Consider the following 112,916-nt stretch of genomic DNA (forward strand, 5'->3'; position numbering starts at 1 on the left):
CATTGGCAGCCAAATCGTGGGCAGACCGTAAGTGGAGCACCACCCATTGGCTGTTGCCGCCTTCCCCATGCCCGCTACTGCCCTCCCCTACGCCTTGCTGTTCGACATGGACGGCGTGCTCATCGACAACACGCCGTACCAGGCCCGCGCCTTTCAGCTGCTGTTCCGCGACCTGGGCCTGACTACCAACGCCCGCCGCCTGCTCAAGCGCCTCAACGGCGCCCCCGCCAGCGAGATTCTGGCCTCGGTGTTCACTAACCTCGTCCCGAAAAAGCAGCTGGAAGAGTACGCCGCCCAGCGCGAGCTGCTCTACCGGGTGCTGTACTGGCACAAGCGGCGCGAGGTGGCCGGCCTCACCGCGTTTCTGCAGGCCGCCCGCACCGCTAACTTTCGCATCGGCCTGGGCACCGGCTCCGGCGACGACACCATCAGCTACATCCTCGACTACCTGAAGCTACGCCAGTACTTCGACGTGGTGGTGGGCAAAGACGACGTGCAGCACGGCAAGCCCCACCCCGACACCTACCTCACCACGGCCCGCAAGCTGGGTGTGCCGCCCGAGCGGTGCGTAGTGCTGGAAGATGCCGTGCTGGGCGAGCAGGCCGCTTACCGGGCCGGCATGCGCTGCGTGGCCGTGGGCACCTCCCTCAAAGTCGCCGACTTTCAGGCCCCGCTGGCGTATATCAAGGACTTTACCAGTCTCACGCCCGAGCACCTGCTGGAGCTGCTCACCCGCAACCCCACCGCGCCCAGGCCCCGCAAGTCTAGCAGCCAGATGTAGAAACGTGACCCTTCGCGTCTCTACATCTGGCTGCTAAAAGCATAAGAAAGGCACAAAAAAAGCCCCGTGACCAACCGGCCACAGGGCTTTTATGTAAAACAACTCTCCTTACCGGCTGGCCGCCAGCGCTTCAGCACCACCCACGATTTCGAGAATCTCGGTGGTAATGGCCGCCTGGCGCGTCCGGTTATAAGTCAGCTTGAGCGACTTGAGCAGCTCACCGGCGTTTTCGGTGGCTTTCTCCATAGCCGTCATGCGGGCGCCATGCTCCGAAGCGTTACTCTCCAGTACCGCTTTGTAGAGCTGCACCTTCAGCGACTGTGGAATTAGGGTCTGCACAATTTCCTCTTTCGAGGGCTCGAAGATGTAGTCTACATTCGAGGTTTGCACAGCGGCCGCATTTGGTTCGGCAGGTACCAATGGCAACAGCTGCTCTACCCGCACCACTTGCGTAGCCACGTTCTTGAACTCGTTGTAGACCATTACTACCTCGTCGTACTGACCGGCCCGGAAGCCGTCCATGGCCTGCTCAGCAGCTTCGCGCACGGTGTCAAACGACAGTTTGCCGAACACGTGCGTGTAGTTGCCCACCAACGGCCCCCGGCGGTTGAAGTAGTCGTGCGACTTCTTGCCGATAGCCATATAAGCTACGTTGCCGGCAGCTGCCTGTGCCGCGTAACGCTCCTGCACCATGGCATTCACGTTCTTGAACACGTTGCTATTGAAGGCACCGGCCAAGCCGCGGTCCGATGTAATGGCAATCACTAGCACCCGGCGCACCTCACGCTGCACCGCGTACTCGCTTACCACATCGTCGCCGACCTGGGCGGTCAGGTTGGTCAGGATGCTGTTGAGCCGCTGCGCGTAGGGGCGCATACGCAGGATATTGTCCTGCGCCCGCCGCAACTTGGCCGCCGCCACCATTTTCATGGCTTTGGTGATCTGCTGCGTGCTTTGCACCGATACGATGCGGTTACGGACTTCTTTTAAGCTAGCCATGTTGAATCAATTAGACCGTCATGCTGAGCGAAGTCGAAGCATTTCACTAGTATGGTAAATCAATTCTACCACACTAGCGAGATTCCTCGGCTTCGCTCGGAATGACGTGCTTTAGTTAGCGTATCCCGCCGACAGGTCTTTGGCAACCTGACGGATGGCACCGGTGATGGTGTCGTCGAGTTTGCCTGCCTTCAGGCCTTGCAGCACTTCGGGGTGACGGGTGTTGAGCACCTGTACAAACTCCTTCTCGAACTCACGTACCTTGTTCACAGGCACCAGGTCGAGCAGACCGTTGGTAGCGGCGTAGATAACGGCCACCTGATCTTCCACGCGCTGCGGCGAGAACTGGGGCTGCTTCAGGATTTCAAGGTTACGACGGCCACGCTCAATAGTGAGTTTGGTCGAGGCATCGAGGTCAGAGCCGAACTTGGCAAAGGCTTCCAACTCGCGGAACTGGGCCTGGTCCAGCTTCAGCGTACCGGCCACCTTCTTCATCGACTTGATCTGGGCGTTACCACCCACGCGCGATACCGAGATACCTACGTTGATAGCAGGACGGATACCGGAGTTGAACAAGTTGGTTTCGAGGAAGATCTGGCCATCCGTAATCGAAATTACGTTGGTCGGGATGTACGCCGAAACGTCACCAGCCTGTGTTTCGATGAGCGGCAGAGCCGTCAGCGAGCCACCACCTTTCACCAGGTGCTTGATGCTGTCTGGCAGGTCGTTCATGTCCTTGGCAATCGTGTCGGAAGCGTTGATCTTCGCGGCACGCTCGAGCAGACGGCTGTGCAGGTAGAATACGTCGCCAGGGTAGGCTTCACGTCCGGGAGGACGACGCAGCAGCAGCGACACCTCACGGTATGCCACAGCCTGCTTCGACAAGTCATCGTACACCACTAGCGCTGGACGGCCCGTGTCGCGGAAGAACTCACCGATGGCGGCACCCGTGAAGGGAGCAAAGAACTGCATCGGAGCGGGGTCAGAAGCCGAAGCCGAAACCACCACTGTGTAGTCCATAGCACCACCCTTAGTCAGGGCGTTAACTACCTGGGCTACGGTGGAGGCTTTCTGGCCTACGGCTACGTAGATGCAAAAAACCGGCTCGCCGCGCTCGAAGAACTCGCGCTGGTTCAGGATGGTGTCAATCGCTACCGTCGACTTACCGGTCTGACGGTCACCAATGATCAGCTCGCGCTGGCCGCGGCCAATCGGAATCATGGCGTCAATAGCCTTGATACCGGTCTGCATCGGCTCGGTTACGGGCTGACGGAAGATTACACCGGGAGCCTTACGCTCCAAAGGCATATCGTAGGTCTGGCCCTGGATGGGGCCGCGGCCGTCGATAGGCTGGCCCAGCGTGTTTACCACGCGGCCCACGATGCCTTCGCCTACCTGAATGGAGGCAATCTTATTGGTACGGCGCACCGTGGCTCCCTCGCGGATTTCGCTGTAGTCGCCGAGCATTACGGCACCTACGTTGTCTTCTTCGAGGTTCAAAACCAGGGCCTGCAGGCCGTTTTCAAATTCGAGCAATTCCCCCGACTGGGCTTTACCCAGGCCGTAGATGCGGGCTACACCGTCGCCAACCTGCAATACCGTACCAACCTCTTCGAGTTCGGCTTCGGTTTTGAAGTTGGACAACTGCTCCCGCAGAATGGCGGATACTTCATCCGGACGTACTTCTGCCATGTGGATTATAGTTGAGATTGGTAGGGGTTCTTCGAGAATTCGGTGCGCAGCTTGCGCAGCCGGAAGCTCACAGAGTCGTCGAGGAGCCGGTCGCCTACGCGCAGCACGAAGCCGCCGATAAGCGAAGCATCCACCTTCTCGGTGAGAATAACCTGCTGAAGGCCGGTCTGCTGGCGAACCAACGACTCCACTTCTGCACGTAGTTCCGCAGTCAGCGGCATAGCCGTCGTGACTTCGGCAATCTGCACGCCGCGCAGGCCATTGTATTGCGTCAGAAACTCGGCGCCAATGAATTCCAGCGCGCTTTCGCGGTTTTTCTGGGTGATAATGGTGAAGAACTTCTCGGTGAGGTTCGACACCTTGCCCCCGAATACGGCACGCAGGATGGACAGCTTCTTGTCGTGCTTGACGATGGGGTTACGCAACAGCAAGCGCAGGTCACGGCTCTCGGTCAACGTTTTGTTGAACAAGTCCATATCGTCCTTTACTTGCTCCAGCGTACCCTGCTCCTCGGCCAAATCGAGCAACGACTTAGCATATCGGGAGGCAACTCGTAGTTCAGACATTAATGTAGGGTCTTAGGGTCTTGGGGGCTTAGGGTCTTGGATAGAAATAGGGGCCAGGAAAACCACGACCCTAAGCCCCCAAGACCCCAACAACCTAATTCAGGTTTACATCCTTCAGGTACGAACCAACGAGTTGCTGCTGAGCGGGCTGGTCGGCCAGCTCACGGCGCAGGATGCGCTCGGCAATATCGATGGACAGCTTGGCAGCAGTGTTTTTCACTTCAGCCAACGCGGCGTTCTTCTCGTTCTGAATGGCTTCGCGGGCCTGCACGATCATACGGCCGCCTTCCTCAGTTGCCTTGGTCTTGGCCGTCTCGATGAGCTGGTTGGATACCTCAGTGGCTTCTTTCAGAATACGGTCGCGCTCCAGACGAGCTTCGGCCAGCAGCTTTTCGTTGCCGGCTTTCAGCTGCTGCATTTCGATCTTGGCCTGATCGGCCATGCGCAGAGCACCTTCAATAGACTCTTCCCGCTCCCGCAGCGAGCTAAGGATAGGCTTCCAAGCAAACTTGGTGAGCAGGAAAAGCAGAATCAGGAAAATGACCAGCTGCCAAAACAGCAGGCCGAAACTAGGATTGGTAAGCATCAGGGCTCAGCGAAAGTGGTGAATAATCAGGCTGGTGACTGGCAATTGCTTGGCGCAGGACCAGGCCCGCTATAACCCAGAGAAAACGCAAGCCCGACGCACCGGCCACCTGGCAACGCCAAGAGCTGGTGAGTCGGGCCGAGCGACTTCTCTACTGAAGCTTCAGAGCAATCAGCAGGCAGACTACTACTGCGAACAGAGCAGCACCTTCCACCAGAGCAGCCACGATCAGCATAGCAGTCTGGATTTTGCCGGAGGCTTCCGGCTGACGGCCGATGGCTTCCATGGCCGAGCCACCGATGCGGCCGATACCCAGACCAGCACCCAGAATAGCCAGACCGGCACCGATACCGGCACCCATTACAGCCAGACCAACAGCATTAACAACCTGCAGCAACAGAGAGAGCAGCATAAGACAAAGAGTTTGAGGGGAAATGAAAGAAAAAACGCAGTTAAAAAAGGAGGGAATTATTAGTGGGCAGCGTGGCCGACAGCCGGAGCGCTGGCGTCGTCACCACCGATGCCGTGGTCGGCATCGTGGTGCTCTTCTACCGCGCCGCCGATGTACATGGCGGTGAGCAGCGTGAAGATGTAGGCCTGCAGAATGGCAACCAGCAGTTCCAGTACGTTGATGAACAAGCCAAACGCAATAGAGAGCGGAGCAATGCCAATCGACTGAAAGATGAAGATCAGGCCAATGAAGCTCAGGATAATGATGTGGCCAGCCGTGATGTTGGCAAACAACCGGACCATCAGCGAGAATGGCTTGGAAATCACGCCAATCAATTCCACCGGAATCATGATGGGGCGCAGCCAGAGCGGAACACCGGGCGTCCAGAAAATGTGCGACCAGTAGTATTTATTGGAGCTGAACGTGGTGATGCACAGCGTAATGAAGGCAAACAGGAAGGTAACGGCCAGGTTGCCGGTAAGGTTGGCAGCCCCGGGCAGCAGTCCGAGCAGGTTATTGAACCAGATGAAGAAGAAGATGGTCAGCAAATACGGCAAATACCGCTCGTACTTCGGGCCGATGGCCTTCTTGGCTACTTCGTCGCGCACGAAAAGGATGATGGGCTCGAAAAACGACTGCAGGCCTTTAGGAGCCCGGCCGTGGTTTTTGCGGTAACCCGCCGAAACCGAGAAGAACACAATGAGCAGCAGCGCGACACTCACGAGCAACGAAGCTACGTTCTTGGTAATAGAGAAGTCGTAGACTTTGCTTTCGTCGGTGGCTTCCAGCGTTTCGTGCTCCAGCTTCAGGCCTTCGTGCACCGTGCCCTCGGGGTAGAGGTGATGCGAGGAGAATACCGACAGGCCTTTGTTTGGCTGATAGGCAATGATGGGCAGCGGTAACGTAAAGTGGGCGCCTTCGCCTTCTTCCCCGAAAAAGTGCCACTCGTGCGCGTCGCCGATGTGATGCAGAATCATCTCGCCCGCATTGAAGCCTTCCTTCTCATTGGCCTCATGCTTGGAGACCGTCTGCTCCTGGGCGGAAACCGAGAACGACAGAAAACAAAAGAGAGCTATCAGTAAACGCTTCATTCAGAATGTTTTAGATCGGAGTTCACCGGAAACTCACAAAGTGGTTTCACCCGGTTTTGAAAACGGGCGCAAGTTAGTCAGAACGCTCCAGATTTCAAACCCGGTGAAGAGAAAATACCCGATAAAAAAGGCGCCCAGGGCAGTGTAAGTGCCATTGCCTTCGTGGGCGCCACCTTTATATAAGTATACCAGCACCACCCCCATGCTTAGGAGCATGCGTACCACCATAGAGCCAAAATAGGCACCCATGAAGTTGTCGGGATTAGAGCGCACCAGCCGGGCAGTAAACCAGTAGATGACGGCCGTAAGCACTGCAAAGTAGCCCAAAATGTACGGGGCCAACGGATGCACCACTGCCGTCCCGTAGTGGGCATTCAGCAGGTAAAGCGTGCCATAAAGCAGCAAAACCAGTAGCAGCAGATTGCGAAAAAACCGGAGCAATGCGAGAACGTAGTGGGTGATGGGGCCGCAAAGGTACGCCAATCGACGCCAATTCTACACGAAACCTAACATATACTGCTCAGAAATAATGGTTTTCACCTAGATAACGCAACAGCATTGCTGCCTTGTAGACGTCAAAAGGCAAGACACCCCTTTCTCCGCTTTCCTCAATAATCTGACTGTCCTCACATAGGGAGCCTATAGTTAGTTCTATTGGGTCCTTGTCCATATCATATAAAGCCTCATTATCGATGTGCCAGTAGTAATCACGCTCTAAAGGAATATGCCCATCCTCACCGTACTGCGCTTTCAGTGCATCAAGCCCACTGTTTAGAACGGCTTCCAACGCAGCAATGCTGATAGTATCAGGATATGGCATGGGCTATTGTGTCTTCTACTTCTCCGATACTTCCCGAATGACGATGTACATGGCGACAAACACGCCGGCCAAGGTAAGCACAACCGTACCCCATGGCTCGCTGCCAAAGCGCCCATCCAGCCAGATGCCGAACCAAGTGCTCAGGCCAATGGTGGCAAGCATCTGAAAGCCGACACCCATAAAGCGGCCGAAGTTGCCGCCGCGAGGCGCCTGAGGTGCGGGAGTGGGAGCGTCGGGCATGGAGAAGTGGTTGAGAGGCTGGAAGGTGTACGCTGCGTACAATAGCAGTACGTAAACCCTGCATTTGACAGATACCCGACTGGCGGGGAAAAAGGCGTAATTTTACCCAAGGTGTGTCGTTATGACCCTTGCGCCGCGCTAAAGCTGAACATTCTGGTTGGTTTTGCGCGTTGGCGTATTCGAAAGCTATGCTCCCGACATCTGTTTTGAATTCCTCTCCGGTTTTTCGTCTGTTTTCCGGCTCTATAGCCGCCGTGCTTTTGCTAGCCGGAGTTGGTGGCTGTGCCTCTGAACGCCGCGGCGTAGTGGGCCATGCCTACGACAATGTGGTGGCGCGCGACAATGGCTATTTCCTGGCCCGTGAGAAAATGCGGGAGTCGGAGGACAAGCTGTATAAGGCCCGCCAGAACGACTACAACCGGGTGCTGCCACTGTTCCCGACAATGGATGAGGCCAGTGCTAAGGCAATTACGGCTGACATGGACGAAGTGGTAAAAAAAGCCTCCCTGCCGATTCAGTATCGCGCGGCCTCCGACTGGACCGATGATGCCTATATTCTCATCGGCAAGAGCCGCTACTACAAGATGGAGTATGAGGATGCAGCCAAGACCTTCAAGTACGTCAACAGCATCAGCAAAAACGCCGACGCCAAGCACGAGGCCCTGATCTGGCTGATGCGCACCTTCGTGGCAACTAAGGAGTTGGAGAATGCAAAGGCTGTATCGGATTTATTGGACAAAGAGGAAGGGCGCGAGGCTAACGCCAAGGAGCTTTTCCTGACGCGCGCCGACTACTATTTGAAAATTGGGGAGCCAGCCAAAGCCATTGAAAACCTGGAGAAGGCCATTCCACTGGTAGAGCCCAAGAATGAACAGTCGCGCACGCGCTACATTCTGGCGCAGCTCTACCAAGAGCAAGGCGACGACAAGAAAGCCTATGCCGAGCTCAACCAGATCCTGAAAAAGAATCCGCCGTATGAGCTGGATTTCTTTGCCAAGCTGATGCTGGGGCAGGTTTCCGACCTCAACAACAACGACAAGGCCCGGCTCGATAAGTACTTCGCCAAGCTGCTCAAGGATTCCAAGAACAAAGAGTACCGCGACAAGATCTACTACGAAATGGCGCGGCTCGATTACCGGCAGCAGCGCTACCCTAAGGCGCTGGCGCTGCTGCAGAAGTCGGCGCGGGCCGCTACCAGCAATCAGGCTCAGAAGTCGTATACGTATTTGCTGGCTGGCCGCATCTACTACGAAAACCTCCAGAAATACCGCCTGGCCGCTGCCTATTACGACAGCACCGTGCAGAACCTGCCCAAGGAGGCCATCGGGTACGCGGCTACGGCCGAGCGGGCGGCTATTCTGAAGGACTTTGCCACGCAGTACACTATCATCGAAACGCAGGACAGCCTGCAAGCGCTGGCGCGGCTGGATACGACCGCTCTGCGCACCCGCCTCGTGGCGTATGCCGATGCCGAGCTGACCGCCCGCCGCAAAGCGGCCGAAGTGGAAGCCGCCCGGCAGGAATTAGCCAGCCGCCGCCAGACAGCTACTGGTCCCAGCTCTTCCCGTGACCTGCAGACCGGCCTCGACCCAGCTGATTTCATTGAGGGCAGTACCGGCGCCAAGTGGTACTTCGATAACCCAACGTCTTTGAGCACGGCCCGCGCCGACTTCATCCGTAAGTGGGGCGACCGGCCGCTGCAGGATAACTGGCGTTTTGTAAACGTAGCTAGTTCGTCGCCGGTGGCGGCACGCAATGGAGGCGCTCCGGTAAACACGGTGGGAGCCGGCAACACCAACGTGACGGCCGGCGCTACAACGGCATTGGGTAATGCAGCAATGACCGAAGATCCTGCCGCGCAGCAGCGGGCTTTGGTGGCCCAGTATCGTCAGAACATTCCTCTCACAGCAGAGCAGCTAAAGACTTCTAACGAGCAGGTAGAAGAAGCTCTATTTGCCTTGGGTGGCATCTACAATCAGCAGCTGCGCGAACCTGTTCCGGCGGCCCAGACCTATGAGAAACTACTTGAGCGCTACGCCGCCAGCAAGCATCTGCCCGAAACGTACTACAGCCTTTACCTGATTTATAAAGAGCAGAACGAGCTGGCGAAGGCTGAAGTATATGCCCAACGGCTCCGCCAGGACTTCCCCACCTCCGCCTACGCCCGCCTGGCGGCCGACCCGGAGTACCTGCGCCGCACGTCGCTGGTGAACGGCCAAGTAGCCGTGAAGGTGGACTCGGCGTTTGCGCTGTACAAAGAGCAACTGTTCAAGAAGTCGGCGGCGGTGCTGGCCCGCACCACCAAGCAGTTTCCGGAGTCCGACTTCAACGACCGGATAGCGTATCTGCGCGCTTTGATTGCGCTGCGCACCCAGCCCCCGCTGGTGGCTCGAGCCGCACTGGAGAAGTTCGTTGCCGATTATGCCTCATCGCCGCTGGCCACCGAGGCTCGCACGCTGCTAGTAACTTATAAGAAGTATGAGGCCGGCGAAATTGTGGGCGCGCTGGCATCCACGCAGAAGCCTGACGTGTCGATGTTCCGGCCCGGTGAGGTAAACAACCGCATGCGCATCCTGTACGGCGAAAATGAAACGCCTGCGCCACGCCCAGCTGCTACACCAGCTGCTACACCAGCTGCCACGCCAGCCACCAAGCAGCCCGCTACAGTTACTCCGGCACCTAAAACAGCACCAGCTTCCGGCACTACTCCGACAGCCTCAGTCCCTGTTCCTGTACCGTCCGTACCAGTGCCGGCTCCTACTGATTCAGCTGCCGCTACCAAGCCGGCGGCACCAGCCACAGATCCGGCCAAAGCGGCGCGCATGGCTGCCGCGCAAGCACGGGCACGCGGCAAGAAGGTTCCGAAGGCAACTCCTGCCCCGGTCGTGGCTCCTAACACGCCTCCGGCAGCAACGGCTACTACTACAACACCGGCGGCCACTACCCCAACAACTCCGGCTACCCCCGTTCCTGCCGCTGCCACTCCTGCACCAACTACGCCAAGTCCGGCTGCCCCGGTTTCGCCCTACACGGCCAATGCAGCGGCCGGGCATGCCGTAGTGCTGGTGTTTCCGAAAGGAGCAGCCACGCTGAAAGACCTGCAAGCCCAACTCAGCACCTACAATGGGCGTTTCTACCGCGTCAATAATCTGCAGGTGCAGCAACAGCCCCTCGGCGACTCGCTGGAGATGGTGGTAGTACAGGGGCTAGTGGGGGCCAAAGTGGCACAGAGCTACGGCCTGAAGCTGCGAGGTCCCCAGTCGCCGCTCAGCAAGCTGCGGGGCGCGGGTTACCAAACGCTCATCATCAGTATTGACAATCTGCCGCTGCTGCTTCAACGCCGCGACGTGGAAGAGTATCAGCGCTTCTACCAGCAGACGTACCGTTAACGTTAATTAATAATTAGTAATTGAGGATGAGGAATTGGCTGGCAGGCTGCGTTTAATTTATTCGCTGTCCTTCAAACAATTACCAATTGCTCATTACTAATTATCAATTACTAATTAAAAGAAATGGCTTACCCTGCCACCAAGACTAAAAATACTTCCCGCAAATCCCAACACCCGGGCCGTTTTACGGGTCTGGCCCGCGCCATGTGGCTGCTTTTCGGCGCCGGCGTGCTCGGTTTGGTTGTGTTTGTAGTTGCTGTCAGCATCAACTTTCTGAATCTGTTTGGGCAGATGCCGAACCTGAAGACGCTGGAAAGCCCGCGCAGTGAGCTGGCCTCGGAAGTGTACTCGGCCGACGGCGTACTGATGGGCAAGTATTTCCGCGAAAACCGCACCCCGGTTGCCTATGAAGAACTGGCCCAGACCACCATCGACGCCCTGATTGCCACCGAGGATGCCCGCTTCGAGGAGCACTCCGGCATCGACCCTAAAGCCTTGGCGCGGGTGGCATCGGGTGTGGTGCGGGGCGGCAAGAACGGCGGTGGCTCCACGCTCAGCCAGCAGCTGGCCAAGATGCTGTTCCGCACTCGCGAAGACCTCAACAATGGCCGCCTCAACGAGGTGCCGCTACTGGGCATGGTCATCACCAAAACTAAGGAGTGGATTCTGGCCGTGCGCCTGGAGCGCAACTACACCAAGCGCGAAATCCTGCGGATGTACCTCAATACCGCTGATTTTGGCTCTAATGCCTTCGGCATTAACGTGGCGGCCAAAACGTTCTTCAATAAAAAGCCACGGGTACTCACGCTGGAAGAGTCGGCGCTGCTGGTGGGGCTGGTGAACGGGCCATCGTGGTTTAACCCGGTGCGCAACCCGGAACGCTCCAAAAAGCGCCGCAACTGGGTGCTGAGCCAGATGAGCAAGTACCAATATATCGACGCTCCGACGCTGGCGGCAGCTAGTGCCAAGCCTATCAAGCTGGACTATAAGGTCGAAAACCAGAACGAAGGCATTGCGCCCTACTTCCGCACCGAGCTCAGCAAAACCCTGCGCGACTGGGCCAAGGAAACCGACCACGACCTGTACTCCGACGGCCTGAAGATTTATACGACCATCGACTCGCGGATGCAGAAGTATGCCGAGTCGGCCGTGGCCGAGCACATGAAGCTGCAGCAGAAGTGGTTCGACCAGCATTGGAAAGGCCAGCAGCCGTGGCGCGACGAAAACGGCCGCCTGATTCCGAACTTCCTGAGCACGTCCATCAAGCGCACGGCCCGCTACCAGTCGCTGAATGCGCGCTATGAAGGCAACAAGGACTCCATCAAGTACTACCTCAACAAGAAGTACAAGATGAAGGTGTTCACCTGGAAAGGTGGCGAGAAGGAAGTGAATATGTCGCCGATGGACTCTTTGGCTTACTATAAGCGCCTGCTGCACGCCGGATTTATGGCCATGAACCCGCTTAATGGCCAAGTTAAGGCTTGGGTGGGCGGCATCGACTATAAGTACATCAAGTATGACCACGTGAAGCAGGGCAAGCGGCAGCCCGGCTCCACCTTCAAGCCGTTCGTCTATGTGGCTGCCATCGACCAGGGCTACTCGCCCTGCTACCAGCGGCCCGACGTGGCTACCACGTTTCCGGCGGAGCGTGGCCGGCCGGCTTACACGCCCCGCAACTTTGAGGGTAGCTTCTCGGGCCGCACATTTACGTTGCGGCAGGCCCTGGCCCGTTCCATGAACTCTATTACGGCGTGGCTGGTGCAGAAGCTGGGCCCCGATGTGGTGGCCAGCTACGCCAAGCGCATGGGCATCACCTCCCCTATCGATGCCGTGCCAGCCATCGGCTTCGGCTCCTCCGACGTGAGCATCTACGAGTTGACCGGCGCCTACAGCACCTTCGTCAATAAAGGCGTCTGGACTGCGCCCATCATGGTGACGCGCATCGAAGACAAAAACGGCAACGTGCTCCGCGAATTCGTGGCCCAAACCCGCGAGGCCCTAAGCGAAGAAACCGCCTACCTGATGACGCACATGCTACGCGGCGCCACCGAGGAGCAGGGCGGCACCAGCATCATCCTGAAAGCGGGCTTCAAGTTTCCATATGAGATGGGCGCTAAAACCGGCACCACTAGCAACTACTCCGACGGCTGGTTTATGGGCCTCACGCCCGACCTAGTGTGTGGCATGTGGGTGGGCGGCGAAGACCGCAGCATCCACTTCCGCACCGGCGCCTACGGGCAGGGCTCGCGCCTGGCGCTGCCGATGTACGGCGTCTTTATGAAGAAAGTGTACGCCGACAAAAGTATCGGCATCAACACTGGCCCGTTTCCGAAGCCCAGCAAGCCACTGGATGTTGAAATAGACTGCTCGCGCTACTACAACGGCGCCACCCAACGCGACACCATTCCCTACGACCAGAAGCTGAACCAGGTAGAGCTGGAAGACCTGAGCGAACAGGATATCTAGCGCCCGAAATGGCGGATTAAACTGATTTTTACAGAATGTGGCCGGGACAACCCGGCCACATTTTTTGTTGTGATTCGTGCGCTACTACTTGCGTTGCGTATCTCCGCGCAAATCCGCTGCGTACCTCAGCAAAACAAAGCACGATTGAACTGATTCGGGTCTTGCAGCCATCTGCGAAGTTCACTCAATCTGCACCATCTGTGATTTATGGCCGCCAAAGAACACCTGCAGGAACAAATCCGCCAGCTGCCGCACCGGCCGGGCGTGTACAAATATTTCGACGATGAGGGTATCATCTATGTGGGCAAGGCCATTGACCTGCGCAAGCGGGTAAGCAGCTACTTCACCAAGCAGGACCACAACAAGAAAACCCAGCAGTTAGTCAAAAACATTAAGCGCATCGAATTCACCATCGTGGATTCTGAGTCCGATGCGTTTCTGCTGGAAAACAACCTCATCAAGCAGCACCAGCCCAAGTACAACATCCTGCTCAAGGACGGCAAGACCTACCCCTACCTGCTGCTCACCAACGAACGGTTTCCGCGTCTGATTCCGACCCGCAACAAGCGTCCCGGCGACGGCCGTTATTATGGCCCTTACGCCAACGTTACGGGCATGAACCTGCTGCTGGAACTGATTCGGGCGTTGTATCCACTGCGCACCTGCACCTACAATCTGTCGCCGGAAAACGTGGAGGCCGGTAAGTTCAAGCCGTGCCTGGAGTTTCACCTCGGCAACTGCAAAGCGCCCTGCGTGGCCAAAGAAGACGAGGAAACTTATAACGGCTACATCCAGCAGATCCGCCAGATCCTCAACGGCGACCTGCGCCTACCCAAGCAGTACTTCCGCGACAAAATGACCCAGGCGGCGCAGGAAATGCAGTACGAGCTGGCCCACCAGTTCAAGCTCAAGCTTGACAAGCTAGATGAGTTTCAAAGCAAAAGCACCATCGTTAATGCGTCGCTGTCCAACATCGACGTGTTCAGCATTGCGTCCACCGAGAAGCTGGCCTTTATCAACTACCTCAAGGTAATGAATGGCTCCATCATCCTCACGCAGTCCATTGAGGTGCAGAAAAAGCTCGATGAACCCGACGATGAGATTCTGGCGCCCATGATCATGCAGATTCGTGAGGAATTTGAGAGCCAGAGCAAGGAGGTGCTAACCAATGTGGCAATACCTGCGTTGCCACTGCCCGGCGTGGTTATCAGCCAGCCCCAGATCGGCGACAAGCGGAAGCTACTGGAGCTGAGCATCAAGAACGTGCTGTATCTGCGTAAGGAAAAGGAAAGCATGAACGACCGAAGCAAGGATGTCAACGAGGTGCGCATTATGGAAACCATCCGCAAGGATCTGCGCCTCACCGAGCTGCCCAAGCACATCGAATGCTTCGACAACTCCAACTTCCAGGGCGACAATCCGGTGGCCGCTATGGTGTGTTTCCGCAACGCCAAACCAAGCAAAAAGGACTACCGCCACTATCATATCAAAACCGTTATCGGCCCCAACGACTTCGACTCGATGTACGAAGTGGTGTCGCGCCGCTACCGCCGCCTTGTGGATGAGGGCGCCAGCCTGCCCCAGTTGGTTATCGTGGATGGCGGCAAGGGCCAGCTGAGCATGGCAGTGAAAGCCCTGAAAGACCTGAACCTGTGGGGGCAGATGGCCGTCATCGGTATTGCCAAGCGCCTAGAGGAAATCTACGTGCCCAACGATCCGCTGCCGCTTTACATCGATAAGAAAAGCGAGTCTTTGCGCCTGTTCCAGCGCATGCGCGACGAAGTACACCGCTTCGGCATCACCTTCCACCGCAGCCGCCGCGACGCTGCCACACTTAAAACCGAGCTAACCGACGTGAAAGGCCTCGGCCCCATTACCGCTGACAAGCTGCTGACCAAATTCAAGTCGGTCAAGAAAATCCGGGAGTTGACCGAAGCGCAGCTTATTGAAGAAGTTGGCAAGGCCAAAGCCCGAATCCTGCTTACTTACTTCAGCGAGCAGGAAACAACCACTGCCCCCGCCCCCGAATAATTAGCCCGCCCCTAGCACACAAAGAAAAACCCCAACCAGTTAACTGGTTGGGGTTTTTCGTAAGGCAGAATCAACTACCGAATTCGCGCTTTAGAACGACCACAGGTTGTACTCGTACTCGATGAGGTCGGAAGCGGCTTGCTGCGAAGCGAGGATACCTTGCTGCTGACCACCGTAGATCTCATCCAGGCGTGCATCATTCGGGTTTGACACCTTCACGATGTAGGAGTTGAACAGCCAAAGCTCGAAAGCGTCAGCGAGGTTCTTGTGCTGGGCGTCGTTTTGCGAGTTAAACCAGATGGCTTTGTCCGGATTATTGCGGAACACCTTCACCAGGTCGCTGTACTTGAATGTGCCGATAGGCTTTTCGATACCCGAAGCGTTAGAGCTCAGCGTGGATGGCACTAGCAGCGTGATGGTTTTGATATCGTGATACATCCGCGACCGTTTCTTGTCGAAGATCATATCCTCTTTCAATTCCATCTGATACAAATCCTTATAGCGGTAGGCATAGCTTGGAGCTACTGCCGGAGCTTTAGGAGCCGCTTTAGCGCCTTTCTTTTTCGGTGCGCCCCAGTCGTCGGCGGTATCATCCGTGAAGCCGGCGGCGCGTTCTTCGTCGCTCAGCCCCGCGTTTGATTCGGCATAGGACATGTTAGACGTCACTTCGTTACCCGTGAAGGTAGTCGTTAGCGAATCGTTACGGTACGCAACCAATTCACCTCGTTTCACGGCCTCCAAAATCACGCGGCTGATTTCCTTGCCTTCCGAAAACATGGGTTTGTTCTGCTTTTCACGCAGGTCAATTGCCCGTGTGATTGTCTTGCGGAACATGATATCCGAGTTCGGAATCGGACGATACGAGCCATTACTGCTCGCGGTAGTGGCTTGCTCCTGAGCCGAAGCAGCCCCCGAAAGGGTCAGGCCGGCAGCTAGGACAGCGAAAGAGAGAACCTTGTTCATAATGCGTGAAAGCGAATCGCCCCTTTTTAGTTCACCAACTACAGCTTACAGCAACGGCACGTTGAACTGCTTCGATACATTCACCTGCTCCGTGTTGCCCTGGAAGTTCATACGCTGAACTTCTTTTACTTCGATATACAGACGGTCACCTTCGCGGGCTTGGTCTACCACTCGGCTCAGATCAGCGTTCGGGCCACTTACCGGAATCATCGGCATGGCCGGACGCTTACCGCGTACCAGTGTCACCTCATAGCGCGACACGCGGAAACGGGCGTCGTCGGGCAGGAACGTGGCGAAGCCCGCGTCAGGAACCGCTTTGAGGTTCATGTTGCGTACGGCCGTGATGGGCGTACCCTGCTTTTCGTTGGCCGGACGGCCGCCCACCCAGCACTGGATATCCGGCTTGGGAATCGGACGCACCTGGAAGGTTTGCGAGCCGATAGGGTTACCACCGCTGCTAACGCTCAAGGTTACTTCTTTAGCGTTTGGCACCAGCGTTACTTCGCCTTTCGCCGAACCAGCAATAGTAGAAGCACCCGAAGCAGAGAAGCTTGGAGCATATTGGGCGCCCAAAGCGGGTACCTGCACGCTCAGTTTGTTGCCACAACGGAAGTACAGCGCCTGCACCGAAGCAGACTGAATCTGCATAACAGGTTTGGTAACGGTGTAAGGCACCGTCACTTTGAAGGTGGTGTCGCGGCCGTTCTGCTTGAAGCGGATGGTACCCGTCCACTGTGCTTTGGCATTGCCAGCAGCATCGAAAGAACCTGGACGAGCCGTGAATTCCACTTTGCCTTTGCCGGTGGAAGCATCAACTGCCAGCGGCGAGCCATTCAGAGTCATGGTTGGGCGAAGGCCCGTTGCCGAAGCCGTCAGGAACAGTTCTGCCTTATACTTAGTACCGGCAGCTACGGTGTTCGACTCTGCCGAAGCAAAAGCACCCACCTTATCGAAAACAATAATATTGCCACCGACTTCCTGTGAAAGCTTAGCCAGTGCATCCGACTCATACTTCAACACTTCTGTTTCCTTCTGCGACAACGTCGCCAGTGCGGCTACCAGTGGGGTGTTTTCGAAGTTCAGCTCCGCAAAGTTCTTGGCGCGCTGCTCCGGATCTGTTACCATCGGGTCTTCCTTGGCGTCGAGTGCCAGTGGAGTTGCGTTGGGAATAATCTTCTGAATATAAGCTGAATATTCGTTCAGCTTGTTCTTCATCTCATATGCCGCACCGTTCTTGGAAGCACCGAGCATCGTGATGGCCACTTTGTCTTCGGCACTCATGTTCTTGTACTCGCTCTTGCCTTTGGTGTTTTCTGTGGCAGTCACGAGTTTATCACGCACACCACGCAAATAGTCAATCATTTGCTTGGTGCGGTTCCGTACGTCTTCGCTCTGCCGCAGGATTGCAACGTCCTTGGCTGCATTCCGGTTTTTCTCTACCTGAGCGGCAATGCCCTTAACGGTTCCGTCGTGGTCTTTGGATACCTTTTCATTGATGCCGAAGAGGCTATCATCCAAAAACTTGAATTTCAGCAGAATTGCTGAGTTTACTTGAAGGGCCAGAAGTGCAGTCAGTACTAGGTACATCATGCCAATCATCTTCTGCCGTGGAGTTTCTTTACCTCCCGCCATCGTATCTGCCTATCTATATGTAAGGGTGGGACCGAAATTTTCCTTGCGTGCTTTCAGCCTTAGCTGGTAGCGCGCATGGCATTCAGCATGTTGCCATACACCCGGTTCAGCGAATTCAGGTTGCCCGTCAGAGCCGATACCTCATCTTTGAACTTCTCGGTGTCTTTGCCGGCCTCCGTCATGTTCTGCATGGCCTGGCTTAGCGTGCCATAGAATTGGTTCATGGACTTGAGGTGCGTGTTGGCATCCTGCAGTTCCATTTCGTACACTGCGTTCAGAGCGCCCAGATTCTTGGTTACATTCTGTACTTGTACATGGTATTCCTTGGCGTCCTTGGTAGCATCGGCCATAGCACCCATTGCCTGAGCAGTGTTGGCATAAGCCTCATTGATGCGCTCCAGCGACGTAGCAGCGCTACGTACTTTGGCGGTGTACTCGTCGGTGGCGCTGGTAGCATCACCGAGCGTGGAGAGTTGCTGCGTAGTGGTGCTCAGGCGGTTCAGGCCCTGGCCCAGCGAAGAAATAGCTTCAGGCGTTACGTTGGCATCCTTCAGCATGTCGTCCAGCTTGCGCGTGAGGCCTTTGCTGTTGTTTTCCTCTACAAAACGGTTGCTGTTGGTAGAAGGGTCGTAGCCTTCCGACAGCTCTGGATATACCAAAGACCAGTCGTGCTCTTTGGCTTGTGGCTGGAATGCGCTCAGAAAGAAAATAACGGCTTCGGTACCGAGGCCAACGATTAGCATAATGTCAGCTCCTTTCCAGTGCTGAATTTTGAACAGTGCTCCAATGATTACGACTGCGGCACCGATGCCGTAAATCTTGGGCATAAGCACATCATAGAGAAAACTACCGCCTTTAGCTGCCATGTGAATTGATTGTTGGAAAGAAGTGGTGACTTAGTGAAAACGCGAAAAACTCGGGGTAAATAAGGGAATTTGCTGCAGAAAGCAGGAGCGGTTTTTAGTTGATGCTGGCGTTGGTACCCATGCCAATTTGAATCATGGCTGTGCGGAAACCAATAAAGGAGCGCGAAGAATCCTGATACTCAAAGTTACGGGTGCCGGTCTCAAGGAAATAGGCAATGTCCTTCCACGAACCGCCACGCACTACTTTGCGGGGCTCATTGTCATCAGGATTGGTGGGGTTCATGTCCCATACCACCGGTACCGAAGCCTCCATGTAGGCATCATCACACCACTCCGAAACGTTACCCGACATATCGTAGAGGCCGAAATCATTCGGGAAGAACGAGCCAACCGGCGAAGTGTACGCGTAGCCATCCGAGGCATAGTCACCACGACCCGGCTTAAAGTTAGCCAGCATGCAGCCTTTGGAATTGCGCAAATATGGACCACCCCACGGGTAGGTAGCTAGGTCACGGCCACCACGGGCGGCGTATTCCCACTCGGCTTCCGAAGGCAAGCGGAAGTTTGGCGTTGGTGCCAGACCAGCTTCTTCGTTAGCAGCGTTTTTATTTTTGGTGCGCCAGTTGCAGAAGTATTTAGCTGCAAACCAGTCTACGCCTACTACCGGGTAATCATCAAACGCCGGGTGGGTATAGTAGTATTCCATCAGTGGGTCGCCCATGTGATAGGTGAAGTCGCGCACCCATACCGTTGTATCTGGATACAATTCGGTCATCACATACTCTTCGCCCAGCACGTCAATTGAGTCCTGCCGGATGGCATTCATGAACTGGCGGTATTCATTGTTCGTGATTTCAGTTTCATCCATGTAAAAGCCGGCAATAGTTACCTGCTTGTTCATATTCACCATAGATGCTGATATATCCTGGTCGGTCTGACCCATGTGGAATGTACCACCGGGACAGGGAACCATGCCGAAAGGAACTTCCTGAGGATTGAACTCGGGACGGTCCTCTGCTCCGACGAGGTCACCCTGTGGGCCCTTGCCAAAACCACAGCCTCCCAAAATCAGAGCCGAAATGGCAACGAGAGGCAATAAGAGAAACTTGTTCATGTTAGGAAGAAAATGACTGTTGAGCCGGCGATATCCGAAGATTACAATTTTGTGAGCTGGCAAATCTAGCGAAACTTACGTTCGTGCGCAAGCCTATCGCTCAATGCCGGTCGTTTGTCTACGAACTGACGGTAGTGCCAGTTAAACGATGAAGGGCAATGAGTTAGTGCGTACTTCCTAGAAATCCTTTCTCCACATACCCAGGGCACCAGAATGGTCCACTACAGTCAAAAAATCTAGAAACTGTACCGTGGCGTACGAATAGCCGGACGGATAAGCATACCAGGTTTCGGCAGACGGTAGGACAGCATAATCTCATGCGAGCTTAGTGCACGAGCATCTTGATTAAATGCAACAAAGTCGAACGCATAGCCGATCCGCAGTGCGTTATCCTTGGCTATTGCCAAGCCTGCCATACCAGTAAATGACTCTTGGTAGCGGTATCCAAGACCACCCCAGAATTTATCATTGAATGTCGCCCGGACATTTGCCTCGTATGAGTTATTCTTAAACGTAAACTTTCCGCTGTCACCAAACTTACCGGGCATCACCATCTTAACCAAGACAGAAGGTGTTACGACAACGGACGATGAAGCTTCAATATTGCCTCCAACCGTGAGGTACGAATGGTTTTCAGCAATGAACTGGGCCGTGTTGTCACCTGCTTCGCTCCTAAACCGGTAGTTGGAGCGCAACAAATTGTTGGCACTCAAACCCGCGTAGAGTGTAGCAGACTCGTACCATAAGCCTGCGCCTACATCAAATTTGCTGTCGGAACCTTCTAGCGGGACACTTGGGTCATTTGGATCGATAAATCGATGTTTGCCACTGCTCAGATTATTGAACAGACCTTGAATGCCTAAACCCAGAGTACCCTCTCCCACCTTTATGTGTTTGGAGTAGGAGAGCTGAGCATTTACCATTTTCATTACGGCAAATTTATCATAGCTCACACTCAAGCCAACACCTCCGCCAATTGCTCGCACTGGTAGAGAAGCAGTTAGAAGACCCGTCTGTGGTGAGCCGCCATCATCGAAGGAGGCGTTATAGCCCAAGTACTGATAACGTCCGATTGTTGTTATTTCCCCTTGCCCTTTAATGCCTGCGTAAGCAGGATTCAGGTACATGCCATTGAAACCGTAGTGCGTGAATTGGGGTTGCTGCTGGCCCAAGGCCGTACTTGCCGCAGTTGTCAGGAATAGTAAAGAGAGTAGCGTTCCTTTCATAGAAAGTCCTGATTTTGGGTTCGTTACGAAAAGGGTAAGGTAACGTAAGGTATTTCCAAATGTATGCAAAAAACCCTGTGCAACAAATCATGAGCAAAAAACAAAAGAGGAAGCAGAATTAACCGCTTCCTCTCTTGTTTTTTGCTAGGCGTTTTGCTTGCCGGACTTGTTTTTCTCCTTACCTACGTCCGGACTGTGATGATGACGAATGTAGGCTTCGATAGCCCCAGTCATAGATGGCGCATTGGGGTGGGGGGCTTCGATATCGAGGTCTAAACCAGCATCTATTACCGCTTTAGCAGTAGTAGGGCCGAAAGCCGCGATACGCGTGCCATTCTGCTGGAAATCAGGGAAGTTGATAAACAGCGAGCTGATACCGGAAGGGCTGAAAAACGCAATACAGTCGTACTTAACGTCCGACAGGTCTGACAGGTCGCTGGCTACCGTGCGATAGATGACAGCTTCAGTGAACTTGAAGCCGTTGGCACGCATAAACTCCGGAATATCGTCTTTACGGATGTCCGAGCACGGATACAGAAATTTCTCTGTCTTATGCTTTTTAATAACCTCGAAAAGATCAGCAGCTGTACGCTGGCCTACGAATAGCTTGCGCTTGCGTAGCACGATATATTTCTGCAGATAGTTGGCCGTCTGTTCCGAAATGCAGAAATACTTCATTTCTGCAGGCATCTCCAGCTTGGCTTCCTGGCAGATCCGGAAGAAGTGGTCAACAGCGTTGCGGCTAGTGAATATCACGGCCGTGTGCTCCAAGATATTTACCTTTTCCTTACGAAAATCCTTGTATGATACCGGCTGAACATCAATAAATTCGCGAAAATCCACTTTGATACCGTACTTCTCAGCAATAGAGAAGTATGGCGATACATCATTAGTGGGCTTAGGCTGGGTTACAAGAATGCTACTGATTCGGTTAGCATGACGGCCCGTACCCGGTTTGTCTTTGCTCTCGGCCATATTGTAAAGAAAAGGGTAAGTCTAGGGCAATAAAGAGATGATGACAGCCGAAGTGGTAAACGCCAACGACTTAGTAGGTGAAAACAATCAACTTAAGCAGAATGACCAGCGGAATCACTTCTGTGGCGCAAAGGTACGAAAACAAATGTAGATTCAGTAGGGAGGCTTTACGATGAATAGTGCGGGCCACGCGCACTACAGTGCCTACCAACAGCAAGGAAACCACACCGTTGGACACCCACAATACGGCGGCCGGCAGCGTCTGATTCAGGCCCAGGTAGAGGAGCATTACTAGGGGCAGACACAGCCCTAAGAACAGTAGCGTACGAATAAACTCCCGGTACTGGACGGCTACCAGCTCGCCAACATCAAAGATGTACCCCATTAGTTCGAGAAACAGGTACTTGCCCATCACAAAAGCGGCTATAATAGCCGTGTAGAGCAGTATTCGAGATATCAGGGCAGACTCGGGCACATCAAACAGCCGCTGCAGCATGGCAATGTTCTGCACATTGGTATGAATAGCAACCAGTAGCAGCGCAAAGGAGAGCGAGAAGACCACAACCAGCAAAATATTGAGCCAGGTCACGGTGGGCTTTACCAGAAATTCCTGTTGAGTTGCAGACTTACTCCACACATTATCGATCTGATAAATGCGTGCAAAGCCTGGTTGGTATGCAGCCCGAATGCTTCCGTATAGAAGCCCAATCAGGAGCAGAAACAGTAGAAAGACATTTTCACCCGGATGACTACGAGCTAATGGCTGCGCCAAGAGCGGGGCCACCGGACTTTTGGTAGGCCCTGCCTGAGCGGTAGTGGCAGCAGTACGAACCTCTACGAAGGAACTCAGGTTGGGCACCATCTGTGGATGCCACACGCAGAGCAGGTGTGGCCCAGGTGCGGAACCAGGTGGCAACAGCCGCGCCAGGTCGATTGTGTAGGCCGCCGCCGCCGGTGCCGTGAATACCAAGCGGTTATCCAGGAAAAGGCTCTGGCCGCTACGGGCAGTAAAAGATATTATGAACGGACGCTGTGGCCGTAACGGCAGCCATTGATAATAGGCGTGCGCCGGGCTATGATAATCAGGCAAGTAGAGTACCAGCCGATTGCGAGCTTCATCATGGATAAGCCAATCGGGGGAAAGTCCACTGCGCAGGGCAGGCGGAAGCGGCCGGTACTCTGCTGCTGCACCGCTACGGCCAGCAAGCAGGCACAGTAAGCACAGCAGGAGTTGCGGTGCTGATAGCCATACGCTGCGTCGCCAACGACTCATAAATAAATCAGGCCGCTTCAGGAAGCTACTCGTTGCTCAGCGCTACGGCTGCGATATACTCCCAGAAATACACTCAACACAACAGAGAAACCAACCAGGCAGCCGATGAGAATCGTATTGCCGAGGTAGGCGAAGTTAATGACGAACAGAATTACAATTATGTTGAGAAGAGCCAGCAGCAGCACTGTGCTGATTTGCTGAAAGCCCATGGCCAGGATACGGTGGTGTACGTGATTTTTATCCGGCGAAAAAGGCGAGCGGCCAGCCATCATACGCACAATAAACACCCGCAGCGTATCGAATAGTGGTACAAACAGGATGCCGGCTGCCACTGAAGGAGCCGAAGAGTTAAAAGGCTGACCTACTTTCAGGCCCATTTCGATGAACTGGATTGTAAGTACCGAAACGATGAACCCGCACACCAGAGAACCAGTGTCGCCCATGAAGATACTGGCCCGGTGGAAGTTGTAGCGCAGAAACCCGATAATGCCACCCATCAGACATACGGATACGAAAACGTAGTTGCTGAAGCTGGGGCCGCCATAGCGCACAAAGTAGTAGCCTAGGGTACTAACGATGGTCAGAACAATAGTGCCAGCCAAGCCATCAAGGCCGTCGATGAGGTTGATGGCATTGGTGATGCCCACAATAGCCAGGAACGTGAAGGCATAGCTGATACCAACCGGCAACTCCTGAATGCCCAGAATTCCCTGGAAACTGGTCAGGCGGACATCGGCCATGATCATGACAATGCCAGTGGCCAGCAACTGTCCCACAAACTTTTTGGAAACGGAAATCGAGACTAGGTCGTCTTTCAGGCCTACGAAAAACAGCACGATGCAGCCCGCCAGCAACTGCTGAATACCATTGCCCAAATCAGCGAAAATGGTAAGGGCCGACATGAAGCCGGCAAACACAGCTACTCCACCCAGCCGCGGCGTCAATGATTCGTGCACAGTACGCACGTTGGGCGTATCGAGCATATTTTTCAGATGCGCGATGTAGATAATGGACGGTACGGCGAACAGAGCCACCAGAAACGCCCAAAGAAAGGACAAGCTTAATTGTATTCCGAGGGGGGTCATAAGCAGGCAGCTTGAAAAGGAGCGGTGAGGCCGAACACTGAAAACTGCGGAAAGTATCTACACATGCAGAATACCGTCGCGGCCAAGCAACGCAATAGGAGTCAGGTTGGCGGGAACGATAGAATCAGGAACGAAAATGAATTTCTTGTCGAACACTTGCGCGCCCTGGTAGTAGCTCACCCAGTACTGATTGTTGAGATGAAAAAGTGCCGGATCAATTGGCTCGATTGGCACTGCTGAGAGCGGGGCTACTTCAGCAAAGACATGACGAAGGGTGGAAGTCTTTACGGCTTCCCCGTCGGGCTGGATGCCGTAGCCGTGCGAGTTGACGATGACGTTCTGCAAGGCATAGTCGTTGTCGTTGACCAAGTACACCAGCCAGCCGGGCTTGCCTTCTTCTGTGGCAGCAGCCTCATCGGGCACTACTGCCACAGTTACACCCTCTACCGGATCGAATTTGATATCTTCTTTCATGCGGATACTTCAAATGTGGGTACCGACAGCACCGGACGTCCGGCGGCCAGCAGCCATTCGGCCTCAAACAAACGCGCCAGGTGTGGTAGCAAACGGGTTTCCACTTCGGCCAGCGGAACCTGCCGCCCTAACTCCTGGGCCATGGAAGTCACAGCTTTATCGGTGATGCCACAGGGTACTATGTGGCCGAAATACGACAAGTCTGTGTTGACATTAAGAGCAAAGCCATGCATGGTGACCCAGCGGCTGCACTTCACGCCCATTGCACATATTTTGCGCGGATTGGCGGCTCCTTCCTCGAAATCGAACCATACGCCGGTAAGGCCGGCAATGCGGCCTGCTTGTAACCCATAATCGGCCAGCGTCAGAATAACGGCTTCTTCCAACAGCCGGAGGTAACGGTGGATGTCGGTGAAGAAGTTGTCGAGGTCGAAGATGGGGTAGCCGACCAGTTGGCCGGGGCCGTGGTAAGTAATGTCGCCGCCGCGGTTGATACGATGGAACGTAGCGCCGTGGGTTGCCAGGCCAGCTTCGTCAAGCAACAAGTGCTCAGGCTTGCCACTTTTGCCCAGCGTGTACACTGGCGGATGCTCACACAGTAGCAGATAATTAGCTGTAGACTGCGGTGCATGGCCAGCCTCTGTGGCTTGCCGGTTATACGTTTTCACGCTCAGCGTGTGCGCCAGCAACTGCTCTTGGTATGCCCAGGCTGCCTCATATCCGATCAGGCCCAACTGCTCTACCCGAATTAGCCGGCTAGCTAGAGCGGCCGAAACCGCATCGGCGGGCACCACATGAAGAGAATTTTCGGGCATAGCATTGGGCACTTGGCAACAAACAACCTACCCACTGGGCAGGCGGGAAGTTGAAATGAGTCCGGAACGGTAAAAACCCTTCCCGGAAAACACCCAAAGTTACTAGATTCGAAACCAAACTCAATTTGCCGACCGGCAACCGAAGTGTTGTACTTATAACCCAACCATGGCAACTGCCGCCCACGACCTAGGACATGCCGGCGAGCAAGCTGCCGCTGATTATCTGATGCAGCAAGGTTTGGAAGTGCTTTACCGTGGCTACAGGCACGGGCGCGCCGAAGTAGACCTTGTGGCCCGGCACCACCCTCATCTGCTCGTGTTTGTGGAGGTGAAAGCCAGGTCCTCCAGCCAATATGGCTACCCCGAAACCTTTGTATCGGAACGAAAAAAGCAACTATTTCGGCTGGCCGCCGAGCAACTGCAAGTAGTTCTGGACTGGACCGGCGACATTCGGTTTGATATTCTGGCCGTCACGCCTACAGCGGGTGGCTTCCGGATTGAACACTTCGAAGACGCCTTTTACTAAGGGATTCTACTTGCGGCTCCCTGGGCGGTCCGTCACCGCGTCGCGCTTGTCGAACTTGTCTTTCTCATACACCATCACCCCGTTGCGGTTGTACTCCTTCACGAGAATCGGCTCGGTTACTTCCGGGTCGAAGCCAGATTCGCCGTAGGTGTAGACGTAGTGCCGGCGGTCTTTAGTGTTGCGGAACCCCCAGTACTTGGTCCACTCCCCTACTTTCTTACCATTCTCAAACTGCCCTTCCCACTCGCGCTTGCCGTTTTCCGTGAACTTCACATAGTCACCTTCGAGCTTGCCGTTCACGTAGGGCACCACCTCTTTCAGGAGCTTGTTGCCGGCATCGTAATAGGTCACGTTGGCGTCGCGGGGGAAGCCCATTTCGTAGTGCTGCTTGTTTACCAGCACATTGTCTTTGGTAAGCTTTTCCCAGCGGAGGTGTTTGGTGCCCATAGCAAAGAAGCCGGTTTCCACCAGTTTGCCGCCCTGAAACTTCTTGTATGGGCCGTGCAGTACCTTATCGGTGGCCGGGTCTAGTTCGCTGTTAGCCTTGAAAATCTTCCGTTTGCGTGGGTTGAAGTAGTACACCGAAATGGCGTAGGAGCTGGGCTGCTGAAACGCCTTGAGATAGTAAAACACTTCCAGCACCTGGTTTTTGCCCTTCGGGCCCGACTTGGTAAAGCCCTTCTTGATTCGCTCCCCAAGGAAGATGTTCTTCTTTTTCTTTTTGCCTTGGCGCTGGGCTAGCTTTTCTTTGTCCTTATCAGCCTTTTGCTGCTCCTTGGTCAGGCCCAGCTTTTTGGCTTCAAGCGAAGGCGCATTAGTAGTGTCGCGGGAGGTAGTAAGCGTGTCGACCCCTGCCACTGTGCCACCAGCGTCAGGGCGGCTATTGAAGGATACAGTCTTCCTGGAACAAGCTTCCAACGTGCTAATAGCAGTCAGCAGCAGTAGCAGAATATGTAGACGGAGAAAGCGCATTGGCGTAAATACAGGCAGTTTTTGCAGCATCAAACGTAAAGATAAAGGGATTTGGTGCCCTAATTCTGCCACCTGCCAAATCGAGTTTGTACAGTAGAGGTTAGGTTTGCTCCTTGCAGTTAAACTAAAAACACCGGCTACCTATGGCGGCCGGTGTTTTTATACTGTTTTAAACTACTGATACTTTTTAAAACTACTCCGCTCCGAGCAATTCCGCGCTACGCTTCACAAACGCAGTCAGCGCTTCGCCTTTCAGCATATTCTGAGCGAGCAACGCCAGATCAAATGCCTGGCGAGCCAGTTTCTGGCCTGCTTCACTTTCTGCACGCAATACACGCTGCGCTACCGGGTGGTTGGCATTCACGCTTACGGTATAGCTGTCAGGCAGCGAGCCGAACATCTGCATACCTCCGCCACCACCAGCACGCTGCATGTCCTTCATGCGGCGCATAAACTCAGGCACCGTAATAATTACCGGCGCATCCTGTGGCGACAACGCTTCCACCTGCACGTGCATCTGCTCGTTGCTGATGGCCGTCTTGAACAGGTCCTGCAGCTTGGTTTTGTCGTCGTCGCTGAGGACGCTTTCAGTGGTTTCCTCTTTCTCAATCAGCTTGCCGACGGTATCGGCGTCGACGCGCTTGAAGGTGGTTTTCTCCAGCTTCTGCTCCAGCTGCCCAATGAAGTGCGAATCGAGCGGGCCGTTGAGTTCCAGCACATCGTAGCCGCGCTCCGTGGCAACCTGCACGAAGCCGTGCTGCGCCTCGGCGTCGGTGGTGTAGAGTACTACCGTTTGCTCGTTCTTGTCTTTCTGGTTGGCCTGCACGAACTCCTGGTACTCGGGCAGCGTGAACAGCTTGCCGGCCACGTTCTGCACCAGCGCAAAATCCTTGGCTTTGTCGTAGAACTTTTCGTCGGACAGCATGCCGTACTTCACGAACAGGCCGATATCCGACCACTTGGCCTCGTAGCCAGCACGGTCCTGCTTGAACAGGCTGCTTAGCTTGTCGGCGACCTTCTTGGTGATGTAGGTGTTGATTTTGCGCACTGCAGCATCGGCCTGCAGGAAGCTGCGCGACACGTTCAGCGGAATGTCGGGCGAGTCGATAACGCCGTGCAGCAGCATCAGAAACTCAGGCACAACGTCCTTCACCTCATCGGTGATGAACACCTGGCGCGAGTACAGCTGGATTTTGTTGCGCTGAAACTGCAGCTCGTCCTTCACCTTCGGGAAGTACAGAATGCCAGTCAGGTTGAAGGGGTAATCGACGTTGAGGTGAATCCAGAACAGCGGCGGCTCGGAAAACGGATACAGCTCTTGGTAGAACTTCACGTAGTCCTCGTCGGTCAGCTCGGCCGGCTGCTTGGTCCAGATGGGGGCCGTCTGGTTGATTACTTCGCCCTCAAACTCAATTTCGATGGGCAGAAACTTGCAGTACTTGGTGAGGATGCCTTTCAGACGCGCTTCCTCCAGAAACTCGTCGGAATCCTCGGCTACGTGCAGTACCACGTCGGTGCCGCGCTCGGCCTTGGCGTGCTCGCCGGTAGGCTCTTCCAACGTAAACTCGGTGCTACCGTCGCACGTCCAATGGGCCGTCAGCGTATCCTCTTTATAGGATTTCGACCAGATTTCCACCTCTTTGGCCACCATGAAAGCCGAGTAGAAGCCTAAGCCAAACTGCCCGATGATCTGGTCTTTGGTGGCGGCATCCTTCTCCTTGTATTGCTCCACAAACTCGGTGGCGCCCGAAAAGGCAATCTGGTTGATATACTTTTTGATTTCCTCGGCCGTCATGCCCAGGCCACGGTCGGAAATCGTGATTTTGCGCGCTTCCTTATCGACGGTCACGCGCACCTTCAGCTCGCCCAACTCGCCTTTGAACTCGCCCAGCTGCGCCAGGCTTTTCAGTTTCTGCGTGGCATCTACTGCATTGCTGACCAGTTCCCGCAGGAAAATCTCGTGGTCGGAGTACAGAAACTTCTTGATGATGGGAAAGATATTCTCGGTGTGAATCGAGATGCTGCCTTTCTCTTGCATAGCGCGTGAAAAATGGAGGTGAACAAGTAAAAACCGGACGATCTGCCAGCTACCTGGGGCACTGGTGTCGTTGGCTGGTGCGGTTCAAATCCTATTCCACCCTGCCGGGCGCTGTCATCCTGGCAGCGTTCCTCGGCCTTTTCCTGCGCTTGGCGCGCCACAGTAGCAGGCCAGTCAGTTGCGTCTTTTCTTAAGCTACTAACCGACGACCAGCTGCTTGCCCGAACCAACCACTGAAATTAGCCACCGCTCCCTCTTGCGGCAGGCACTGGCAGCCAACTCAGGCTGCCGCCGCCCAACGCCGAACAGCAGCCGCCGGATTTTCGACCGGCATAGCCAAGGCATGTTCTATTTTAGCTTGCGCAGCCCGAAAAACAGTGGCCGGCCGACGATACCCTAGTCGGGCCGGGCGATAATAGAAAGGGGCCATCTTCATACAAACAGCGCTTCTGAGGCCGCAGGAGTACGCAGCTTCAGGCCAGGGCGAAGCACGTTGGCAACGCGGATAATCAGGCGGGCAGTTAGCTTTTTCATAGGGTATTGAGTGAGAGGAAATCCTACCACAAAGGTCCTGCGGGTATGTTGCCTGCACGTTTTCACGCAGTTATGAATTCGTGAACTGGCTGCCTACTTCGATTACACTTTTTTTAGGCCGAGCAGGTGCAATTAAAATTTCCGTGTACATTTGCTTTTGTTCGACACATTGTTGCATAATGCAAACCTTTCGCTCCCGGCTGGCTATTCTGCTGCTGCTCTGCTTTACGCGGGTGCTGCTGCCGGAGGCGTGGGTGCTGAATCTGCACGCGCACGAACACACTTCCGAGGAGCCTACCCAGCTGCCGGGCGTGTTTAAGGGAAAGGCCCTGCTGAGTGCCAAGCACCAGCACTGCGCCGTCGACCACTTTTGTGATGTGCCGTTTCAGCCGGCCATGGCGATGCAGCTGCCCGAGGTTTTCCGGGCCTACCAGCGCAGCATTGCCGCGCCCATCGTATCGGTGTGGCGCGCGGCCCTCTGCCGCCCGGCCGACTTGCGCGGCCCGCCTTGCCTGAGCTAAACCCGTTTATGGCTGCCCTGGCGGCTTCGGCGTTGCCTGCCGAAGCGCCCTGCATCTGGGTTCATCCAGACCTTCTTCCCTGCCCGCCTACTCATGGCCTGGCTCGGCGGCGGCCGGTTTAGTTGCTCACGGCTTCTTCTGTTTTTCTATGCTTTTCCGTGTTCCGGCTGCGCCGGGGGCGGCGTGGCGCTGGCTGTGGCTGCTGCTCCTGTGGGGCATGGCGCAGCCGGCCGTTGCGCAGCCCGGGTGCACCCTGACCGTCAGTGGGCGCGTGGCCGACCACGAGTCGCGGGCGGCGCTGCCCGGCGCTACCCTTGTGGTACTAGGCAGCCAGCAAGCCACTCAGACCGATGTGGACGGCCATTATCACCTGGAGCTGTGCCCGGGCGCCTACCGCGTGCAGGTCAGCTTTGTGGGCTATGCGCCTGAGGTGCTGGAGTTGCGCCTGATCGCGGCCTCAGTGGTGCGTGACGTGCCGCTGCACCCCGATGCCGTGCTGTTGCGCGGAGCGGTGGTGCGGGGCGAGCGGCTGGCCGCGCCCACCACCCAAACCACGGCCACTCTTTCGGGCCAGGCGCTGCAGCAAACCCGCGGCCAGGCGCTGGGCGAGGCGTTGCAGCGCGTAAGCGGCGTAACAGCCATCCAGACCGGGCCGGGCATCTTCAAGCCCATGATTCATGGGCTGCACTCCAACCGTGTGACGCTGCTCAACAACGGGGTGCGCCAGGAAGGCCAGCAGTGGGGCGTGGAGCATGGCCCGGAAATCGACCCGTTTATTGCCTCGCGGCTGACGGTGGTGAAAGGCGCGGCCAGCGTCCGCTATGGCTCCGATGCCATTGGCGGCGTGGTGCTGGTGGAGCCCAAACCGTTGCGCGACTCGGCGGGTGTGGGCGGCGAGCTGAACCTGGTGGGCATGAGCAACAACGGCCTGGGCGCCGCCTCAGGCACCGTGGAAGGCAACTTCCGGCAGCTGCCGGCCCTGAGCTGGCGCGCCCAGGGCACGCTGCGTAAAGCCGGCACCATGCGGGCCCCGGGCTATTACCTGAAAAACTCGGGCTTCGAGGAAGGCAACTTCTCCGGGGCCGTGGGCTGGAAAAAAGACAGGTACGGTGTGGAGGCTTTCTACAGCCGGTTCAATAGCCGCATTGGCATTCTGCCGGCCGCCCACGCCGGCAACCAGGCCGACCTGCTGCTGGCTGTGGGCCGGGAGCAGCCGCTGGAAACTACTAGCTTCCGCTACGACATCGACCGCGCCTACCAGCAAGTGCGCCACGACGTGGCCAAGCTCAGCGGCTTTGTGCGCACCGGCAGCGCCGGGCGCCTGCAGCTCACGCTCAGCCACCAGACCGACTTCCGCGACGAGTACGATAAGGCCCGCCCTCGCAACGACCAGCTGGCTGCCGCCGGCAAGCCGGAGCTGAGCTATACCAACCGCACCAGCATCGGCGAGCTGCTGTGGGAGCACCAACCCTGGCACCAGTTTACGGGCAGCGTGGGGCTTTCAGGCACGTACCAAGCCAACCGCTACGCCGCTGGCAGCCGGCAGTTCATCCCATTCTATACCAACCTGACGGGCGGTGCCTTTCTGATTGAGAAGTGGCAGCAGAACCGCTGGCTGCTGGAAGCCGGCCTGCGCCTGGACCGCCGCGACCTGGCCGTGCGCCGCGCCGACCGGGACACCACGGGCGCCTTTTTCGTGGACCGCACCCGCTTTCAGTACACCACGCCCGCCGCCTCGCTGGGCGCCACTTATGATGCCTCGGCCCACCTCACGCTTAGTTTGAACGCCGGCCTCACGCGCCGCGCGCCGGCCGCCAACGAGCGGTTCAGCGACGGAGTACACAACGGCATGTATGAGCTGGGCAATGACTTGGTGCCCGGCAACGCCCCGCTCACACCCGAAACGGCCCTCAACATAGGCTTCACGGCGACGCTCCACCACAACCCGCGCTTCAACAGCGAGCTGACTGTGTACCAGAACCGCATTCGGGGCTTCATCTACCAAGTGCCGCTGCTACCGCTGGTCCAGACGATCCGGGGCGCGCACATCAGCTGGCAGTTTCTGCAGACCGATGCCACGTTCCGGGGCCTGGACCTGAGCAGCTCCTATCTGCTGACGCCGCAAGTGCTGCTGAACCTGAAAGGCTCGGTGGTGCGCACCCGCGACACCCGCGCCAACGAGTGGCAGATTCTGATGCCCGCAGACCGTGCCGAAGCTTCGGTGCGCTACGCTTGGCCCGCGGGCAGTTCAACCAGCCGGCTCAGTGGCCGCTACGTGCAGCTGGGCGGTGTGGCTGTGGCGCGCCAGACCCGCGTGCCCCGCAACTACGAGGCCCGCGACCTGCTAGCTCCGCCCGCCGGCTATGGGCTGCTGAACCTGGAGCTGGGCGGCACTGTGCGCTGGGGCCGCCTGCCACTGGAGCTGAGTGTGGCGGGCTCCAACCTGCTCAACCAGCGCTACCGCGACTACCTCAACCGCTACCGCTACTTCGCCGACGAAATGGGCCGCAACGTGACGCTGCGGGTGCGGGTTCCGCTCGAATTTGGCCCTCGGTCCTGAGGCTGACTACAACGCTAAAACACTTTCCTCCTTTTCACCTCTTTCTCCTTTTTTTCACCATGAAAAACCTCCTCATCACCAAGTCTATGCTGGCCCTGCTGATTGCGGCGCCCCTGTTCAGTGCCTGCAGCAACGACGATGACGACCCAACGCCCGACGAAGACAACGAGCAAATCACAACCCTGACCTACACGCTCACGCCGCAGGGCGGCGGCACGCCGGTTTCCATCACCTACCGCGACCTGGACGGCGACGGTGGCACGGCCGCTACCATCTCGCCGGCCACACTGGTGCTAACGCCGGGCACTACCTACACCGGCACGGTGGCTATGCTGGATGAAACCAAGACGCCCGCTGCAAACATTGCGGCTGAAGTGCTGGAGGAAAGCGACGAGCACCTGCTGGTTTTCGCGCCTACTGGGGTCAACCTCACCGTCACGGCCACCGACAAGGACCGCAACAACCTGCCTATTGGCCTGACCACCCAGGCGGTGGCAGGCGCGGCCAACGCTGCCGGCACCACCGGCTCGCTCAAAATCACGCTGCGCCACCAGCCCGGCACCAAAAATGGCACCGCCACCCCCGGCGACACCGACGTGGAAGTGACCTTCCCAACGGCCGTGCGGTAGGTTGGAGGTGACAGGTGACAGGTGACAGGTGACAGGTGACAAAGTAAGAACGTCATTCCGAGCGGAGCGAGGAATCTCGCCAGCGTAGTATCCCTAAAACCTTGTCATCTAAGAAAACTCGTTTGGCTCCCCCTCTCCACGGAAAAGGGGCCCGGGGAAGATGAGGCGCACGCGAGCTGCTTCGGCTGCGGCTCTGCATGACGTTCCTTTTGGCTCATCACCACTCACCTCATCACCAAAAATATAGCGGAGCTGGCTGCAACCGGCTTCGCGCTCTTTCTCCCTGGTTTGGTTGTGGAGAATTGCGGGAAAGCTCCGGCCGGTGGTCGGGGCCTTCTTTTATTTAAGGCCAACGCATCCTGCGGGCTCATTTGCCGTTCATTGGCCTGCGCTTACTCCTGCTTTCTATGTATCGTTTTTTTCTCACTGCCAGCCTGCTGCTGAGTGTTGGCAGCGTGCTGGCGCAAACGCCGGCCTCCCGCCCGGCCCGCACCGCAACTCCCGCCGCGCCTGTGACGGGTCGTATCACGGATGCGGCTACCGGTGAGGCGCTGCCTGGTGCCACGCTGTATTTTTCCGACCTCAAACGAGCCACCTCCACGGATGCCAGCGGCAACTTCCGGTTTGCCAACCTGCCCCGCGGGCGGTTTCTGCTACAGGTGCGCTTTGTGGGCTACACGCCGGTGGTACGCACCGTGGACACCGGCAGCGGTCAGCCCCTGGATGTAGCCCTCACGCCCGCCGAAACCGAAATCGGGCAGGTGATTGTGACGGGGGTTTCGGCCAGCACCGAGATGCGCCGCTCGGCCATCCCGACCAGCGTGGTGGACCAGACGCGCCTGCGCCAGACCTCGGCCACCAACGCCGTGGACGCCATTGCGCACACGCCTGGCCTCAACCAGATTACCACGGGCGCAGCCATCAGCAAGCCTATTATCCGGGGGTTGGGGGCCAACCGCGTCATCACGCTCAACAACGGCGCCAAGCAGGAAGGCCAGCAGTGGGGCGATGAGCACGGCATCGAAATCGACGAGTATAGCATCGACCGGGTGGAAATCATCAAGGGGCCCGGCTCACTGCTATATGGCTCCGACGGGCTGGCCGGCGTAATCAATTTTCTGGCGCCTGAGCCGGTGGAGGATGGCCGGATTCTGGGCTCGGTGGCGGCTAACTACCAAACCAACAACCGCCAGCAGGGCTATTCGCTCTGGAACGCCGGCAACCTGAATGGCTTCAACTGGCAGGTTCGGGGCTCGGGCAAAGTGGCCGGCGCCTACCAGAACCGCTACGATGGCCGCGTGTACAATTCCGGTTTCCGTGAATTGAACGGCAGCGGCTACGTGGGCCTTAACAAAAGCTGGGGCTACTCCCACCTCACTTTCAGCAGCTTCAACCAGATTCTGGGCCTGATTGAGGGCGAGCGGGATTCTACCTCGGGCCGATTTTTGAAACAGGTGAACGTGGGCGGCGACGCCGTGGCTGGCGTGCTAACCGACGACGCCGACCTACGCACCTTCAGCCTGGCCGTGCCGCGTCAGCAGATCAATCATCTGCGCATCGGCACCGACAACAACTTCATTCTGGGCCAGCACCGCCTTACATTGAACGTGGGCTGGCAGCAGAACCTACGCCGCGAGTTCGGCAACCCGCTCGACTACTACGAGAAGTCGTTGTTTTTCCAGCTGCGCACCGTGGACTATGCCCTGCGCTGGTTTCTGCCCGAAATGAATGGCTGGAACACCACCGTGGGCGTGAGCGGCATGCAGCAGGAAAACCAGAACAAAGGCGTGGAATTTCTGATTCCGGCTTACCGCCTGCTTGATGGTGGCCTGTTCGGTGTCATCAAAAAGAGCTTTGGCAAGCTGGATCTGAGCGGCGGCCTGCGCTACGACGTACGGCGCATCACGGCCGATGCCTTATTCCTTAACGACGACGAGCAGCCCGTGCCGGCCGGGCAGGGCGAAACCAAGTTTGCCGGTTTCCAGAGCACGTTTCGCAACGTGAGCGGCAGCGTGGGCGGCACCTACAATTTCAGCGACAAGTGGCTGCTGAAAGCCAACGTGGCCCGTGGCTTTCGGGCGCCCAATATTGCCGAGCTGGGCTCGAATGGCATTCATGAAGGCACCGTGCGCTACGAAATCGGGGAGCCGGACCTGCGCGCCGAAACCAGCCTGCAGGTGGATGGCGGCCTAAGCTTTGTATCCGACCACGTGAGTTTGTCGGCTGATGTGTTCCGCAACCAAATCAGCAACTACATTTTTCCGCGGGCTTTGAGCACGCCTACCGGCCAGGATTCGGTGTCGGCGGACGGTGACCGGGTATTTCGCTACGGGCAGGGCGACGCGCGGCTGGCGGGCGGTGAAATCAGCCTCGACCTGCACCCGCACCCGCTGGACTGGCTGCACTTCGAAAACAGCTTCTCGATGGTACGGGCTCTGCAGTTCGACCAGCCCGAGGGGCAGCGCAACCTGCCTTTTATCCCCGCCGACCGGCTGCAGTCGGAGCTGCGGGTGAATTTCAACAAGGTGGGCACGTCGCGCCTGCACAATTTGTATGCCCGTGGCACCGTGGAGCACAACTTCGCGCAGAACCGCATCTTCTCGGCTTTCGATACCGAAACCCGTACGCCCGGCTACACCCTGGTAAACCTGGGCTTGGGCTCCGATGTAACCAGCAGGAAGGAGAAAACACTGTTTTCAGTGTACCTGGCTTTGAATAACGTGTTCGATGTGGCGTACCAGAACCACCTCAGCCGCCTGAAATACACGGCCCTCAACTACGCCACCGGCCGGCAGGGCGTGTTCAATATGGGCCGCAACCTGAGCGTAAAACTGATTGTGCCATTGTCGTTTAAGTAAGTTAGCACGAGCAGTAGCGCGAACTTTGTAGTTCGCGCTACTGCGCCGTTGGAACTGTTCGAGTGGCGCGGGGACGCGAACTACAAAGTTCGCGCTACCGTCTACGGTAAATCACTGCGCAAAATCCTCCCATGCCCCACGACCACGCTCACCACCACGGCCCGCCTGCCGACGGCAACTTCAGCCGTGCGTTTGGCTGGAGCATTGCTCTCAATCTGCTGTTTGTGGCGGGTGAGGCAGCCGGCGGGCTTTGGGCCAATTCGTCGGCGCTGCTTTCCGATGCCGGCCACAACCTCTCCGACGTGCTGAGTCTGGCCCTGGCCTGGGGCGCGGCACTGCTGGCCCGGCGCCGAGCCACTGAGCAGTTCACTTACGGCTACAAAGGCGCTACCATTCAGGCCGCGCTGCTGAACGCGGCGCTACTGTATCTGGCGCTGGGCTTCATTCTTTGGGACACCATCGACCATCTGCACCACCCGGCCTCGGTCAATGGGCCGGTGGTTATGGCGCTGGCCGGCTTGGGCGTGCTCATCAATGGCTTCACGGCCTGGCTGTTCCGGCGCGGGCAGAAAGGCGACGTGAACGTGCGCGGCGCTTACCTGCACATGCTGACCGATATGCTGGTGTCGGTGGGCGTGGTGGTGGGCGGAGCGCTGGTGTATTTCACTGGCTGGCTCTGGCTCGACCCGGCCATCAGCTTCGTGATTCTGGCGGTGGTGGGCTTCGGCTCGTGGGGGCTACTGCGCGAAACCGTGCAGCTGGGCTTGCAGGCCGCTCCGGCCGGCATTGAGGTGGCAGCAGTGCGGCAGTTTCTGCTGGCCCGCCCCGGCGTCACGGCCCTCCACGACCTGCACATCTGGCCCCTCAGCACCCAGGACACGGCCCTGACCGTGCATCTGGTGCGCCCCGGCGGCCAGAACGGCAACCAGTTCCTGCGCGAGCTACAGCACGACTTGCTCCATGAGTTTAACATCCGCCACTGCACCGTGCAGCTGGAAGACGAATTCCCACTGATGGGCGCCCACGGCTGCTGCGACGAACAGGTGGCGTAAAGGACATGAAACGAGAATATACACGAACACTGACCGACGTAACCCTTCAACTGACAGGGGTTCTGGAAGGATACTGCCCGGTGCAGGCCGAGGGCACGGTTGCTGCCCGTCCCTTCTACTTCCACGCCCGCTGGCAAGAATGGAGCTTCTCTGTTTCCGAAACACCAGACGTTGGCGCCGTGGACATGGCGGCCATGCTGCAAGCAGACGCCTTCGGGTTTCAGGTCACTGGTACAACGGCGGGAACCTACGATGCAGGCTGGATGGAGTTTGACGAAGCGGAAAGAATCATCAAACAGTGCAGCAGGCAGTATCTGGAGTTGAAGAGCAAGTAAATCTTCGTAATCTGCGGGCCCCAAATTCTCTTTCCCGCATGAACACCGCTACCCCTGCTTCTCCTCCCAAAACCACCGGCCTGCTGAGCGCCATTGTCGTGGTGGCCGCATTGGGCTACTTCGTGGATATCTACGACCTGATTCTGTTCAGTATTGTGCGCGTAGCCAGCCTCAACGAACTGGGCGTCACGGCCAAGGAGGCCGTCACCAACCAGGGCCTCTATCTCATCAATATGCAGATGGGCGGCATGCTACTGGGCGGCGTGCTGTGGGGCATTCTGGGTGATAAGAAAGGACGCCTTTCGGTATTGTTCGGCTCCATCCTGATTTACTCGTTGGCCAATATTGCCAACGGCTTTGTGCAAACCATCGAGCAGTATGCCTGGTTGCGCCTGATTGCCGGCATAGGGCTGGCCGGGGAGCTAGGCGCGGGCATCACGCTGGTGTCAGAAACCCTGCCCAAGGAAAAGCGTGGCTACGGCACCATGATTGTGGCCACCGTGGGCGTATCGGGCGCGATGCTGGCCTACTGGGTAGCAGAAGGCTCTGGCTGGGGCTGGCGCAACGCTTACTTCGTAGGCGGCGGCCTGGGGCTGGCTTTGCTGGCACTGCGCGTGGGCGTCTACGAGTCGGGCATGTTCGAGCAAACCAAACAAAGCAACGTGGAGCGCGGCAATTTCTTCGCTCTGTTCACCAACCGGGCGCGGCTGGCGCGCTACGCCAAGTGCCTGCTGATTGGGGTGCCGCTGTGGTTTGTAGTGGGCATCCTGATTACGCTGGCTCCCGAATTTGGGGCGGAGTTGAGTATCACAGGCCCTGTTACGGCCGGGCTGGGCGTGTTCTGGTGCTACTTTGGGCTGGTATTCGGCGACTTCGCCAGCGGCACACTCAGCCAGGTGCTGCGCAGCCGCAACCGGGCGCTGCAGCTGTTTCTGGGGTTCTGCGGCCTGATGGTGGCGCTGTACCTTTTTGCCATCCGGGGCGCCTCCCCCACGGTTTTCTACGTGGCCTGTTTTGTGCTGGGCATTTCGGTGGGCTTCTGGGCCTTGTTCGTGACAGTGGCCGCCGAGCAGTTTGGCACCAACCTGCGCGCCACCGTGGCTACCACCGCGCCCAACTTCGCACGGGGCTCCGTGATTGTGCTGGTGCCACTGTTTCAGGCACTGCGGGGGCCGCTGGGGCTGTTGGGCAGCGCCGCTGTGCTGGGGTTGGTGTCGTTGCTGATTGCTTTCTGGGCCGTGAGCACCCTGCCGGAAAGCTTCGGCAAAGACCTCGACTACGTGGAAGAGTAGTACGCCTCAACTTTGAGCTCTGGCACGCGTACAAGGCGCGGATTTCATTCCGACTTCTAACCCTTCCTATGAAAAATATTTTTGCTGTATTAGCCGTTGCGGCCCTCGCCCTAACGGCTTCGCACGCGCAGGCCCAAACCACCGATTCCACTCAAATCCGCCTGCAAATGCAGCAGCAGCAGCGCGCCGCCGAGGCTAAAGCGGCACTGGATGCCCGCAAGCAGGAAAGCGCTGCCACGGCCGGTAGCGTCGATAACACCAAAGCCCAGGTCCGGGACCAGCAAAACGCTATGCGTGAGCAGAAGCGCCAGCTGAAAGAGCAGAAGCTGGAGCTCAAGCGCCAGCAGGCAGCTTCCAAAGAAGCCCGCCGCCAGGAAAGCGCCGCCAAAACCGCCATGCGCGACGAAAAGCGGAAGGCTCGTGAGGCCAAGAAAACATCAGGAATGTAGTAGTCCTGCTGCCGAACGACTACCCAAAAACTCCTGCCTCGGGCAGGAGTTTTTTCTTGTCTTTTGCTTGATTTTACTTTTCCCACATTCGCTCTTATGACCAATCAACCAACTAAAAACACGCCCAAATTCTATCCGCTGCACCACTTTGTGCTGGTACCAGCCGCACTCATCCTGGCCATTTATGGCATCCGGCGCTACTTGGCCGTAGCAGGTGAGGACTCTGAAGTCTCGCGCCTGTGGTTTACGGCTATGGCCTTGGCCATTGTGGGCCTGGGCGCACTGGTGATGATGCGCCAGCACTACGCCCTGAAGCTGCAGGACCGCCTGATTCGGCTGGAAATGCGCCAGCGCTACTTTGAGGTGACGGGCCAGAGCCTACGCCCCCTGGAAAGCCAGCTGCAGCTCAGCCAGATTCTGGCTCTGCGCTTTGCCGGCGACGCCGAGTTGGCCGACCTTACACAGGCTGCTATTCGCGAAAAGCTCAGCTCCAAAGACATTCAGAGCCGCATTCAGCACTTTCAATTCGACTACCTGCGCGTATGATATTGCCGGGCATGGGCACTTGAAAACCCAGGAGCCCGGATTTTTTGACCGACTTTTGTGTTCCTCCTTTTGCACACTACCGCTGGCAGCCTTCGCCGCCTGATGAAGCATCTGGCAGAACACCCTCCAAGACCTTACTACTTATGATTCTTTACAACGTCACGACCAGCCTCGACCCGGAAATTGAAGAGCAGTGGGTGAACTACATGCAGCAAACCCATATGCCCGAGGTGATGGCCACAGGCTTCTTCCTGAAAAGCCAGCTGTGCCGGCTGCTCAATGAAGAAGACAACGGCATTACGTACGCCTCGCAGTATTATTGCGTGAGCCTGGCGCAGTTGGAACAATACCAGCAAGTAGCTGCGCCGGCCCTTATTCAGGAAGTGGAAAAGCATTTTGGGGGCCGCTATGCCTCGTTCCGCACCATGCTGGAAGTGTTGGGCTAAAGGCCCCAACTAACACTGAAAACGGCTGTCATTCCAAGCGGAATGACAGCCGTTTTGCGTTATTGCCCTTGTTGCACTACCGCTTCTACTGCGGGGTCGCAGGTATAGGTTTGGAGCTGCTCGGCGGAGAGAGTACCGTTGTGCCATTCAGGGTCGAGGTGGGCACCTACTTTCCTGTAGAAGTTGATGGCGGGCTCATTCCACTCCAGCACCTGCCAGCGCAACCGGTGGGCGCCGGTGCGGCGGGCCTCGGCCACCACGGCATCGAACAGCTGGCGGCCCAGGCCGGTGCCGCGGGCAGCTTCCGTCACTACCAGGTCTTCCAGATACAGCATCCGGCCCTTCCAGGTGGAATACGCCGTGTAATACAGCGCAATGCCCACAATCGTCTCGTTGGGCTGCTCGGCTTCGGCTACAGCTACAGCTACAGCTACAGCTACAAAGAAGTGGAAAATGGGGTTTGGACCGAAACCGTCGCGCTGCATGTCGGCCAGCGTGTTCGTGACTTCGTGCGGTGCTTTCTCATAGTCGGCCAGCTCCTGAATCAAACCTAATACTTGCGGCAAATCGGCCTCGCGGCCCCGGCGGATAATCATAGTTGGTGAGTGATGAAAGTACGGGTGAGAGTGTGGCCCAAGGCTTGGTTTTTGAAAAGAAAAATGAGCAACAACCAAAGGCCATTGCTCATTTCTTACTCTTTATTGCTTTCTGAAGCTACATTACGGGCTGCATCTTCTTGATGTCCTCGGTGGCATTCAGGGCGTTGATTTCGCGGTTAGCGGGGTCCACTTTGCCGCCGGTCGTATCGGCCGGAGCTGGGTATTCAAGTGGCTTCACAACCACATTTTCGTCAGTTTTATAATCCGGATTGCTGCAGGAAGTAGCCGACAGCATCAGCGAGCCGGCCAACAGACCGAAAAGGAGCGTTTTTTTCATATAAAAAGCAGAAAGTCAGAAGCAATTACGTGCGTTGCGGCCGCGAAGATACGGGTTGATGTGCTGATTGTTGATGTGTTGATGATTGATTGATGCTTGATGGCAGCCAATCGTAGCAACCCAAGCCCCAGGCCCCATTACCTGAGCCCTACTTATAGGGGTTTACGCCCATGTTGTAGAAGGCAAACGACCAGACGTCAGCCCACTCCTGAATCTGGAGCTTGGTGCTTTTGCCGGCGCCATGGCCGGCATTCACGTCCACGCGAATCAGCTGGGGCTTGGGGCCGGTGTTAGCGGCCTGCAGCGCCGCCGCAAATTTAAAAGAGTGTGCGGGCACCACCCGGTCGTCGTGGTCGGCGGTGGTAATCAGGGTGGCGGGGTACGCCACCGGTTTCAGCGTGTGCAGCGGCGAGAACTTGTAGAGGTTCTGGAACTGCGCATAGTTGTCGCTGGTGCCGTACTCAGGAGCCCAGTTCCAGCCGATAGTGAACTTCTGGTAGCGCAACATGTCCATCACACCCACGGCCGGAAAAGCCACGCCGCACAGGTCGGGGCGCTGCGTCATGGTGGCGCCCACCAGCAGGCCACCATTGGAGCCGCCAGCCATAGCCAGCTTCTCGGTGCTGGTGTAGCCCTGCACTTTCAGGTATTCAGCGGCCGCAATGAAGTCGTCGAACACGTTTTGCTTGTTGGGCGTCATGCCGGCCTGGTGCCAGGCTTCGCCATACTCGCCGCCGCCGCGCAGGTTTGGAATAGCCAGAATGCCGCCGTTTTCCAGCCACAGCATGCGCGCTACCGAGAAGCTTGGCGTGAGCGAAATGTTGAAGCCGCCGTAGGCATACAGGTAAGTCGGGTTCTGTCCGTCGAGCTTCACGCCTTTTTTGTGGGTGATGAACATCGGAATCTTGGTGCCGTCCTTGCTGGCATAGAACACCTGCGTGGTGGTGTAGTCCTCGGGTTTCACGTCCACCGTTGGGGCCCGGAACACGGTGCTGGTGTTGGTGGCGAGGTCGTATTTGTAGATAGTGGTCGGGTACGTGAACGAAGTAAAGGCGTAATACACCGACTTCGAGTCGCGCTTGCCACCAAAGCCGCTGGCCGTGCCGATGGCCGGCAGCGCCACATCGTGCTTGAACTCGCCCTTCTCCGTGTATACTTTAATATTACTGCTGGCATCTTTCAGGTACGAGGCCACCAGGTAGCCGCCCACATGGTCTACGCCTTCCAGCTTCTGCTCGGTCTGGGGCAATACCTCTTTCCAATTAGCTTCCTGCGGCTTTTTCGGGTCGATGAGCACTACCCGGTAGCGCGGAGCTTTGTAATTGGTTTGCACCAGCAGCTGCCCGCCCACATTGCCCACCACCGAGTTGTTGTGCTCGTAGCTGCTGATAATGGTCGTGAAGCTGTTGGCTTGCTTGGGGTCGGTGAGGTCGCGCACCAGCAGGCGGTTGCCATCGGCCTTGCCGTCGGTGAGGTAAAGCACCAGAAACCGCTCGTCCTCGGTGGTGCCCACGGTCCGGAAACCGAGGGCCATTTTGGGGTCTTCGTACACCAGCTTGTCGGCGCTCTGGGGCTTGCCGAGCTGGTGGTAGTACACCTTATGGAATTCGTTTTTGCCGGAAAGCTGGTTTTCGCCCTTCTTCGGCGCGTCGTAGCGGCTATAAAAGAAGCCATCCTTGTACCAGGCCGCGCCCGACACCTTCACCCAATTCAGCTCATCATCGAGCGGCTTGCGGGTTTTCAAATCCAGCACCTTCATTTTCTGCCAGTCGGAGCCGCCGCCGCTGGTGGCGTAAGCCATGTAGCGGTGGTCGGCCGAGAAGAAGGTGCCAGCCAGCGCCGTGGTGCCGTCGGCCGAAAACTTGTTGGGGTCGAGCAGCAAATCCGGCTGGCCTTCCTGGCCATCCTGCTGGGTGTAGAGCACCGCCTGGTTTTGCAGGCCATCGTTTTTGCTGAAATAGAGTTGGTTGCCTTCCTGCTGCGGAACCCCGAATTTCTCGTAGTTCCAGAGCTTGGTGAGCCGCTCCCGGATTTTGTCGCGGTACGGAATCTGCTCCAGGTAGCCGAAGGTAACCTTGTTTTCGGCCGTCACCCAGGCTTTGGTATCCGGCGAGTCGAGGTCTTCGAGCCAGCGGTAAGGGTCGGCTACAGAGGTGCCGAAATAGTCGTCTTTATGGTCGACTTTCTTGGTTACGGGGTATTGCACAGGAGCAACTGAAGTGGCAGCGCCGCCCGCTGCTGACGCAGAAGCCGACGAGCCGGAAACGCCCGGCCCAGATGTCCGGCACGAAGCCAGCGCCGCCAAGGCCAGAACAGGAATTGTAAGGTTTCGCATGGATGGGACTGGTGTAGGGAGGTGCCGAAGATAGAACACGGATTTTGCAGATGCGGCCTTGCGCCCGGATTCTTTGTGTACGGGTTTGCATTTAGCAGCGCACAAACCCGCGTCAGTCAGCAGGTTTTTATTTTATTAAGAATTTGTCTAAATAAATTTTCTGCCGTTCCTTTGCCAGTACTTATACTCGTTCTAAACAAGCACCATGCATTCATTTCGTCTTCTGGGCTTAGCCACTACCCTGCTGGGGTATTCGCTTACCACTCAGGCTCAGCAAACTACTACCATCCGGGGCCGCGTCACCACTTCCGACGGCAGCCCTGCAGAGGCCGTGACAGTGGGCCTGAAAGGCAGCACTCAAGGCACTATCACCAACAGCCAGGGCGACTTTGTGTTGGACCGGGTGCGGCCGGGACAGTATACGCTGGTGGTATCGGCGGTGGGCCTGAAGTCGGCGGAGAAGACGCTGGAGGTGGTGGCGGGCCAGAGTGCCAGCGTGGATTTTGCTTTGGCGGAGAATGCCCAGCAGCTGAAAGAGGTGGTTATCAGCGGCAACCGCACCAACAAGTTCAACCGTCCGAACAGTGTGGATGTAAACAAGATGCCCCTCAGCAACCTCGAAAACCCGCAGGTGTACGCTACCGTGGGCAAGGAGTTGCTGACCGAGCAGTTGGTGTTCAGCGTGGACGACGCCACGCGCAACGCGCCGGGCCTGCAGAAAATGTGGGATGCCACCGGCCGCGGCGGCGACGGGGGCGCTTTCTACGCCGCGCGGGGCTTCGTGACCCAAAGCCAGCTGCGCAACGGCGTGGCCGGCAATGTAACCGGCGACATTGACGCGGTAAACCTAGAGAAGCTGGAAGTTATTAAAGGTCCTTCGGCCACGCTGTTCGGGTCGGCCCTAACTTCTTATGGCGGCCTGCTCAACCGCGTAACCAAAAAGCCGCTGGAAACTTTTGGGGGCGAAGTGAACGTGGCGGCCGGCTCCTATGGCTTCCACCGCGTGAGTGCCGACGTGAACCTGGTGGACCAGAACACGCCCGCCGACCAGCCTAAAACCCTGGGCATCCGCCTGAACACGGCCTACACCTACGAGGACAACTTCCAGAGCAAGGGCTACACGGGCTTCAACAAGAACTTCGCGGTGGCCCCCAGCCTGCAGTGGCGCCCCTCCAACCGGCTGACGGTAAACCTAGACGCTGAAATCTATAAGGGCCGGGGCACGGGCAAGCAGTTCATTTTCCTCTACTTCGCGCCGAATGTGCTGGGCTTTGACCGGGCCGACAAGTCGCCGTTTGACTACCGCCAGTCGTACCAGGGGCCGGGCCTGATTCAGGATTCGCGCAGCACCAACCTGTTTGGGCAGGTGCAGTACAAAATTGCTCCGGGCTTCACTACAACCACCTACCTGACCAGCAGCAACAGCTACTCGGATGGCAACTCGGCCTACTTCTACCTGACGCCATCTACTCCGGGCTTCCGCCGCCGCCGCCCCGACCTGCCCGAAGCCGCCAACTATCTGGTGCGCGCCGACCAATCGACGGACAACAGCCAGCGGCAGCTGTGGGAAGCGCAGCAGCTGTTCAACGGTGACTTCCAGGTGGGCAATATGCGCAACCGCGTGGTGCTGGGCCTGGATTTTCTGCGCGTCAACTCCGACGTGAACTTTTTGGGTGGCAACTTCGACACGGTGGCACTGGCCTCGCCGCGGCCCGTGCTGGATCAGTTTAACGGCACCAATATGAATGCCGTGTACGCCGCGGGTGGCGGGGGCCGCTACCTGGTCACCACCAAATCAAACACGTACAGCGCCTTCATTTCGGATGTGCTGAACCTGACAGAGCAGCTGAGCGTGCTGGCCGCTTTGCGCGTCGACCACGTCGATAACAAAGGGGGGCTGTTTTACTCCCCAGTGCAGGCCTACAAGCAAACGACCTGGTCGCCAAAGTTTGGCGTGGTGTATCAGCCGGTGAAAGACCGGGTGAGCGTGTTTGCCAACTACCAGAACAGCTTCAACAACCTGGGCCTCTATCTGGCAGCCGACGGCAGCCGATCATTGGCCCGGCCCGAGCGCGCCAACCAGTGGGAAGGCGGGGTGAAGCTGGACGCCGCCGAGGGCCGCCTCAGCGCCACGGTGAGCTACTACGACATCCGGGTGCAGGACCGGCTGCGGCTACTGGGCTACGCGCCCACCACATTTGAGGCCATCAATGCCCAAGATGCCACCCAGCGCAGCAAAGGCCTGGAAGTCAATGTTGTGGCCAACCCGGTGCGCGGCCTGAACGTAATCGGGGGCTTTGCCTACAACGACTCGCAGTTTGAGGATTCGCCGGAAGAAGTGAACGGCCGCCGGCCTAACACTGCTTCCTCGCCCTACTTGGCCAACGCCTGGGTGAGCTACCGCCAGCCGGAAGGTGCGCTGAAGGGTCTGGGCGCTGGTTTTGGCGGCAACTATGTAAGCGACAACAAGGTGCAGAACGCCGTGAACAACGTGTTTACCCTGCCCAGCTACACGGTACTGAACGCTTCGGTATTCTACGACCAGCCCAAGTACCGCATTGCGGCCAAAGTGGATAACCTGACGGACAAGCAGTACTGGACCGGCTACACCACCATGAACCCCCAGAAGCTGCGCAGCATCGTGGGTAGTGTAGCGTATAAGTTTTAGTCTTTACCGGCTGTCATCCTGAGCTGGCGAAGGACCTGACCACGCTTGAACGGTTCTTGTAACAACTCGTTCCAGCGTGGTCAGGTCCTTCGCCAGCTCAGGATGACAGAGCCGTTTTTCCACCTTTCGCCTCCTATGAGCACGTTTAAAAAAACCGTTGGCAAACTGCACCTCTGGCTGGGGCTGGCCTCGGGGCTGGTGGTGTTTGTAGTGAGTTTGACCGGGGCCATCTTCGTGTTTCAGGATGACATCCGGGACCTGACGGAGCCGTGGCGGAAAGTGGAGGTACAACAGTCGGCTTACGTGTTGCCCTCGCAGCTGCAAACTGCCGCATTGGCCACGCACCCCGGCGTAAAGGCTGAGGACTGCTGGACTACTTATTTCGGGCCGGAGCGCTCAGCCACGGTGTTTTTCATTGACAAGGCCGGCGCGCAAATTCAGGTATACCTGAACCCTCACACCGGCCAGGTGCTGCACGAGCAGGATCTGCGCACGCACTTCTTCACCATCGTACAGGAAATTCATATGCACCTGCTGCTACCCGAGCCGGTAGCCAAGTGGGTGGTAGGGGGCGGCGTCAGCATTTTTGTGGTGATGATGCTCACGGGGCTAGTGCTGTGGTGGCCTAAGCGCAAACAGGAGCGCAAGCAGCGCTTCACCATCAAGTGGGGAGCCCGCTGGCGGCGCGTCAACTACGATTTGCACAACGTGCTGGGCTTCTACGCGGCCAGCATCGGGCTGGTGCTGGCGCTGTCGGGGCTGTTTATGCTGTATCCGTGGCTGCTGGAGCCGCTGGTGCTGGCGGTGGATGGCGGCCAGCCGGCACCCCAGGAAATCATGAAAACTAAGCTCGACACGCTGCAATCCGCCACGGCCGCCACTCAGCCCCTCCCCGATATCGTGTACCGCCAGGCCCGTCGCCTCTCCCCCACTCACGAAATGGTGCTCATCGGCCCAACCGGCGCGGGCAAAGCCCCCGCCTTTTGCTGGACTTACAAGAAGGCCCTACACTACTACCACCGCGACGAATACGCTTTCCACCCCGTTTCGGGCCAGTTGCTGGAGTCCCGCTTCCACGCTACCAAAAGCGCCGGCACCAAACTCTCAGACATGAACTACGACCTGCACGTGGGTCAGATTCTGGGCTTCGGCGGCAAGCTCGTGGCCTTTCTGGTGAGTTTAATTTGCGCCAGCCTGCCTGTCACCGGCACCATTGTGTGGTGGGGGCGCCGCCACAAATCCAGGAAGAAGCACCAGCGGCTGCAAGTAGCGTAGCTGCGTTTTTTACAGATCTACCTAGGTACAGGAAAGGCCGTCATGCTGAGCTTGTCGAAGCATCTCTCCCGCTTCGTTGTAACGAGTGAGTTACTAACGGTAGAGATGCTTCGACAAGCTCAGCATGACGGCCTTTTTAAGTAGTCGTCTCCTTTCACCTACTACATCCGCCCCACCTTTGGAATTACCTGAATCAGGAAGCGTTTGTTGTCGCCTTCGCGGCGGCCGGTGTAGCGGCCGGTACCGTAGAAGCCGCTGCCGCCGATGATGAGCTCTAGGCTGCGGTCCTGGCTGAAGTTGAGGTTGTTCTGCTTCCAGAGGTTGAGCAGGTTGAGGGCCCGACGGTAGCTGAGCTGGTAGGTGGCCTGCTCCTCGCGCTGGTTGCGCGGGTCGCCCTGGGGGTAGCGAGCGGCCATACCTTCCACAATCACCAGGTAGCGCACGTTCTGGCCCTGGTTGGTGGCACTGAGGCTGCGCAGCCGCTCCCGCAGCAGCTGGCCGGCCTGCAGCAGCGCCGGCTTGTAGCTGTCCTGGATTTCGTCGCGGCCGGCTTTGAACTGCACGTTCAGCTTCAGCTCGTACCGCTCGTTCTGGGGGTCGTAGCGGAAGTAGCGCCCCTCCAGCCGCCGCAGCGACTCCCGGATGCGGGTAATCTGCTCCAGCTCGATGGCCTTGGCTTTCAGCTCGCCGTTGGCCTGCTTCAGCTCCCCTTCCCGGTCCTTAAATAGCTTGAAGCTATACACGAACAGCACCAGCATCACCACAAACAAGGACGTCATCAGGTCCACGTAGCTGGGCCAGAAGAAGTCGTTGCTTTGGCGTTTGTTGGAGGTGGTGTTGTTCATGAGGGAATGTATCTTGCCAACTGATTATTTGGCAATGAGCAGCAAAGACGAAAAGCAGAAGCGGAAAGCCTTATTAGCAGGTGTCAGGCAAAAGCAACAGCAGGAGCTACTTGCTTCTACGCCTGTTTCACTCGCGCATCTCAAAGAGCTATTCGATTATTTAGATGAGCAATTAGGCGAAGAAGAGTGCGATGATACACTCCGACTTACGCAGCTTTTCTTGAAGTCTCGCAACTTGCCAGTTTCTGAAACCTCTACATGGCTGGCAACGCATGGTGGTCATTGCGACTGTGAAGTGTTGGCTAACGTGGAAGAGAAGTTCGAAAAGCTATTGTAGCTACTGCGGCTTCACGCCCCCAAACAGCTTATCCATAAACCGCTGGAAACGGTTCTTGGAGGTGGCTTTCACCAGCACGGTGTTCAGGTTGGACAGCTCCGCGAGCAGCTTGGCCTGAATCTGGGAATCGACTTCCACTTTGCGCAGCAGCTCGCGCTGGGTGGCCGTGACGTCACGGCTGAGGTCGGCTTGCTGCACGTTGAGGTTCTGGAAAGGCTCCAGCTGTTTCAGCAGCTTCTCGAAGACGTTGTCGGCGTTGAGCTGCTCGAAATACTGCTGCCACTTCTCGTAGGCCAGCTGGGCCTGCCGCTCGTTGTAGGCCAGGCGCTTGTTCATCACGTCGGCGAGGCCCACGCCGGCCTGGTCGATGTGCTGCTCGGCGCGGTCCTTGAGGTTGCGCAGCTCCACCTGGTGCTTCTGGAAGAAATCCAGCATCAGCTGCACCGAGTTGTTGTTGCCGCCGATGTACTGGCCCAGGTCGTTGATGCCCTTCTCGAAGCCCCGCAGCCGGTCCAGGATGCTGTTCACGGCCTCGGCGGAGTGGTAGCCGCTCTGCAGCATCTCGTTGAGGCGCTGCTGGTAGCCGGTAAAGGCGCTGAACATTTCCGCCGACTCGCGCACCTTCTCAAACACCAGGATGTTGGCCGCCGCCATCTTGTCGTAGCCGATGGTATCGAGGCGCTCGAGGAAGTCGCTCTGCACCCGGATGTTCTGCGTCACCTTCTCCATGAGCGGGTTGAACAGCTCCACCTGGCCCACAAACTGCTGGTTGAAGGCATCGAGCACCGACTTTAGGTTGGTGAGCGAGCTGGCCATATCGGCGTGCAGCACCGGCAGCAGGCGGGCCTGCAGGAAGGTGTAGTACTGGTTCTGGAGCCGGTCGAGCTGGTGGCGGGCCTGACGCAGCACGCCGTTGCCGAGCAGCGTGAGCAGCAGCCCCACGAAGGAGCCGGTCATGGCAATGAGCACGCCGGTGAGGAAGGGCGTCAGCGCGTTTTCATCGGACACGCCGTTGCGGGCAATGCCCACGAGGCCCAGAATCACGCCCAGAAACGTGCCCAGCAGCCCCAGGTAGAGGGGCGTGGCCACCTCGGCCTGCACTGCATTATCCAGCACCTCGCTCTGCCGCTCCGAAATGTCCTTCAGAATCCCAAAATCGGCCGCTGCGCCCTTGTTGTGGCGCAGGTAATCGTTGGTATCCAGCAGGATTTCCTGGAACTCAGGCGAGGCGTTGTCGGCCTTGATGAGGTTGGAGGCGAAGGACTCGGGCGGGGCGTCGGCGGCGTACTCGGGCAGGTCGCGGCCGTCGGGCAGCACAATGCGGTGCTCCACGCGCAGGCTTTCCTTGGGCGGATACAGCACGGCCAGTCGCCGGGCATTGGCCCGCGTCCGCAGAAACGTGCGAATCTGCAGCCCCACCACCACGGTCACCACCAGAACTTCGAGAATGATTTCAAGCATAGAACTGTAAAGTACGGCATTCCCACGCTGTCATCCTGACGAAGGAAGGACCTTATCACGTCAGAACAAGCCACTATTACGAGGTTCGTTCAAACGTAAAAAGGTCCTTCGCAAGCTCAGGATGACAGACGGTGTCTACTCAAACCGGATGGCGGCTTTCTGCTCGATCTGCCAGGCGCCGGCGGCTTTGCGCAGCACGCCTTCCTCCTCCGTCACGATGCGCGTGACCGGGCCGGCGGGCTGCTGGTATTTGCAGGCTTCACGCAGGGAATACTGCGCGCTCTGGATGGCGTAGGCGTGCACGGCAGGGTTCTGCGTCACGCTGAACGTGGCCAGCTCGGGCCACTGCGGGTCCAGGTGAATCTCGTAGATGCTGTCGTGCTGGGGCTCGTCGGAGAAGTCGTACTCATTGAACACGCCGTTTACGGGCACCTTCACGTAGCGCGTGCGGGGCAGGTCGGCGGCGGATACGGCCGGGGCAGCGGCGGGCGCAGTTGGCAGCTGCACGGGCGGTATCAGGCTGTCGAACTCCTCGTGCGGGGCGGCGGGGCTGCTCACCGGGGCAGCCGGGGCAACCGTGGGCGGCACCGGAGCCGGCGCGGGCGCTGCAGCCGGTATGGGTGGTACTACCGGGGCTGGAGTAGGCGTTACGGGCTGTGGAACTGGAGCTGGAGCCGGGGCGGCGGGAGCGGCAGCAGCTACGTTGGCTTTCGGCGCGGCTTGGCGCTTCTGCAGCTCCTGCTCCACGCGCTGCTGAATCAATTGTTCCAGCTCGCGCAGCTGGGCCGGCGAGAACCGCTCGGCAGGCTTGCCGCTGCTGCCGGGCGTTGTTTGCAGAGCCAGAATTTCGTCGCGGCGTTTGTCGATGCGGGCGCTCAGCTCCTTCTGAAACTCTCCGAGGCTCTTGCGCATCAGCGCGTACAGCACCAAGCTCAACAGCGCCAGAATCAGGGCCAGAGGGCCAAAAAACTTGTTAATCAGGCTTTCCCCGGCCCCGGATGCGGCGGCTGGTGTGGGGGTAGCCACGCCGGCCTCGTCCAGACCAGCGTCGCCGGGGGCTGCGGCCGTAGCCTCGTCGGTGGTGGCGGTGGTATCGACGGTTTCGGTTTCGGCGGCGGCTTCGGCCGCGGGCAGGTCACCGATGGGCGTGCCCTGGTCGAGGTAGTTTTTCAGGGCTGTTTCCAGCTTCGTTACGCCGGCCAGCCGGGCGGCATTGCCCTTGCGGGCGGGCGAGGTGCGCAGCCGGTTGATGATTTCGCGCACCAGCGTCTGCAGGCGGGAGTTATCGGAGCCCAGGCCGTTGTACATCACGCCCTTTACTTCCAGCGGCTGGTACAGCGCCGAGTACACGCGCTGCTCGTCCGTTTTGATGCTACCGGCAAAGTCCTTGAGCGGGCCGCCGCACTTCAGCTGGCTTTTCAGCTCCGGGTGGCCCGTGTCTTCGTACACGAACTTAGCCGTGGCGCACCAGATCTGCACTTTGCGCTCCTCCAGCGTGGGCTGGCCGAGGGGCGTTTGGGCATGGCCGCCCGCCGCGAGCAGCAGCAGGCCGGTAAGCAAAGAAGCAACGCGGCGGGAAAAGGTCATAGGGTGTTTGGGTAGAAAGGAACGGACCTGGTTCCCAGGGTTGAAACCCTGGGCTAGTCAGCGGAAGGATAAGCGGGAGCAGCCGTTGTCAACTATTCGGTTTCAAGTAGCCATTTATTCTGAAGATTCCTTCTGCCTCGTCAAATGGAATGGAGTGTTTGCACAAAGCCTGTCGAACCCACGAGCTAAAATCAGAAGTGGACTTATCTATCAACTGCCCTACATAGGTTCGGCGGGTCGAATCAATTTCTATCCACTCTATTATTCGTGCATCCCCGAGTTTGACCCATTCCCAGTCAAGGTGACAAAAGCTACTCCCAGCCACCGGATCATCCAAATACTTGATGCGTACCTCCGGATTGAACTCTGGATGAGAAGTCATTTCCTGCGCCAGTTCCTTCCATTTCGTCCGGTTCATGACGGATGAAAGCTGGTTCGCGAAAATGAACTCCGTTAGCTTGTCATTTTGCATAAGACCAGACACTTTACTGCTAATCTTTTCAGAAGCATAGCCGCTGCCTAGCCCAGGATTTCAACCCTGGGCCACCGCGCCAGTAGTGTTACGCCTGCAGTTCGCGGCTCAGGTTGTACAGCGCCTGTTTCAGCGGCAGGAAAAACAGGGTTTCCGGCAAGGTTTCGTCGGAGGAGAGCTGGCGCTGGAACTGGTGCAGACCCAGGCTCAGGCTGTCCTCGATTTCGCGGAGCAGGATGTCTTTTACGCGCTGACGGTCCACGTCCACGCCTACTTCGCGCAGGTAAGGGGCTACGTCGTCGCCTTCAAGCACGAGCGTCAAATACTGCCGCACGTTTTCCAGCACCGTGTTTTTCAGTTCGGCATCTACCTGGTTTAGTTTCAGGCGCTGCTGGTTGAGCTCGGTGCCTTCTACGGCGCCGCTGTACTTCACGGGCTTGATGTTGTCGTAGTCGGTGGTGGTTTTTTCCTCGAAGAGCACGCCGCCGTTAGTGGTGGCTTCCTTGGGGTTGTCGGCCAGGATGACGCGGAAGTTGTGCGGCGGCTCCACGCCCGTCACGGCCTGGAAGATGGCTTTCGTAATCTTCTCAATGGCCACCAAGGAACTACCGCCGGCCAGCAGACGCAGGTAGAGGCTGCCTTTGCCCGAGAAGCAGAGGTAGCGCGGCGTTTTCAGGCCGAGGTGCTTGGTGAGCTGGGCCGTGTGGTAAATGATGCTGGTGTAGTGCAGGTAAAACAGCACCCGCAGCTGCCGGCCCTTGCCGAGGCCCAGGGCCTGGGTGAAGCGCAGGGCATCATCGTACTTGAACAGCAGGCTGGTCACGTCGGCGGAGCCGAAATCGGTGTTGCTGAGGGCGGCGCGCAGGTAGCCTTTGTACTCCTGATTTTGCTCGGAGTCAGGCAGGCTTTCCACGTGGCCCACGCCGAGGCGCAGCAGGCCATTCTGCTTGGGCGCACCCTGCACGCGGGCGTAGCCATCACCCCACAGGTCGTCACCGGCGAAGCGGAACGAGGTGCTGTAGGCCGGTTTCTGGTCGGCGAAGAGCAGCAAGTCGGTGGTGCCGCCGCCGATGTCGATGTTCACCACGTTTTCGTCGCGGTTGGGCACTACCTGGTTGGTGGCGGTGAGGTAGTAGTACGGGGCCACCGACTCGGTGAGGCAGATAGTAGCGCGGCGCGTCTTGAACACCTGCTGGAACGACTCGTCCCAGACCTGCTGGAACTGGTTGCGCAAAAACCCGTCGAAGCTCAGCGGCGCAAACCACACCACGCGGGTATCTTCCAAAATGCCGCCGTGCAGAGCCGCCTTGTGGCGCAGCAGCAGCAGAATTTCCCGGAAAAACGCCTCGATGCGCGACACGCCCTGTGGGTCCAGCTCAGCCGACCATTTCAGGTTGGTCACGAACCGGTTCTGGGGCAGCTCGGCCGTGTTTTCGGTGTTGATGCTGAAGCCGATGTTGATGTTGCTGAGCACCTTGGCCGGCTCGTTGGCAAACGACGTGGTTTCGCAAACCGCCGTCCGAATCGGAAACTCATACACCGAGCCGCCTTCGCCCACGAACGAAGGCACAAACTCCCGGTTCTGCAGCGTGGCAATGTTGTCCCAGATCTGGCCGGCGCCCGTGCGGTAGCGCTGGGCGGCCGAAAGGCCCTGATCGGCGACTGGCGCGTGCAGCCACTCCACCTGCACATCGGCCTCGCCGATGGTGAGCGGGCGCGGGTGCGCGGTGGGCGAATCGGCGTAGGCAATGTGGGTGTTGGTGGTGCCAAAGTCCACGGCAAACGTGAAGCGGCGGGTGCCGCGGTCCAGCTCGCGCCAGCGCGGCACCAGCAGGCCCCGGGCCGGCTCCGCGCCGATGGTGGCAGGCGGGCAGGTCAACTCCGCAAGGTCGAAGTGGGTGCCAGTGACTTCATAGTAGGTGCTGCCGGCAGTAGCCATACTCTTCTGGGTGCGCTCATAACGGGTGGCGCGGCGGGCGGCCCCCTGCTCCGTAATTCGCTCCCCATTCACGAAGAACGTGAGGTCGTAGCGGCGGTTGAGCATGGTGGGCGCGTTGTCGGCATCCACCAGCATCACTTTGTAGAGGTCATTGTACTCGGGCTGGTAGCGCACCTTATAGAACGGGAACACGCCCACGCCCACGGCGGCTTTCACAATGCGGCCCTTCTCCAGAATCTCGCGGCCCTGAGCGTCCTTGGGGTTCTGCGGATTGTGGTAGTAGCTGCGCTCAAACGTGATAAAGCGGCCCGCCTGCACCGGCACCCGCAGCTGTACGCGCACGTGGCTCAGGTCGATGGTGAAGGTGAGCAGCTCGGCCAGCTCGTTTTCGGTGAAATACTCGAAAAACGCCTGTTTCAGCGGCAGCAGGTACGGAAACCGCGCCCGGCCCTGGCCATCGGCGCCGTACTGGAACGTGACTTTGCCAGTGTGGAAGCGCTGGGTGTTCAGCTCGTAGGGCAGCTCCACCAAGGAGTCTTCCAGCAGGTCGCCCACCGTGAGGTAGGGATACTTGAAGCCTTTGCCAGGCAGCACGCGGCTTTCCAGCGCCACTTCATCGTAGTAGGGCACCGGCGTGCGGTCGTCCCAGGGCTGGCCGTTGAGGTAGTTGGCGCCGGGCATCGTCAGGTTCGGGCGCAGCACCAGGGGGCGCGGCCGGCCCGTCGTCGATTCGCGGGTGGGCTGGATGAACAGGTCGGAGCTGGTCACGGCCGACTGATCGGCGCGGCCGGGCAGGGGCACGCCTTTCACGCTCACCAGGTTGCCCTGCACGTCGGCCAGGGCCGGGTAGCGGGCCGCAAACTGCTGGGCGCTCCGGTCGCCCTGCATCTGGAGCTGGTTGATTTTCGAGCGGTCGAGGCCGGCGTACACGCTGCCGGCAAACTCGCGGCGCTGCAGCTGCGGATAGGCCAGAAAGAGCTCGTACACGAACTCCCGGAACTGCGGGTCCCGATCTTCGAGCAGCACGGTCTGCTGGTCGAAGTAGTGGCCGCGGGCCTGGGGCCGCTCCAGGTCCAGGGGCTTCACGGCGGGGCCGGTGAACAGGATGGTCAGCGGCGAGGTGCCGCCCAGCAGGCGCGTGCCGCCCGCCAGCTCCGGCGACTCATAGTACACCAGGTACATGTCGGAGAAGTCGCGGAACCGCTCGTCCTGCATGTACAGCTGCAGGGTTTCGCCCAGCAGGCGCGTGCCCTCGTCCTGCCGCATCCGGCGGATTTCGGCCTCGGCATTCCAGCGGCGCAGCGTGATTTTGCGGCCGGCCTGGGTATAGAGGTGGTAGTTGTAGAGCAGCTCCAGCAAATCCCAGAAGTGCGTGGTCAGCTCGTGGTACACAGAGCCGGGGTTGCGCTGCCCCTCCCGGGCCAGAAAATCAAAAGCCGTTTCAAACAGGTGCATCCGCGCAAACGGCGTCGGGATGCTCACGGCCAGGTTGCGCGACTTGCCCCCTGCGGGGTCCGTCACGGTGTTGATTTCGGTGCTGGTGACGGGGGCGGTTTTCTGCCAGCCCTGCACCTGCTGGGAGCCGTTGTTGTGTAAGCGAAGGACTTTGGCCATATCGGGACCCCACCCCCCGGCCCCCTCCCCGGTGGGGAGGGGAGCCAGACGAAGGTTGCTCGGGGTGATTTTTTACTGCTAGAAACTACTACTAGAAAGCTAGTTCCCCTCCTTAGAAAGGAGGGGCTAGGGGTGGTTGACAATGGTTGAACGGTGCCGGCTGAATCGTTCTGGTAAACAACATCAGCACGCGCACAAACCACCCCAGCCGCGCCTTCGGCACGGCGTCCCCTCCTTTCCAAGGAGGGGAGTTTTCGTTTTACACCACCTTCACCTTCTCCTCAAACGCCTTATCCGTCACCTCATAGAACAGCTCCAGCAGCTTGCGGAAGTTGTCGGGTTCCTGGATGGACTTCTCGGTTTTGTTAAGGTTGTCGAGCAGGTAGTTGTGGCTGAGGCCCTTGTTGAAGAAGTCGTTCCACTTCTTTTCCACCGGCTTGCCCAGAATCATGGCGTTGAAATCGTCAGTCTGTAGGTCGAAGGGGCGGAAGGCGCGGCGGTTCTGGGCCAGCTCCTGCAGCCACTGGTCGGCACCCAAGTCCTGGCCATGCAGGAAGGTATTCAGCTCCCGGAAGATGGGCTCGTTGCGCATGGCGTAGTCGAGCTTCAGGTTGTCGGCGTAGGGCGCTTTGTCGGTGGGCAGGTGCTGCTTGTGGTAGCGCGTGAAGTACAGGAACTGCGTGAGCTGCTTGGCTATGATTTCGCGCGACTCATCGGGCAGGTGGCTGAACTGGATTTCCGGCGCGTCGGTGCCCAGACCGTACTCGTGGAAGTGCGGACCGCCGGTGCGCAGCTCGGCGGGCGAGTAGCGCATGAAATCCACGATGCTCAGGGCCGCCAGCAGCTCAATTACGTGGGCCTTGTTCTTCTGCTGGGTGCCACCAGGCTGGTTTTCGTAGGGCGTATCGGGCGTGTCAGCGAGGTAGTACAGCGCGTCGAGGCCCTGCAGGTTGTGCTCGTAGTAGCTGAGCGCCGCCTTGGTTTTCGTGAGGAAGTTATTGGAGTCGATGACAGCATTATCCTCGCTCTGGAGGGCGAAGTAGGGCATCACGGTCACGGCGCCGGTGGGCGCGTCGCGGAGGTAGCGGGCATTGCTTAGGCGGGTGTTCGAGTCCTTGAGGTTCTTGAGCATCAGCGGGAAGCCCGCCGCGCCCGTACCGCCGAAGATGCTCGACACAAAGAATACCCGGTCGCCATCCTGGAAGTTATCGGCGAAAAACCGCATTTCCGGGCTTTCCACCAGCTTGTTCAGCACGATACTGCCCACGTTGGGCGAGCCGCGGAAGCCAATGGTGAGCGGGCTTTCCAGGTTGTCCTGGGTGAACAGCAAGTCCACCAGTCCTTTCGAGTCCACGCTCAGACCGTCGTAGCTCAGGTACTGCCGGAAGCTCTGGTTGATGCCGCCGAAATCGAAGATGAAAGTGTCCTTCACCGAACCGTTCACGTCCTGCGAAATACCGCTCAGCGTGCTGATATCAGTCTTGAAGAAGCCTTCTTCGCGGGGACCGAGGCGCTTGTAGATCTGCTGGTAGCTCTGTAGCAGCTGCACCGTGCGGTTCATGTCGCCGTTGTGCGCGTCGGGGTCGATGATGATGGGCACCACCCGGTCGCAGTTGGGCAGGTCCACGCCCGCGGCCAGCAGCATCGTGAGCGAGCGAATCACGCGGGAACCCGTGCCGCCAATGCCGAATAAAAAGAGTTTAGCCATGTATGTTCGTTTTTAAAGTCTGCAGTGCATTAACCTTCTATTGATTCGTCATCCTCGAAGTTGTAAATAGCTCCGTTTAGAACCATGTATAGGTCTCCAAAATGACGCGCCTGGTGCACAAGTAAGGTCAGATGTTCAGGCTCAATAAATTGGGTCATCACATCGTCATCTGCTTTAATACAGCGCTTAACCTGGTCTTTCAACTCTTCGAAGCAATAGTTCCCGATTAGATACCACTCGTTTTCTACAGGAATCCTACCCCAATAGAAGTAGGAAAGCAACTTTTGCCATCTACTGAAACTTCTCTTCAGCTTCAGCCTGGTTCTGTATTTTCTCCCGGAGGCATCAAAGTATAGTTCCGGTTTTTGTTGAGAGTCATAGTAGCCTGTTAAGCTGCAGTAACCCAAATCCTGCGGTTCCTCTACCAGATAGCAATAGGGTTTAGCTTCCTGCTGCAGACATAGTAGAGGAAAGGCTGGAGGCATACTCGTTCTAGAAAGGCGTGGTGCTGGCGTTGGTGGAGCCTTTGCGCAGAATCACAGAGAACAGGAAAAACCAGAACATGCTCAGAATGGCGTTCCAGGTGGCCAGCCAGTAGATGTAGCTGTGGTCGGTGACCTGCTGAGCGTTGGTCTGCCAGATGGTCACGAGGAAGGCAATCAGCGCATTCAAACCCAGGAAAATAGCCCAATGGCGGCCTTTGTTGAAGGTGGCCACGCCCAGGGCGCGGTTGATGACGTAGTAGAACAGCACCACCAGCCCCAGCGAAATGCCCAGGTTGAGCAGACCAATGTTGGGGAAAATGACGTCGCGGTAAACGGGGGTGTCGGCGGGTGGTTGCGGGGCGCCGATGAGTTCGTAGATGGAGCGGAAGAGTGCTTTCATGGAAAGGAGTAGCGCGAAGTCCTGCTTCGCGAGTGGTGAAACGATTATTCGGAAGCGAAATTGTAGCACCAAGCTTCTGCTTGGTGAATCGTTGTGGCCGTTGAACGACTATCGTGCCAAAGCAGGCCACGCGCGGGTCGTTTAACGGGTCACCAAGCTGGAGCTTGGTGTTACTCGCCGGGCTGCACGGTCAGGGGCAGTTCGAACACCGGGCGCTTCTCCCCTGCCGTTTGCGGCTCCAGGCCATCGAGCAGACTACTGAGGGCGAAGGTTTTGGGCGCGGGTGTGGCGTCGTTGCGGGTGGTCCACTGGGCTACCCAGGCGGGGCGCTGGTCCTGCAGACGCAGCACCAGCGGGCGGGCCGCTTTGGGCGCTTTGGTGAGGCGGATTTTGGCGAAGTGCGTGAATTTATTTTCCAGACCGCTGCTGGCACGGGTCTGCTCGGAAGCAGCCTGCACGTCGAGCAGCCTAGCGTCGGTGTCCACGCCTTTCAGGCTCAGGTTCTGCTTCAGATACGCCACGTCGCGGTACTGGCCGGGCAAACCTTTCAAATCCAGACCTACCACAAATTCCACCGGCTGCTGAGCCGATGCTTCCGATACGGCCACTACGCGGTAGGCGTCGGCAGTGCGCTTGCTGGCGCCGGCGTCGCCGTAGTACCAGCTGCCCTTGTTTTGAAACTTGCTCAGCAGCGAGTATGCCGGCCGCGGATACGTGACGCCGAAGTGCGCCTGCTTAGCAGGCTGCTGTTCCAGCAGCGTGGCATCGAAGCGGCGCACGGCATCGGCGGGGCCCAGCACCCAGATGTAGTACGGAATTTCAGTATCGCAGCAGTTGGTTTTCTTGCCGGCCGCCTTCAGGGCCGGATAGTAAGTACCGCGGAAGTCCGACGTGTAGCCATACACCGACACGGCCAGATCCTGCTGCGCGCCGTTGCGCTGCAAGGCGTCGGTGATGTCGGTTTTGATGTAGGGAATGGCTCCGGCGTTTTTCGGCGAGTAGATGAAGTCGGAAATCAGCACGCTCACGGTGCCAGGCTGGTAGTAGCGCGTCATCAGCGTATCGAGCACGGCGGGCAGCTCGGTGCTTTTGGCCGGCTGCTGAATACCGCTGCGCACTGTCCCCGAAATGCCCTGGTACGTATCGGCGTAGGGCTTCTCCTTGATGCGGAAAAACGCCTTTTTCCGGGCGGCCGACGTCCGGTTGATTTCGGACAGCAGCTGCGCCACGTGCTGTTGAAACTTGGTATTCTCACCACTGGCGCCGGCGCGGGGCATAAAGCCCTCCATCGAGCCCGATACCTCCAGAAACACGTTCACGGCCTGCAGCGGCTGGGTAACGGCATCACTCACCACGTCTGACGCTTCCTCTGGAGCCTCAACTCCAGGCATTTCCGTCGGCCGCACGGCGTCGGGCATTTCGACCTTGGGTTTTTCGGTGGTGGCAGCCGTTTCCTCTCCCTTCATATCGGAGCGGGAGTAGCAGCCGGGCAGCAGCAGAAGTGTCAGGCCCAAGGCGGGCAGCAGGCGGGAAAGATAGGTCGGGTGTGGCATCGGGCTAAAGTAACGACAATCTGCCCTCGGCGGATACATTCGTCTGTCATCCTGAGCAGAGTGAAGGATCCTGTCACGCCAGAACAAACCGTTCAACGATAATTCAAACATGACAGGATCCTTCGCTCCGCTCAGGATGACAGACGTTTAACTATAGTCTATTTCCGTGTTGTCGCCGATGTTGAGGCTGTGGCGGGTGCCTTTGAACAGGGCATCGGAGCCCACGATACAGTCGTGCATCACGGCCGAGCGCAGCTCTGAATAAGAGCCGATGATGGACTCGCTCAGGATGGTGTTCTTCACGATGGTCCGGTCGCCGATGGCCACGTTGGGGCCGATGATGGAGCCGGAAATCTGGCAGTCCTTGCCGATGCTGACGGGCGGAATGATGATGGTATCAGGAAACTCCGGAAACTCCCGGCGCTTGAGAAACTCGGGGCGGTTGAGCAGGCGAGCGTTGGCTTCGAGCAGGCTTTCTTTACGGCCGCAGTCAAACCAGTTGTCCACGGGCACAGTGGTCATGGCCGCGCCATCCTGGATCATAAGCATGAGCGCATCGGTTAGCTGAAACTCGCCGTGGGTACGCTGATCTTGGTCGATGATGCGCTCTAAGGCCGAGGCCAGCCAATCGGGGTTGGCAATCTTGTAGAGCCCCACCAGCGCATAGTTCGACTTCGGAATGCGCGGCTTCTCCACCACTTTCGTCACGCGGCCACCGGCCCCGGTTTCCACCAGCCCAAACAACGAAGGCGTCTTTACTTCTTTCACGGCCAGCACATTGCCATCCATCTGCATCATGGCTGGCAGGTCGATATCCACGATGGTGTCGCCGAGCAGAATCAGAATGCCATCCTGCTCGTAGCGGAACTGCTCACGGGCCAGCCACAGCGCATGGGCAATGCCTTCGCGCGGCTCCTGCACCACAAACGAAGCCCGCAGCTGCGGATACTGCCGTCGCACATAGCTTTCAATCTTTTCGCCGAGGTAGCCGATAATGAAGACAAATTCCTCGATACCAGCCACGCTTAGCCGGTCGATGATGTGACCCAGAATGGTGTTGCCGGCAACCGGAACCAGGGATTTGGGCTGCGTATGCGTGTGCGGGCGCAGGCGCGACCCAATGCCCGCGACGGGAATAATGGCTTTCATGAATTACTGGCGTGGCGTAAGTCCGCAAAATAGCGAATCGATGCGGGAGCAGCGCGCAACACAACCGCTGTGGCGCGAATTCGTACTTTGCCGGCAGAAGGCGCGTTGCTTTCGCCGGCCCGGCAGGGTTGCTGGAACCCGCTACCTACAGGACATCAGGTTCCTTTCGTTTGTTTTCTCTCCCTTCCATTTCTTACCAACTTCCAATGAAACGCTTTCTTCTCTATTTTGCTGGTATCATCCTGCTGCTGTCCCAATCATCGTGCGGCTACAATGGCATGGTGGAGCGCGACCAGGCCGTGAAGGCCCAGATTGGTAACGTGCAAAGCGCCTACCAGCGCCGCTCCGACCTGATTCCGAACCTGGTAAACACCGTGAAGGGTGCCGCCAACTTCGAGAAAACCACCCTCACCGACGTAATTGAAGCCCGCGCCAAAGCAACCAGCGTGCAACTCAACGCCGACAACCTCACGCCCGAAAACCTGAAGCAGTTTCAGGAGGCGCAGTCACAGGTTAGCGCCGGTTTGGGCCGTTTGCTGGCCGTGTCGGAAAACTATCCGGAGCTGAAAGCCAACGCCAACTTCCAGGAGCTGCAGGCCCAGATCGAGGGCACGGAAAACCGTATTAACGTGGAGCGCAACAAGCTTAATACGCTGACCAACGACTACAACGGGTTCATTAAAAGCTTCCCCAACAACATTTTTGCCGGTATGTTCAAATTCTCGGAGAAGCCCTATTTCGAAGCTGACGCCGCTTCGCAGAAGGCACCGACCGTTCAGTTCTAATTCACTGGTTTTCAGTTGTCGGTTGTTGGTTGTCGGGCCTGCCTGCAGGTTCTTCTGGCTGACAACCGACAACTGCTTACTGCCAACTACCCATGAACAACCCTCTCACCGCAGAGCAGGAAAAGGCCTTGGTAGAGGCTATCCGGCAGGCTGAAATCCTGACCTCAGGCGAAATCCGGGTGCACCTGGAAGACCACTGCCCTACGCCCGATCCGCTGGACCGGGCGGCGCAGGTATTTGCCGACCTGAACATGCACAAAACGGCCCAGCGCAACGGTGTACTGTTTTATCTGGCCTGGCAGAGCCGGCAGTTTGCTGTCATCGGCGACGCCGGCATCAACGCAGCCGTGCCCGACGACTTCTGGGAAACTACCAAGGAAAACGTGCTGCAGCTGTTCCGGCAGGAAAAGTATGCTGGCGGCCTCGAAAACGGCATCCGCATGGTTGGCGAGCAGCTGCAGCGCTATTTCCCTTATAACGCCGCTACCGACCAAAACGAACTCGACGATTCCATTTCCTTTGGTGGTGGCACGCCCCAGCCTCCCCGCAAATGACATACCCTGCTCTATTACGGTCGCCGCTCTGGCTGCGGCCGCTTCTGGTAGCGCTATTGCTAGCCTTCTGCTCAACTAGCTTCGCGCAGCTGCCACCGCGCCCCAACCCGCCACGCCTCGTCAATGACTTGGCGGGCATGATGCGGCCCGACGAGGTGCAGGCACTTGAGCAAAAGCTCGTTGCCTACAATGACTCCACCTCGTCGCAGATTGCCGTCGTGACGGTGCCCACGCTAGGCGACGACGATATTGCCAACTTTGCGCAGCAGCTATATGAAAGCTGGGGCATCGGCCAAAAGAACAACAATAATGGTGTCCTGATTCTCATTGCCGAGCAGGAGCGCAAGGCCCGCATTCAGCCCGGCTATGGCTTAGAAGGTGCCATTCCGGATGCGCTGGCCAAGCGGATTATCACCAATACCATCGTGCCGGCGTTTCGCGAAAAGCAGTATTATGCCGGTATCGACAGGGCAACTGATCAGCTGATTGCCCTAGCCAAAGGTGAATACAAAGCCGACCAAACGACTCGTACCCAGCCGCGCTCAAGAGATACCAGCGGCTCGGGCTGGATGTTCTGGCTGATTATCGGGGCCCTGGTACTGTTTATGCTGCTGCGAAACCGGGGTGGCGGCGGTGGCAGCGGCCGCAACCGGGGCTTCGGCGGCGGCATGATTCCGCCCATCATTTTCGGCGACTTTAGCGGCGGCCGCGGCACCTTCGGGGGCGGCGGTGGCTTCGGCGGGGGTGGCGGCTTCGGCGGTTTCGGTGGCGGCAGCAGCGGCGGCGGCGGCGCCTCCGGCGACTGGTAGCCGCACCACACAGTGTCTTGAAATTGCAATAAAAAGGCCCGGATGTATTCGGGCCTTTTTTATTACTCTGCCTCCCGTACTTGCTGGTACACAGGCAACTCATAGAACGGCCGCAGCAGCTGCACCACATCCAGCGCGTCGGCCAGAGCCTGGTGCGCCACCGTGGTATCCTCAAAACCTGCGCGGGCCTTGCAGATTTGCATGGTGGGCAGGCGGGTGTCTTTGCGCCAGTTGAGATAGAACGCGGCCGGGTCGAGCATGGCCGGCTCGGCCCGCACCAGGCGGCCGTAGCCGGGCAACTGGCGCAGAAAGCCCAGATCAAACGACGCAATGTTTTTGCCGGCCATCGTCACGGCCACGCAGTCTTTTTTATCAACTTTAAAGCCCTGGGCCAGCAGAAATTCCCGCAGTTGGGGTAGCAGCTCGTCGGGGGTGCACAGCTCGGGGTTAGGCTCTTTGCGGGCCAGTTCCTGTAGCAATCCGGCATTGAGGGCCAGTGCCCCAGCCGTACCCACCAGTTCCGGGTGCCGCACTACCCGCCGGAACGCCGGCAGCTCGTTTAGCGGCAGCAGGTGCCGGGTGTCTTCCACCACGGCGGCCAACTCCAGAATCTGGTGCCGCTCGGGGTTGCCGCCGGTGGTTTCAAGGTCGAGGGAGATGTAGCGCATAGGGGCTGCTTACGGCATACCAGGCGGCTGGTTTGAGCCATATCGCCTGCCCCCGGAGATCTGCGCTGCCGTTGGCCAGACTGCAGCGCACGGGCCATATATAGTTAATTCAATAAGAAGTACCCACTTACACGCTGCTCCTTTTCCTTACTTTATGCTTATCTGTCAATCTCAACTACCTATATTTACAAAGCACCACATGCCATTGCCTACGCTATATTTCTAATAGGCACGGGTATTATATCGCAGATTATTCTTTTGCAGTTTCTTATGCTTCGAACCATACTACTCGTTGCTTTGCTTGCGGCTGCTTGCCCATCCTTCTGTCAGCAGCGGCCTGATAGCACTGCCCTGACTTATAGTCCGGCAGCCTGGATCAGACAAGACTATTATAAGGATCAAATAAGCTTAACTAAATTATATAACGGCGCTGAATATATTGATTACACCAAGCTTTATGCTGTCATCAAAGGGCACCAGTTTTTCTTATCAGACCAGAAGCTAAACGGCAGCATCACGTACGACAATCATTTATTCAACGATGTAAAAATAGCTTACGACATTGCACGCAACCAAGTAGTTGTGCAACATGCCACTAATCCATTTACGCTAAAACTCATCAACAAGAACATACAGAATTTTACTATTGATGGGCATTATTTTCAACGCATCGAAGCCGATAGCAGCAATCAGACAGTAGTCAGAACAGGATTTTATGAATTGCTGTCAGACAAAAGCTTCAGAATTTTTGCCCAACGAAAGAAGGGCACTCTGGAGAGAATAGATCAACAGAAAGTAACCTTGGAATTTATGCCTGAAACCCGCTTATACCTGGAAAAATCCGGCATTTTCTACGATATCAACAGCAAGAAAAATTTTATTCTGGCGATAGGAAGCCAAGGGGATAATTTAAAAAAATACATCAAAAGCAATAAGCTTAAATTCGATATGAAGCGAAGAGAATCCAGTGTTATAAGTACCGTAAATTATTTCGAGCAGTTGTCTCAATAAGCAACGCTGTCATTTATCTACCCTGTTTTTTTTGTTATGATGCATTTCTATCGACGGTTACTGCTAATACTGCTATGCCTATCCGGAGCGGGGCGCGGGGTGAGTGCCCAGCAACGGCCACCGGACCGGGTGAATGGCCGCTTCGATCATACGCTGTTCATCGACTTCGTGCGGCAGCTGGAAACCCAGGTGCCTACGCGCTTTTTCTTCGAAGAAGCCGCCGTCGATAGTGTTTTTGTAACGCTGGAGGCCCGCGACGAGCCCGTGGAAGCCGTGGTGGCGCGGGCCCTGCAAGGCACCGCCTTTTCGTGGGTGGCCGACGGGGAGCACCGCATATTTATCACCGCCGGCCCGCGCATCAGCACAGAGCTGCCGGTCGGCTTTTTCCGCCCCGGTACCAACGGCGCGCCCACTGACTTTTCTTCTGATGAGCCGCTGCCGGCTACCACAGTAGTGGGCCGGGCACGCTACGTGCGCGAGGCCGAAGTACGGCTCTACGAAATTGGCACTGGAGGCACTGGCAGCGGGCGGGCGACGCTGGCGGGGCATATCCGGGACCTGAAATCAGGGGAACCCACCATCGGGGCGACCATCTACGTTGGCGCAACCGGCGTGGGCACCAGCACCGACCAGTTCGGCTACTATTCGCTCACCTTGCCCACGGGCCGCCACGAGCTCAATATCCGGGGCATTGGCATCAAAAACACCCGGCGGCAGGTGCTGCTGCGTTCCAGCGGTAAGCTGGCAATTGAGGTGGAGGAGGACATCACCCCGCTGAAAGAAGTGGTGATTGAGGCCGAGAAAGACAAAAATGTGTCGGGGATGCAGATGGGCCTGGAAAAGCTCGACATCAAGACGATGCGGCAGGTGCCCACGGCGTTCGGCGAAACAGATATTCTGCGGGTGGTGCTTACGCTGCCCGGCGTGAAATCGGTGGGGGAAGGCAGCACCGGCCTGAACGTGCGCGGCGGCAGCACCGACCAGAACCTGATTCTGTTCAACGGCACCACCATCTACAACCCGTCGCACTTGTTCGGCTTCTTCTCGGCCTTCAACCCCGATATTCTGCAGACAGTGGAGCTCTACAAGAGCGGTATTCCGGCCAAGTACGGCGGCCGCTTGTCGTCGGTGCTGGAAATCAAGACGCGTGAGGGCAACAAGAAAAAGCTGGCCGGCTCCGGCGGCATTGGGCCGCTCACCAGCCGCCTGACGCTGGAAGGCCCCATTGTGAAGGACAAGAGTGCCTTTATCGTCAGTGGCCGGGCCAGCTACTCCGACTGGCTGCTACGCCGGCTTGATAACAGCAGCTTCCGGCAGAGTGCGGCGGCCTTCTTGGATGTTTCGGCGCACGTCAACCATCAGATCAACGAGAAAAACACGCTCTACGCCACCGGGTATCTGAGCTCCGACCGGTTCCGGCTGGCCAGCGACACCACCTATCAGTACCAGAACCGCACGGCCAGCCTGAAATGGCAGCACAACTTCAGCAACCAGCTCTACGGCGTGTTTACGGGCGCTTACAGCGGCTACGCGTACGATATAAGCAGCGAGAAAAACCCGGTTAATGCGTCGCGGCTGCAGTACGACATCAACCAGAACAGCCTACAGGCCGACTTCAGCTACTTCCCGAATGCCAAGCACACCATCGATTTCGGGGTCAACTCGCTGTTTTACACCATTTCGCCCGGCAGCCTGCTGCCACGCGGCGAAAGCTCACTGATTGCCCGAAAGGTTCTGCCAAGGGAAAAGGCGCTCGAAAGCGCCCTGTACGTTTCCGATCGTATTGATCTGACGCAACGCTTGTCGCTCTCGCTGGGGCTGCGCTACTCGCTCTTCCAGGCGCTGGGGCCGCGCGACGTGTACGGCTACGACCCCGGCCTGCCGAAGTCAACCAGTACCATCGCCGACACCACCCGCTACGGCTCCGGCAAAGTACTGGCCACGTACCACGGCCCCGAATACCGGGTGTCGGCCCGCTACTCGCTTTCCGAGAATTCATCTGTGAAAGCCAGCTTCAACCGCACGCGCCAGTACATCCATCAGCTGTCGAATACGGCCTCGGTATCGCCGGCTGACATCTGGAAGCTGAGCGATTCGCACGTGCGGCCCCAGGTCGGCGACCAGGTGTCGGTGGGCTACTACCGCAACTTCAAAGCCAACACCATCGAAACGTCGGTGGAAACCTACTACAAGTCGTTGCGCGACTTTGTGGACTATAAGAGCGGGGCCACGCTGCTGCTCAACGACCACATCGAAACCGACATTGTGAATGCGCTGGGCAAGGCCTACGGGGTGGAGCTGATGGTGAAAAAGCTCACCGGCAAGCTCAATGGCTGGGTGAGCTACACCTACTCCCGCTCGCTGGTGCAGGTGAATGCGGGCACCACGGCCGAGATGATCAACGGCGGCCGCTATTACCCCAGCAACTTCGACAAGCCGCACGACGTGACGATGATCGGCAACTACCGGTTCAGCCGCCGCTTCAGCACCTCGCTTAATTTCACCTACAGCACCGGCCGGCCCATTACGCTGCCCCTGGCCAAGTACTACATTGCCAACTCCCTGCGCGTGTACTACTCTGACCGCAACGCTTACCGCGTGCCCGACTACTACCGGGCCGACCTGGCCCTGAACATTGAGGGCAGCCACAAGGTGAAAAAGCTGGCCCACAGCTCCTGGACGGTTGGGGTGTACAACCTAACCGGCCGCCAGAATCCGTATTCCATCTATTTCAAGGCCGAGGACGGCAAAATCAATGGCTACAAGCTGTCGATTTTCGGCCGCCCGATTCCGACCGTCACCTATAACATCCGATTCTAGATGCGCGCTATTCTACCGCTGCTTGCCCGGTTATCGTTGTTGTGGAGCCTGCTGCTCGGCAGCTGCATCGAGCCCTATATACCGGAAGATATTGGCTCTACCCGCAGCTTTCTGGTGGTCGACGGCTTCATCAACCTCAGCGGCCCGACCACCATCCGCCTGTCGCGCACCTACGACGTGAAAGCCGGAGGCCAGTCGCCGGCCGAACTGCGGGCGGCGCTGTATATTGAAGCCGAAAACGGCCAGCGGTACGCTTTGGCCGAAGGGGCGGGCGGCGTGTATACGGCCGCGCCGCTGCCGCTGGTAGCCGGCAGCCAGTACCGGCTGCATATCACTACTGCGGCCGGGCTCATGTACGCCTCGGAATTCGTGCAGGCCAAAGCCACCCCGCCCATCGACAGCGTGACGTGGCGCCCCAGCGCGAACGGCCTGACCGTGTACGTAAGTGCCCACGACGACACCCGCGCCACGCAGTACTACCGCTGGGAGTTTCAGGAAACCTGGGAAATCAAGCCGCTGCTGGTGCCCACCGAGGCCTACATCAACCGCTCGGTGCGCCCGATAGTGACGCCTTACCCAGAGCTCTGCTGGGCCAGCCAGCTGTCGACGCCTATCCAGCTCAGCAAAACCACGGCCCTCACCCAGGATGTGGTGGCCGACTACCCGCTTATTGCCATTAGTACTACCAGCCAGCGCCTGCTGCGCAAATACAGCATTCTGGTGAAGCAGTACGCCCAGACGCCGCAGGAATACCAGTACTGGGAGCAGCTCCAGAAGAACACCGAGAACATCGGGACCTTGTTCGACCCGTTGCCGTCGCAGCTAACCGGCAACGTGAAGTGCCTCAACGACGGCCAGGAGCTGGCCCTGGGGTACGTAGGCGCGCACGGCATCAGTGAAAAAAGAATCTTCATCGGCCGCGACCAGCTGCCGCGGGCCTGGCGCCCCCTGACCGGCTACGAGGACTGCATTCCGCCTGATACCGTGGAGCTGCCTGCTATCCACAATGTCTTCGGGGGCAACAAGGTGGTGCCCGTGCGGGCTGTGTATACAATAGGCGGCGCGTTGCGGGGCTACACTTCCGCCACCAAAGACTGTGTGGACTGCCGGCTGCGGGGCACTTCCGTCCGGCCCAGCTTCTGGCAATAAGCAGTGCTGTACTAGGTTCTTATGCTAATGGCTATTCCTTTTTCTCGATTGCGCCGCAGTTGTCGGCTGCTGTTCCTGCTACTAGTGGGGTTGTTTGCAGAAGCCAGCGCCTACGGTCAGACAACTGACTTCAGCTCACTTGCCCGCCGGTTTTCCAGCTACCAGCAGAAGACCGTACCGGAAAAGCTGTTTCTGCACCTCGACCGGCCGCTATACCTGAGTGGTGAAACTATGTGGTTTAAGGCCTATACCGTGGACGGCACCCACAACCGCCCGCTGGCCATGAGCAGCGTGGCCTACGTGGAAGTGTTGGACGCCCGCAATACGCCCGTGCTGCAAACCAAGATTGCGCTGGCCCAGGCGACCGGGCACGGCTCGTTTCTGCTGCCTGCCAGTATGCCGTCGGGCACCTACCAGGTGCGGGCCTACACCAGCTGGATGAAGAATTTTGGGGCGGAATCATTTTACCAGCAGGCCGTGACGGTAGTTAATACGTTCACGACGGCGGGCGCCCAAACGGCAAAAGACTCCGTAGCCTACGACGTGCAGTTTTATCCGGAGGGCGGCAATTTGGTAGCGGGCCTCCGCAGCAAGGTGGCTTTCAGGGCCGTGAATGCCGCGGGCCAGGGCGTGGCCGTTGAGGGCCGCGTGCTCAACCAGCAGAACAAGCCCGTGGCTACCTTCCAAACGCTGCGCCACGGCATGGGCAGCTTTATGCTGACGCCTGAAGCCGGCGCCACCTACAAGGCCATCGTGACGGTGCGCAACGGGCCAACCATCAGCCAGGATTTACCGCGGGCCTTTCCGCAGGGCGTGGTGATGCGCCTGGAGCGCGCAGCCTCCCAGCAGCTTACCGTTGCCGTGCAATCGACGCAGAAGCAGCCGGAAACCATTTTTCTGCTGGCACATGCCCGCCAGCAAGTGATAGTGGCGGCGCAGAGCCAGCTGCTTAATGGGCAGGCGACTTTCACCGTTGATGCGCGCCAGCTGCTGCCCGGCGTGTCGCACTTTACCGTGTTTGGGGCCAACCAGCAGCCGCTGTGCGAACGGCTGTTCTTCCAGCCGCCGCCGCCCCTGGCCATTACGGCGGCTGCCAATCAGCAGGCCTACCCTACCCGCGGCAATGTGCGCATTGCCGTAGCCACTCCCGGCGCCACCGATGCCCGGGCTACCTTATCGATGGCGGTGTATCGGCTGGATTCTTTGAGTGCCAAGCCGGGGCCGGACATCCACAGCTACCTGCAGCTCACCGCCGACCTGCGAGGCCGGGTGGAAAACCCAGACTACTACCTGCAATCTACGGCCCCGGACCTGCCGGAAGCTACCGACAACCTGATGCTCACGCAGGGTTGGAGCCGGTTCCGCTGGGAGCAGGCGCTGGCCGCTACCCCACCGGTTTTCACGTACCTGCCGGAGCTGCACGGCCCGGTTGTGGAGGGCCGGGTGCTGCACCCGGTCAGTGGCCAGCCCGTGGCAGGCATCACCACGTATCTGTCGTCGCCGAGCCTTATCGTCCGACTCAACAATGCCGTCAGCGACGCGAACGGCCGGGTACGGTTTGAGATGAACGATCTGTACGGGCCGCGTGACCTGATCATGCAAACCAACCCGGCCCAGGACAGCACCTGCCGCCTGGAAATTCTGCCGGCTTTTGCCAGCCAGTATACCCCCGCTTTCCCGATGGCAGCCGCGCCCGACCTGCAGCTGCAGCCCAGCTACGCCGCGCGCCACCTGCAGGCGCAGCTGCAAACCCGGTATTTCGGAAAGTACCGCAACCGATACACCCCACTCCAGCCCGACAGCGCCGCCTTCTACGGTTCGCCCGACGAAACCTACCTGCTGGATAAGTACACGCGCTTCAAGGTGATGGAAGAGGTGATGCGGGAGTACGTACCGGGCGTCATCGTCAGAATCCGGAAAGACGGTTTTCATTTCCTGGTCATGGACAAGGTAAACCAGACCATTTTGGATGAAAACCCGATGGTGCTGCTGGACGGGGTACCCGTGTTCAACATCAACAAAATCATGGCCATGAACCCGCTCAGCATTCGCAAGCTGGATGTTATGGATGCGCGCTACTTCCACGGCTCCGCCATCTACGACGGGGTGGTGAGCTTCTCAACTTACAAGGGGGATCTGGAAGGCTTCAAACTCGACCCGCGGGTGCTGGTGCAGCAGTACGAAGGCTTGCAGGCACAGCGCGAGTTCTACGCCCCCCGCTACGAAACCGCCGACGCCCGGCAAAGCCGCCTCCCCGACCTGCGCAACCTGCTGTACTGGAACCCGGCCATTAGCACCACCGGGCCCACCGCCAGCACTGTGGATTTCTATACCGGCGACCAGCCGGGCCGCTACCTGGTGGTGGTGCAGGGTTTGGCCTCCACCGGGCAGGCGGGCAGCACCAGCTTCGTGCTGGAAGTGAAGGGTGCGCTGTAAGGCGGCCGCCTTTTTCAGCGCCTTTTTCGGCGAAAACTCCGGGTGGGTCATGCAAATTAAAGCGCGCCGGCCACCGCGCCGCCCGGAAGTTGCGTAACCCGGAAGCCGGGCCGCGGGTTGTGCTGGTCCGGCCCCGCTGCCTTCCCTACCTTCGCCTCCATGACTCCCAACGCCCCCGCTACCCAGCCCCACAAGCTTTTCCTGCTCGATGCCTTTGCCCTAATTTACCGCGCCCATTTTGCGTTTAGCAAGAACCCGCGCGTGAACTCCAAGGGCCTCAACACCGGAGCCATCCTGGGCTTCACCAACACACTGGTGGAAGTATTGCAGAAGGAAAAGCCCACCCACATCGGAGTGGCGTTCGACGCGGCCAAGAAGACATTCCGCCACGAGCAGTACGCCGAGTACAAGGCCCAGCGCCAGGCCATGCCCGAGGACATTGGCCTGGCCATTCCCTATATCAAACAGATTATTAAGGCCTTCCACATTCCTATTCTGATGGTGGAAGGCTACGAGGCCGACGACGTGATTGGCACATTGGCCCGCCGTGCTGAGGCGCAGGGTTTTGGGGAGGTGTTTATGATGACGCCCGATAAGGACTACTGCCAGCTGGTCACGGACTGCATCAAAATCTACCGGCCCGCTTTCATGGGCAATGCGGCCGAAATCCTGGATATAGCCCATGTGCTGCAACGCTTCGAGATTGAGCGCCCGGAGCAGGTGATTGACATTCTGGGCCTGCAGGGCGACGCTTCCGACAACATTCCGGGCATTCCGGGCATCGGCGAGAAAACAGCCAAAACGCTGATCCAGAAATACGGCTCGGTGGAAAACCTGATTGCCAACGTGGACCAGCTCAAGGGCAAGCAGCAGGAAAACGTGCGCAACTTCGCCGAGCAGGGTTTGATGAGCAAGGAGCTGGCCACCATTCACCTGGATGTACCTATTGAGTTTGAGGCCGACAAGCTGGTGCTCGACAAACCAGACGAAGACCAATTACGCCAGCTGTTCGACGAGCTGGAATTCCGGCAGCTGGCCGCCCGCGTACTAGGCGGCGGCAGCCCCGCCGGCGTGAGTGCAGCGCCCGCCGGGCGCGGGGCGCGCCGACCCAAGACAGTTGAAGGGCAAGGCAGCCTGTTCGGCTCATCGTCGGATGCGGTCGTGGCCATTGGGGCCGAGGAAGGTGAAACCGGCCGCTTTGGCGCCCCGGCCGGGCCACGCCGCACGCTGGCCGACGTGCCGCACCACTACCACCTGATGGACACGCCGGAGCTGCGCGCTTCTCTGCTATCGTTTCTGCTGCAGCAAACCGAGGTTAGCTTCGATACGGAAACCACCGGCTTGGATACCATGACGGCCCGGCTGGTGGGGCTGAGCTTCTGCTGGCTGCCTGGCGAAGCCTACTACGTGCCCGTTCCGCACGACGACCATGCCGCCGCCCAGGCCCTGATTGATGAGTTTCAGCCGTTTTTTGAGGCCGCGCACATCCTCAAGATCGGCCAGAATATCAAATACGACCTCACCATTCTCAAGCACTATCAGGTTGCCATCAACGGGCCGCTGTTTGACACTATGCTGGCCCACTATCTGCTGGAGCCTGATATGCGCCACGGCATGGACGTGCTGGCCGAAACCTACCTGCACTACACGCCCGTCAGCATCACTGAGCTTATCGGCCCGAAAGGCAAAAACCAGAAAACCATGGCCGACCTACCCCCGGCCGAGGTGTCAGACTACGCCTGCGAGGATGCCGATGTGACGCTGCAGCTCAAGCACGTGTTCGAGCCGATGCTTAGGGAAGTAGGCTTGCTGGACCTTCTCAATGAGGTGGAAAACCCGTTGGTGCCGGTGCTGGCCGACATCGAGTATGAGGGTGTGAAAATCGACTCCGGGGCCATGGGCGAGTACTCGGCCGAGCTGCAGGGCTACATTGTGGACATTGAAAAGCAGATTTTCTCAGAGGCCGGTCAGGAGTTCAATATTGGCTCGCCGAAGCAGCTGGGCGAGGTGCTGTTCGATAAAATGGACATCGGCAAAGGCAAAATCAAGAAAACCAAAACCGGCCAGTACGCCACCGGCGAGGAAGTGCTTAGCCTACTAGCTGCCGAAAACCCTATTGCCGCCCTCATTCTGGAGTACCGCCAGCTCAGCAAGCTGCGCAGCACCTACGTGGAGGCCCTACCCCAGCTGGTGTGCGAGCTGGACGGGCGCGTGCACACCAGCTTCAACCAGGCCGTGACGGCCACTGGCCGCCTCAGCAGCACCAACCCCAACCTGCAGAACATTCCTATCCGCACCGAGAAAGGCCGCGAAATTCGCAAGGCCTTTGTGCCCCGCGACGCCAGCCACGTGCTGCTGGCCGCCGACTACTCACAGGTGGAGTTGCGCATCATGGCCGACTTTTCGGGGGATAAAACGATGATTGAAGCCTTCCGCCAGGGCCTCGACATTCACACCAGTACGGCCAGTAAGGTGTTTAAAGTGCCGCTGGATCAGGTAGACAGCGAAATGCGCCGCAAGGCCAAAACCGTCAATTTCGGCATCATCTACGGCATTTCGGCCTTTGGGCTGGCCCAACGCATCGGCATTTCACGTAAGGAGGCCACCGAAATCATCGACACCTATTTCGAAGAGTTTTCGTCGGTGAAGCAGTTCATGGATGAAAGCATCAACAAGGCCCGGGAGCTGGAATACGCCACCACCCTGCTGGGCCGCCGCCGCTACCTGCGCGACATCAACTCCCGCAACGCCACGCTACGCGGCTACACCGAGCGCAACGCCATCAACGCCCCCATCCAGGGCACCGCGGCCGACATCATCAAAAAGGCCATGATCAACATCCACGAGTGGCTGCGCCAGGAAAAGCTTGGCACCAAGATGATCCTGCAGGTACACGATGAACTGGTGTTCGATGCGGTGCAGGAGGAAGTAGCTTACATCACGCCTAAAATCAAGGAGCTGATGGCCACCGCTCTGCTGCTGCCCCATGGCGTGCCGCTGGAAGTGGAAGTTGGCACCGGCCAGAACTGGCTGCAGGCGCACTGATTGCCCGATCTTTTTCCACGTAAAAACGCCGCTCCTGTACCTCAATGGTGTACAGGAGCGGCGTTTTCATATTGCAGACTTACTGCTTGACAAATCGGTATGTATAAGTCATTACCGAATCCCGGATCTGAATATCGTTTGTTTTCAGCACCATAGTTTCGGCGGTGAGCTCTACAATGTTTAGCGGACCAGCAACTGGGTTTGTGTAAGGGAATTGGACACTCCCTTGGTAGTCGATAGCCAGCTTGGTATCACTGTTCAGCAACTGCCATGTTCCCCAGTCCGTCAGGGCTGGCTGGGGAGAAAAGCATAGAGTGCCATTTTTGTCCCATTGCAGCTTGTTGGTTGCCTCAAACCGGTACAGGTCATCGGCTTCACATGCCCGCCCGGTTATGAATTCCAGCTGTATGGAGTTATTGTTGGCGGCGGGGCGGGTGCTATACGTATAGTTGGTCATTCGCCAGCCACCTGTGGAAAGCCACGTTTCGCGTTGGCTAAGTACGGTTTCCTTTTTCGAACAGGCACTCAGGCCTATCAGCAAGGCAAGTAGGATACTGGTTTTGGTGAGCAGCATAAGAGTAAGAGAATAAGATGAAAGATGGACTGTTTATCCCATGACCGAGCAGAGCAGAAGAGCGTTGCTTCAAGCTTTATTTTTGTGGCCTCCTGCGCTCGAAGTAGTATCGCACTGCTGGAAAGCCTGAGAAGTGCTCTGCCTGCAACCGTACAGGGCATCGGCAGCAAGCGTGTTGGGTCAGTACCGGGCATCTTCGCGTCGCCGGCACCGTAAACCCTGGCTACACGCTCACTCTAACCCGCAGCATAGCATGTCGTCTTACCCTCATACTACCACGCTGCAAAACGTAGCCCGCGGCCTGCTGGGCACCTTTATGGTGGCGGCCGGCACCGGCCACCTCACGTTTCAGCGCCGTGCGTTTCAGGGCCAGGTGCCCGATTTTGTGCCGTTCAGCAAAGACACTACCGTACTGGCTTCGGGGGTAGTCGAAATCGGGCTGGGGCTGGCACTATTGGCGTTGAAGGGCAGAAACCGGGTACGGATGGGTATTGGGCTGGCAGCCTTTTACGCGGCCGTTTTTCCCGGCAATATTCACCAGTACACTCATCGTATTTCCGCTTTTGGCCTCGATACCGATGCCAAGCGGTTTGGGCGGCTGTTTTTCCAGCCCGTACTCATGGGCTGGGCGCTGTGGAGCACGGGCGCGCTGGCTGCATGGAAACGCAAGTAGTACAGCCGCCGGCCTTGGTCTAATTAGGCCAGTTGTAAACTCCCGGCCCGCTGAGTTGGTATTACAGCATATGACAACCGACGTTTCTTTCGATGTAGTGGTGATTGGGGCCGGGCCGGTGGGGCTGGCCTGCGGGCTGGAAGTGCAGCGGCGCGGCCTTTCGGTGTGCGTACTGGACAAGGGCGCGCTGGTAAATTCCATCATCGGCTACCCCACCAACATGGAGTTTTTCTCCACGCCTGAGTTGCTCGAAATTGGGGGCTACCCCATGACCACGCTGCACTACAAGCCCCTGCGCGAAGATGCCCTCGACTATTACCGCCGCGTAGCCCAGACCGAAAAGCTCACGCTGCGCCTCTACGAGCGGGTAACCGGCCTCGAAGGCGAGCAGGGCCACTTTGAGGTGGTCACTAGCAAAGGTTGCATTGGCACGCGCTTCGTGATAGTAGCCACCGGTTTCTACGACGTGCCCAACCTGCTGCGCGTGCCCGGCGAAGACCTGCCCCACGTCACGCACTACTACAAAGAGCCCTACGCCCACGCCGACCAAGACGTGGTAATTATTGGGGCCAAAAACTCCTCGGCCAAAGCCGCGTTGCAGCTGCTGCGCGCCGGGGCCCGTCCCACGCTGGTCGTACGTGGCCCCGAAATCAGCGAGTCAGTGAAGTACTGGATTCGGCCCGACCTGGTGAACCGCATCAAGGAGGGCCGTATTGGCTGCCACTTCAACAGCACTGTGGCCCGCATCACCGAAACCACCGTGGAGCTGAACACGCCCGACGGCCCGCACACCCTGCCCGCCCAGCACGTCTACGCCCTCACCGGCTACCACCCCGACTTCACGTTCTTGGCCACCCTAGGCATCACCTGCGAAGCCGACGCCGCCCAAACGCCCACCCACCACACCGATACGCTGGAAACCAACCGCCCGGGCCTCTATCTGGCTGGCACCGTGTGCGGCGGCCTCAACACCAGCCGCTGGTTTATTGAAAACGGCCGCTACCACGCCCAGCTCATTGCCGCCCGCCTAGCCGGTGAGGCTGCGCCTGCCCTGCCGGAAGTGCTGCAGCAGGTGCAGCTTTCCTAGAGTGGAACCTAGATAATCCTACAAAAAGGCCCGCCTCCTGATTCAGGAAGCGGGCCTTTCTCTTTGGGGTCTGTAGCTTACTATGGCAGCAGCAGCGCGTTGTACTCCGTCGGATTCACCGGCTGAATCGACGCACCGTAGGTGGCGTTAATCACCTTAATGAATTCGTTGGCAATTACGGCGTAGCCACGCGAGGTGGGGTGCACACCGTCCAGCGAGAACAGGTTACCACGGATAAAGCCAGCATTGTTAGCCGTGCCGTTGATGGCAATGCCGCCCAACGCTACCGTGCTGAAGAACGAGTTCATATCCACCAAACCAACCTTGTACTGACGGGCCGTTTTGGCGATGATGGTGTTGAACTGCGTGGTACGGGTCTGGATGGCCGTAACCTCAGCAGCGTCCAGCACCAAGTTGTTAGGAATCGGGTTGGTGGGCGTAGAGCCCACGCCCGTAGCCACCACGGAGGCAGCAGGCAACGCAATCAGGTCGGCGGCAGTAGCAGGGCGCACAGCGGCACCGGCGGCGCCCGGCTGAATGAACACGGCCGGGGCGGCAGGGTTTACCCGCTGGAATCCGGCTAGTACGCTGGCTACAGTTACGGCCGTGAAATACGGAATGTTGGTTACGTTGGGGATGTTGGCCACTACGCCGCCTACCGTGCCATTGCGGCTCATGGTGCGCACAATGTTGCGGTAGCCTCTACCGAAACTGGTAGTGTCCGTCAGGTTGCTGAACGGGTTGGTGGCAACTGCTACGGCACCGTTAGTGGCGTAAGTCAGTACGTCGTTGTTGCCCAGCCAGCAGGTAAAGAATGTGGCGTTCTTGCGCCCAATGAACGTGGTGTAATCAGTCACACCCCGGTCAGCAGCTGGCAGCAGGCGCTGGTAGTAGTTGTTGAGGTTGCCGTAGGCCTGCGCTGCGCCCGCAATCTGCGGTACAGTAGAAGCCGTGCGGTCGGCGCTTAACACTGAAATACCAGGTACCCCCAGGTTGTTGGGCTGCGTGGTATTGAAAGCAGCCAGCTCAGCGGCGCCTGAGCCCAACGGTGGAGCAGGCAGCGTGCGGCCGGTGAAAGCGAACCGGTAGTCAGCGGGGTTGTTGGTGAATGTCCGGGGAGCCGTTTCGCCAACCAGCGTGGCACTGGTGCTCTGGCCGGGCTGCAGAATTACCGGCGAGCCAGCCGTAGTGATGCCATAGAACTTCAGATAGCCGGAACCATCCTTTTGGCTTTCATCAAACTTGGGAGAAACAAAGTCGCCACCACCGGCCTTGGCAAACTGCTGGGCCAGAATGGCAGGATACGATGTTTCGATACCGAAGTTGGCCAGGCCGCCGCTCTGGAAGCCTGCCGTGAGCGAGTTGCCAACAGCTACGTAGCTGCTGAAATCAGCCGAACCTTTATCTACTGCCGGAGCGTCCAGCTCAGGCTGGCAAGCGGCCATACCCAACAGTGCTACTGCAGGCCAGGTTTTCTTGAGGGAAAACGTATTCATAGGAGAAGAGAGGCGAAGAGATTAGAAAGTGTAGTTCAGGCCAATGCCGGGCACTACTACGCTGGTCTTATAAGTACCTGCCACGCGGTCCGTTGTGCCGTTGTTAAGCAGATCATTCTGCGTTTGGGTACGCTTTTTCAGGTTCACGAACTGCGTGCTGAGGTCTACCCCGAACTTCTCACCAAACTTATAGGAAGCGCCGAGCGTGCCGGTTACGCGGTCCGAGTCAGGCGTTTCGGGCGTTACGTAGCCGTCTTTCACCGGCGAGTTGTCGTAGGCACCGCCGGCGCGTACGGTCAGGCCGTCCGTTACCTGGTACTGGCCGCCGACGCGGAAGGTCAGCGCGTCTTCGTAGTAGCGCTTCGACGTGCTGGTAGTGGAATTGTTGACCGGCGCATTGAAGTCAAACGTCAGGTTTTTATAGGCGCTCCACTCTACAAAGTTCACATCGAGGCCGATGGTGAGCTTCTCGGTGGGCATCACGCCGATACCGATGGACGTAGTAGCCGGCAGCGGCAGCGTGGCCGAAAACTTGGTAGCCTGGAAGCCAGGGGCCGCCGTAGCCGACAAGTTGCGGAACGTCACGTCGCCGTCCTTCACCTGCGCATCTATTTTCGAGCGGTAGCTGATACCCACGCTCAGCTTGTCGGAAGGCTTGAAGAACACGCCGGCGTTGAAGCCAAATTTGCGCTCTGCCTCGCCATCCAGCTCGATGCTGCCAAACTGGCCTTCCGCGTTCTGCGCCGGAATATCGCGTTGCAGATTCACGGAGCCCAGCGCCAGATACGTCAGGCCGGCACCAATGCTCAGCTTGTCGGTAACGGCATAGCTGAAGGTTGGCTGCACGTAAATAGCCTTCAAATCAATCTGGGTGAGGGCAAAGCGGCCTTCCCAGCCGTCGGCGTACTGCAGCTTATTGCCGAAAGGCGTATAGATGGCAATACCCGCCCGGAACTTGCCTTCGGCCGGGCCGAAGCCAGCAAACAAGCTGAACGGCGTAGTGGTGTTGTTTTGCAGCTCGCGCTGCACGCTGCCATTCTCGGCGCGGAATGCCTGGCGGGCCAGCGTGGCATTAGCACCCAGTTGCACGCCCCGCTCCTTCACCATAGCCAAAGCGCCGGGGTTGTAGAACATGGCCGCCTGGTCCAGCGACAGGCCGACACCTACGCCGCCCATGCCGTTGTTTTTTATCCCGGCCAGGGTCACCTGGTAGCCGCCCGCCGATGCGGCCGTACCCGTGAGTAGCGCACCACCCGCGAGGAGTAGAGATTTAAAAGTCATAAAAAAGAGAGAAAGGTGAGAATTTAGGCTTGTCGCGACTTAAATGTAGAAAGAAAAACGCTTGATTAGTCGGCAAGCCGACTAATTCTTGCTGGCAGTAAAACGAACGAAAACCCCGGATATTTTCGGCTGTAGCGCTAGCTGTGCAAATATGGTGAGTTATGGCTCACCTTGTATCCGGCTCCGCACCAACTACCCGCCGGGTTTGCAGGTGCAGGCGCTGCCCAGCTACCAGCAGGTGCACCCGCAGGTCTTGCCCACTTACCGGCTCGCCACGCCCGATACGGCCCAGGTTGTTGCCGTGCAGCTGGCGCCCGTCCACCACCATCACCACCCCATCACCAAACACCTCCGCCTCTGTTCCGCCCCGGATAATGAGGCCGGTTTCTTCGGCCAGCCCCAGCCCCAGGCACATAGGGTGCGCCAGCAGCGCGTGGGCCAGCCGCCCAAAGCGGCCCCGCTCCACAAAGTGCTGATCGATGAGCAGCTGGGGTAGTAAGCCCAGCCCGGCGCTGGTTTGCATGCCGCCTTTGCGCAACGCGCGCCAGCCGTGGCCGTCCACTATCATGTACTCGGGCAGCACGGCCGCGCCGGCGCTGGTCCCGGCTATCATAAAATTGGCATCGTGGTAGTACCGTTCGTGCAGCACGCGCAAAAATTCCGAGTTGTGCAGAAAGTCGGTGATGCGCTCCTGGTCGCCGCCGCTGAAAAACACGAGCCCTGCGTGGCGCAGGCGGCGCAGCGTGTCGGGCGCGTCGGCGGAGTGGTGCTCACTGATGCGTAGGTGGCGGGCGCCGGTGCAGCCCAGCTCGCGCAGGGCCCGCTCGTAGGCCCGGCCGGAGCGGGTATCGTCGCGGGAGGCTACCGTTACAATTTCGACTGGGGTAGCCGGACTCGGCAGCAGGTCGCAGAGAAGCGCCAGCATGGCGTCGTCGTCGCCGCCGCCGAGGGCAACAAGAGTGCCGAGCGGCGGGTTGGCAGGCGTCTGGTGAGGCATAGAAAGCACGAAGGAGCGGGCTCAAATGTACGGGCGCCCTCTTTAATGGATGCTGCGGAGCTTACACAAGTGTCTTCAACAGAATTTTGTTGCTGGCTAGCCGCTGCTTGCCCAACATCTATACCGATACGCGGCTAGCAAGACGCAACAGAGTTGCCGCTACGAGCGGCCGTACTGGTCGACGGCGCCGGCCATGCGGGCGAATACCTGATGCCAAGACTGGCCATACGGGAAGAAGTTGCGCCGGTCGCCGCTGTCCCATTGCTGCTGCATCTCGGGCGTGTCTATCTTGTAGTCGGGGCGCTGGCGGCTGGTGACGTCGCGCAGGTCGTGGTGCAGCTCGGCCAGGCTGGGGCGGCCCCAGTACCAGTAGCCACAATAGATTTTGTAGATGCGCAAGCCCGGCTCCAGCACAAAGGTGTGCGGAATCATGGGGTTGTTGTGCGGGTCGGTGTACTCTTGGATGCCGAGACGCTGCTGCACCACCCGCTTTTCATCGTGCAGAAAAGGCCAATTGGCGCCCACTCCCAGGCGCAAGTCGTTGGAGAGCAGTAGCGAATCGGTAGTGATGGTGACGAGCTGCGTAAACCCGACCTGCAGCTGCGGGTGAAAGTGCACTAGCTCGTGTAGCTGCTGCCGGTCTTTGGGGCAATACACGCCACGGTTCAGGGTCAGAATCATGGGGTCGTGTCCCTGCAAAACCGATAGCCGGCGCAGCACCCCCGTATGATCGGGCAATTCAAAATCCGGTAGCGAAGTGCCGGTCAGGATATCGGGGGCCATACATACTAGTAATTAAACAATAAAATTTATGAATTTATTTATTAATAACATAGTAAATAATTCAGCTAATGTATGGCTTGTGTTACTCAGCCACTCTTTTAAACCTCTGGAATGACGATTGGCAGATTATTAATCGTCAGTGTCTGCATCCTGAAGGCAGGAATAGCTATTTTTGCGGGCTTTTTTGCCACCAACCCTCCTGCCTAGCGAGACACACTCCCTTCCGTACATGAATCAGCATCCGACTACCGACCACATTACGTCCCTGATTCAGGAGGGGGAATTTTTCAAGCTCAAGGAAATTCTCAAAAACTATGAGCCCGCCGAGCTGGTAGAGCTGATTGAGGCCGAAGAGGAGCGCGAGCAGCTTATTATTTTCCGGCTGCTGCCGCTGCGGCTGGCCACGCAGGTGTTCGAATACCTGGATCTGGAAGTGCAGAAGCACTTTCTGGCCAATCTGAGCCAGGAAAAGATTTCCGATATCCTCAACGAAATGTCGCCCGACGACCGGACGGCACTGCTGGAGTTTCTGCCTGATGACTTCGTAAAGGAGCTGATCCAGACGCTGTCGGAGCCGGAGCGCAAGGTGACGCTGGAGCTGCTGGGCTACCCCGAGTACTCGGTGGGGCGCCTGATGACGCCCGACTACATTGCCATCCGGGAGAGCTGGACCGTGCAGCAGGTATTGGACTACATCCGGCGCCACGGCGGACAGTCTGAGACGCTGAGCGTACTCTACGTAACCGACCACCGGGGCGTGCTGATCGACGATATCCGCATCCGGGAGTTTCTGCTGTCGGCGCCCGACCGGCCCGTAAGTGAGCTGATGGACCGCCGCTACGTGAAGCTCAACGCCATGCAGGACCAGGAAGCGGCCATCGACGTGTTCCGCAAAAACGACCGGGTGGCGTTGCCCGTCGTGAACGACGACGGCGTGCTGTTCGGCATCGTAACCATCGACGACATTCTGGATATCCGGGAAGAAGAAGACACCGAGGACATCCAGAAGCTGGGCGGCTCGGCGGCCCTGGACGAGCCGTATCTGGCCACTTCCATCTGGAGCATGATAAAAAAGCGCGCCGGCTGGCTGGTGATTCTGCTGCTGGGTGAGATGCTGACCACTTCGGCCATGCACCATTTCGAGGACGATCTGCAGAAAGCGGCCGTGCTGGGGCTGTTTATTCCGCTCATTATTTCGGCGGGCGGCAATGCCGGCTCGCAGGCTACCTCGCTCATTATCCGGGCCATGAGCCTGGGCGAGTTTACGCTCTCGGACTGGTGGATTGTGATGCGGCGCGAAATCATTTCGGGGCTGGCGCTAGGAGCTATTCTGGGGGTAGTGGGTGCTTTGCGCATTGTGCTGTGGGCCAAAGTAGTAGACCCCGGCTATTTCGGCCCATACTGGCAGCTGATTGCCGTAACGGTTGGTTTCTCGCTGCTGGGCATTGTGCTGTGGGGGGCCTTGTCGGGGGCTATGCTGCCCATGATTCTCAAGCGCCTTGGGCTCGACCCTGCCACAGCTTCCGCTCCGTTTGTAGCCACACTCGTGGACGTTACCGGCCTCATCATCTACTTCTCGGTGGCGACGCTGGTGCTGCGCGGCACCCTGCTGTAAACGCTGCCAAGCCAATACAGAATGCTCGTCATGCTTCGCTACCGGCTGCCTGACGAGCATTTTGGTGATGTTCCGAGCGGCTTTATAGCCGAGCAAGGCGGCGCCGGGCAGCTTTTTGCGTTACAGGACTTGTTGCCACTACCGCTCTGCTTATGACCGAAGAACTACTCACCCGGCAAGAATCCGCCTTTGCGTGGCTGGATATCACCAGCCCTACTGTGGCCGAGCTGCAGGCCGTGGCCGCGCAGTACGACCTGCCCGACTCGCTGGTGCGCGACTGTCTGGAACCCACACACCTGCCTAAGTTTGAGGCCACGCATGGCCTGAGCTTCGTGATTCTGCGGGTGTTCAACCCACCCAACTCCAACGAGGCCGATACCATTCAGGAGCTGAGCACCAAGATTGCCGTGTTCTACTCCGCCGACTATCTGATAACGGTGCACCGGCTGCCGCACCCCGTACTCAATGATTTGAAGCGGGTGGCGCGGGCGCCCGGCCAGGAGTGCAACACGCCCGCCGAGGTGGCCTTCCATCTGGTGCGCTACACCCTGAGCAGCTACATGCAGCCTGCCCTCACGCTCACGCGGGAGCTAGACGACTACGAAGCGGAAATCTTTCTGAAGCAGGAAGTGCCCAACGCCTTGCAGGGCTTGTACTTTCTGAAGCGCAAAGCCTCGGCCGCCAAGCAGCTGCTGCTGCTCACGCGCGACATCCTGACGATGCTGCGCCGCCAGCTGGCCACCTCCACCACCGACGATACGCTGCTGCAGGACACTCAGGACTTGCAGGTAAAAGTGGAAACCATGTACCAGCAGCTTGATGGCGGCGCCACTAACCTCATGAACCTGTACCTGTCATTGTCGTCGCAGCGCACCAACGAGGCCATGCGCGTACTGACAGTGTTTTCGGCATTTTTCCTGCCGCTCACTTTCATTGCCGGCATCTACGGCATGAACTTCAACTACATGCCCGAGCTGACCTGGAAGCTGGGCTACCCGGTTTCCATCCTGTCGATGGTGTTTATATCCGTCGGGATTTATGTGTGGTTTAAGCGCAAGGGCTGGATCTGAAGTGCCTGCTATTCCCCGTCGGTTTCCTGCTCTATGCTGACTTCTGTTACGCCCGGCTTCCTGCGCCACTGCCTGTTCCTGGTCTTCGGCTACGCGCTGGCGGGCTGCGCCGCCGTGGGCCGGATAGAGCAGCTGCCCACCGGACGGTATCGGGTGCTGCGCTCCACGGCGCCGGCGTTGCAGGCCTATCAGCAGCAGCCCGTGTATCTGCGCCAGGCCACCGACACGCTGCTGCTGGCCGCTACCGATTCGACCATTGCCCGGCCGCTGCTTCTGGCCCGCCGCCACAGTAGCTTGCTGCTGAGCCGGCGTTTCGATGTGGATGTATTCACGCTGCCCTTCAAGATTCGGCCGGCCCGGGCACCGCTGCCGGTGCAGCTCAATACCAGCTTCAACGCCGCGCTATACCTGGGCCGCCGCCTCGATTTCTACCACGTAAGTACGCCTGCCCGGCATCGGTCCGGCAATGCCCCGGTGCTGCGCGATACGGGCATCGGCTACGGCGTATTTGTGGGGCTGGGTGCGGCCGTCATCAACCCCGATGTAACCCGGCAGCAGACGGCCGTTGCCGAGTACGAAGGCTTGGTTACGCACGTCGGCGCGGCCCTGATTTACGATGCACGCGTGTTCAACGTGGGGCTGGCCGCCGGCGCCGACCACTTGTTCGGTCCTGACCGGCGCCACTGGATTTACCAGCACCGGCCGTGGCTTGGGGTGCTGTTTGGGCTGGATTTAAACTGAACAACGGCTCTCGGTAGTCTGCAGCCCTACGCAGGGTTTCTAGGTGCCTATTTTCGCCGGTTGGCACAGCCGGCATCAGGCAATAAGTACTAGCCAGCCACCAGTTCAAGCCGGTGAGCAGTGGTCCGGGCGGCAGGTCTGAAAGCCGAATAAGCTGCTGATATACCCAATACGGCAGCATCACCCAGACCGTAATGGCCACCAGCGCCACCACTGCCGCTAGCACAAACGCCAGTAGCGGCAACATCAACATAAAGGCGCCCAAATAGCCGGAGAGGACTAAAAGCACCCACACTATCAGGCCACCAGTAACAAGAGCGGCATTTTTCATGGCCTGAACATACTAGACGAGTGCGAATCAAAACCTTGCTAAAAATCCACCCGGCCGCGGTTAGTTTTCTTGTCGCCGTGCTTCTTTTTGGACTCCAGGCGCTGGCGTACAGCGCCTTTACTAGGCTTGGTGGCTTTGCGGGCTTTGGGCTTGTGCAGAGCTTTGGTTAGCAACTCATGAAACTTCTGCAGCGCCGTTTCCTTGTTGCGCAGCTGGCTGCGGTCTTCCTGCGCCACCACCAGCAGCTCGCCGTCCAGCGTGAGCTTGGAGGTCAGTTTTTGTTGCAGCGTCTGCTTCTGCTCGTCGGTGAGCAGCTGCGACTCCAGCAGCCGGAAGCGCAACTCCACGCGGCTCTCCACCTTGTTTACGTTCTGCCCGCCGGGGCCGCTGCTGCGGCTGGTCTGAAACTGGAGTTCGGGCAGGAAGTCGGCGGCGGGCGGGAGCATAACAGGCAAGCTAGCGGAAGAAGATCAGCGAAAGATACGGGCGAATGGCTTGTTCGTTGGGCACTTAAAGCCCAAAGGCTGCCGTGGCGCGAGCAGGCCTGAACGCGCAAAGCCCCACCCAAGCCCGGCACAGAGCGTGCGAACCTGAGTGGGGTTTGTTTATGCGGCAGCAGTGGCCGGTTACTGCTTGTCTGACAGCCGCTGCAGCTCCTGGTAGGTGCTCTGCGACAGTTTGTACTGGCGCTCCACTTCCACGCGGAGCGTACCGGTGAGCGTCTGGTCGTCGAGGGCATTTTCGTAGGCTTTCAGGGCCCATTCCTCGCCGTAGATATTAGAGCCCAGAATGGCTTTTTCGTCGAATCCGGTGATGAGTGCCTTGGCATCCATCCAGGCGCGGTAGAGCTTGCCTTTCAGCGTGGTGCTGGTTTCGCGGGTGCCGTCCTGCTGGCGCAGGTGATTGTTGAGCGTGTTAGAAAACTGCTGGCTTTGGCTCACCAGCTGCTTGTAGTAGCCCTGCAGCTTGGCGTCCTGGCTTTCAGCCACGGCCCGCTGATAGCCCACAATCCGGTCATTCACGAAGTACAGCAGCTCATGCAGCGTGCTGGCCTGGTTTTTCTTGGACTTGCTTTTGCCTTTTGCTTTGCCGCCACTGGTGCTGGCCAGGTAACCGACGCCGGCTACCAGCAAAGCGCCACCTACTATTTTCTGTGTGGTACTCAGGCTGTTTATCTTGCTCATGGCTCCGTTGCCGGCGCTTTTCACCGACTGCGGAAGCTGACCCAGCAAGTCACTCACATTGTTCTTGGATAGCAATTCACTGGCTTGGCTAAGGAGTGTGCCACTGGCAGCATGGTCTGTAGTAGATGGTTCAGTAGTGTATACTTCGGGCAGACCGTTGTCGGCGGCAGTTGGTTTTTGAGGCTTTTCCATAAAAGAAAGGGTAAAGTGGTGACACAAATCGTGCTTTCCCTTACGCCATTTCTGTTCAGCGAGTTAGGTTGAGCTTACCTGCAGCCCCTCGGTAGCGGCCGTCAAATCTTCCACAGCAGCCAGCCCAGCAACCCACTGCGGGCGGTCCAGGTCAGGGTCCGGATCCAGTTGGTGCGCACCAGTCCGTCGATGGCAATGTAGTTGTAGCCGTCGGCGGCAAGGCGGTTATGAAACGGCACGGAAATGAAGAACGTGGCCGCCCAGATCAGCACAACCAGCCCCAGGCTTACCCACGTGGCCACGCCTAAACCTCGGCCCTGCCAGACCAGCCACCCGGCCAGCCCCAGCTCCAGCACCATGGGCGCCAGCACCACCCAGCTCATGCTGCGGGTATGGTGCTGATGAAACGCCGCAAATTTTTCGGGCGCCACGTAGACGAAGCCAGGATAATGCACCATCTGCACCGTCCAGATAAGGCCGGTGAGGTAGGCAGCCACCGCGAAGTTGAGCAACAGCAGAAATTTTATAGGCATAGCTGCAACCTAACAGGTGTTTGGCAGAACTGTTAGGTTGCACTCTGAATTGACTCCAACCCCCGTTTCGTCCATGACCCGCTTTTCCTCTTCGCGCCGCTGGCTGGCTGCTCCGGCCCTGCTGCTGGCGCTGGCTGGCTGCCACTCCGGCACCAACTCCGGCAGCGCCCAGCCCGACCTGCTTCAGGCCAACCTCGACACCACCGTGCGCCCCGGCGACGACTTTTTTCAATACGCCAACGGCGGCTGGCTGAAGCGGCATCCCATTCCGGCGTCGGAGAGCAGCTGGGGCATTGGCAAGGAAGTGCAGAACGAGGTGTACGCCCGCCTGCGCGCCCTCAACGAAGAAGCAGCCAAGGCCAACGCCGCCGCCGGCAGCACCCAGCAGAAAATCGGCGACTTCTGGGCCACCGGCATGGATTCCGTGGCCATCGACAAGCAGGGCTTGGCGCCGCTGAAAGCCGAGCTGGACCGCCTGGCCGCCCTGCGCACCCCCGCTGATGTGCAGGCCGCCATAGCCCGCCTGATTCCGCTGAACGTGAATGCGCTGGTGGGCCCTTACGTAGCGCAGGACGCCAAAAACAGCGAGAAGATGGCGCTGTATCTGTCCCAGGCCGGCCTGGGACTGCCCAACCGCGACTATTACTTCAACAAAGACGCCCGCACGGCCAACATCCGCAAGGAGTACGGCACACACGTGGCTACCATGCTCACGCTGATGGGCGAGGACGCCACCACTGCCCAGCGCCACAGCGCCCAGGTAGTGAAGCTGGAAACGGCGCTGGCGGGAGCTTCGCGCAAGCTGGAAGCCCTCCGCGACCCGTACGCCAACTACAACAAGATGACGCTGGCCCAGCTCAACCAGCTTACGCCCGGCCTCGACTGGAAAACCTGGTTCACGCAGGCGGGCATAGCGAATGTAGACACGGTGATTGTGGGCCAGCCGGAGTTCTACCGCGAAGCCGCCCGCCTGCTGCGCACCGCGCCTGTGGAGGACTGGCGCGCTTACCTGCAATGGCAGCTGCTTCACACTTACGCCGAGCGGCTGAGCGTGCCTTTCGACAACGAAAATTTCCGCTTCTACGGCACTATACTGCAGGGCCGCAAAGAGCAGCGCCCCCGCTGGAAGCGCGTACTCGACGACGAAGAAAATGCCATGGGCGAGGCGCTGGGCCAGCTATTTGTGAAGGAATATTTCACGCCCGAAACCAAGGCCCGCTACGAGAAGCTCACCGAAAACGTGGTGGCGTCCTTCCGGGAACATATTCAGGCCCTGAGCTGGATGAGCGACTCCACCAAGCAAAAGGCGCTGGTGAAGCTCGCCAAAATCACCCCGAAAGTAGGCTATCCCGCCAAGTGGCGCGACTATTCGGCCCTCGACATCAAGCGCGACTCCTACGCCGCCAACGTGATGCGCGCCAACCAGTGGAACTACCGCTACAACCTCAGCAAGCTGGGCAAGCCCGTGGACCGCACCGAGTGGGGCATGTCGCCGCAGACCTACAATGCCTACTACAATCCCAGCAACAACGAAATTGTGCTGCCGGCTGCCATCTTCGCGGTGCCTGGCCTCAAGGACGCCGACGCCGACGACGCCATCATCTACGGCTACGCCGGGGCCAGCACCATTGGCCATGAGCTGACACACGGCTTCGACGACGAGGGCAGCCAGTTTGATGAGAACGGCAACCTGCGCAACTGGTGGAGCAAGAAAGACCGGGCTGCCTTCCAGCAGCGCGTCAATAGCATCGTGCGCCAGTTCAACGGCTACACCGTCCTGGATTCGCTGCACATCAATGGCAAAGCCACAGCCGGCGAGAACATTGCCGATTTGGGCGGCATCGTCATTGCCTTCGATGCTTTCAAGAAGACAAAGCAGTACAAAAAAGGCGAGAAAATCGGGGGCCTCACGCCCACGCAGCGCTACTTCCTGGGTTATGCCCTGGGCTGGCAAAACCACCAGCGCGACGAAGTGCTGGCCCAGCGCATCCTCACTGATGTGCACTCGCCGGCCAGCTTCCGCGTCAACGGCCCCTTCGCCGACGTGCCCGCCTTTTACGAAGCCTTCAACGTGAAGCCCACCGACAAGCTTTACCGCCCCGACTCGGCCCGCGTGACGATTTGGTAAGAGCGGCAGTTGAGAGAAAAAGAGTAAACCGTCATTCCGAGCGGAGGCGAAGCCGCAGCCGAGGAATCTCGCTAGTGTAGTAAATGATGCTACTACAACCTCAGCACGCGAGATTCCTCGACTACGGCTTCGCCTTCGCTCGGAATGACGCTCTGGTTGCTAACCTAATTTCGGCCGGTACGCGGCCAGCCCTTGCGCGGCGGCTTTACGCACTCTATTCTGCAGATACCCCGACCAGCCCAGCAGCCAGCCCATCGGCCCCAGCGCCTGCCTCGACCAGCGCCAGAAGCTGAACTCGTCGTGGTGTGTTAGGATAAGGCCGTCCCGGAACGCGAAGCGGGCTTGGATATGGTTGTGTACCGCCCGGCCGGTCTGCGAAAAGGTGTAGCGTGCATCCCAAGTGGCGCGGCCGGCGTGGTCGTCGGCCTGGATGTCGTTGTAGGCGAGGCGCAGGTCTTTGCCCCGCTCACAGAGCATGCGCCACATCCTGCCAATATCCGGGCCCTGCAGCTGGAAAGCGGCGTCCTCGAAGGTGGCCTCAGAGTGGTAGCAAGCGGCCATGGCAGCGTAGTCGCGGCGCTGGAAGGCCTGATAGAAGCGGTGCAGAAGTTCTTCGTGGGGGTGCATGGCCGGGTAAGCAAAGGAACAGATGCACGGGCAGAGCCGGAATTAAAAGCTCAAAGCTGCACAAAAAACAACGCCCGCCGGAAATCCGGCGGGCGTTGTTTTTTGCGTAGCAAACCGGCCTTATGCCGGCTGCCCGGCGGCACCCCGGAAGGCTGGCGCGAACACAGAACCGGCAAACTCGCTCAGCGTGGTGGGCGAGCTGCTTTCGGCGGTGCGGGGCTCGTGTACCATCACCTTTTCCTCATTCATGTTGCGCGTCATTTCGTCGTAGAGGCTGGCCATGCTTTCGGAAAGGCCAGCCCCGATCATGCCCTGCTTGGCGTCGGCGTACGGAAACTGCACGTAGGCCAGCTCGGGCCGGCCAATGGCGGCCCCGATAGCGTGGGCGGCATCCTGCTGGCTGTAGTTTTGCGGGCCCAGGATGTAATGCACCGAACCGGCCTCGAAGCCGTTGTCCAGCAGCTGGGCGGCTTTGGCGGCAATGTCCTTGGTAGCCACCATCGGGAAAGCCAGATCGGGGCGCATACCGGAGCCCATGATGCCCATATGCTGAATCAACCCCACGTTGGCCAGCAGGTTTTCCATAAAGTATGCGGGCCGCAGATGCGCTACAGCCAGACCTTCAATGGCATTGAGCCGGGCTTCCTGATGATACAAACCCACCACCGGCCCGGTACCGGCCGCCAGATCTGCCCCAATGCTGCTCAGGTGCACGGCCTGCTTCAAGCCAGCGGCGCGCACAGCCTGCGCTATAACCTCGCCGGCCTGCTGCATGTGGGCCAGCACGTCGGGGGCCGTCACGTTGGGCGGAATCATCAGGAAAGCGGCATCGGCGCCGCGCAGCGCTTCGCTCAGGAAGGCCACATCGTGGAGGTTGCCGGCTTTAACAGTAGCTCCGGCCTGGGCCAGCGCGTCCAGGCGGGTGCTGGGGCGCGCCACCGCCGTTACGCGGTGCCCTCTGCCGAGCAGCTTATGAACGAGGGCGGTGCCGATGTTGCCGGTAGCGCCGGTTATTACAATGTGCTTTGCCATAAACTCAAGAGAAAGATGGGTTGAAACGATTCGGCAGTAGACAAGCCAGGCAGCTTGCTTGGTGGGCACAAAGGAAAAACAGTATCTTCGCTTTTAGCAAGTACCTACTAAAAAGTAGGGCACCTACCTTTTAGGTAGTAATACTGATAATCAAGCTAAATGAATTATGAGCAGGCTCACAAAACAGCAGCTAGCGGAAGCCGAGTGGCAGTCGGCGCCCATTCCCACGCCGTTTGACTTCTGCCCGGTGCGCACCACCCTCAACGTGCTGGGCGGCAAGTGGAAGCTGCTGATTCTCTCCTGCCTGTTGCAGGAGCCTCGGCGCTACGGCGAACTGCGCCGCCTGATGCCGGAAATCACGGAGAAGATGCTGATTCAGGAGTTGCGGGAGCTAGAGCAAGACGGCATTGTGCAGCGCACTGTGTACCAGCAGGTGCCGCCCAAAGTGGAGTATACCCTCACGGAGCACGGCCAGCGCGTGCAGCCCCTGCTTGATTCCCTGCTCACCTGGGGCCACGGCTACCTGCAGCGGGAAGACGCCAACTGCAAGCCGCCCGCTGCTATTTTACCGGGCTAGCTTTTTCCAAGCCGCAGTTAATCTGCCTCAGCAAACAACTCAGTCCCATCAAAAAAAGGGTGGCCTCGTGTGAGGCCACCCTTTTTTATCATGCGTAGTGAAAAATAACTGTCAGCAGCCAGGCTGGCGGCCTCAAGCTTAGGCCAGGTCGAAACGGCCCAGGTTCATCACCTTGGTCCACACGGCTACGAAATCCTTCAGAAACTTAGGCTGAGCCGCAGCATAGCCATACACTTCAGCCAAGGCGCGCAACTCGGAGTTAGAGCCAAAAATCAGGTCCACACGGGTGCCGGTCCACTTCACGGTGCCGGTTTTACGGTCGCGTCCCTGGAAGGTATTCTGCGCATCCGAAGTGCTCTGCCAGGTGGTGTTGATGTCCAGCAGGTTGATGAAATAATCGTTGGTGAGGGCGCCCGGCCGGGTGGTGAACACGCCGTACTCGGACTGGTCGAAGTTGATGTTGATGGCCCGCAGGCCGCCAAACAGCACCGTCAGCTCGGGCGCGGTCAGCGTGAGCAGCTGGGCTTTGTCCACCAGCATTTCCTCAGCCGACGCCTTGTGGTCGGGCGTAAGGTAGTTGCGGAAGCCATCGGCAATCGGCTCCAGCGCCGCGAAAGAAGCTACGTCAGTTTGCTCCTGCGACGCATCGGCGCGGCCCGGCGTGAAAGGTACGGTCACCTCGTGGCCAGCCGCGCGGGCTGCCTCCTCGATGCCAACCACGCCGGCCAGCACCAGCAAGTCCGCCATCGAGACCTGCTTGCCGCCCGTCTGAGCTGCATTGAACTCCTGCTGAATGCCGTGCAGCTTCTGCAGCACCTGCACCAGCTGGGCCGGATTATTCACTTCCCAGTGGCGCTGCGGCGACAAGCGCAACCGGCCGCCATTGGTGCCACCGCGCATGTCGGAGCCGCGGTAGGTGGAGGCCGAAGCCCAGGCGGTGCTCACCAGCTGCTGCACCGACAGGCCAGTGGCCAGCACTTTCTCTTTCAGCGCGGCCACGTCCTGGGCGTCGATCAGCTGGTACTCGATGTTCGGAATAGGATCCTGCCAGAGCAGTTCTTCGGTGGGCACCTCGGGGCCGAGGTAACGCTCCTTGGGCCCCATGTCGCGGTGCGTCAGCTTGAACCAGGCCCGGGCGAAGGCATCTGCAAACTCGTCGGGGTTCTGGTGAAAGCGCCGGGAAATCACCTCGTACGCCGGGTCGGCCCGCAACGCAATGTCGGTGGTAAGCATGAAGGGCGCGTGCTTCTTGGCTGGGTCGTGGGCATCAGGAATGGTGCCGGCGCCGCCGCCGTTTACGGGCCGCCACTGGTGCGCGCCGGCGGGGCTCTTGGTCAGCTCCCACTCGAAGCCGAACAGGTTGTCGAAGTAGTCGTTGCTCCACTGCGCGGGCGTGCTGGTCCAGGCGCCTTCCAGGCCGCTGGTGATGGTGTCGGCGCCGTGGCCGGTGCCGTAGCTGTTGCGCCAGCCCAGGCCCATTTCTTCCAGGTTGGCCCCGGCGGGTTCTTTGCCCACATACTGGCTGGGGTCGGCGGCGCCGTGGGTTTTGCCGAAGGTGTGGCCGCCGGCAATCAGCGCCACGGTTTCCTCATCGTTCATGGCCATGCGGCCAAAAGTTTCGCGAATGTCATGGGCCGACCGGATGGGGTCAGGCACGCCGTTCGGGCCTTCGGGATTCACGTAGATAAGGCCCATCTGCACGGCAGCCAGCGGGTTGTCCAGCTCGCGCTTATCGGTGTAGCGCTTGTCGCCGAGCCACTCGGTTTCCGGCCCCCAATAGATGTCCTGCTCGGGCTCCCACACATCCTGGCGGCCGCCGCCAAAGCCGAAGGTTTTGAAGCCCATGGACTCCAGTGCGCAGTTGCCGGCCAGCACAATCAGGTCGGCCCAGGAAATGGCTTGGCCATATTTCTGCTTGATGGGCCACAGCAGCAGGCGAGCTTTATCCAGGTTGGCGTTGTCGGGCCAGCTGTTGAGCGGGGCGAAGCGCTGGGCGCCCGAGCCGCTGCCACCCCGGCCGTCGCCGATGCGGTAGGTGCCGGCGCTGTGCCAGGCCATGCGCACGAAGAACGGGCCGTAGTGGCCGTAGTCGGCTGGCCACCAGTCCTGCGAGTCGGTCATCAGGTCGTACAAATCCTGCTTAACGGCCTGCAGATCCAGCTTCTTGAACTCTTCGGCGTAGTTGAAGTCCTTATCCAGTGGGTTAGACAGCTCGGCATGCTGGCGCAGAATACTTAGCTTCAGCATGTTAGGCCACCACTCACGGTTAGTGCGGCCTCCGCCGGCGGTTTGCTTCACTGCGCCGCGGCTAAACGGGCACTGGGCGGCAGGTGTGTTCAGGTCGTAGAGGATGGAGTTTTCCGGGGGAAGATTGTGCAAGTTGGCACTCATTGGACAAGTGTGTTTTGTTGCGTTTCTGTTACAAGGCACAACGCTTTAAAAAGTTTGCGCTTTTTTCATGCAGCTTTCAACCAACCTGTAATCCAACGCGTTTAAGGCCTCCCACTCTGTTTTCCGGCGCTACGTTTGCCGCCTGCACGGAGCTCACCAGATAGCCGGCAGGCCACTAAGCTCAACCGTGTACAGTGCTTGCTCATCGTTGCGGAATAACTTCGGCACGGCGCTTAGCGGGTTTCTGCATTCCCCATCTCATCAGGTGAAAAGCCAAATAAATGTATTTTTAATCCTCTACCCGATACCAGGCAACCGTTGCGGCGACGGCGCCATCTTTCCGGCCAGATGTTCCACTTATAGCTCTCTGATCGGCATGAAAAAGCTCCATTACTTTTCCCTGACACTGCTGTTGGCGCTTCTGCTACCTGCCCTGCTGCTGGCCGCGCCCAGCCGCGAAGTACGCTCTGTAGCCGCCTTCACCCGGCTTGGCTTATCTAATTCGGCGCGGGTAGTATTGCGCCAGGGCAGCCCGCAGCGCGTAGAGGTGGAAGCCGTTGCCGCCGATTTGCCCCGTATCGAAACAGTGGTGGAAGATGGCCAGCTGCGCATCAGAACCAAGCAGCAAAACGGCAAGGTGTGGTCCAATGATAATCTTGAAGGCGCAGTGACGGTATACGTGACCATGCCGGACATCACAGAGCTCGGCGTAAGTGGCTCCGGCCAGATCAAAGCCGAGGAGCCCGTCAAGGCCACGCGGCTGTCGTTGGCAGTTAGCGGCTCCGGCAAGATTCTACTGCCCCAGCTCACGGCCAATGAGTTGAAATCGGCTGTTTCGGGCTCGGGTGAAATTCTGGTAGCCGGTGTCTGCCCGCAGCATGAGGCCCGCATCAGCGGCTCCGGCAACGTGCGCGCCTCTGAGCTGCGCACCGAAGCCAGCGCCATCCGCATTAGTGGCTCCGGCTCCGGCCGCCTCTACGCCAGCCGCACGCTGGAGGCCAGCATTGCCGGCTCCGGCGACGTATATGTGCGGGGCGGGGCCACCGTCAGCAGTAAGATTGCCGGTTCCGGCCGGGTGCGCAAAGAGTAGGCTCCTATCCTCCTAACCAAGCGGGGCCGACTGCCGGACGCCGGGAAAATACCCCTGACGTCTGGCGGCCGGCCCCGTTTTTTGCGAAGGTATCTGCTTGTTATTCCACTACCACTCTGTGCGTGGCGGCACCCTTTTCGGTGGTAAGGCGCACCACGTACACACCGGCAGCCAGGCCAGGCAGCTGCAGCTGCAGCTGCTGCTCGGCCGCAACCAGCAAGCTGGTCTGGTAGCACAGGCGCCCCTGCATATCCAGCAGCTGCAGCGTGCCTGGCCCTGGCTGTTGCTGTCCTATATGCACCCCAAAGCTGCCTTTGTTGGGGTTAGGTGCCACTTGCAAACTCACCTGCCGGGCAGCCGTCCGTACGCGCAATGGCCTGCCACTGCCGCCCGAGCAGAAAATACCGGACGGCATCACGCGCCGCGTAGGGGCATCGGGGCCTTCATACTCCAGCACCAGCTTGTTGCGGCCGCCGTTTTCGCCGAAGTGAATCTGCAGATCGTGCTGGCCTGCAAACAACGGCAGCGTAACGGCCACCGTGGAGTCAGCGTGCAGTCCGCCGTTGTTGATAGTGGCCAAGCTGCTGGGAGGCCCGGGCACCAGGGCAGCATTATCAAGCCACAGCCAGGACCCATCGTCGGAGCGCAGGTAAAGCGTGTAAATACCAGCCGTGTTGATGGTGAAGCTGCCCCGCAACCGGGCACTGTACTCGTTGGCATCCTGGGTGGTGCCGCTGGCAGCCGCAGTCAGGTCGCCCCAGCTGGCGTCAGTGTCGTAATTAAGCTGGCTTTCCAGGCGCACCAGCCTGGGTTGGTTAACGGTGAAATACGCTGGATCATCTCTGAAATATCCGGGGTAATATTCAGCGTACAGGCCTTGTGTCGGTGGGCCCCGGTCGGGGCGAGGACTGATGCAACTGGCAGTGGGCGTTAAGGCGGCCACAAATGTATAGGCCTGCCGAAACAGCGTGGCGCCCTGGCTGCTAATCACCAGAATATTGGGCTGGTAGAGGCCGCTGGGCACATTCACCCCAAACGTAATCTGGCCAGTGGTGGGGTTTACTTCGATACCAGTCGGTAAGCTAGCACGATTGGCCAGCAGAAACTGAGGTGGGCCACCAACCACCGCCACCGTCGGCACCGACGACACAGTGCCAGTGCCCACTGCTACTGTTTGATTAGCGGACGGATACACCAGATTAGCTGGCAAAATGCGTACTGGTTGCGTAGCAGTGCAAAACACGCTGGCCGGTACCACCTGCCGTGTGGGAGAGTCAGGCCCCTGGTACTCCAGCACCAGGGTATTGTCGCTGCCCATTTCACCGTAGTGCAGCAGCACATTGTGCAGGCCCGCTACCAGATACACGCTGGCCTGCTGCGCAACTGAGGCAGAGTGCAAGCCCCCGTTGGCAATGGTGGCTTGCCCCGAAACGGCCGGACTAGCCAAGGCTTCGTTATCGAGCCAGAAATACGCCGCATCGTCGGAGTACAGATAAAACGTGTACATGCCCGCTGTGGTAATGGCTAAGCTGCCACGCTGGCGCAGGCTGAAGCCATCTGGATTGGCCAGGGTGTTGGCAGCCACAGTTGTCAGGTCGCCAAAACCGCCGTTTAGGAAATTTGCCTGCGCGTCGATCCGGACGAGCCCAGGAGTGCGGCTGGTGAAAAAGCGCTGGTCGTCGTCGAAATAGCCGCTGTAATATTCGGCGTAGAGACCGGTGCCAGCCGGACTGCCGCCCGGGTTTTGGCCGCCACAGCCACTTGGCTGGGCCAGTGCCTCCAGGCCACTGCTCAGCAGTAGCCACATCAGCAGCAAACGGACACTACCAAACAGAGGCGGAATTGTAGAGCTTGTTTTCATGGTTGTTGGCGCATAACGGTGGCAGGAAACAGCAACTGCTTTAATGAATATAATAGATAATTAATTAAATTGCAACATTTCAATTTTATTTTGCATTATATAGAAGACACTATTTATACAATTCCTCAATCCTTTCATTATCAGGGCTGCTGGCGGGGCATCATTTGCCAACTCCTATCTTGGTGTGCCTTGTATCTACTCACCTGAAAGCGCTTATTTGCACTAGCGCACCGCCTTGCAGCGTGGTGCACTCCAGTCTCTTCTTATGGCGCACCACGCTACTCCCCTACCTGCCTGCGCAAACTGCAGCTACTTGTTTCTGCCCGAAGCACCTGCGGCGTTCTGTCCGCGTTGCGGCCAGCAAAACCACGAAGTCAACATCTCTTTCGACCATTTAGTGGAGGAAACCCTAGAAGGCCTGTTTCACTTCGATGGCAAGGTGTTCCGTACGGCAGGGCTGCTGCTGTTCCGGCCGGGCGTGCTCACCCGGCGTTTTCTGGAAGGCCGGCGCGTGCCCTACGTGCCGCCGGTGCGGCTGTATGTGTTTCTAAGCTTTGTGTTTTTTCTGCTTTTGTCGTCGGTTACCAAACCCAAGCACGGCAGTGAGCGGCCGGTGCAGCTATTTACCCGGGAAGCCGCCAGCCTGACTGAAAGCGCCAACGATACTGCCCGGCAGCAGGAGCAGCAACTGCTGCGTGCCATTGCACAAGCCAGCACACCCGCCCGCCGCGACAGTCTGCGACGCATCCTGGCCGACTCCGTGCGCCAGCGCCAGCAGGCGGGTCGGCGGCCGCTGCTGGCGTACTCGCTCACCAACCCCAGCCAAGACTTTGAAGCCCGCAAAAGCCCTGACAGTAACTTCAACCTTTCGGTAATGGGTATCAAACTCAAGGATGAAGAGTTGGAGAAGCTGCCATCAGACATCACCCAGGCACAAACAGACTCGGTATTGCGCAGTAACGGCGCCACGCCCAGCTTTTGGAACCGGCTGGGCGTGAAACGGGCCGTGCGCTGGCACCATGTCACGAGTGCCGAGGCTATGCACCAGATTCTGCGGGGATTGTCGCTGCTGATTTTTCTGATTATGCCGCTGGCGGCGCTGCTACTAAAAGGAACCTATTTCCGGCAACACCGCCACTACATCAGCCACCTCATTTTCACGGTGCACGTGCACTGCTTTCTGTTTGTATTCTTCGCGGTAGCCTTGCTGCTCAGCCAGCTCAGCTTTATGGCCTGGGCCGATGATTTTATGCTGCTGGTGCCAGGCGTATACTTCGTGGTGGCGCTCCGCAATTTCTATCAGCAGAGCTGGCTCAAAACAGCCGTTAAGTCTGTAGCACTGGGTATCAGCTACGGCATCACGCTGGGACTTGCCCTGATGCTGGTTGCGCTGGGCGGCCTGATTCTATTCTAGCGGACTTGTAGCAGTGGCCTGCTGCTATCTGGCAGGCCCATTAGCGCCCCACTCTCAACTTGATACCTGGCTACCAGTCGAAGAGGCCGCGGCGGCCAGAACCGCGGGACTTGTCTTTGGTTTTCTGCTTGTCTTTGCCCCCGCCAAACACGCCGTCGAGCAGGCCCGTCTTTTTCTCTTTAATCAGGATGTAGCGCACAGAAAATGCGGTAGGAAAACGTGCCCAGTCATCAGAGCCAAACTCGATGCTAGGCTTGAAATCCGCAGAAATAACCAGGCGTGTCAGAGCCACTTTGTATTCCACGCCCACAATACCGTCGAGGCCGCCAAACGTGCCGGTATCCTTGTGGTTGCCGAGGTGGCCGCCAGCACCCAGATAATAATTGAGGCTAGGACCCAGAATACCGAAGTGACGCTCAGCCAGCACTGTAGCGCTTACTTCGCGGGTACCAGCCAGCGCCAGGCCTTCCAGCGTAGCGCCCGGCAGAAACTTTTGCTGCACCGTAAGGCCGTACTGGCCGGGGCTCAGGCGCAGGCCAGCGGCCGTACGGTATTTCTGGGCGGTAGCCGGGCAGGCAGCCAGCAGGCTCAGTACCAGCAAGGGCAGCAGGCAGCGGCGACGAAAGCAAAACAGCATAATCTTATAACAAAGCGACACGAACGGAGCCTGCGCGGAGGCGTATGAACGCGCAAGCTCCCTGCAAAGTACGAGCCACGGAAGCTAATTTGCCGGGCTGCCGTGGCTGCCCGGCGTACATTGCCGTATTTTTAAGGCCAACTCATTCGTTTTCTGTCCGTGTACATTCACCAGGTGGCATCCTATCTGCCAGAGCAAGTCGTTACCAACGAGCATTTTACTAATCTCAACGGCCTCTCTGCCGACTGGATCATCGAGCGTACCGGCATTCGGGAACGGCGCAAGGCCGGCCCCGGCGAAAACACCAATACCATGGCCATCGAGGCCACCCGGCGGGTACTGGCCCAGTCCCCGGCCTTCCCGGTCGCCAACCTCGACCTCATTGTGGGCGCCACCTATACCCCGCACGACACCATCTACACGCTGGCCCACGCCGTACAGCGCGACCTGGGCATCAACGATATTCCGGTAGTGAGCATTTCGTCGGCTTGCTCGTCGCTGCTCAACGCCATTGAAATTGTGGAAGGCTATTTTGCCATGGGCAAAGCCAGCCGCGCCGTGGTGGTGGTAAGTGAGCACAACACGGCCTACAACAACGAGAGCGACACTGTAGCCGGCCATCTCTGGGGCGACGGCGCCTCGGCGCTGCTGCTCACCAAAGAGCGCCTCGCCCCCACCGATTTGCGCGTAGTGGAAGTACTGACCGGCGGCGCCGCCGTAGCCGGCAAGGCCGACGAAGCCGTGACGCTGAAGCCGGTGGAGCGCGGCATTGTGATGCCCCACGGCCGCGACGTTTTCACGTACGCTTGCCAGTACATGGCCCGCGTGACCCGCCAGCTGCTGGAGCGCCAGCACCTCGGCCTCGACAGCCTCAACTACCTGATTCCGCACCAGGCCAACCTGCGCATCACCAAAAATGTGCTGCAGCAGCTGGGGTTGCCGCCGGAGCGGGCCGTTTCCAACATCGAGCGCCTGGGCAACACGGGCTGCGCCGGGGCAGCCATCGGCCTCGGCGATACGTGGCCCAAACTACAGCCCGGCCACCGGGTGATTATTACTGTGTTCGGGGGCGGCTACTCCTACGGGGCCATGCTGCTGGAGCGATAGGTAATTGCTTTTCACCAGCCTGATTCTTACAATGCTGCCGCGCCTCTCCTTACTTGCGCTGGGCCTGCTGGCTGCCAACAGCCTAGCCGCGCAGCCGCTTCCTTCTTCGAAGTATACTGTCTTCCAGGACCAGCGCACCACGCTGGACAGGCGCGGTATGCGGGTATTAGGTGGTTGGGCCCTGAGCAATGTGGGTCTGAGCGGAGCGCGCTACTTTGCTACTGAAGGCCACGAGAAATATTTCCACCAAATGAATGTAGGCTGGGGCGTGGTGAACCTGGCGCTGGCGGGCACCACGCTGCTTGCTGGCCGCCGCCCAACCGACACCCCCGACCGGCCCACACTGGTGCGCACCCAGCTGCGCACTGAAAACCTCTACCTCTTCAATGCCGGCCTTGATGTAGCCTACCTGGCAACCGGCCTGTACCTGCGGGAACGGGCCACCTCGCGCCCCACTGTTCGCCGCCAGCAGCAACTGCGCGGCTATGGCCAGTCGTTGCTGCTGCAAGGCGGCTTCCTGCTGGCTTTTGATGGGCTGATGTTTGCGGCCCACCACCGCCATGCGTCCGGGCAGCTCTACCCGCTCTTAAGCGGGCTGCAGGTGGGGCCGGGCACCGTGGCTGTCACGCTGCCCATCCGTTGACGTTGAATTTGCGCCTCTATTCGCTGGTTTTCACAAATGGCAGCGCGCCAGAGCGGCTCTCGGTATCAAGAAAGCGTAACACGTACCAGCCCGCTTTCAGGTTATCGGTAGGCACCCGTAGCAGATTTAGCCCCGGCTGATACTCCAAAAACGCAGTAGAAACCCGTCGCCCGATACCATCAAATAGTTCGGCCCGCACGCGCCCGTTGGCAGTAGCCGGGTATTGAAGCAGGAGTGGCCGGCCCGCTGTCGGGTTCGGGAACAAGGCAGGCTGACTGGCAAGTGCCGCATCGGCAGTGGCCAGCACAGGAGCGGTGGCATCAAGGCTACCATCGGGGCGGCGTAGGCGCAGGCGGTAGTAGAACAGGCCAGGCTGGGGCGGCGTATCGAGGTAGGTGTAAGGAGTTGAGGCCGCTACACTTGCCAGCGTCTGCCAGGTGGTGGTGTCGGTGCCCCGGGCGCGCTGCACTTCAAAGCCGCTCAGGAAACATTCGGTGCGAGTAGCCCAGCTCAGTTGAATGCCGGTAGGTGCTGGTGCCGCCGCAAAAGCCGTAAGCGGGGCCGGCAACATAGCCGCCGGGCCACAGCCCTGCGTAGCAAAGCTGCGGGTACGCAGCACCAGCCGGGCGCCCGAAACGTCATCGGCAGCAATAGAACGGGTGTTCTGGCCACGCGCAACCGCAAAGTGCATAACGGCCCGCGTCAGAATCACGTGCGACAGTTGCTGCGCATGGCCCAACTCGTGCACTGCCACCGACTCAAAATCCAGCTGCTGGCCCACTGCCGGGGCTGGCCCAAACTGCCAGTTGGTAGCATTATCAAACTGCATATCAATCTCCTGCACGTAGAACACCAGCTGCCCATCGGGCCGAAAGCAGCCCCGGTAGTAGCTGGTAGTCCGGCCCAGCACGTTCACCGGCAACTCGTTATCCTGGTCGAAGCCAATGCTGTTCTCGCCATCTTCAGCCGCCCCGCGGCTGGTACGCAGCGGCGCGTCGGTATCCCAGTTGATACCGGTTTGGCAGCGCCAGGTAGCCAGCGCCCGGTTCCAGGCCGCCACGGCCGCCGTGTTAGCCGCAAAAGAAGTTTCAAACCGGAAGCTGTAGCCGCCACGGCCGTTCTGGCTGATATGGTTGGGGCGCACCAGCTGGTTGCCCGACGTGCTCTGCACGTTGCTCACGGCGTAGGGCACTGTCAGCGACGTGGCGCTGGTGGCCTGCAGCTGATCGTTGGTGGTGATGCGCACCGGGCCGCTGCCAGCCGGGGCGGCAGGTTGCCCCAGCGACGGTACCCGCACTACAATGCGCGTATCGGTCCAGCTCACGTAGTCTGCATCCTGAGGCTTCACCAGCGAGGTACCCCCATTATCAGCGTTGCGAAACTCCACAAAGCCATTGCCGCGCGACGCGCCAAACCCCGACCCTACCAACGTGAGTGTCGCCCCCATCCCGGCCGGCACTATAGTCGGGCTCAAGCTACTGATAACCGGCGCCTGCCCACGCGCCAGCATCGGCGCTGCCAGCTGCTGCTTTGCAGCCACCAAGGCAGGGTTGGGTTGCAAAAGTTGCCGGGGCTGCCCGGTAGCCGCAGTCAGCTGCAAATAAAAAGCTTCATCAATAGCGCCAAGCGGCCGGAAAAGGTCGGATACGGTGGCAGTAGCCAGGTTGTAGGGTAGGAAGCCTTGCTGGCTTCCATACACAGCCCATGCCTCGGTCTCGGTGGCGGTACCGGCAAAAGCAGCTGGCACCAAAAATAATACGCCCTGCTCACCGGGGCGTAGCTGCAGCGTGTTGGTCAGCTGGTGGCGGTCGAGGCCTATAGTGCCGCCTTCCGTTAGCACAGTCACTTTGCTAGGGGCCACACCCTTCAGTGCGCTGAACACGCGCAACTGATGGGCGGTGTAGATGCGGCGGTGCCCGGCGTCCCAGAAGCTGCGGGCATTCAGCACTTCGGCCTCTACTACCAGTGGCGAATCAGCAGCTCTTTCCAGTAAGCTTAACGGCTGCACCATGCAGCGGGCTTCGGTGGGCGCATCCGGCGCTTGCGCAACAGCTGAAAATGCCAGCAAAAACGCCAGCAGCAAGGGCAGAATAGGCTTCATGAGGCAGCGTGGTTCTGGCAGACTTTTCTGCCGGATGAATACTCCTTTTTCTTAAAACAAACTACCCTGCACCGCCTGCGGAAGAATGCGGGGCGCATTAACACCCATACCAGTTAACGTATGCAAACGTCCCAGAAAATACTGCGTCCAGAGCGGCGTGTGCATTATGTCCTTCTGATGCACAAACAGATACACCGTCTGCAGGCCCTGTTGCAACCAGCTGGCAATACGCTCGGCCCAGGCGTCGGCACGCTGATAATCGGAGCCGACCAGGCCGTGGCCGTTGAAACGGATGAAAGCCGTGGGTGTGGTCAGGCGCATGTGCAGCACGTCGCGGCGGCCTGCCACGTCACTCAGCACCAAGGTTTTGCCTAGCGCCTCCAGCATGGCCGCTACTGCCGCAAAGACTACAGCATCAGAAAACCAGGCCGGATGACGCAACTCTACGGCCAGTGGTACATCCACCGGGAAATCGAGCAGAAAACGCTCCAGCCGGCTCAAGTGCTCGGGACCAAAGGTGGGCGGCAATTGCAGAAAGCACCAGCCCAACCGGTCCTGTAGCTCCACAATGGACCGGCAAAAGGTGGTGGTCAAGTCGTCTACATTATACAAGGCCCGGTCGTGGCTGATGACCTGGGGCAGCTTGGGGCAAAAGCGGAAGCCCGGTGGCACGGCGTCGCGCCACTTGCGCACAGTTGCGGCCTCCGGGATGCGGTAGTGCGTGGTATTTAGCTCCAGGCTGTTAAACTGCCGGCCATAATAATGCAGATAGTCAGCTTCCCGGATGCCGGCCGGAAAGTAAGAGCCCAGCCACGCCTTATTGGTCCAGATAGGACAGCCAACATATAGGCCAGGGCTGTTCGTGGTTGCAGTACGGGCCAGCAGCGCGGCCGTATCGGGGTGGTCCGGTGGCAGCCGGAAATCAACGTAGCGCAGGTCTGAAAGGCGGCCAAAATCCATAAGGCAACATACGGCAAAATCCTGCGTCGCGCCTAACTCCGGTTACAGGCTACCGCCGGTGCGCCGGGAGTTATTCGTAACAGGTTCATCAACACTCATCTGACTTTCCAGGGCCACCGATACACTTAGTAAAATCCCATGACTTTTGCAACCAGCCTGGAAAGGACATTCACTTCCAACAACCAATATTTTTCTACCGACGCATAGTCTCATTTTAATGCCCGGCGTCCAGCCTTCCTATTATAATGCAAAATGCGCCTTTATGAAACACAACTACCCATTCTACCGCAGTTAGCACCGATAAATTAAATGCAAATTTTATTTGAAAAAGCCAATTAAAGCCTTGTTATCGGTACCTGGCTAGCTAGCCATAATGCCGGAGTTTGGGCTGCGCGTTTAGATTTGTTGTGTTCACCAACGCCGCGTACTGATGACGGTTACTCTACGACTGAATACCACGGGCTGGCTACTGTCCCTTTTTCTGGTGCTGCTGACAACATGCTTTGCACCGGCTGGCTATGCCCTCGGGCGTACCGAAGACGACAAGACACCTGCTACCGCTTCCCGCCGGGCCACTGTGCTGCGGGGCCGCGCTTCGTGGTATGGCCGGGAGCACCAGGGGCACCGCACCAGCAATGGCGAGCGGTTCGACCGCAACCAGTATACCTGCGCCCACAAAACCCTGCCCTTCGGCACTCGTTTGCGTGTCACGAACCCGACCACTGGCAAAGCAGTGGTAGTACGAGTTTCTGATCGGGGCCCTTTCCGCCATCAGCGCATTCTGGATCTGGCCGAGATTGCCGCCCGTCCGCTGGGTATTATACAGCACGGGGCGGTGAGTGTGGTAGCAGAGATAGTACCGTCCACCACGCCGCTTGGGCCCACCGATGCCCCCGCTGACCTCGCAGCCTTGGCAGCCGATTCCACTACTACCCTCACTGCTACCACCAGCATCCTGCCCGGCACCACCGAAGCCGCCGACGTGGTGCTGATACCCGAGCCCAAACCAACTTTCGTGGTGCAGGCCGGCACGTTCGGGGATGCCCGCAACGCTCAGGCCGTCCTCGACAAGATCATGGCGCTGGACCGCACACTGGCTGTGACCATGGCCGCCGGTACCAAGGAAGGCAAACCCGTCAGCCGTGTGCTGGTAGGGGGCTTCCAGGACCGCGCCGAAGCCGACAAGGTTCGCCTGCGGCTGCAGCAGTGGGGCATTGCTGGCTTAGTACGACAAGGCGAGAATTTGTAGTAGCTATCTGCTTGATAGCATAAAAAAGCTGCCGGCACGTTGTGTCGGCAGCTTTTTTATGCAACCTCCGCACCGGTTTCAGCATCTTCGCTTCGATTTATCTTCCTCTTATCTTTTTCATGCAATGAAAACGCTACTTTTTCTCGGCTTAGGCTGCGCCCTGGTCACATCTGCCACAGCCCAAACCGAAAAAGGCGCCCGCTACCTCGGGGCCAATGTGGGCAACCTAAGCTACAGCCGCGACGACAAAAACAACAGCGTTTCGGCCAGCCTTACGCCCTCGGCCGGCGTGTTTGTGGCCAATGACTTTCTACTGGGAGTTGGCTTGCCCATCAGCTATTCGCGCGGGCACATTGAATACACCTTTCAGAAAAGCACCCGGCGGGATATTGCAGTGGGCTTGTCGCCGTTTGCCCGCTATTATCTGCCGGGCGCCGGCGCGCACCGTTTTTTTGGGCAGGTGCAGGGAGCGTATGCGCGGAGCAATTCCCGCTACCAGTCAGAAGGGACGTACACAGCATCCGGCGGACAGGTGATAATCACTAAAGAAGATCAGCGCAGCCGGAGCTCCTACAATAGCTTTGGCGCCTCCCTAGGCTACAACTATTTCCTGACACCGGGCGCGGCGCTGGAAGTGGTGGCCAGCTACAACCGGCTCAACTATAGCCGGTACAACAGCTCCGGCGCGTTCGGCCTCTCGGCCGGCTTTGCCGTGTTCCTGCCTTCGAAAGGCACTGTAGTTCCAACCAACTAAACCAGTTTTGGAAACTCAGCCTACGCGGCGCGCAAACCACACTGGTTTGCGCGCCGCGTTTTTTTGTCGGATGTTGTAGAACGAGACTATCCGGACTGCCTGCTATGCTGCGTATCATCAAACCCGTTCTGGCCCTTCTTGTCAGCATTTCACTGACATGGGTGCTGAACACCCGGCAAGGCGACGTGCCGCCGTTCGGCAAGTTTCTGAGCCCGTTCCGGGGTTTCTGGCGCAATGCTGAACCCGCCGCCGCGCCCGCTGCACTTCAGACGCTGCGCCTGCCGGGCCTGCGCCAGTCCGTGCAGGTCCGCTTCGACGACAAGCGCGTACCCCACATCTTTGCCCAGAACGACCACGACCTGTACTACGCGCAGGGCTATCTTACGGCCCGCGACCGGCTTTGGCAGATGGATTTCATTGCCCATGTGGCCGCCGGACGTCTGTCGGAGATTGTGGGGCCTGCCCGGCTGGAAACCGACCGGTTTTTTCGGCGTATGGGGCTGCCGTTTGGGGCCCGCCGCTCCCTGGATTTGGCCATGACCGACCCGGTGACGCGTACTGTGCTGACGTCCTACGCCAACGGAGTCAATGCCTACATCAGCACCCTCACGCCCCAGACGCTGCCCTTTGAGTACAAGCTGCTCGACTACGCACCCGAGCCCTGGGAGCCGCTGAAAAGTGCCCTGATTCTGAAGTATATGGCCTTCGACCTGAGTGGCCGCTCCGACGACCTGCGCATGAGCAATGCCCTGGCCCGCTACGGCCCGGCTGTCATCAACGACCTGTTTCCCAGCTACCCGGCGCAGGAAGACCCCATTGTGCCTGTGGGCACACCCCTGGACTTTCAGCCGCTGCCGGTACCCGCCACGCCGCCCGGCTTTCTGGCAGCCATGTCGGGCAAAGTACCGCAGCATGAACCGGACCCGGAGCTGGGCTCCAACAACTTTGCGGTGAGCGGGATGAAGTCGGCCTCGGGCTTTCCGCTGCTGGCCAACGACCCACACCTGCAGCTCAACCTGCCCAGCATCTGGTACCAGATGCAGTTGGCTGCGCCTGGCCTGAATGTATACGGCGTAAGCATTCCGGGCACGCCCACGGTCATCATCGGCTTCAACGAGCAGGTGGCCTGGGGCGTGACCAACGTAGCCGCCGATGTACTGGACTGGTATCAACTGAAGTTCAAGGATGGCACGCGGCGCGAGTATTGGCACGATGGCCGCTGGAAACCCGTCCGCCGGGTGGTGGAGCGCATTGTGGTACGCGGCCAGCCCAACCGCCTCGACACCGTGCTTTACACCCACCACGGCCCCATCGTGTACGACAAGCCGGAAAAGCCTTTTATTGCGGGCCAGGCGCCTGTGGCCCACGCCATGCGCTGGACTGCTCATGATGCCGCCAACGAGTTTCAGACCTTCTATAGCCTCAACCGCGCCCACAACTACCAGGACTATACGGCCGCGCTCCGCACCTACGGCTCGCCAGCGCAGAACTTCATTTTTGCCAGCGCCGAGAAGGACATTGCCATTTGGCCCAATGGCCGCTTTCCGCTGAAGTGGCGTGAGCAGGGCAAGTATATTCTGGACGGCACCGATTCGGCCTACGACTGGCAGAGCTGGATTCCGGCCGAGCAGAACCCGCACGTGCTGAATCCGCCGCGACAGTTTGTGTCGTCGGCCAATCAGTTTTCCACCGGCCCCGACTACCCGTACTACCTGAACTGGAACTACGGCGACGGCAGCTACGACCGCGCCCATCGCATCAATGAGCGGCTGGCTGGCATGCGCCGCGCCACGCCCGATAGTTTGCGGATGCTGCAAAACGACAACCTCAACCTCACGGCCCAACTGCTGCTGCCCCGCCTGCTGCAGCTGGCAGCCGGCCCCGCCAACGCCGACACGCTGGTAGCGGCCACCTCGCCCGAGGCCCGCGTGCTGGCCGAGCTGCGCCGCTGGAACTACCACTACACCGCCGACGCGCTGGCGCCCAGCGTATATGAGCTGTGGTACGGCAACCTCGTGAAGCGCATCTGGGGCGACGATTTCGGGCTGCAAGCCACCGGCCTGGAAATGCGCATGCCCGCCCGCGACCGAACCAAAACGCTTATTCTGCGCGAAGCCAACAGCCGCTGGGTTGATGACCGCCGTACACCGCAGCGCGAGACGCTGCCGCAACTGGTGCGCCGCAGCCTGCGTTTCGCCACCGACTCGCTGACCCGCAAGTACGGCCCGCTTGGCCCGCGCTGGGCCTGGAAACACCAGAAAAGCACCGATATTCTGCATATGCTCCAGATTCCCGGCTTCGGGCACCTCGACCTGGACTGCGGCGGCGGAGCGGGCATCGTGAATGCTACTACTGAGCGCACGGGCCCCTCCTGGCGGATGGTGGTGGCGCTGGGGCCGCAGGTGAAAGCCTACGGCGTGTTTCCGGGCGGGCAGAGCGGCAACCCCGGCTCCGTGGCCTACGACGACATGTTGGAAACCTGGCGCGTCGGCCAGCTCAACGAGCTGGTATTTCTGCGAGCCGCTACCGAGCCCAATTCGCGCGTCCGGACCGCCTGGACGCTAGAGCGCTGAGGCGTTACCTTCACTGCTCAACTCTACAAATATGTTGCTGCTATCCGCTACTTACTCCCGGTGCCTATTATTGACAGGCCTGCTGACACCACTGCCGCTGCTGCCCTTACTGGCTCAGAAGCAAGCCACTGCCGACAGGCAGCCGCTGTCTGCCCCCGCTACGGAGCCAGTATACGAAACGCAGCAAGTGGAAATATGGCCGGAGTACCCAACTGGTCTTTTCGCTCTCAAACAATACCTTAAGAGCGCGCGACTACCTGCTGAAGTACGCGAGGGGCGCATCCGGGGCGCTGTGTATGTAAGCTTCATAGTACACTCCGATGGCCGCCTGACCGATATCAGCGTGCTTCGCGGCCTGAGTCCGGGTACCGAAGCGGAGGCGTTGCGCCTGGTAAAAACCATGCCTGCCTGGCGGCCCGCCCGCCGCTCTGATAAAGCGGTGGCCGTACGTCATTCCGTACCGGTGGTTTTTGAAACTCCAGCTGGAAAAACGCCGAATACACCCGATGCTGGGACTATCACCGAGGATGCCAGTATATCCAAGACCTACACGTTTGTGGAGCAGATGCCGGTGTTTCCGGGCGGCATGGATAGTCTGCGGGCCTACATTCAGCAGCATGTGAAATACCCGGCGCAAGCCCTGCGCGAGCAAGTAGAAGGCCGCGTATTCGTTCAGTTCGTCGTAGACACCAAGGGTCTTGTTCGAGAAGTCCAGGTGCAGAAAGGCCTTGGCGCGGGCTGTGACGAGGAAGCCGTACGAGTAGTCACGAGCCTGCCGCGCTTCGAGCCGGGCAAGCAGAACGGGCAACAGGTACCGGTCTACTTGACCGTTTCAGTGGCATTCAACCTCACCCCACCTCGCTCTTCCGACCTAATGGAGCTGCCCGCGCCATCCATTGCCGCCCCGCAGCCTGAGCTGGAGAAAGTATACGCCTACGCAGAGCAGATGCCAACTCTAAGCGGCTCAACCAGCTTGCCCGACGCATTGCAGCAGCTACTGCAGCTGCCCCCGGAAATTCAGGAAGGGTATTTTGGCGGCACTGTAGTCCTACGGTTTGTGGTGCAGCCTACGGGCACTATTGCCAACCTGAAAGTAGTTCGGGGCCTCTGCACCGAATGTGACACGGCGGCGCTGACCGCCGCACGGGCGCTGCCATCCTTTGTGCCAGGCCGGCAAAATGGGCGTGCCGTAGCCGTTCAACTCAGCGTGCCGGTGCCGATGTATGGGCCTGGTTATGTGTTCGAGGGTGGTCAGGTTGCGAAGCAGGCATCTTTTCCCGGTGGCGGTACGGCCTTGCGGCAGTACCTTACCAATAAGCTTAAAGAACCCAAAGTGCTGAAGCAGGAAGATTTGCGTGGCGCAGTAGAAGTGGGCTTCGTTGTGCAAGCCGATGGCTACATCGAATCTGCTGAAATTATACGTCCTCTATGCCGTAGCTGCGACGAGGAAGCCCTGCGCTTAGTACGTGCCATGCCCCGCTGGGCTCCCGCTCGCAACGCCGCCGATCAACCCGTAGCGGTGCGGCAACAGGTCATCATCCCAATGCCAACGACCGTCACCCGTCAGCGCGCCGACTAGCTGCCCCTACCTGCTGCACTTCTTCAACCCTGATTTGCAATCTTCATTACCCGTATCATTGCCCACATGAAATCTGCGCTGCTTCTGTTTCTGCTAATTCTGGTGCTGTCTACAGTAGCTCAGTTGTTCCTGCCCTGGTGGGTAATTACGCCGCTGTGCTTGGCTCTTGCCTTCTTCTCAGCAGCTACGGCTGGGCAGGCTTTCAGTGCTGGCTTTTTGGGCATTGGGCTCGGCTGGTTAGGGCTGGCTGGCTGGCTAAGCCTGCAAAATCATCATCTGCTTGCGCATCGGGTGGCCCGGCTCTTACCACTAGGCGGCTCGGCCGCCACCCTGATACTTATTACAGCCCTGTTAGGTGGGCTGGTTGGCGGAGCAGCGGCCTTGGCTGGTAGCTGGGCCCGCCAAGCCACTAAGCGTCGTCAGCCTGCGCTGATAAAGAAGACTGTAGAAGCATAACCCTTCCTGGCATGTCGTCAAACCATGCCGCCATCATACACACAAGCTGGTTTCATAAACTGTAGCGCTGCAGTCGGATTATAACGCAGGCTGTTCATACTCTATACAACTTAACTCGCATGAGCGTGTTCAATAAGTTCGTTTGCCGCTGGCAGCAGTGAAATTGCCGACCTTTGCTGGTAACGTTGTGTGATTGTGTTGTTTTTGTACGTCACTCCCTTGATTTCTTTCCTGCTAAATAGGCACCTCTGCCAAGTCTCTGTTGGATTATCCATGATGCTGGTATTGTGTCTGCTGGCTGGCTGTGAGCCTCCGCAACCCAAGGCAAACACCCCAGCCGCCCAAGCCGCCATCACGCGCCTGGATTCACTTCAGGCCGACTCCATTTTTCGCGCCGGTGGTCAGTTGCCTGGGGCCATCTTGCCCAATAACCGCATCGTAGCCTTCTACGGCAACCCGTTGCATAAGGCAATGGGCATCCTCGGTGCTCTACCCAAAGACAAGATGCTGCAGCGCCTGCAGCAGCAGGCCGCGCAGTGGCAGGCCGCCGACTCTTTGCCCGTGCGTCCCGCCCTACACATGACGGCTGTTATCGCGCAGCGCGACTCCGGTGCCGATGGCATGTACCGGCTTTCATTACCGGATAGCACCATTCGGCGTGTTATTCGCTGGGGCCAAGAGAACAAGGCGCTGGTTTTCCTGGATGTCCAGGTAGGCTTAAGCACTTTGCCACAGGAACTACCGCTATTGGAGCAATACCTGCGCCTACCGTTCGTGCACCTCGGCATCGATCCAGAGTTCTCCATGAAATCGGGACGGCGGCCTGGCACAGAAGTTGGCGAGTTTGACGCACGCGACATCAATTATGCCCGGCAATTTCTGGCCCGCATCGTGAGTGAAAACAAGCTGCCACCAAAAGTGCTGGTCGTACACCGTTTTCGCCAAGACATGGTCACCAACTATCAACAGATTCAGCTGGATCCGCGTGTTCAGATTGTAATGCACATGGATGGCTGGGGCACCCCGAGCATCAAGCGTAGTTCCTACCGTAAGTTCATCCGCCGGGAACCGGTAGAATACGCCGGCTTCAAGATTTTCTTCCGTAACGATAGTCGCGCCAACTCCCGCCTTATGACGCCAAAAGAGATAGTGAGCCTCACACCAACACCTCTCTATATTCAATATCAATAGATTACACGTAACATACGCCCTAACAGGAAGTGGGGGCATTCAGTAACATAAATACGTTTAGCTCGCAAAAAATACCACAGTGAATTACGGTAGCTGCCCACGGAAAACGTAACTTTCGGCAACTACCTTCATCCTTTTAGTTTTTCAGTGCGGTATTTTTCTCCTCTCAGCTTCGGGCTCACTTCGCTTGGTTTAGCCCTCTCTCTTATCACGCTGCCTGGCTGTGGCTCCCGCTCGGGCACCGACTCCGAGAATCCGGCTGCTGTAGCCGACACAGCCACGCAGCCCGTGCTTGTTGATACGGTGCAGTTGAAGCTGCAAGCCATGCGCCGTGACTCACTGAAAGCCGACTCAATTGTCAGGAAAAGTGGTCAGTTGCCGGGCGCTATTCTTCCAGGCAAGCGCATTGTGGCCTTTTATGGCAACATCCGTTCGAAGGGCATGGGCATTCTGGGCCGCGAGCCTAAAGAGCAGATGTTTCGCAAGTTTGAGAAAGTACTGGCTGAATGGCGTGCCGCTGACCCCAGCCGGGGCGTTCAGCCCGCATTGCACAATGTCACCATCACAGCCCAAGGCACCCCCGGCAAAGACGGAAAATGGCGCCTGATGAACTCCAAAGCCACCATTGAAGAGGTGATTAGCTGGGCCAAGGAACATAAATGCATTCTGTTTTTAGATGTGCAACCCGGCCACAGTACTCTACAGGCTGAGTTGCCTAAGCTGGAGCAGTACCTTAAAGATCCTATCATCCACTTAGGCATCGACCCAGAGTTTTCGCTGTCTACTATGCCCGGCGTGCGCCCTAATCAGCGAATTGGCACCCTCGACGCCAAAGACGTAAACTTCACCGTAAACTTCTTGGCTCGCATTGTGAGCGAGAACAAGCTACCGCCAAAAGTGCTGACGGTTCATCGCTTCACCCGGAAGATGATTACCAACTACAAAAACATCAAGCTCGACCCACGGGTGCAGATTGTAATGCACATGGATGGCCACGGCGACCCAGTTCTGAAAAAGGATTCGTATAAGGACTACATCGTGGCAGAACCAGTGCAGTACACGGGTTTCAAACTATTCTATGAGTACGATGCCCGGCCAAAGCCTCACCACATCATGACGCCAGCAGAAGTCATTGCCCTGGAGCCTTCGCCACTGTATGTGCAGTATCAATAGAAGCAAGTGCCCAAATAAAAAAACCGCGACTATCTGGTCGCGGTTTTTTTATTTGGGTTTGGCAGGCTCTGTTTGGATAGTTGCCTAATGCTACTCAGAACGTCTTACACTACCGTTTTGGCGATTCTGCCTACTGACACACTAAGGCGCGCATATATAGCGTGTGAGCATTGAAGATAGAGTCTATCACCGTAGTTTACAATCAATAATATACCTCACCATCCTATTCTGAAGACGCCCCGTTAATAGGCATTGACTATTCAAGCCACCGTAAGAGCGGCAGATTACTATACTGCAAGCAGTCTGCCTTGCTCTTGCCTATCACCCGATTGTAGCATGCAATACTCCGTGCCCGCCAAGCATAGCGCAGCCTCCAGCTGCCCAAAAACGGTAAGCGGCCCCCGGGCCGGCCTCCGCAGGGGAGGCCGGTCCGGGGGCCGCTCGGCTGTGGCCGCACACCCCGTGCCGGGGCGGGCCACAAA

At 58.5% G+C, this 112,916-nt stretch carries 94 protein-coding genes; 44 read left to right on the plus strand and 50 right to left on the minus strand.

What is annotated here, in order from left to right; genetic code table 11:
- The first annotated feature begins 67 nt into the window (after positions 1-67).
- Positions 68-781: an HAD family hydrolase gene (locus H8B14_RS16665; protein WP_187316787.1), complete on the plus strand. Its 714-nt coding sequence runs from the start codon at positions 68-70 to the stop codon at positions 779-781.
- A 108-nt stretch (positions 782-889) separates the two neighbouring features.
- Here H8B14_RS16665 and atpG read toward each other — a convergent pair whose 3' ends face one another.
- The 9 genes from atpG to H8B14_RS16710 all read right to left on the minus strand — a co-directional run bounded on the left by atpG (position 890) and on the right by H8B14_RS16710 (position 7,226).
- On the minus strand, positions 890-1,780 hold the full coding sequence (atpG, locus tag H8B14_RS16670; RefSeq protein WP_187316788.1) for an ATP synthase F1 subunit gamma: 891 nt from the start codon (positions 1,778-1,780) through the stop codon (positions 890-892).
- 111 nt (positions 1,781-1,891) lie between these two features.
- Positions 1,892-3,472, minus strand: coding sequence for a F0F1 ATP synthase subunit alpha (atpA, locus tag H8B14_RS16675; protein ID WP_187316789.1), 1,581 nt, complete (start codon positions 3,470-3,472; stop codon positions 1,892-1,894).
- 5 nt (positions 3,473-3,477) lie between these two features.
- On the minus strand, positions 3,478-4,038 hold the full coding sequence (gene atpH / locus H8B14_RS16680) for an ATP synthase F1 subunit delta (RefSeq protein WP_187316790.1): 561 nt from the start codon (positions 4,036-4,038) through the stop codon (positions 3,478-3,480).
- Between the two features lie 94 nt (positions 4,039-4,132).
- On the minus strand, positions 4,133-4,627 hold the full coding sequence (locus tag H8B14_RS16685; protein ID WP_410054462.1) for a F0F1 ATP synthase subunit B: 495 nt from the start codon (positions 4,625-4,627) through the stop codon (positions 4,133-4,135).
- 148 nt (positions 4,628-4,775) lie between these two features.
- On the minus strand, positions 4,776-5,036 hold the full coding sequence (atpE, locus tag H8B14_RS16690; protein ID WP_044511419.1) for an ATP synthase F0 subunit C: 261 nt from the start codon (positions 5,034-5,036) through the stop codon (positions 4,776-4,778).
- Between the two features lie 59 nt (positions 5,037-5,095).
- Positions 5,096-6,166 carry a F0F1 ATP synthase subunit A gene (atpB, locus tag H8B14_RS16695; protein ID WP_187316792.1) on the minus strand — a complete coding sequence of 357 codons (1,071 nt, stop codon included), beginning with the start codon at positions 6,164-6,166 and terminating at the stop codon, positions 5,096-5,098.
- 33 nt (positions 6,167-6,199) lie between these two features.
- Complete coding sequence (locus H8B14_RS16700) at positions 6,200-6,607, minus strand: hypothetical protein (RefSeq protein WP_187316793.1); 408 nt, start codon at positions 6,605-6,607, stop codon at positions 6,200-6,202.
- A 79-nt stretch (positions 6,608-6,686) separates the two neighbouring features.
- Complete coding sequence (locus tag H8B14_RS16705) at positions 6,687-6,986, minus strand: hypothetical protein (protein WP_187316794.1); 300 nt, start codon at positions 6,984-6,986, stop codon at positions 6,687-6,689.
- A 15-nt stretch (positions 6,987-7,001) separates the two neighbouring features.
- The gene (locus H8B14_RS16710) at positions 7,002-7,226 is read right to left on the minus strand and encodes an AtpZ/AtpI family protein (protein WP_222840630.1); all 225 of its coding nucleotides are present in this window, start codon (positions 7,224-7,226) and stop codon (positions 7,002-7,004) included.
- 206 nt (positions 7,227-7,432) lie between these two features.
- Here H8B14_RS16710 and porW point away from each other — a divergent pair, with 206 nt between their 5' ends.
- The 3 genes from porW (at position 7,433) to uvrC (ending at position 15,112) form a co-directional block, all read left to right on the plus strand.
- On the plus strand, positions 7,433-10,615 hold the full coding sequence (porW, locus tag H8B14_RS16715; RefSeq protein WP_187316795.1) for a type IX secretion system periplasmic lipoprotein PorW/SprE: 3,183 nt from the start codon (positions 7,433-7,435) through the stop codon (positions 10,613-10,615).
- A gap of 204 nt (positions 10,616-10,819) precedes the next feature.
- Positions 10,820-13,081 carry a transglycosylase domain-containing protein gene (locus tag H8B14_RS16720; RefSeq protein ID WP_187316890.1) on the plus strand — a complete coding sequence of 754 codons (2,262 nt, stop codon included), beginning with the start codon at positions 10,820-10,822 and terminating at the stop codon, positions 13,079-13,081.
- 207 nt (positions 13,082-13,288) lie between these two features.
- The gene (gene uvrC / locus H8B14_RS16725) at positions 13,289-15,112 is read left to right on the plus strand and encodes an excinuclease ABC subunit UvrC (RefSeq protein ID WP_187316796.1); all 1,824 of its coding nucleotides are present in this window, start codon (positions 13,289-13,291) and stop codon (positions 15,110-15,112) included.
- Between the two features lie 90 nt (positions 15,113-15,202).
- Here uvrC and porN read toward each other — a convergent pair whose 3' ends face one another.
- From porN to lipB, 10 genes are all read right to left on the minus strand, one after another.
- The gene (porN, locus tag H8B14_RS16730) at positions 15,203-16,075 is read right to left on the minus strand and encodes a type IX secretion system ring subunit PorN/GldN (RefSeq protein ID WP_187316797.1); all 873 of its coding nucleotides are present in this window, start codon (positions 16,073-16,075) and stop codon (positions 15,203-15,205) included.
- 45 nt (positions 16,076-16,120) lie between these two features.
- Complete coding sequence (porM, locus tag H8B14_RS16735; RefSeq protein ID WP_187316798.1) at positions 16,121-17,707, minus strand: type IX secretion system motor protein PorM/GldM; 1,587 nt, start codon at positions 17,705-17,707, stop codon at positions 16,121-16,123.
- A 59-nt stretch (positions 17,708-17,766) separates the two neighbouring features.
- Positions 17,767-18,534, minus strand: coding sequence for a type IX secretion system motor protein PorL/GldL (porL, locus tag H8B14_RS16740; protein ID WP_261990073.1), 768 nt, complete (start codon positions 18,532-18,534; stop codon positions 17,767-17,769).
- A gap of 133 nt (positions 18,535-18,667) precedes the next feature.
- Positions 18,668-19,687, minus strand: coding sequence for a T9SS ring complex lipoprotein PorK/GldK (porK, locus tag H8B14_RS16745; protein ID WP_187316800.1), 1,020 nt, complete (start codon positions 19,685-19,687; stop codon positions 18,668-18,670).
- 236 nt (positions 19,688-19,923) lie between these two features.
- The gene (locus H8B14_RS16750) at positions 19,924-20,913 is read right to left on the minus strand and encodes a PorP/SprF family type IX secretion system membrane protein (RefSeq protein WP_187316801.1); all 990 of its coding nucleotides are present in this window, start codon (positions 20,911-20,913) and stop codon (positions 19,924-19,926) included.
- Positions 20,914-21,057: 144 nt separating this feature from the next.
- The gene (locus H8B14_RS16755; RefSeq protein WP_187316802.1) at positions 21,058-21,888 is read right to left on the minus strand and encodes a uroporphyrinogen-III synthase; all 831 of its coding nucleotides are present in this window, start codon (positions 21,886-21,888) and stop codon (positions 21,058-21,060) included.
- Between the two features lie 70 nt (positions 21,889-21,958).
- On the minus strand, positions 21,959-23,161 hold the full coding sequence (locus H8B14_RS16760) for a DUF4271 domain-containing protein (RefSeq protein WP_315984846.1): 1,203 nt from the start codon (positions 23,159-23,161) through the stop codon (positions 21,959-21,961).
- A 17-nt stretch (positions 23,162-23,178) separates the two neighbouring features.
- The gene (locus H8B14_RS16765; protein ID WP_315984847.1) at positions 23,179-24,195 is read right to left on the minus strand and encodes an MraY family glycosyltransferase; all 1,017 of its coding nucleotides are present in this window, start codon (positions 24,193-24,195) and stop codon (positions 23,179-23,181) included.
- Positions 24,196-24,303: 108 nt separating this feature from the next.
- Positions 24,304-24,720 carry a hypothetical protein gene (locus H8B14_RS16770; protein ID WP_187316804.1) on the minus strand — a complete coding sequence of 139 codons (417 nt, stop codon included), beginning with the start codon at positions 24,718-24,720 and terminating at the stop codon, positions 24,304-24,306.
- Positions 24,717-25,535: a lipoyl(octanoyl) transferase LipB gene (lipB, locus tag H8B14_RS16775; RefSeq protein ID WP_187316805.1), complete on the minus strand. Its 819-nt coding sequence runs from the start codon at positions 25,533-25,535 to the stop codon at positions 24,717-24,719. Before lipB ends, H8B14_RS16770 begins: the two co-directional genes overlap by 4 nt.
- 166 nt (positions 25,536-25,701) lie before the next feature.
- Here lipB and H8B14_RS16780 point away from each other — a divergent pair, with 166 nt between their 5' ends.
- Entirely contained in the window at positions 25,702-26,061 is a 360-nt protein-coding gene (locus H8B14_RS16780) for a YraN family protein (protein WP_187316806.1), read from the plus strand.
- Positions 26,062-26,067: 6 nt separating this feature from the next.
- Here H8B14_RS16780 and H8B14_RS16785 read toward each other — a convergent pair whose 3' ends face one another.
- Together H8B14_RS16785 and htpG are read right to left on the minus strand one after the other, a co-directional pair.
- Positions 26,068-27,033 (minus strand): toxin-antitoxin system YwqK family antitoxin, encoded by a 966-nt coding sequence (locus H8B14_RS16785; RefSeq protein ID WP_187316807.1) that lies wholly within the window; start codon positions 27,031-27,033, stop codon positions 26,068-26,070.
- Between the two features lie 193 nt (positions 27,034-27,226).
- A complete protein-coding gene (htpG, locus tag H8B14_RS16790; RefSeq protein WP_187316808.1) occupies positions 27,227-29,071 on the minus strand; it encodes a molecular chaperone HtpG in 1,845 nt (614 codons plus the stop codon).
- A 713-nt stretch (positions 29,072-29,784) separates the two neighbouring features.
- On the opposite strand from htpG, the gene H8B14_RS16795 reads away from it, so the two are divergent.
- The 10 genes from H8B14_RS16795 to H8B14_RS16840 all read left to right on the plus strand — a co-directional run bounded on the left by H8B14_RS16795 (position 29,785) and on the right by H8B14_RS16840 (position 40,293).
- The gene (locus H8B14_RS16795) at positions 29,785-30,126 is read left to right on the plus strand and encodes a hypothetical protein (protein WP_187316809.1); all 342 of its coding nucleotides are present in this window, start codon (positions 29,785-29,787) and stop codon (positions 30,124-30,126) included.
- Positions 30,127-30,274: 148 nt separating this feature from the next.
- Positions 30,275-32,686, plus strand: a complete 2,412-nt coding sequence (locus H8B14_RS16800) for a TonB-dependent receptor (protein WP_187316810.1) — start codon at positions 30,275-30,277, stop codon at positions 32,684-32,686.
- A gap of 59 nt (positions 32,687-32,745) precedes the next feature.
- Entirely contained in the window at positions 32,746-33,315 is a 570-nt protein-coding gene (locus tag H8B14_RS16805; RefSeq protein ID WP_187316811.1) for a hypothetical protein, read from the plus strand.
- 407 nt (positions 33,316-33,722) lie between these two features.
- On the plus strand, positions 33,723-36,173 hold the full coding sequence (locus tag H8B14_RS16810) for a TonB-dependent receptor (protein WP_187316812.1): 2,451 nt from the start codon (positions 33,723-33,725) through the stop codon (positions 36,171-36,173).
- 131 nt (positions 36,174-36,304) lie between these two features.
- Positions 36,305-37,225, plus strand: coding sequence for a cation diffusion facilitator family transporter (locus H8B14_RS16815; RefSeq protein WP_187316813.1), 921 nt, complete (start codon positions 36,305-36,307; stop codon positions 37,223-37,225).
- Between the two features lie 5 nt (positions 37,226-37,230).
- A complete protein-coding gene (locus H8B14_RS16820) occupies positions 37,231-37,560 on the plus strand; it encodes a hypothetical protein (protein ID WP_187316814.1) in 330 nt (109 codons plus the stop codon).
- A 38-nt stretch (positions 37,561-37,598) separates the two neighbouring features.
- Positions 37,599-38,852: an MFS transporter gene (locus H8B14_RS16825; RefSeq protein WP_187316815.1), complete on the plus strand. Its 1,254-nt coding sequence runs from the start codon at positions 37,599-37,601 to the stop codon at positions 38,850-38,852.
- 68 nt (positions 38,853-38,920) lie between these two features.
- Positions 38,921-39,301, plus strand: coding sequence for a hypothetical protein (locus H8B14_RS16830; RefSeq protein ID WP_187316816.1), 381 nt, complete (start codon positions 38,921-38,923; stop codon positions 39,299-39,301).
- 96 nt (positions 39,302-39,397) lie between these two features.
- On the plus strand, positions 39,398-39,847 hold the full coding sequence (locus tag H8B14_RS16835) for a DUF6526 family protein (RefSeq protein ID WP_187316817.1): 450 nt from the start codon (positions 39,398-39,400) through the stop codon (positions 39,845-39,847).
- 143 nt (positions 39,848-39,990) lie between these two features.
- Positions 39,991-40,293: a DUF4286 family protein gene (locus H8B14_RS16840; protein ID WP_187316818.1), complete on the plus strand. Its 303-nt coding sequence runs from the start codon at positions 39,991-39,993 to the stop codon at positions 40,291-40,293.
- Positions 40,294-40,352: 59 nt separating this feature from the next.
- On the opposite strand, the gene H8B14_RS16845 is transcribed toward H8B14_RS16840, so the two are convergent.
- The 3 genes from H8B14_RS16845 to H8B14_RS16855 all read right to left on the minus strand — a co-directional run bounded on the left by H8B14_RS16845 (position 40,353) and on the right by H8B14_RS16855 (position 43,564).
- The gene (locus H8B14_RS16845; RefSeq protein WP_187316819.1) at positions 40,353-40,889 is read right to left on the minus strand and encodes a GNAT family N-acetyltransferase; all 537 of its coding nucleotides are present in this window, start codon (positions 40,887-40,889) and stop codon (positions 40,353-40,355) included.
- Positions 40,890-41,007: 118 nt separating this feature from the next.
- Positions 41,008-41,229, minus strand: coding sequence for a hypothetical protein (locus H8B14_RS16850; protein WP_187316820.1), 222 nt, complete (start codon positions 41,227-41,229; stop codon positions 41,008-41,010).
- A gap of 148 nt (positions 41,230-41,377) precedes the next feature.
- Positions 41,378-43,564: a prolyl oligopeptidase family serine peptidase gene (locus H8B14_RS16855; RefSeq protein ID WP_187316821.1), complete on the minus strand. Its 2,187-nt coding sequence runs from the start codon at positions 43,562-43,564 to the stop codon at positions 41,378-41,380.
- A gap of 205 nt (positions 43,565-43,769) precedes the next feature.
- Between H8B14_RS16855 and H8B14_RS16860 the strand changes: the two genes are divergently transcribed.
- Together H8B14_RS16860 and H8B14_RS16865 are read left to right on the plus strand one after the other, a co-directional pair.
- Complete coding sequence (locus tag H8B14_RS16860) at positions 43,770-46,232, plus strand: TonB-dependent receptor (protein ID WP_187316822.1); 2,463 nt, start codon at positions 43,770-43,772, stop codon at positions 46,230-46,232.
- A gap of 135 nt (positions 46,233-46,367) precedes the next feature.
- Positions 46,368-47,507 (plus strand): PepSY-associated TM helix domain-containing protein, encoded by a 1,140-nt coding sequence (locus H8B14_RS16865; RefSeq protein ID WP_187316823.1) that lies wholly within the window; start codon positions 46,368-46,370, stop codon positions 47,505-47,507.
- A gap of 161 nt (positions 47,508-47,668) precedes the next feature.
- Here H8B14_RS16865 and H8B14_RS16870 read toward each other — a convergent pair whose 3' ends face one another.
- The gene (locus H8B14_RS16870) at positions 47,669-48,352 is read right to left on the minus strand and encodes a hypothetical protein (protein ID WP_187316824.1); all 684 of its coding nucleotides are present in this window, start codon (positions 48,350-48,352) and stop codon (positions 47,669-47,671) included.
- A gap of 34 nt (positions 48,353-48,386) precedes the next feature.
- Between H8B14_RS16870 and H8B14_RS16875 the strand changes: the two genes are divergently transcribed.
- Positions 48,387-48,689, plus strand: a complete 303-nt coding sequence (locus H8B14_RS16875) for a DUF2695 domain-containing protein (protein ID WP_187316825.1) — start codon at positions 48,387-48,389, stop codon at positions 48,687-48,689.
- On the opposite strand, the gene H8B14_RS16880 is transcribed toward H8B14_RS16875, so the two are convergent.
- The 9 genes from H8B14_RS16880 to H8B14_RS16920 all read right to left on the minus strand — a co-directional run bounded on the left by H8B14_RS16880 (position 48,690) and on the right by H8B14_RS16920 (position 61,057).
- On the minus strand, positions 48,690-50,150 hold the full coding sequence (locus H8B14_RS16880) for a hypothetical protein (protein WP_187316826.1): 1,461 nt from the start codon (positions 50,148-50,150) through the stop codon (positions 48,690-48,692).
- A 135-nt stretch (positions 50,151-50,285) separates the two neighbouring features.
- Positions 50,286-51,737, minus strand: a complete 1,452-nt coding sequence (locus tag H8B14_RS16885) for a hypothetical protein (RefSeq protein WP_187316827.1) — start codon at positions 51,735-51,737, stop codon at positions 50,286-50,288.
- Positions 51,738-51,825: 88 nt separating this feature from the next.
- Entirely contained in the window at positions 51,826-52,209 is a 384-nt protein-coding gene (locus H8B14_RS16890; protein WP_315984848.1) for a DUF6678 family protein, read from the minus strand.
- An 88-nt stretch (positions 52,210-52,297) separates the two neighbouring features.
- The gene (locus tag H8B14_RS16895; RefSeq protein WP_187316829.1) at positions 52,298-55,762 is read right to left on the minus strand and encodes an acetate and sugar kinases/Hsc70/actin family protein; all 3,465 of its coding nucleotides are present in this window, start codon (positions 55,760-55,762) and stop codon (positions 52,298-52,300) included.
- Between the two features lie 259 nt (positions 55,763-56,021).
- The gene (locus H8B14_RS16900; protein WP_187316830.1) at positions 56,022-57,470 is read right to left on the minus strand and encodes a hypothetical protein; all 1,449 of its coding nucleotides are present in this window, start codon (positions 57,468-57,470) and stop codon (positions 56,022-56,024) included.
- A gap of 29 nt (positions 57,471-57,499) precedes the next feature.
- Positions 57,500-57,955, minus strand: a complete 456-nt coding sequence (locus H8B14_RS16905) for a hypothetical protein (protein ID WP_187316831.1) — start codon at positions 57,953-57,955, stop codon at positions 57,500-57,502.
- Positions 57,956-57,962: 7 nt separating this feature from the next.
- On the minus strand, positions 57,963-58,355 hold the full coding sequence (locus H8B14_RS16910) for a hypothetical protein (RefSeq protein WP_187316832.1): 393 nt from the start codon (positions 58,353-58,355) through the stop codon (positions 57,963-57,965).
- Positions 58,356-58,525: 170 nt separating this feature from the next.
- Positions 58,526-59,908, minus strand: a complete 1,383-nt coding sequence (locus H8B14_RS16915) for a hypothetical protein (protein ID WP_187316833.1) — start codon at positions 59,906-59,908, stop codon at positions 58,526-58,528.
- Positions 59,909-60,055: 147 nt separating this feature from the next.
- Positions 60,056-61,057, minus strand: a complete 1,002-nt coding sequence (locus tag H8B14_RS16920) for a sugar phosphate nucleotidyltransferase (RefSeq protein WP_187316834.1) — start codon at positions 61,055-61,057, stop codon at positions 60,056-60,058.
- Between the two features lie 206 nt (positions 61,058-61,263).
- Between H8B14_RS16920 and H8B14_RS16925 the strand changes: the two genes are divergently transcribed.
- The 3 genes from H8B14_RS16925 (at position 61,264) to H8B14_RS16935 (ending at position 63,205) form a co-directional block, all read left to right on the plus strand.
- Positions 61,264-61,842 (plus strand): LemA family protein, encoded by a 579-nt coding sequence (locus H8B14_RS16925; protein ID WP_187316835.1) that lies wholly within the window; start codon positions 61,264-61,266, stop codon positions 61,840-61,842.
- 92 nt (positions 61,843-61,934) lie between these two features.
- Positions 61,935-62,396: a TPM domain-containing protein gene (locus tag H8B14_RS16930; protein WP_187316836.1), complete on the plus strand. Its 462-nt coding sequence runs from the start codon at positions 61,935-61,937 to the stop codon at positions 62,394-62,396.
- Positions 62,393-63,205 carry a TPM domain-containing protein gene (locus tag H8B14_RS16935; RefSeq protein WP_187316837.1) on the plus strand — a complete coding sequence of 271 codons (813 nt, stop codon included), beginning with the start codon at positions 62,393-62,395 and terminating at the stop codon, positions 63,203-63,205. The genes H8B14_RS16930 and H8B14_RS16935 overlap by 4 nt, the downstream gene beginning before the upstream one ends.
- A 62-nt stretch (positions 63,206-63,267) precedes the next feature.
- Here H8B14_RS16935 and H8B14_RS16940 read toward each other — a convergent pair whose 3' ends face one another.
- Positions 63,268-63,873 carry a 3'-5' exonuclease gene (locus tag H8B14_RS16940; RefSeq protein WP_187316838.1) on the minus strand — a complete coding sequence of 202 codons (606 nt, stop codon included), beginning with the start codon at positions 63,871-63,873 and terminating at the stop codon, positions 63,268-63,270.
- A 270-nt stretch (positions 63,874-64,143) separates the two neighbouring features.
- Here H8B14_RS16940 and H8B14_RS16945 point away from each other — a divergent pair, with 270 nt between their 5' ends.
- The 5 genes from H8B14_RS16945 to polA all read left to right on the plus strand — a co-directional run bounded on the left by H8B14_RS16945 (position 64,144) and on the right by polA (position 74,334).
- The gene (locus tag H8B14_RS16945; protein WP_187316839.1) at positions 64,144-64,884 is read left to right on the plus strand and encodes a hypothetical protein; all 741 of its coding nucleotides are present in this window, start codon (positions 64,144-64,146) and stop codon (positions 64,882-64,884) included.
- Positions 64,885-64,920: 36 nt separating this feature from the next.
- Complete coding sequence (locus H8B14_RS16950) at positions 64,921-67,704, plus strand: TonB-dependent receptor (RefSeq protein WP_187316840.1); 2,784 nt, start codon at positions 64,921-64,923, stop codon at positions 67,702-67,704.
- Positions 67,705-68,853, plus strand: coding sequence for a DUF4249 domain-containing protein (locus H8B14_RS16955; RefSeq protein ID WP_222840631.1), 1,149 nt, complete (start codon positions 67,705-67,707; stop codon positions 68,851-68,853). It begins immediately after the preceding gene.
- 27 nt (positions 68,854-68,880) lie between these two features.
- Positions 68,881-71,289, plus strand: coding sequence for an MG2 domain-containing protein (locus tag H8B14_RS16960; RefSeq protein WP_187316841.1), 2,409 nt, complete (start codon positions 68,881-68,883; stop codon positions 71,287-71,289).
- A gap of 159 nt (positions 71,290-71,448) precedes the next feature.
- The gene (gene polA, locus H8B14_RS16965; protein WP_187316842.1) at positions 71,449-74,334 is read left to right on the plus strand and encodes a DNA polymerase I; all 2,886 of its coding nucleotides are present in this window, start codon (positions 71,449-71,451) and stop codon (positions 74,332-74,334) included.
- Between the two features lie 79 nt (positions 74,335-74,413).
- On the opposite strand, the gene H8B14_RS16970 is transcribed toward polA, so the two are convergent.
- Entirely contained in the window at positions 74,414-74,908 is a 495-nt protein-coding gene (locus H8B14_RS16970; RefSeq protein WP_187316843.1) for a hypothetical protein, read from the minus strand.
- Positions 74,909-75,161: 253 nt separating this feature from the next.
- Here H8B14_RS16970 and H8B14_RS16975 point away from each other — a divergent pair, with 253 nt between their 5' ends.
- Both H8B14_RS16975 and H8B14_RS16980 read left to right on the plus strand, forming a co-directional pair.
- On the plus strand, positions 75,162-75,581 hold the full coding sequence (locus H8B14_RS16975; protein WP_187316844.1) for a DoxX family protein: 420 nt from the start codon (positions 75,162-75,164) through the stop codon (positions 75,579-75,581).
- Positions 75,582-75,651: 70 nt separating this feature from the next.
- Positions 75,652-76,668: a YpdA family putative bacillithiol disulfide reductase gene (locus H8B14_RS16980; RefSeq protein WP_187316845.1), complete on the plus strand. Its 1,017-nt coding sequence runs from the start codon at positions 75,652-75,654 to the stop codon at positions 76,666-76,668.
- An 80-nt stretch (positions 76,669-76,748) separates the two neighbouring features.
- Here the strand turns inward: H8B14_RS16980 and H8B14_RS16985 are convergent, their stop codons facing one another.
- The 4 genes from H8B14_RS16985 to H8B14_RS17000 all read right to left on the minus strand — a co-directional run bounded on the left by H8B14_RS16985 (position 76,749) and on the right by H8B14_RS17000 (position 81,225).
- Complete coding sequence (locus H8B14_RS16985) at positions 76,749-78,164, minus strand: SGNH/GDSL hydrolase family protein (protein ID WP_187316846.1); 1,416 nt, start codon at positions 78,162-78,164, stop codon at positions 76,749-76,751.
- 21 nt (positions 78,165-78,185) lie between these two features.
- Positions 78,186-79,445: an OmpP1/FadL family transporter gene (locus tag H8B14_RS16990; protein WP_187316847.1), complete on the minus strand. Its 1,260-nt coding sequence runs from the start codon at positions 79,443-79,445 to the stop codon at positions 78,186-78,188.
- Between the two features lie 166 nt (positions 79,446-79,611).
- A complete protein-coding gene (locus tag H8B14_RS16995; RefSeq protein WP_187316848.1) occupies positions 79,612-80,442 on the minus strand; it encodes a cyanophycinase in 831 nt (276 codons plus the stop codon).
- 159 nt (positions 80,443-80,601) lie between these two features.
- Positions 80,602-81,225 carry a redoxin domain-containing protein gene (locus H8B14_RS17000; protein WP_187316849.1) on the minus strand — a complete coding sequence of 208 codons (624 nt, stop codon included), beginning with the start codon at positions 81,223-81,225 and terminating at the stop codon, positions 80,602-80,604.
- Between the two features lie 229 nt (positions 81,226-81,454).
- On the opposite strand from H8B14_RS17000, the gene mgtE reads away from it, so the two are divergent.
- The 3 genes from mgtE (at position 81,455) to H8B14_RS17015 (ending at position 84,651) form a co-directional block, all read left to right on the plus strand.
- The gene (mgtE, locus tag H8B14_RS17005) at positions 81,455-82,840 is read left to right on the plus strand and encodes a magnesium transporter (RefSeq protein WP_187316850.1); all 1,386 of its coding nucleotides are present in this window, start codon (positions 81,455-81,457) and stop codon (positions 82,838-82,840) included.
- A gap of 152 nt (positions 82,841-82,992) precedes the next feature.
- Positions 82,993-83,910 carry a magnesium transporter CorA family protein gene (locus tag H8B14_RS17010; protein WP_187316851.1) on the plus strand — a complete coding sequence of 306 codons (918 nt, stop codon included), beginning with the start codon at positions 82,993-82,995 and terminating at the stop codon, positions 83,908-83,910.
- A gap of 33 nt (positions 83,911-83,943) precedes the next feature.
- Positions 83,944-84,651 (plus strand): hypothetical protein, encoded by a 708-nt coding sequence (locus H8B14_RS17015; protein ID WP_187316852.1) that lies wholly within the window; start codon positions 83,944-83,946, stop codon positions 84,649-84,651.
- Positions 84,652-85,020: 369 nt separating this feature from the next.
- Here the strand turns inward: H8B14_RS17015 and arfB are convergent, their stop codons facing one another.
- From arfB to H8B14_RS17030, 3 genes are all read right to left on the minus strand, one after another.
- Positions 85,021-85,428 (minus strand): alternative ribosome rescue aminoacyl-tRNA hydrolase ArfB, encoded by a 408-nt coding sequence (gene arfB / locus H8B14_RS17020; protein WP_187316853.1) that lies wholly within the window; start codon positions 85,426-85,428, stop codon positions 85,021-85,023.
- Positions 85,429-85,608: 180 nt separating this feature from the next.
- The gene (locus H8B14_RS17025; protein WP_187316854.1) at positions 85,609-86,358 is read right to left on the minus strand and encodes a PA2169 family four-helix-bundle protein; all 750 of its coding nucleotides are present in this window, start codon (positions 86,356-86,358) and stop codon (positions 85,609-85,611) included.
- 101 nt (positions 86,359-86,459) lie between these two features.
- Complete coding sequence (locus H8B14_RS17030) at positions 86,460-86,891, minus strand: hypothetical protein (protein ID WP_187316855.1); 432 nt, start codon at positions 86,889-86,891, stop codon at positions 86,460-86,462.
- A 73-nt stretch (positions 86,892-86,964) separates the two neighbouring features.
- On the opposite strand from H8B14_RS17030, the gene H8B14_RS17035 reads away from it, so the two are divergent.
- Complete coding sequence (locus tag H8B14_RS17035; protein WP_187316856.1) at positions 86,965-89,019, plus strand: M13 family metallopeptidase; 2,055 nt, start codon at positions 86,965-86,967, stop codon at positions 89,017-89,019.
- A gap of 159 nt (positions 89,020-89,178) precedes the next feature.
- Here H8B14_RS17035 and H8B14_RS17040 read toward each other — a convergent pair whose 3' ends face one another.
- The gene (locus H8B14_RS17040) at positions 89,179-89,646 is read right to left on the minus strand and encodes a nuclear transport factor 2 family protein (protein WP_187316857.1); all 468 of its coding nucleotides are present in this window, start codon (positions 89,644-89,646) and stop codon (positions 89,179-89,181) included.
- Positions 89,647-89,766: 120 nt separating this feature from the next.
- Entirely contained in the window at positions 89,767-90,678 is a 912-nt protein-coding gene (locus H8B14_RS17045) for an NmrA family NAD(P)-binding protein (RefSeq protein ID WP_187316858.1), read from the minus strand.
- 166 nt (positions 90,679-90,844) lie between these two features.
- Here H8B14_RS17045 and H8B14_RS17050 point away from each other — a divergent pair, with 166 nt between their 5' ends.
- The gene (locus H8B14_RS17050) at positions 90,845-91,255 is read left to right on the plus strand and encodes a winged helix-turn-helix transcriptional regulator (protein WP_187316859.1); all 411 of its coding nucleotides are present in this window, start codon (positions 90,845-90,847) and stop codon (positions 91,253-91,255) included.
- Positions 91,256-91,393: 138 nt separating this feature from the next.
- Here H8B14_RS17050 and katG read toward each other — a convergent pair whose 3' ends face one another.
- Complete coding sequence (gene katG, locus H8B14_RS17055) at positions 91,394-93,646, minus strand: catalase/peroxidase HPI (protein WP_187316860.1); 2,253 nt, start codon at positions 93,644-93,646, stop codon at positions 91,394-91,396.
- 376 nt (positions 93,647-94,022) lie between these two features.
- On the opposite strand from katG, the gene H8B14_RS17060 reads away from it, so the two are divergent.
- Entirely contained in the window at positions 94,023-94,736 is a 714-nt protein-coding gene (locus H8B14_RS17060) for a head GIN domain-containing protein (protein ID WP_187316861.1), read from the plus strand.
- 100 nt (positions 94,737-94,836) lie between these two features.
- Here H8B14_RS17060 and H8B14_RS17065 read toward each other — a convergent pair whose 3' ends face one another.
- Positions 94,837-96,597, minus strand: a complete 1,761-nt coding sequence (locus H8B14_RS17065) for a PA14 domain-containing protein (protein WP_187316862.1) — start codon at positions 96,595-96,597, stop codon at positions 94,837-94,839.
- A 313-nt stretch (positions 96,598-96,910) separates the two neighbouring features.
- Between H8B14_RS17065 and H8B14_RS17070 the strand changes: the two genes are divergently transcribed.
- Positions 96,911-98,011, plus strand: coding sequence for a DUF3667 domain-containing protein (locus H8B14_RS17070; RefSeq protein WP_187316863.1), 1,101 nt, complete (start codon positions 96,911-96,913; stop codon positions 98,009-98,011).
- Positions 98,012-98,081: 70 nt separating this feature from the next.
- Here H8B14_RS17070 and H8B14_RS17075 read toward each other — a convergent pair whose 3' ends face one another.
- Positions 98,082-98,648 carry a hypothetical protein gene (locus tag H8B14_RS17075; protein ID WP_187316864.1) on the minus strand — a complete coding sequence of 189 codons (567 nt, stop codon included), beginning with the start codon at positions 98,646-98,648 and terminating at the stop codon, positions 98,082-98,084.
- A 159-nt stretch (positions 98,649-98,807) separates the two neighbouring features.
- On the opposite strand from H8B14_RS17075, the gene H8B14_RS17080 reads away from it, so the two are divergent.
- Positions 98,808-99,755, plus strand: coding sequence for a 3-oxoacyl-ACP synthase III family protein (locus tag H8B14_RS17080; protein WP_187316865.1), 948 nt, complete (start codon positions 98,808-98,810; stop codon positions 99,753-99,755).
- 31 nt (positions 99,756-99,786) lie between these two features.
- Positions 99,787-100,398, plus strand: coding sequence for a DUF6992 family protein (locus H8B14_RS17085; RefSeq protein ID WP_187316866.1), 612 nt, complete (start codon positions 99,787-99,789; stop codon positions 100,396-100,398).
- A gap of 16 nt (positions 100,399-100,414) precedes the next feature.
- Here H8B14_RS17085 and H8B14_RS17090 read toward each other — a convergent pair whose 3' ends face one another.
- Positions 100,415-102,499, minus strand: a complete 2,085-nt coding sequence (locus H8B14_RS17090) for a matrixin family metalloprotease (protein WP_187316867.1) — start codon at positions 102,497-102,499, stop codon at positions 100,415-100,417.
- Between the two features lie 51 nt (positions 102,500-102,550).
- Entirely contained in the window at positions 102,551-103,459 is a 909-nt protein-coding gene (locus H8B14_RS17095) for a DUF72 domain-containing protein (RefSeq protein WP_187316868.1), read from the minus strand.
- Positions 103,460-103,889: 430 nt separating this feature from the next.
- On the opposite strand from H8B14_RS17095, the gene H8B14_RS17100 reads away from it, so the two are divergent.
- The 7 genes from H8B14_RS17100 to H8B14_RS17130 all read left to right on the plus strand — a co-directional run bounded on the left by H8B14_RS17100 (position 103,890) and on the right by H8B14_RS17130 (position 112,434).
- The gene (locus H8B14_RS17100) at positions 103,890-104,708 is read left to right on the plus strand and encodes a septal ring lytic transglycosylase RlpA family protein (RefSeq protein WP_187316869.1); all 819 of its coding nucleotides are present in this window, start codon (positions 103,890-103,892) and stop codon (positions 104,706-104,708) included.
- Between the two features lie 124 nt (positions 104,709-104,832).
- A complete protein-coding gene (locus H8B14_RS17105; RefSeq protein WP_187316870.1) occupies positions 104,833-105,462 on the plus strand; it encodes an outer membrane beta-barrel protein in 630 nt (209 codons plus the stop codon).
- A 104-nt stretch (positions 105,463-105,566) separates the two neighbouring features.
- On the plus strand, positions 105,567-108,035 hold the full coding sequence (locus tag H8B14_RS17110) for a penicillin acylase family protein (protein WP_187316871.1): 2,469 nt from the start codon (positions 105,567-105,569) through the stop codon (positions 108,033-108,035).
- Positions 108,036-108,066: 31 nt separating this feature from the next.
- On the plus strand, positions 108,067-109,614 hold the full coding sequence (locus H8B14_RS17115; RefSeq protein ID WP_187316872.1) for a TonB family protein: 1,548 nt from the start codon (positions 108,067-108,069) through the stop codon (positions 109,612-109,614).
- A 66-nt stretch (positions 109,615-109,680) separates the two neighbouring features.
- Positions 109,681-110,070, plus strand: a complete 390-nt coding sequence (locus H8B14_RS17120) for a hypothetical protein (protein WP_187316873.1) — start codon at positions 109,681-109,683, stop codon at positions 110,068-110,070.
- Positions 110,071-110,343: 273 nt separating this feature from the next.
- Positions 110,344-111,261: a hypothetical protein gene (locus tag H8B14_RS17125; RefSeq protein WP_187316874.1), complete on the plus strand. Its 918-nt coding sequence runs from the start codon at positions 110,344-110,346 to the stop codon at positions 111,259-111,261.
- 147 nt (positions 111,262-111,408) lie between these two features.
- A complete protein-coding gene (locus H8B14_RS17130) occupies positions 111,409-112,434 on the plus strand; it encodes a hypothetical protein (RefSeq protein WP_187316875.1) in 1,026 nt (341 codons plus the stop codon).
- Positions 112,435-112,916 lie beyond the last annotated feature (482 nt).

The organism is Hymenobacter puniceus, from assembly GCF_014333525.1.
Lineage (GTDB): Bacteria > Bacteroidota > Bacteroidia > Cytophagales > Hymenobacteraceae > Hymenobacter.

Bases quoted from the DNA above. Each gene is read 5' to 3' on its own strand.
- mgtE (WP_187316850.1), top strand. From the start codon at position 81,455: ATGAATCAGCATCCGACTACCGACCACATTACGTCCCTGATTCAGGAG.
- atpA (WP_187316789.1), bottom strand. From the start codon at position 3,472: ATGGCAGAAGTACGTCCGGATGAAGTATCCGCCATTCTGCGGGAGCAG.
- atpE (WP_044511419.1), bottom strand. From the start codon at position 5,036: ATGCTGCTCTCTCTGTTGCTGCAGGTTGTTAATGCTGTTGGTCTGGCT.
- H8B14_RS16995 (WP_187316848.1), bottom strand. From the start codon at position 80,442: ATGCCTCACCAGACGCCTGCCAACCCGCCGCTCGGCACTCTTGTTGCC.
- H8B14_RS17000 (WP_187316849.1), bottom strand. From the start codon at position 81,225: ATGGCCCCCGATATCCTGACCGGCACTTCGCTACCGGATTTTGAATTG.
- htpG (WP_187316808.1), bottom strand. From the start codon at position 29,071: ATGCAAGAGAAAGGCAGCATCTCGATTCACACCGAGAATATCTTTCCC.
- H8B14_RS17085 (WP_187316866.1), top strand. From the start codon at position 99,787: ATGCTGCCGCGCCTCTCCTTACTTGCGCTGGGCCTGCTGGCTGCCAAC.
- H8B14_RS17125 (WP_187316874.1), top strand. From the start codon at position 110,344: ATGATGCTGGTATTGTGTCTGCTGGCTGGCTGTGAGCCTCCGCAACCC.
- H8B14_RS17050 (WP_187316859.1), top strand. From the start codon at position 90,845: ATGAGCAGGCTCACAAAACAGCAGCTAGCGGAAGCCGAGTGGCAGTCG.
- H8B14_RS16940 (WP_187316838.1), bottom strand. From the start codon at position 63,873: ATGCGCTACATCTCCCTCGACCTTGAAACCACCGGCGGCAACCCCGAG.
- H8B14_RS17035 (WP_187316856.1), top strand. From the start codon at position 86,965: ATGACCCGCTTTTCCTCTTCGCGCCGCTGGCTGGCTGCTCCGGCCCTG.
- H8B14_RS16960 (WP_187316841.1), top strand. From the start codon at position 68,881: ATGGCTATTCCTTTTTCTCGATTGCGCCGCAGTTGTCGGCTGCTGTTC.
- H8B14_RS17115 (WP_187316872.1), top strand. From the start codon at position 108,067: ATGTTGCTGCTATCCGCTACTTACTCCCGGTGCCTATTATTGACAGGC.
- H8B14_RS17060 (WP_187316861.1), top strand. From the start codon at position 94,023: ATGAAAAAGCTCCATTACTTTTCCCTGACACTGCTGTTGGCGCTTCTG.
- H8B14_RS16875 (WP_187316825.1), top strand. From the start codon at position 48,387: ATGAGCAGCAAAGACGAAAAGCAGAAGCGGAAAGCCTTATTAGCAGGT.
- H8B14_RS17030 (WP_187316855.1), bottom strand. From the start codon at position 86,891: ATGCCTATAAAATTTCTGCTGTTGCTCAACTTCGCGGTGGCTGCCTAC.
- H8B14_RS17015 (WP_187316852.1), top strand. From the start codon at position 83,944: ATGCTGACTTCTGTTACGCCCGGCTTCCTGCGCCACTGCCTGTTCCTG.
- H8B14_RS16825 (WP_187316815.1), top strand. From the start codon at position 37,599: ATGAACACCGCTACCCCTGCTTCTCCTCCCAAAACCACCGGCCTGCTG.
- H8B14_RS16990 (WP_187316847.1), bottom strand. From the start codon at position 79,445: ATGACTTTTAAATCTCTACTCCTCGCGGGTGGTGCGCTACTCACGGGT.
- H8B14_RS16895 (WP_187316829.1), bottom strand. From the start codon at position 55,762: ATGGCCAAAGTCCTTCGCTTACACAACAACGGCTCCCAGCAGGTGCAG.
- H8B14_RS16860 (WP_187316822.1), top strand. From the start codon at position 43,770: ATGCATTCATTTCGTCTTCTGGGCTTAGCCACTACCCTGCTGGGGTAT.
- H8B14_RS16970 (WP_187316843.1), bottom strand. From the start codon at position 74,908: ATGCTGCTCACCAAAACCAGTATCCTACTTGCCTTGCTGATAGGCCTG.
- H8B14_RS17045 (WP_187316858.1), bottom strand. From the start codon at position 90,678: ATGGCAAAGCACATTGTAATAACCGGCGCTACCGGCAACATCGGCACC.
- H8B14_RS16850 (WP_187316820.1), bottom strand. From the start codon at position 41,229: ATGAAAAAAACGCTCCTTTTCGGTCTGTTGGCCGGCTCGCTGATGCTG.
- H8B14_RS17010 (WP_187316851.1), top strand. From the start codon at position 82,993: ATGACCGAAGAACTACTCACCCGGCAAGAATCCGCCTTTGCGTGGCTG.
- H8B14_RS16870 (WP_187316824.1), bottom strand. From the start codon at position 48,352: ATGAACAACACCACCTCCAACAAACGCCAAAGCAACGACTTCTTCTGG.
- H8B14_RS16755 (WP_187316802.1), bottom strand. From the start codon at position 21,888: ATGGCCGAGAGCAAAGACAAACCGGGTACGGGCCGTCATGCTAACCGA.
- H8B14_RS16935 (WP_187316837.1), top strand. From the start codon at position 62,393: ATGACATACCCTGCTCTATTACGGTCGCCGCTCTGGCTGCGGCCGCTT.
- H8B14_RS16915 (WP_187316833.1), bottom strand. From the start codon at position 59,908: ATGCCACACCCGACCTATCTTTCCCGCCTGCTGCCCGCCTTGGGCCTG.
- H8B14_RS16900 (WP_187316830.1), bottom strand. From the start codon at position 57,470: ATGGCTAAACTCTTTTTATTCGGCATTGGCGGCACGGGTTCCCGCGTG.
- uvrC (WP_187316796.1), top strand. From the start codon at position 13,289: ATGGCCGCCAAAGAACACCTGCAGGAACAAATCCGCCAGCTGCCGCAC.
- H8B14_RS16815 (WP_187316813.1), top strand. From the start codon at position 36,305: ATGCCCCACGACCACGCTCACCACCACGGCCCGCCTGCCGACGGCAAC.
- H8B14_RS16910 (WP_187316832.1), bottom strand. From the start codon at position 58,355: ATGAAAGCACTCTTCCGCTCCATCTACGAACTCATCGGCGCCCCGCAA.
- H8B14_RS16905 (WP_187316831.1), bottom strand. From the start codon at position 57,955: ATGCCTCCAGCCTTTCCTCTACTATGTCTGCAGCAGGAAGCTAAACCC.
- porK (WP_187316800.1), bottom strand. From the start codon at position 19,687: ATGAACAAGTTTCTCTTATTGCCTCTCGTTGCCATTTCGGCTCTGATT.
- H8B14_RS17110 (WP_187316871.1), top strand. From the start codon at position 105,567: ATGCTGCGTATCATCAAACCCGTTCTGGCCCTTCTTGTCAGCATTTCA.
- H8B14_RS16980 (WP_187316845.1), top strand. From the start codon at position 75,652: ATGACAACCGACGTTTCTTTCGATGTAGTGGTGATTGGGGCCGGGCCG.
- atpH (WP_187316790.1), bottom strand. From the start codon at position 4,038: ATGTCTGAACTACGAGTTGCCTCCCGATATGCTAAGTCGTTGCTCGAT.
- H8B14_RS17065 (WP_187316862.1), bottom strand. From the start codon at position 96,597: ATGAAAACAAGCTCTACAATTCCGCCTCTGTTTGGTAGTGTCCGTTTG.
- H8B14_RS17075 (WP_187316864.1), bottom strand. From the start codon at position 98,648: ATGCTGTTTTGCTTTCGTCGCCGCTGCCTGCTGCCCTTGCTGGTACTG.
- H8B14_RS16890 (WP_315984848.1), bottom strand. From the start codon at position 52,209: ATGCAAAATGACAAGCTAACGGAGTTCATTTTCGCGAACCAGCTTTCA.
- H8B14_RS16800 (WP_187316810.1), top strand. From the start codon at position 30,275: ATGCTTTTCCGTGTTCCGGCTGCGCCGGGGGCGGCGTGGCGCTGGCTG.
- katG (WP_187316860.1), bottom strand. From the start codon at position 93,646: ATGAGTGCCAACTTGCACAATCTTCCCCCGGAAAACTCCATCCTCTAC.
- atpB (WP_187316792.1), bottom strand. From the start codon at position 6,166: ATGAAGCGTTTACTGATAGCTCTCTTTTGTTTTCTGTCGTTCTCGGTT.
- arfB (WP_187316853.1), bottom strand. From the start codon at position 85,428: ATGCTCCCGCCCGCCGCCGACTTCCTGCCCGAACTCCAGTTTCAGACC.
- H8B14_RS16855 (WP_187316821.1), bottom strand. From the start codon at position 43,564: ATGCGAAACCTTACAATTCCTGTTCTGGCCTTGGCGGCGCTGGCTTCG.
- H8B14_RS16885 (WP_187316827.1), bottom strand. From the start codon at position 51,737: ATGACCTTTTCCCGCCGCGTTGCTTCTTTGCTTACCGGCCTGCTGCTG.
- H8B14_RS16805 (WP_187316811.1), top strand. From the start codon at position 32,746: ATGAAAAACCTCCTCATCACCAAGTCTATGCTGGCCCTGCTGATTGCG.
- H8B14_RS16955 (WP_222840631.1), top strand. From the start codon at position 67,705: ATGCGCGCTATTCTACCGCTGCTTGCCCGGTTATCGTTGTTGTGGAGC.
- H8B14_RS17025 (WP_187316854.1), bottom strand. From the start codon at position 86,358: ATGGAAAAGCCTCAAAAACCAACTGCCGCCGACAACGGTCTGCCCGAA.
- H8B14_RS17100 (WP_187316869.1), top strand. From the start codon at position 103,890: ATGACGGTTACTCTACGACTGAATACCACGGGCTGGCTACTGTCCCTT.
- H8B14_RS17105 (WP_187316870.1), top strand. From the start codon at position 104,833: ATGAAAACGCTACTTTTTCTCGGCTTAGGCTGCGCCCTGGTCACATCT.
- lipB (WP_187316805.1), bottom strand. From the start codon at position 25,535: ATGCCCGAAAATTCTCTTCATGTGGTGCCCGCCGATGCGGTTTCGGCC.
- H8B14_RS17120 (WP_187316873.1), top strand. From the start codon at position 109,681: ATGAAATCTGCGCTGCTTCTGTTTCTGCTAATTCTGGTGCTGTCTACA.
- H8B14_RS16705 (WP_187316794.1), bottom strand. From the start codon at position 6,986: ATGCCATATCCTGATACTATCAGCATTGCTGCGTTGGAAGCCGTTCTA.
- H8B14_RS17095 (WP_187316868.1), bottom strand. From the start codon at position 103,459: ATGGATTTTGGCCGCCTTTCAGACCTGCGCTACGTTGATTTCCGGCTG.
- H8B14_RS16770 (WP_187316804.1), bottom strand. From the start codon at position 24,720: ATGAAAGAAGATATCAAATTCGATCCGGTAGAGGGTGTAACTGTGGCA.
- H8B14_RS16795 (WP_187316809.1), top strand. From the start codon at position 29,785: ATGCAAACCTTTCGCTCCCGGCTGGCTATTCTGCTGCTGCTCTGCTTT.
- H8B14_RS16950 (WP_187316840.1), top strand. From the start codon at position 64,921: ATGATGCATTTCTATCGACGGTTACTGCTAATACTGCTATGCCTATCC.
- H8B14_RS17090 (WP_187316867.1), bottom strand. From the start codon at position 102,499: ATGAAGCCTATTCTGCCCTTGCTGCTGGCGTTTTTGCTGGCATTTTCA.
- H8B14_RS16665 (WP_187316787.1), top strand. From the start codon at position 68: ATGCCCGCTACTGCCCTCCCCTACGCCTTGCTGTTCGACATGGACGGC.
- H8B14_RS16780 (WP_187316806.1), top strand. From the start codon at position 25,702: ATGGCAACTGCCGCCCACGACCTAGGACATGCCGGCGAGCAAGCTGCC.
- H8B14_RS16760 (WP_315984846.1), bottom strand. From the start codon at position 23,161: ATGAGTCGTTGGCGACGCAGCGTATGGCTATCAGCACCGCAACTCCTG.
- H8B14_RS16880 (WP_187316826.1), bottom strand. From the start codon at position 50,150: ATGCTTGAAATCATTCTCGAAGTTCTGGTGGTGACCGTGGTGGTGGGG.
- H8B14_RS16830 (WP_187316816.1), top strand. From the start codon at position 38,921: ATGAAAAATATTTTTGCTGTATTAGCCGTTGCGGCCCTCGCCCTAACG.
- H8B14_RS16820 (WP_187316814.1), top strand. From the start codon at position 37,231: ATGAAACGAGAATATACACGAACACTGACCGACGTAACCCTTCAACTG.
- porM (WP_187316798.1), bottom strand. From the start codon at position 17,707: ATGGCGGGAGGTAAAGAAACTCCACGGCAGAAGATGATTGGCATGATG.
- H8B14_RS16750 (WP_187316801.1), bottom strand. From the start codon at position 20,913: ATGAAAGGAACGCTACTCTCTTTACTATTCCTGACAACTGCGGCAAGT.
- H8B14_RS16810 (WP_187316812.1), top strand. From the start codon at position 33,723: ATGTATCGTTTTTTTCTCACTGCCAGCCTGCTGCTGAGTGTTGGCAGC.
- H8B14_RS16840 (WP_187316818.1), top strand. From the start codon at position 39,991: ATGATTCTTTACAACGTCACGACCAGCCTCGACCCGGAAATTGAAGAG.
- H8B14_RS16930 (WP_187316836.1), top strand. From the start codon at position 61,935: ATGAACAACCCTCTCACCGCAGAGCAGGAAAAGGCCTTGGTAGAGGCT.
- porN (WP_187316797.1), bottom strand. From the start codon at position 16,075: ATGAACAAGGTTCTCTCTTTCGCTGTCCTAGCTGCCGGCCTGACCCTT.
- H8B14_RS16920 (WP_187316834.1), bottom strand. From the start codon at position 61,057: ATGAAAGCCATTATTCCCGTCGCGGGCATTGGGTCGCGCCTGCGCCCG.
- H8B14_RS16945 (WP_187316839.1), top strand. From the start codon at position 64,144: ATGCTTCGAACCATACTACTCGTTGCTTTGCTTGCGGCTGCTTGCCCA.
- H8B14_RS17040 (WP_187316857.1), bottom strand. From the start codon at position 89,646: ATGCACCCCCACGAAGAACTTCTGCACCGCTTCTATCAGGCCTTCCAG.
- H8B14_RS16975 (WP_187316844.1), top strand. From the start codon at position 75,162: ATGTCGTCTTACCCTCATACTACCACGCTGCAAAACGTAGCCCGCGGC.
- porL (WP_261990073.1), bottom strand. From the start codon at position 18,534: ATGCCCAAGATTTACGGCATCGGTGCCGCAGTCGTAATCATTGGAGCA.
- H8B14_RS16925 (WP_187316835.1), top strand. From the start codon at position 61,264: ATGAAACGCTTTCTTCTCTATTTTGCTGGTATCATCCTGCTGCTGTCC.
- H8B14_RS16865 (WP_187316823.1), top strand. From the start codon at position 46,368: ATGAGCACGTTTAAAAAAACCGTTGGCAAACTGCACCTCTGGCTGGGG.
- H8B14_RS16845 (WP_187316819.1), bottom strand. From the start codon at position 40,889: ATGATTATCCGCCGGGGCCGCGAGGCCGATTTGCCGCAAGTATTAGGT.
- H8B14_RS16985 (WP_187316846.1), bottom strand. From the start codon at position 78,164: ATGAATACGTTTTCCCTCAAGAAAACCTGGCCTGCAGTAGCACTGTTG.
- H8B14_RS16835 (WP_187316817.1), top strand. From the start codon at position 39,398: ATGACCAATCAACCAACTAAAAACACGCCCAAATTCTATCCGCTGCAC.
- H8B14_RS16720 (WP_187316890.1), top strand. From the start codon at position 10,820: ATGTGGCTGCTTTTCGGCGCCGGCGTGCTCGGTTTGGTTGTGTTTGTA.
- atpG (WP_187316788.1), bottom strand. From the start codon at position 1,780: ATGGCTAGCTTAAAAGAAGTCCGTAACCGCATCGTATCGGTGCAAAGC.
- polA (WP_187316842.1), top strand. From the start codon at position 71,449: ATGACTCCCAACGCCCCCGCTACCCAGCCCCACAAGCTTTTCCTGCTC.
- H8B14_RS16710 (WP_222840630.1), bottom strand. From the start codon at position 7,226: ATGCCCGACGCTCCCACTCCCGCACCTCAGGCGCCTCGCGGCGGCAAC.
- H8B14_RS16785 (WP_187316807.1), bottom strand. From the start codon at position 27,033: ATGCGCTTTCTCCGTCTACATATTCTGCTACTGCTGCTGACTGCTATT.